The organism is Bacillus sp. FSL R7-0166, assembly GCF_038008935.1.
GTDB classification, from domain to species: domain Bacteria; phylum Bacillota; class Bacilli; order Bacillales; family Bacillaceae; genus Bacillus; species Bacillus altitudinis.
This window is the reverse complement of sequence record NZ_JBBPAC010000001.1, coordinates 57,672-173,014: the sequence shown is the minus strand read 5'-3', so window position 1 is coordinate 173,014 and position 115,343 is coordinate 57,672. Positions and strand designations below refer to the sequence as shown.

At 43.2% G+C, this 115,343-nt stretch carries 115 protein-coding genes, 13 tRNA genes, 9 rRNA genes, 1 pseudogene and 2 other annotated features (2 of these 140 cut by a window edge); of the genes and pseudogenes, 3 read left to right on the top strand and 135 right to left on the bottom strand.

What is annotated here, in order from left to right:
- The 7 genes from hag to NST01_RS00965 all read right to left on the bottom strand — a co-directional run.
- On the bottom strand, positions 1–399 hold the 5' end (the start) of the coding sequence (gene hag / locus NST01_RS00995; RefSeq protein ID WP_017358869.1) for a flagellin Hag. The gene continues 567 nt to the left of window position 1, outside the view; only the first 399 of its 966 coding nucleotides appear in the window; it begins with the start codon at positions 397–399; its stop codon lies beyond the left edge, outside the window.
- A gap of 49 nt (positions 400–448) precedes the next feature.
- The gene (locus NST01_RS00990) at positions 449–571 is read right to left on the bottom strand and encodes a hypothetical protein (RefSeq protein WP_341041322.1); all 123 of its coding nucleotides are present in this window, start codon (positions 569–571) and stop codon (positions 449–451) included.
- 772 nt (positions 572–1,343) lie between these two features.
- Positions 1,344–1,416, bottom strand: a tRNA-Thr gene (locus NST01_RS00985).
- 1 nt (position 1,417) lies between these two features.
- Positions 1,418–1,492, bottom strand: a tRNA-Asn gene (locus NST01_RS00980).
- 43 nt (positions 1,493–1,535) lie between these two features.
- Positions 1,536–1,651, bottom strand: a 5S ribosomal RNA gene (gene rrf, locus NST01_RS00975).
- Between the two features lie 61 nt (positions 1,652–1,712).
- Positions 1,713–4,643: ribosomal RNA gene (locus NST01_RS00970) — 23S ribosomal RNA — on the bottom strand.
- 182 nt (positions 4,644–4,825) lie between these two features.
- Positions 4,826–6,374: ribosomal RNA gene (locus NST01_RS00965) — 16S ribosomal RNA — on the bottom strand.
- Together the 16S, 23S and 5S rRNA genes with 2 tRNA genes alongside form the textbook arrangement of a ribosomal RNA operon.
- 375 nt (positions 6,375–6,749) lie before the next feature.
- Here NST01_RS00965 and pdaB point away from each other — a divergent pair.
- On the top strand, positions 6,750–7,514 hold the full coding sequence (gene pdaB / locus NST01_RS00960; RefSeq protein ID WP_039170433.1) for a polysaccharide deacetylase family sporulation protein PdaB: 765 nt from the start codon (positions 6,750–6,752) through the stop codon (positions 7,512–7,514).
- On the opposite strand, the gene NST01_RS00955 is transcribed toward pdaB, so the two are convergent.
- Positions 7,507–8,109 carry a KinB-signaling pathway activation protein gene (locus NST01_RS00955; protein ID WP_008345196.1) on the bottom strand — a complete coding sequence of 201 codons (603 nt, stop codon included), beginning with the start codon at positions 8,107–8,109 and terminating at the stop codon, positions 7,507–7,509. The two genes, pdaB and NST01_RS00955, sit on opposite strands and share 8 nt — an antisense overlap.
- 90 nt (positions 8,110–8,199) lie before the next feature.
- Between NST01_RS00955 and gerD the strand changes: the two genes are divergently transcribed.
- On the top strand, positions 8,200–8,778 hold the full coding sequence (gene gerD / locus NST01_RS00950) for a spore germination lipoprotein GerD (protein WP_144626560.1): 579 nt from the start codon (positions 8,200–8,202) through the stop codon (positions 8,776–8,778).
- 38 nt (positions 8,779–8,816) lie between these two features.
- On the opposite strand, the gene NST01_RS00945 is transcribed toward gerD, so the two are convergent.
- The 3 genes from NST01_RS00945 to NST01_RS00935 all read right to left on the bottom strand — a co-directional run bounded on the left by NST01_RS00945 (position 8,817) and on the right by NST01_RS00935 (position 11,194).
- Entirely contained in the window at positions 8,817–9,875 is a 1,059-nt protein-coding gene (locus NST01_RS00945) for an Mrp/NBP35 family ATP-binding protein (protein ID WP_341041320.1), read from the bottom strand.
- A 103-nt stretch (positions 9,876–9,978) separates the two neighbouring features.
- Positions 9,979–10,692 carry an N-acetylmuramoyl-L-alanine amidase CwlD gene (gene cwlD / locus NST01_RS00940; protein ID WP_017359175.1) on the bottom strand — a complete coding sequence of 238 codons (714 nt, stop codon included), beginning with the start codon at positions 10,690–10,692 and terminating at the stop codon, positions 9,979–9,981.
- A gap of 58 nt (positions 10,693–10,750) precedes the next feature.
- Positions 10,751–11,194, bottom strand: a complete 444-nt coding sequence (locus tag NST01_RS00935) for a YbaK family protein (protein ID WP_250027113.1) — start codon at positions 11,192–11,194, stop codon at positions 10,751–10,753.
- 145 nt (positions 11,195–11,339) lie between these two features.
- Between NST01_RS00935 and NST01_RS00930 the strand changes: the two genes are divergently transcribed.
- On the top strand, positions 11,340–11,909 hold the full coding sequence (locus NST01_RS00930) for a DUF4825 domain-containing protein (RefSeq protein ID WP_224559007.1): 570 nt from the start codon (positions 11,340–11,342) through the stop codon (positions 11,907–11,909).
- Between the two features lie 36 nt (positions 11,910–11,945).
- On the opposite strand, the gene NST01_RS00925 is transcribed toward NST01_RS00930, so the two are convergent.
- From NST01_RS00925 to ridA, 124 genes and pseudogenes are all read right to left on the bottom strand, one after another.
- Positions 11,946–12,944, bottom strand: a complete 999-nt coding sequence (locus NST01_RS00925) for a serine hydrolase (RefSeq protein ID WP_224559005.1) — start codon at positions 12,942–12,944, stop codon at positions 11,946–11,948.
- A 110-nt stretch (positions 12,945–13,054) separates the two neighbouring features.
- Positions 13,055–13,528, bottom strand: a complete 474-nt coding sequence (locus NST01_RS00920) for a GNAT family N-acetyltransferase (RefSeq protein WP_341041315.1) — start codon at positions 13,526–13,528, stop codon at positions 13,055–13,057.
- A 36-nt stretch (positions 13,529–13,564) separates the two neighbouring features.
- Positions 13,565–14,311: an amidohydrolase family protein gene (locus NST01_RS00915; protein WP_341041314.1), complete on the bottom strand. Its 747-nt coding sequence runs from the start codon at positions 14,309–14,311 to the stop codon at positions 13,565–13,567.
- A gap of 97 nt (positions 14,312–14,408) precedes the next feature.
- Positions 14,409–14,933 (bottom strand): GNAT family N-acetyltransferase, encoded by a 525-nt coding sequence (locus NST01_RS00910; protein WP_341041313.1) that lies wholly within the window; start codon positions 14,931–14,933, stop codon positions 14,409–14,411.
- 176 nt (positions 14,934–15,109) lie between these two features.
- Positions 15,110–15,502, bottom strand: coding sequence for a 30S ribosomal protein S9 (gene rpsI / locus NST01_RS00905; RefSeq protein WP_007496354.1), 393 nt, complete (start codon positions 15,500–15,502; stop codon positions 15,110–15,112).
- A gap of 20 nt (positions 15,503–15,522) precedes the next feature.
- The gene (rplM, locus tag NST01_RS00900) at positions 15,523–15,960 is read right to left on the bottom strand and encodes a 50S ribosomal protein L13 (RefSeq protein WP_003217042.1); all 438 of its coding nucleotides are present in this window, start codon (positions 15,958–15,960) and stop codon (positions 15,523–15,525) included.
- Between the two features lie 164 nt (positions 15,961–16,124).
- Positions 16,125–16,868, bottom strand: a complete 744-nt coding sequence (truA, locus tag NST01_RS00895) for a tRNA pseudouridine(38-40) synthase TruA (protein WP_341041311.1) — start codon at positions 16,866–16,868, stop codon at positions 16,125–16,127.
- Positions 16,869–16,879: 11 nt separating this feature from the next.
- Positions 16,880–17,677, bottom strand: coding sequence for an energy-coupling factor transporter transmembrane component T family protein (locus NST01_RS00890; RefSeq protein WP_008345215.1), 798 nt, complete (start codon positions 17,675–17,677; stop codon positions 16,880–16,882).
- Positions 17,674–18,543, bottom strand: a complete 870-nt coding sequence (locus NST01_RS00885; RefSeq protein WP_007496346.1) for an energy-coupling factor ABC transporter ATP-binding protein — start codon at positions 18,541–18,543, stop codon at positions 17,674–17,676. Before NST01_RS00885 ends, NST01_RS00890 begins: the two co-directional genes overlap by 4 nt.
- Positions 18,519–19,361, bottom strand: coding sequence for an energy-coupling factor ABC transporter ATP-binding protein (locus NST01_RS00880; protein ID WP_008345218.1), 843 nt, complete (start codon positions 19,359–19,361; stop codon positions 18,519–18,521). Before NST01_RS00880 ends, NST01_RS00885 begins: the two co-directional genes overlap by 25 nt.
- A gap of 124 nt (positions 19,362–19,485) precedes the next feature.
- Positions 19,486–19,848, bottom strand: coding sequence for a 50S ribosomal protein L17 (gene rplQ, locus NST01_RS00875; RefSeq protein WP_003216944.1), 363 nt, complete (start codon positions 19,846–19,848; stop codon positions 19,486–19,488).
- Positions 19,849–19,923: 75 nt separating this feature from the next.
- A complete protein-coding gene (locus NST01_RS00870; protein ID WP_003217009.1) occupies positions 19,924–20,868 on the bottom strand; it encodes a DNA-directed RNA polymerase subunit alpha in 945 nt (314 codons plus the stop codon).
- Positions 20,869–21,043: 175 nt separating this feature from the next.
- Positions 21,044–21,439: a 30S ribosomal protein S11 gene (gene rpsK, locus NST01_RS00865; protein WP_003217231.1), complete on the bottom strand. Its 396-nt coding sequence runs from the start codon at positions 21,437–21,439 to the stop codon at positions 21,044–21,046.
- A 20-nt stretch (positions 21,440–21,459) separates the two neighbouring features.
- A complete protein-coding gene (gene rpsM / locus NST01_RS00860; RefSeq protein ID WP_003217023.1) occupies positions 21,460–21,825 on the bottom strand; it encodes a 30S ribosomal protein S13 in 366 nt (121 codons plus the stop codon).
- Between the two features lie 21 nt (positions 21,826–21,846).
- Positions 21,847–21,960: a 50S ribosomal protein L36 gene (rpmJ, locus tag NST01_RS00855; RefSeq protein WP_003156543.1), complete on the bottom strand. Its 114-nt coding sequence runs from the start codon at positions 21,958–21,960 to the stop codon at positions 21,847–21,849.
- 31 nt (positions 21,961–21,991) lie between these two features.
- On the bottom strand, positions 21,992–22,210 hold the full coding sequence (infA, locus tag NST01_RS00850; protein WP_003217190.1) for a translation initiation factor IF-1: 219 nt from the start codon (positions 22,208–22,210) through the stop codon (positions 21,992–21,994).
- 310 nt (positions 22,211–22,520) lie between these two features.
- Positions 22,521–23,267, bottom strand: coding sequence for a type I methionyl aminopeptidase (map, locus tag NST01_RS00845; RefSeq protein ID WP_007496338.1), 747 nt, complete (start codon positions 23,265–23,267; stop codon positions 22,521–22,523).
- Positions 23,264–23,917: an adenylate kinase gene (locus tag NST01_RS00840; protein ID WP_007496336.1), complete on the bottom strand. Its 654-nt coding sequence runs from the start codon at positions 23,915–23,917 to the stop codon at positions 23,264–23,266. The genes map and NST01_RS00840 overlap by 4 nt, the downstream gene beginning before the upstream one ends.
- 55 nt (positions 23,918–23,972) lie before the next feature.
- Positions 23,973–25,265 (bottom strand): preprotein translocase subunit SecY, encoded by a 1,293-nt coding sequence (secY, locus tag NST01_RS00835; RefSeq protein ID WP_007496334.1) that lies wholly within the window; start codon positions 25,263–25,265, stop codon positions 23,973–23,975.
- A gap of 1 nt (position 25,266) precedes the next feature.
- Positions 25,267–25,707: a 50S ribosomal protein L15 gene (rplO, locus tag NST01_RS00830; RefSeq protein ID WP_003216888.1), complete on the bottom strand. Its 441-nt coding sequence runs from the start codon at positions 25,705–25,707 to the stop codon at positions 25,267–25,269.
- A 30-nt stretch (positions 25,708–25,737) separates the two neighbouring features.
- Positions 25,738–25,920 (bottom strand): 50S ribosomal protein L30, encoded by a 183-nt coding sequence (rpmD, locus tag NST01_RS00825; RefSeq protein ID WP_003217067.1) that lies wholly within the window; start codon positions 25,918–25,920, stop codon positions 25,738–25,740.
- Between the two features lie 13 nt (positions 25,921–25,933).
- A complete protein-coding gene (gene rpsE / locus NST01_RS00820) occupies positions 25,934–26,434 on the bottom strand; it encodes a 30S ribosomal protein S5 (protein ID WP_007496332.1) in 501 nt (166 codons plus the stop codon).
- 24 nt (positions 26,435–26,458) lie between these two features.
- The gene (gene rplR, locus NST01_RS00815; protein WP_003216951.1) at positions 26,459–26,821 is read right to left on the bottom strand and encodes a 50S ribosomal protein L18; all 363 of its coding nucleotides are present in this window, start codon (positions 26,819–26,821) and stop codon (positions 26,459–26,461) included.
- A 32-nt stretch (positions 26,822–26,853) separates the two neighbouring features.
- Positions 26,854–27,390 (bottom strand): 50S ribosomal protein L6, encoded by a 537-nt coding sequence (gene rplF, locus NST01_RS00810; protein ID WP_008345395.1) that lies wholly within the window; start codon positions 27,388–27,390, stop codon positions 26,854–26,856.
- A gap of 31 nt (positions 27,391–27,421) precedes the next feature.
- On the bottom strand, positions 27,422–27,820 hold the full coding sequence (gene rpsH, locus NST01_RS00805) for a 30S ribosomal protein S8 (protein WP_007496327.1): 399 nt from the start codon (positions 27,818–27,820) through the stop codon (positions 27,422–27,424).
- A 31-nt stretch (positions 27,821–27,851) separates the two neighbouring features.
- Positions 27,852–28,037: a 30S ribosomal protein S14 gene (gene rpsN, locus NST01_RS00800; RefSeq protein WP_008356542.1), complete on the bottom strand. Its 186-nt coding sequence runs from the start codon at positions 28,035–28,037 to the stop codon at positions 27,852–27,854.
- Positions 28,038–28,059: 22 nt separating this feature from the next.
- Positions 28,060–28,599, bottom strand: a complete 540-nt coding sequence (gene rplE, locus NST01_RS00795; RefSeq protein ID WP_003217159.1) for a 50S ribosomal protein L5 — start codon at positions 28,597–28,599, stop codon at positions 28,060–28,062.
- Between the two features lie 25 nt (positions 28,600–28,624).
- Positions 28,625–28,936, bottom strand: coding sequence for a 50S ribosomal protein L24 (rplX, locus tag NST01_RS00790; protein WP_007496325.1), 312 nt, complete (start codon positions 28,934–28,936; stop codon positions 28,625–28,627).
- Positions 28,937–28,971: 35 nt separating this feature from the next.
- Positions 28,972–29,340, bottom strand: coding sequence for a 50S ribosomal protein L14 (rplN, locus tag NST01_RS00785; protein ID WP_003216882.1), 369 nt, complete (start codon positions 29,338–29,340; stop codon positions 28,972–28,974).
- Positions 29,341–29,379: 39 nt separating this feature from the next.
- The gene (gene rpsQ, locus NST01_RS00780; protein ID WP_003216906.1) at positions 29,380–29,643 is read right to left on the bottom strand and encodes a 30S ribosomal protein S17; all 264 of its coding nucleotides are present in this window, start codon (positions 29,641–29,643) and stop codon (positions 29,380–29,382) included.
- A gap of 25 nt (positions 29,644–29,668) precedes the next feature.
- Entirely contained in the window at positions 29,669–29,869 is a 201-nt protein-coding gene (gene rpmC, locus NST01_RS00775) for a 50S ribosomal protein L29 (protein WP_003217155.1), read from the bottom strand.
- Positions 29,859–30,293: a 50S ribosomal protein L16 gene (gene rplP / locus NST01_RS00770; RefSeq protein ID WP_003225801.1), complete on the bottom strand. Its 435-nt coding sequence runs from the start codon at positions 30,291–30,293 to the stop codon at positions 29,859–29,861. The genes rpmC and rplP overlap by 11 nt, the downstream gene beginning before the upstream one ends.
- Before the next feature lies 1 nt (position 30,294).
- Positions 30,295–30,951, bottom strand: a complete 657-nt coding sequence (rpsC, locus tag NST01_RS00765) for a 30S ribosomal protein S3 (RefSeq protein WP_003217241.1) — start codon at positions 30,949–30,951, stop codon at positions 30,295–30,297.
- A 3-nt stretch (positions 30,952–30,954) separates the two neighbouring features.
- Positions 30,955–31,296 (bottom strand): 50S ribosomal protein L22, encoded by a 342-nt coding sequence (rplV, locus tag NST01_RS00760; protein WP_007496316.1) that lies wholly within the window; start codon positions 31,294–31,296, stop codon positions 30,955–30,957.
- A gap of 17 nt (positions 31,297–31,313) precedes the next feature.
- Complete coding sequence (rpsS, locus tag NST01_RS00755) at positions 31,314–31,592, bottom strand: 30S ribosomal protein S19 (RefSeq protein WP_003216920.1); 279 nt, start codon at positions 31,590–31,592, stop codon at positions 31,314–31,316.
- Between the two features lie 57 nt (positions 31,593–31,649).
- A complete protein-coding gene (gene rplB / locus NST01_RS00750) occupies positions 31,650–32,483 on the bottom strand; it encodes a 50S ribosomal protein L2 (protein ID WP_007496314.1) in 834 nt (277 codons plus the stop codon).
- Positions 32,484–32,511: 28 nt separating this feature from the next.
- Complete coding sequence (gene rplW / locus NST01_RS00745) at positions 32,512–32,799, bottom strand: 50S ribosomal protein L23 (protein ID WP_003217016.1); 288 nt, start codon at positions 32,797–32,799, stop codon at positions 32,512–32,514.
- Positions 32,799–33,422, bottom strand: a complete 624-nt coding sequence (gene rplD, locus NST01_RS00740; RefSeq protein WP_007496312.1) for a 50S ribosomal protein L4 — start codon at positions 33,420–33,422, stop codon at positions 32,799–32,801. The genes rplW and rplD overlap by 1 nt, the downstream gene beginning before the upstream one ends.
- A 27-nt stretch (positions 33,423–33,449) precedes the next feature.
- The gene (rplC, locus tag NST01_RS00735; RefSeq protein ID WP_007496311.1) at positions 33,450–34,079 is read right to left on the bottom strand and encodes a 50S ribosomal protein L3; all 630 of its coding nucleotides are present in this window, start codon (positions 34,077–34,079) and stop codon (positions 33,450–33,452) included.
- A gap of 37 nt (positions 34,080–34,116) precedes the next feature.
- Positions 34,117–34,425, bottom strand: coding sequence for a 30S ribosomal protein S10 (rpsJ, locus tag NST01_RS00730; RefSeq protein WP_003156464.1), 309 nt, complete (start codon positions 34,423–34,425; stop codon positions 34,117–34,119).
- 218 nt (positions 34,426–34,643) lie between these two features.
- Positions 34,644–35,603: an alpha/beta fold hydrolase gene (locus tag NST01_RS00725; protein WP_341041310.1), complete on the bottom strand. Its 960-nt coding sequence runs from the start codon at positions 35,601–35,603 to the stop codon at positions 34,644–34,646.
- Between the two features lie 109 nt (positions 35,604–35,712).
- Positions 35,713–36,903 (bottom strand): elongation factor Tu, encoded by a 1,191-nt coding sequence (gene tuf, locus NST01_RS00720; RefSeq protein WP_007496302.1) that lies wholly within the window; start codon positions 36,901–36,903, stop codon positions 35,713–35,715.
- A 117-nt stretch (positions 36,904–37,020) separates the two neighbouring features.
- Complete coding sequence (gene fusA / locus NST01_RS00715) at positions 37,021–39,099, bottom strand: elongation factor G (RefSeq protein ID WP_007496301.1); 2,079 nt, start codon at positions 39,097–39,099, stop codon at positions 37,021–37,023.
- 54 nt (positions 39,100–39,153) lie between these two features.
- Positions 39,154–39,624: a 30S ribosomal protein S7 gene (gene rpsG, locus NST01_RS00710; RefSeq protein ID WP_003216884.1), complete on the bottom strand. Its 471-nt coding sequence runs from the start codon at positions 39,622–39,624 to the stop codon at positions 39,154–39,156.
- A 121-nt stretch (positions 39,625–39,745) separates the two neighbouring features.
- On the bottom strand, positions 39,746–40,165 hold the full coding sequence (gene rpsL, locus NST01_RS00705; protein ID WP_003216962.1) for a 30S ribosomal protein S12: 420 nt from the start codon (positions 40,163–40,165) through the stop codon (positions 39,746–39,748).
- A 113-nt stretch (positions 40,166–40,278) separates the two neighbouring features.
- The gene (locus NST01_RS00700; RefSeq protein ID WP_008345416.1) at positions 40,279–40,527 is read right to left on the bottom strand and encodes a 50S ribosomal protein L7ae-like protein; all 249 of its coding nucleotides are present in this window, start codon (positions 40,525–40,527) and stop codon (positions 40,279–40,281) included.
- 146 nt (positions 40,528–40,673) lie between these two features.
- Complete coding sequence (gene rpoC / locus NST01_RS00695; RefSeq protein ID WP_007496298.1) at positions 40,674–44,273, bottom strand: DNA-directed RNA polymerase subunit beta'; 3,600 nt, start codon at positions 44,271–44,273, stop codon at positions 40,674–40,676.
- A gap of 61 nt (positions 44,274–44,334) precedes the next feature.
- A complete protein-coding gene (gene rpoB / locus NST01_RS00690; protein WP_007496297.1) occupies positions 44,335–47,916 on the bottom strand; it encodes a DNA-directed RNA polymerase subunit beta in 3,582 nt (1,193 codons plus the stop codon).
- A gap of 255 nt (positions 47,917–48,171) precedes the next feature.
- Positions 48,172–48,777 carry a class I SAM-dependent methyltransferase gene (locus NST01_RS00685; RefSeq protein ID WP_007496296.1) on the bottom strand — a complete coding sequence of 202 codons (606 nt, stop codon included), beginning with the start codon at positions 48,775–48,777 and terminating at the stop codon, positions 48,172–48,174.
- A 96-nt stretch (positions 48,778–48,873) separates the two neighbouring features.
- Positions 48,874–49,239, bottom strand: a complete 366-nt coding sequence (gene rplL, locus NST01_RS00680) for a 50S ribosomal protein L7/L12 (protein ID WP_008345418.1) — start codon at positions 49,237–49,239, stop codon at positions 48,874–48,876.
- A 42-nt stretch (positions 49,240–49,281) separates the two neighbouring features.
- Positions 49,282–49,782: a 50S ribosomal protein L10 gene (rplJ, locus tag NST01_RS00675; protein WP_007496293.1), complete on the bottom strand. Its 501-nt coding sequence runs from the start codon at positions 49,780–49,782 to the stop codon at positions 49,282–49,284.
- A gap of 69 nt (positions 49,783–49,851) precedes the next feature.
- Positions 49,852–49,992, bottom strand: a sequence feature (ribosomal protein L10 leader region).
- Between the two features lie 46 nt (positions 49,993–50,038).
- Positions 50,039–50,737, bottom strand: coding sequence for a 50S ribosomal protein L1 (gene rplA / locus NST01_RS00670; protein ID WP_017359164.1), 699 nt, complete (start codon positions 50,735–50,737; stop codon positions 50,039–50,041).
- A gap of 99 nt (positions 50,738–50,836) precedes the next feature.
- Positions 50,837–51,262: a 50S ribosomal protein L11 gene (rplK, locus tag NST01_RS00665; protein WP_003216956.1), complete on the bottom strand. Its 426-nt coding sequence runs from the start codon at positions 51,260–51,262 to the stop codon at positions 50,837–50,839.
- Between the two features lie 171 nt (positions 51,263–51,433).
- Positions 51,434–51,967: a transcription termination/antitermination protein NusG gene (nusG, locus tag NST01_RS00660; RefSeq protein ID WP_003217197.1), complete on the bottom strand. Its 534-nt coding sequence runs from the start codon at positions 51,965–51,967 to the stop codon at positions 51,434–51,436.
- A 171-nt stretch (positions 51,968–52,138) separates the two neighbouring features.
- Complete coding sequence (gene secE / locus NST01_RS00655) at positions 52,139–52,315, bottom strand: preprotein translocase subunit SecE (protein WP_008345422.1); 177 nt, start codon at positions 52,313–52,315, stop codon at positions 52,139–52,141.
- Positions 52,316–52,349: 34 nt separating this feature from the next.
- A complete protein-coding gene (rpmG, locus tag NST01_RS00650; RefSeq protein ID WP_008356502.1) occupies positions 52,350–52,499 on the bottom strand; it encodes a 50S ribosomal protein L33 in 150 nt (49 codons plus the stop codon).
- Between the two features lie 76 nt (positions 52,500–52,575).
- Complete coding sequence (gene sigH, locus NST01_RS00645; protein WP_008345424.1) at positions 52,576–53,232, bottom strand: RNA polymerase sporulation sigma factor SigH; 657 nt, start codon at positions 53,230–53,232, stop codon at positions 52,576–52,578.
- A gap of 63 nt (positions 53,233–53,295) precedes the next feature.
- Entirely contained in the window at positions 53,296–53,808 is a 513-nt protein-coding gene (gene rae1, locus NST01_RS00640; RefSeq protein WP_007496285.1) for a ribosome-dependent mRNA decay endonuclease Rae1/YacP, read from the bottom strand.
- A 2-nt stretch (positions 53,809–53,810) separates the two neighbouring features.
- Positions 53,811–54,560, bottom strand: coding sequence for a 23S rRNA (guanosine(2251)-2'-O)-methyltransferase RlmB (rlmB, locus tag NST01_RS00635; protein ID WP_017359163.1), 750 nt, complete (start codon positions 54,558–54,560; stop codon positions 53,811–53,813).
- Positions 54,544–54,975 carry a Mini-ribonuclease 3 gene (locus NST01_RS00630; RefSeq protein WP_046342446.1) on the bottom strand — a complete coding sequence of 144 codons (432 nt, stop codon included), beginning with the start codon at positions 54,973–54,975 and terminating at the stop codon, positions 54,544–54,546. Before NST01_RS00630 ends, rlmB begins: the two co-directional genes overlap by 17 nt.
- Positions 54,976–54,978: 3 nt before the next feature.
- Positions 54,979–56,379 (bottom strand): cysteine--tRNA ligase, encoded by a 1,401-nt coding sequence (gene cysS, locus NST01_RS00625; RefSeq protein WP_008345429.1) that lies wholly within the window; start codon positions 56,377–56,379, stop codon positions 54,979–54,981.
- On the bottom strand, positions 56,376–57,029 hold the full coding sequence (gene cysE / locus NST01_RS00620; protein WP_017366453.1) for a serine O-acetyltransferase: 654 nt from the start codon (positions 57,027–57,029) through the stop codon (positions 56,376–56,378). Before cysE ends, cysS begins: the two co-directional genes overlap by 4 nt.
- Positions 57,030–57,110: 81 nt before the next feature.
- Positions 57,111–57,340, bottom strand: a binding site (T-box leader).
- Positions 57,341–58,792, bottom strand: a complete 1,452-nt coding sequence (gene gltX, locus NST01_RS00615; RefSeq protein ID WP_035391581.1) for a glutamate--tRNA ligase — start codon at positions 58,790–58,792, stop codon at positions 57,341–57,343.
- Positions 58,793–58,886: 94 nt separating this feature from the next.
- Positions 58,887–59,363: a 2-C-methyl-D-erythritol 2,4-cyclodiphosphate synthase gene (ispF, locus tag NST01_RS00610; RefSeq protein WP_007496273.1), complete on the bottom strand. Its 477-nt coding sequence runs from the start codon at positions 59,361–59,363 to the stop codon at positions 58,887–58,889.
- A gap of 3 nt (positions 59,364–59,366) precedes the next feature.
- The gene (gene ispD, locus NST01_RS00605) at positions 59,367–60,056 is read right to left on the bottom strand and encodes a 2-C-methyl-D-erythritol 4-phosphate cytidylyltransferase (RefSeq protein WP_008345432.1); all 690 of its coding nucleotides are present in this window, start codon (positions 60,054–60,056) and stop codon (positions 59,367–59,369) included.
- A gap of 13 nt (positions 60,057–60,069) precedes the next feature.
- Positions 60,070–61,170 (bottom strand): PIN/TRAM domain-containing protein, encoded by a 1,101-nt coding sequence (locus NST01_RS00600; RefSeq protein WP_003217214.1) that lies wholly within the window; start codon positions 61,168–61,170, stop codon positions 60,070–60,072.
- A 153-nt stretch (positions 61,171–61,323) separates the two neighbouring features.
- A complete protein-coding gene (gene disA / locus NST01_RS00595) occupies positions 61,324–62,403 on the bottom strand; it encodes a DNA integrity scanning diadenylate cyclase DisA (protein WP_007496267.1) in 1,080 nt (359 codons plus the stop codon).
- 2 nt (positions 62,404–62,405) lie between these two features.
- Positions 62,406–63,785 (bottom strand): DNA repair protein RadA, encoded by a 1,380-nt coding sequence (gene radA, locus NST01_RS00590; RefSeq protein ID WP_017359160.1) that lies wholly within the window; start codon positions 63,783–63,785, stop codon positions 62,406–62,408.
- Between the two features lie 93 nt (positions 63,786–63,878).
- Positions 63,879–66,314, bottom strand: a complete 2,436-nt coding sequence (gene clpC, locus NST01_RS00585; RefSeq protein WP_007496263.1) for an ATP-dependent protease ATP-binding subunit ClpC — start codon at positions 66,312–66,314, stop codon at positions 63,879–63,881.
- The gene (locus NST01_RS00580; RefSeq protein ID WP_008345444.1) at positions 66,311–67,402 is read right to left on the bottom strand and encodes a protein arginine kinase; all 1,092 of its coding nucleotides are present in this window, start codon (positions 67,400–67,402) and stop codon (positions 66,311–66,313) included. The genes clpC and NST01_RS00580 overlap by 4 nt, the downstream gene beginning before the upstream one ends.
- A 4-nt stretch (positions 67,403–67,406) precedes the next feature.
- Positions 67,407–67,964, bottom strand: coding sequence for a UvrB/UvrC motif-containing protein (locus tag NST01_RS00575; RefSeq protein ID WP_007496258.1), 558 nt, complete (start codon positions 67,962–67,964; stop codon positions 67,407–67,409).
- A gap of 14 nt (positions 67,965–67,978) precedes the next feature.
- Positions 67,979–68,443, bottom strand: coding sequence for a CtsR family transcriptional regulator (locus tag NST01_RS00570; RefSeq protein ID WP_035391577.1), 465 nt, complete (start codon positions 68,441–68,443; stop codon positions 67,979–67,981).
- Between the two features lie 178 nt (positions 68,444–68,621).
- A 5S ribosomal RNA gene (gene rrf / locus NST01_RS00565) occupies positions 68,622–68,737 on the bottom strand.
- Positions 68,738–68,798: 61 nt separating this feature from the next.
- A 23S ribosomal RNA gene (locus NST01_RS00560) occupies positions 68,799–71,729 on the bottom strand.
- A 182-nt stretch (positions 71,730–71,911) separates the two neighbouring features.
- Positions 71,912–73,460, bottom strand: a 16S ribosomal RNA gene (locus tag NST01_RS00555).
- Positions 73,461–73,587: 127 nt separating this feature from the next.
- Positions 73,588–73,663, bottom strand: a tRNA-Ala gene (locus tag NST01_RS00550).
- 8 nt (positions 73,664–73,671) lie between these two features.
- A tRNA-Pro gene (locus NST01_RS00545) sits at positions 73,672–73,748 on the bottom strand.
- 7 nt (positions 73,749–73,755) lie between these two features.
- Positions 73,756–73,832, bottom strand: a tRNA-Arg gene (locus NST01_RS00540).
- 11 nt (positions 73,833–73,843) lie between these two features.
- Positions 73,844–73,929 (bottom strand) — tRNA-Leu (locus NST01_RS00535).
- Between the two features lie 12 nt (positions 73,930–73,941).
- A tRNA-Gly gene (locus tag NST01_RS00530) sits at positions 73,942–74,013 on the bottom strand.
- Between the two features lie 30 nt (positions 74,014–74,043).
- Positions 74,044–74,126: transfer RNA gene (locus tag NST01_RS00525), tRNA-Leu, on the bottom strand.
- Positions 74,127–74,133: 7 nt separating this feature from the next.
- A tRNA-Lys gene (locus NST01_RS00520) sits at positions 74,134–74,209 on the bottom strand.
- A gap of 37 nt (positions 74,210–74,246) precedes the next feature.
- Positions 74,247–74,322, bottom strand: a tRNA-Thr gene (locus NST01_RS00515).
- 33 nt (positions 74,323–74,355) lie between these two features.
- Positions 74,356–74,431: transfer RNA gene (locus NST01_RS00510), tRNA-Val, on the bottom strand.
- A gap of 782 nt (positions 74,432–75,213) precedes the next feature.
- Positions 75,214–75,329, bottom strand: a 5S ribosomal RNA gene (gene rrf / locus NST01_RS00505).
- Between the two features lie 61 nt (positions 75,330–75,390).
- Positions 75,391–78,321 (bottom strand): 23S ribosomal RNA (locus NST01_RS00500).
- 182 nt (positions 78,322–78,503) lie between these two features.
- Positions 78,504–80,052: ribosomal RNA gene (locus NST01_RS00495) — 16S ribosomal RNA — on the bottom strand.
- Positions 80,053–80,396: 344 nt separating this feature from the next.
- On the bottom strand, positions 80,397–81,896 hold the full coding sequence (lysS, locus tag NST01_RS00490) for a lysine--tRNA ligase (protein WP_024719373.1): 1,500 nt from the start codon (positions 81,894–81,896) through the stop codon (positions 80,397–80,399).
- A gap of 90 nt (positions 81,897–81,986) precedes the next feature.
- Positions 81,987–82,988, bottom strand: a complete 1,002-nt coding sequence (gene dusB / locus NST01_RS00485) for a tRNA dihydrouridine synthase DusB (protein WP_046342438.1) — start codon at positions 82,986–82,988, stop codon at positions 81,987–81,989.
- Complete coding sequence (locus tag NST01_RS00480) at positions 82,981–83,214, bottom strand: helix-turn-helix domain-containing protein (RefSeq protein WP_008341798.1); 234 nt, start codon at positions 83,212–83,214, stop codon at positions 82,981–82,983. Before NST01_RS00480 ends, dusB begins: the two co-directional genes overlap by 8 nt.
- A complete protein-coding gene (gene folK, locus NST01_RS00475) occupies positions 83,166–83,669 on the bottom strand; it encodes a 2-amino-4-hydroxy-6-hydroxymethyldihydropteridine diphosphokinase (protein ID WP_046342436.1) in 504 nt (167 codons plus the stop codon). The genes NST01_RS00480 and folK overlap by 49 nt, the downstream gene beginning before the upstream one ends.
- Positions 83,666–84,028, bottom strand: coding sequence for a dihydroneopterin aldolase (folB, locus tag NST01_RS00470; protein WP_041506531.1), 363 nt, complete (start codon positions 84,026–84,028; stop codon positions 83,666–83,668). The genes folK and folB overlap by 4 nt, the downstream gene beginning before the upstream one ends.
- Entirely contained in the window at positions 84,021–84,878 is an 858-nt protein-coding gene (gene folP, locus NST01_RS00465) for a dihydropteroate synthase (RefSeq protein ID WP_191219273.1), read from the bottom strand. Before folP ends, folB begins: the two co-directional genes overlap by 8 nt.
- A 9-nt stretch (positions 84,879–84,887) precedes the next feature.
- Entirely contained in the window at positions 84,888–85,736 is an 849-nt protein-coding gene (pabC, locus tag NST01_RS00460) for an aminodeoxychorismate lyase (RefSeq protein ID WP_341041302.1), read from the bottom strand.
- The gene (gene pabA, locus NST01_RS00455; RefSeq protein WP_008341810.1) at positions 85,733–86,326 is read right to left on the bottom strand and encodes an aminodeoxychorismate/anthranilate synthase component II; all 594 of its coding nucleotides are present in this window, start codon (positions 86,324–86,326) and stop codon (positions 85,733–85,735) included. The genes pabC and pabA overlap by 4 nt, the downstream gene beginning before the upstream one ends.
- 13 nt (positions 86,327–86,339) lie before the next feature.
- Positions 86,340–87,758 (bottom strand): anthranilate synthase component I family protein, encoded by a 1,419-nt coding sequence (locus tag NST01_RS00450; protein WP_341041301.1) that lies wholly within the window; start codon positions 87,756–87,758, stop codon positions 86,340–86,342.
- Positions 87,759–87,882: 124 nt separating this feature from the next.
- A complete protein-coding gene (gene cysK, locus NST01_RS00445; RefSeq protein ID WP_008341814.1) occupies positions 87,883–88,806 on the bottom strand; it encodes a cysteine synthase A in 924 nt (307 codons plus the stop codon).
- 77 nt (positions 88,807–88,883) lie between these two features.
- Positions 88,884–89,792 (bottom strand): peptidyl-prolyl cis-trans isomerase, encoded by a 909-nt coding sequence (locus tag NST01_RS00440; RefSeq protein WP_035391546.1) that lies wholly within the window; start codon positions 89,790–89,792, stop codon positions 88,884–88,886.
- Positions 89,793–89,838: 46 nt separating this feature from the next.
- Entirely contained in the window at positions 89,839–90,714 is an 876-nt protein-coding gene (gene hslO, locus NST01_RS00435) for an Hsp33 family molecular chaperone HslO (RefSeq protein ID WP_007496169.1), read from the bottom strand.
- A gap of 15 nt (positions 90,715–90,729) precedes the next feature.
- Positions 90,730–91,506, bottom strand: coding sequence for a type III pantothenate kinase (locus tag NST01_RS00430; protein WP_008341820.1), 777 nt, complete (start codon positions 91,504–91,506; stop codon positions 90,730–90,732).
- A 163-nt stretch (positions 91,507–91,669) separates the two neighbouring features.
- Positions 91,670–93,574, bottom strand: coding sequence for an ATP-dependent zinc metalloprotease FtsH (ftsH, locus tag NST01_RS00425; RefSeq protein ID WP_284725972.1), 1,905 nt, complete (start codon positions 93,572–93,574; stop codon positions 91,670–91,672).
- Positions 93,575–93,669: 95 nt separating this feature from the next.
- A complete protein-coding gene (gene hpt, locus NST01_RS00420) occupies positions 93,670–94,209 on the bottom strand; it encodes a hypoxanthine phosphoribosyltransferase (RefSeq protein ID WP_007496175.1) in 540 nt (179 codons plus the stop codon).
- Positions 94,206–95,628 (bottom strand): annotated as a pseudogene (gene tilS, locus NST01_RS00415) (tRNA lysidine(34) synthetase TilS). The gene hpt and the pseudogene tilS overlap by 4 nt, the downstream one beginning before the upstream one ends.
- A 98-nt stretch (positions 95,629–95,726) precedes the next feature.
- Entirely contained in the window at positions 95,727–96,737 is a 1,011-nt protein-coding gene (locus NST01_RS00410; RefSeq protein WP_182489635.1) for a protein kinase domain-containing protein, read from the bottom strand.
- Positions 96,721–97,455: a vWA domain-containing protein gene (locus NST01_RS00405; RefSeq protein ID WP_008341829.1), complete on the bottom strand. Its 735-nt coding sequence runs from the start codon at positions 97,453–97,455 to the stop codon at positions 96,721–96,723. The genes NST01_RS00410 and NST01_RS00405 overlap by 17 nt, the downstream gene beginning before the upstream one ends.
- Before the next feature lie 76 nt (positions 97,456–97,531).
- The gene (gene spoIIE, locus NST01_RS00400) at positions 97,532–100,015 is read right to left on the bottom strand and encodes a stage II sporulation protein E (protein ID WP_024719363.1); all 2,484 of its coding nucleotides are present in this window, start codon (positions 100,013–100,015) and stop codon (positions 97,532–97,534) included.
- A gap of 203 nt (positions 100,016–100,218) precedes the next feature.
- Positions 100,219–100,290: transfer RNA gene (locus tag NST01_RS00395), tRNA-Glu, on the bottom strand.
- Positions 100,291–100,315: 25 nt separating this feature from the next.
- Positions 100,316–100,389: transfer RNA gene (locus NST01_RS00390), tRNA-Met, on the bottom strand.
- Positions 100,390–100,567: 178 nt separating this feature from the next.
- Positions 100,568–100,966, bottom strand: a complete 399-nt coding sequence (locus NST01_RS00385; RefSeq protein WP_003217901.1) for a S1 domain-containing RNA-binding protein — start codon at positions 100,964–100,966, stop codon at positions 100,568–100,570.
- 82 nt (positions 100,967–101,048) lie between these two features.
- On the bottom strand, positions 101,049–101,423 hold the full coding sequence (locus tag NST01_RS00380) for an FtsB family cell division protein (protein ID WP_007496186.1): 375 nt from the start codon (positions 101,421–101,423) through the stop codon (positions 101,049–101,051).
- Between the two features lie 18 nt (positions 101,424–101,441).
- Entirely contained in the window at positions 101,442–102,080 is a 639-nt protein-coding gene (gene yabQ, locus NST01_RS00375) for a spore cortex biosynthesis protein YabQ (protein ID WP_017359315.1), read from the bottom strand.
- Positions 102,077–102,385, bottom strand: a complete 309-nt coding sequence (gene yabP / locus NST01_RS00370) for a sporulation protein YabP (RefSeq protein ID WP_007496190.1) — start codon at positions 102,383–102,385, stop codon at positions 102,077–102,079. The genes yabQ and yabP overlap by 4 nt, the downstream gene beginning before the upstream one ends.
- Before the next feature lie 74 nt (positions 102,386–102,459).
- The gene (locus tag NST01_RS00365; protein WP_008341839.1) at positions 102,460–102,720 is read right to left on the bottom strand and encodes an RNA-binding S4 domain-containing protein; all 261 of its coding nucleotides are present in this window, start codon (positions 102,718–102,720) and stop codon (positions 102,460–102,462) included.
- The gene (gene mazG, locus NST01_RS00360; RefSeq protein ID WP_224558967.1) at positions 102,717–104,201 is read right to left on the bottom strand and encodes a nucleoside triphosphate pyrophosphohydrolase; all 1,485 of its coding nucleotides are present in this window, start codon (positions 104,199–104,201) and stop codon (positions 102,717–102,719) included. Before mazG ends, NST01_RS00365 begins: the two co-directional genes overlap by 4 nt.
- The gene (locus NST01_RS00355; protein WP_017359317.1) at positions 104,191–105,795 is read right to left on the bottom strand and encodes a putative polysaccharide biosynthesis protein; all 1,605 of its coding nucleotides are present in this window, start codon (positions 105,793–105,795) and stop codon (positions 104,191–104,193) included. The genes mazG and NST01_RS00355 overlap by 11 nt, the downstream gene beginning before the upstream one ends.
- 204 nt (positions 105,796–105,999) lie before the next feature.
- Complete coding sequence (gene spoVT / locus NST01_RS00350; protein WP_007496196.1) at positions 106,000–106,536, bottom strand: stage V sporulation protein T; 537 nt, start codon at positions 106,534–106,536, stop codon at positions 106,000–106,002.
- 139 nt (positions 106,537–106,675) lie between these two features.
- Positions 106,676–110,209: a transcription-repair coupling factor gene (gene mfd / locus NST01_RS00345; RefSeq protein ID WP_046342420.1), complete on the bottom strand. Its 3,534-nt coding sequence runs from the start codon at positions 110,207–110,209 to the stop codon at positions 106,676–106,678.
- A gap of 67 nt (positions 110,210–110,276) precedes the next feature.
- A complete protein-coding gene (locus NST01_RS00340; RefSeq protein WP_003217967.1) occupies positions 110,277–110,507 on the bottom strand; it encodes an anti-sigma-F factor Fin family protein in 231 nt (76 codons plus the stop codon).
- Between the two features lie 55 nt (positions 110,508–110,562).
- Positions 110,563–111,129: an aminoacyl-tRNA hydrolase gene (gene pth, locus NST01_RS00335; protein WP_024719358.1), complete on the bottom strand. Its 567-nt coding sequence runs from the start codon at positions 111,127–111,129 to the stop codon at positions 110,563–110,565.
- 140 nt (positions 111,130–111,269) lie between these two features.
- Positions 111,270–111,896: a 50S ribosomal protein L25/general stress protein Ctc gene (locus NST01_RS00330; protein ID WP_017359319.1), complete on the bottom strand. Its 627-nt coding sequence runs from the start codon at positions 111,894–111,896 to the stop codon at positions 111,270–111,272.
- Positions 111,897–112,034: 138 nt separating this feature from the next.
- Positions 112,035–112,988, bottom strand: coding sequence for a ribose-phosphate diphosphokinase (locus NST01_RS00325; RefSeq protein ID WP_003217907.1), 954 nt, complete (start codon positions 112,986–112,988; stop codon positions 112,035–112,037).
- Positions 112,989–113,010: 22 nt separating this feature from the next.
- Positions 113,011–114,381, bottom strand: coding sequence for a bifunctional UDP-N-acetylglucosamine diphosphorylase/glucosamine-1-phosphate N-acetyltransferase GlmU (gene glmU, locus NST01_RS00320; RefSeq protein WP_045035090.1), 1,371 nt, complete (start codon positions 114,379–114,381; stop codon positions 113,011–113,013).
- Between the two features lie 198 nt (positions 114,382–114,579).
- Entirely contained in the window at positions 114,580–114,876 is a 297-nt protein-coding gene (spoVG, locus tag NST01_RS00315) for a septation regulator SpoVG (protein WP_008357439.1), read from the bottom strand.
- Positions 114,877–115,100: 224 nt separating this feature from the next.
- Positions 115,101–115,343 carry the 3' portion of a 2-iminobutanoate/2-iminopropanoate deaminase gene (gene ridA, locus NST01_RS00310; RefSeq protein WP_008341860.1) on the bottom strand. Its footprint extends 135 nt past the window's final position, so 243 of the gene's 378 nt are visible here — the last part of the coding sequence; the start codon falls outside the window, past its right edge; it ends in the stop codon at positions 115,101–115,103.

Here is a 115,343-nt window from a genome sequence, read left to right as displayed (position 1 = left end):
GTTAAACTCTGTACGATTTGAAATTCCATCTACTTCTTCTTGTAAAGCTTTAATTTCATCTTGGATAGATTGAAGGTCAGACTCTTTATCCTGTGTACCAGTATTTCCAGCTTGAACGACTAGTTCACGAACACGTTGAAGGATTGAGTGAGTTTCAGTCAATGCCCCCTCAGCTGTTTGGATAAGAGAGATACCGTCCTGTGCGTTTTTTGAAGCCATTTCTAATCCGCGGATTTGTCCACGCATTTTTTCAGAGATTGCAAGACCTGCTGCGTCATCTCCTGCACGGTTGATTTTAAGACCAGAAGAAAGCTTCTCCATGTTCTTTTGGCTCGCACCGTTGTTAGCAGATAAACGGTTCAGTGTGTTAAGTGCCGCGATATTGTGGTTAATTCTCATTTCCTATTACCTCCATGTAATTTTTTTCGAGCTTGTCTACAAAGTCCATTTAGATGAGAAGCTCTTCCTTAGAATTTCCGATTTCTAAGGCATGTTTACAGTAATAATGCAGATCACCTTTTGGCTCTCTAACTTTACTACTATCTGCAACACCAGTTATGGCAATAATCATGAAAACTCCTTCTATTAATACTCACCATAACAATGAGTAGCGTGTTACCTACTATAGACAGACCTACCACATATTTTAGTTTGTGGAAATTGTTTATTTCACAAATTCGACACATTTAAAATGCATAAAAGGAAGATGAAATTCTATCAACTACATTTTCAGGAGGAGAAACATAATTAGTGTAAAATTGTGTGGAAACAATACTTTTTCATATACCTAGAATCACTCGATAAAGTAACAGAGAAAAGAAAAAGGATTTTGAGATAAGGATTCACTTCAAAAAAAGAACGTTGAAAAATAACATCAAAAAAGCCCCTGTTCTCTATGATCAGAGGCTTTACCTTTTTCACTTTTTCAATGCTTTTTGAAGAGCTGCTTTTATCTTCGAACCGTTCCATCTTTTATGTGGCACAACGTTGACCAATGGAATGCCTTGCTCTGTCATCAACTAGACGAATTAGCATTGTACGTTCTCAACTACCTTTTTATATTTAAATAAATAGTGGGAGCGATTCGCAAAAAAGCACGATATAAGAAAATTCATTTGCATGATATGCGTCACACTCATGCTACTATGCTAATAAATCAAATCGGCAAAATATCTGGGTTTAATATCAAATCTGTCTATCATCGTTTAGGTTATGCAGAAGCTATATCAAACTTATTGCAAATTCGATAATGCGTCCCCATTGCGTCCCCCAGCAATTAAAAAAGACATAAAAAAAAGCCTTCTCATCATCGAGAAACCTTGTCAGAACAATATTTAGAGGAAAGCTTCCAAGCGGGCTCGAACCGCTGACCTCTTCCTTACCATGGAAGTGCTCTACCTACTGAGCTATGGAAGCATGGCTCCGCAGGTAGGACTCGAACCTACGACCGATCGGTTAACAGCCGATAGCTCTACCACTGAGCTACTGCGGAATGGATAAAGTAACTTCTTCCATTGGAAGGATATAAACAAAAAGCTTGGCGGCGTCCTACTCTCACAGGGGGAAACCCCCAACTACCATCGGCGCTGAAGAGCTTAACTTCCGTGTTCGGTATGGGAACGGGTGTGACCTCTTCGCTATCGCCACCAAACCTGATGGAGAGAATGTTCTCTCAAAACTAGATAACAATGTTCATTTTTCACATTAGAATATAGGTTAAGTCCTCGATCTATTAGTATCTGTCAGCTCCACGTGTCACCACGCTTCCACCTCAGACCTATCAACCTGATCATCTTTCAGGGATCTTACTTCCTTGCGGAATGGGAAATCTCATCTTGAGGGGGGCTTCATGCTTAGATGCTTTCAGCACTTATCCCGTCCGCACATAGCTACCCAGCGATGCCCTTGGCAGAACAACTGGTACACCAGCGGTGCGTCCATCCCGGTCCTCTCGTACTAAGGACAGCTCCTCTCAAATTTCCTGCGCCCGCGACGGATAGGGACCGAACTGTCTCACGACGTTCTGAACCCAGCTCGCGTACCGCTTTAATGGGCGAACAGCCCAACCCTTGGGACCGACTACAGCCCCAGGATGCGATGAGCCGACATCGAGGTGCCAAACCTCCCCGTCGATGTGGACTCTTGGGGGAGATAAGCCTGTTATCCCCGGGGTAGCTTTTATCCGTTGAGCGATGGCCCTTCCATGCGGAACCACCGGATCACTAAGCCCGACTTTCGTCCCTGCTCGACTTGTAGGTCTCGCAGTCAAGCTCCCTTGTGCCTTTACACTCTGCGAATGATTTCCAACCATTCTGAGGGAACCTTTGGGCGCCTCCGTTACATTTTAGGAGGCGACCGCCCCAGTCAAACTGCCCACCTGACACTGTCTCCCTGCCCGATAAGGGCAGCGGGTTAGAAGGTCAATACAGCCAGGGTAGTATCCCACCGATGCCTCCACCGAAGCTAGCGCTCCGGTTTCCAAGGCTCCTACCTATCCTGTACAAGCTGTACCAACATTCAATATCAGGCTGCAGTAAAGCTCCACGGGGTCTTTCCGTCCTGTCGCGGGTAACCTGCATCTTCACAGGTACTATAATTTCACCGAGTCTCTCGTTGAGACAGTGCCCAGATCGTTGCGCCTTTCGTGCGGGTCGGAACTTACCCGACAAGGAATTTCGCTACCTTAGGACCGTTATAGTTACGGCCGCCGTTTACTGGGGCTTCAATTCGCACCTTCGCTTACGCTAAGCGCTCCTCTTAACCTTCCAGCACCGGGCAGGCGTCAGCCCCTATACTTCGCCTTACGGCTTCGCAGAGACCTGTGTTTTTGCTAAACAGTCGCCTGGGCCTATTCACTGCGGCTTCTCGGGGCTTTAACACCCTAAGAAGCACCCCTTCTCCCGAAGTTACGGGGTCATTTTGCCGAGTTCCTTAACGAGAGTTCTCTCGATCACCTTAGGATTCTCTCCTCGCCTACCTGTGTCGGTTTGCGGTACGGGCACCTCTCACCTCGCTAGAGGCTTTTCTTGGCAGTGTGGAATCAGGAACTTCGCTACTAAATTTCGCTCGCCATCACAGCTCAGCCTTCACGGGAAACGGATTTGCCTATTTCCCAGCCTAACTGCTTGGACGCGGATATCCAATACCGCGCTTACCCTATCCTCCTGCGTCCCCCCATTGCTCAAATGGTGAGGAGGTGGTACAGGAATATCAACCTGTTGTCCATCGCCTACGCCTTTCGGCCTCGGCTTAGGTCCCGACTAACCCTGAGCGGACGAGCCTTCCTCAGGAAACCTTAGGCATTCGGTGGACGGGATTCTCACCCGTCTTTCGCTACTCATACCGGCATTCTCACTTCTAAGCGCTCCACCAGTCCTTCCGGTCTGACTTCACTGCACTTAGAACGCTCTCCTACCACTGTTCGTAAGAACAGTCCGCAGCTTCGGTGATACGTTTAGCCCCGGTACATTTTCGGCGCAGAGTCACTCGACCAGTGAGCTATTACGCACTCTTTAAATGGTGGCTGCTTCTAAGCCAACATCCTGGTTGTCTAAGCAACTCCACATCCTTTTCCACTTAACGTATACTTTGGGACCTTAGCTGGCGGTCTGGGCTGTTTCCCTTTCGACTACGGATCTTATCACTCGCAGTCTGACTCCCAAGGATAAGTCATCGGCATTCGGAGTTTGACTGAATTCGGTAACCCGGTAGGGGCCCCTAGTCCAATCAGTGCTCTACCTCCGAGACTCTTACCTTGAGGCTAGCCCTAAAGCTATTTCGGAGAGAACCAGCTATCTCCAGGTTCGATTGGCATTTCACCCCTACCCACACCTCATCCCCGCACTTTTCAACGTGCGTGGGTTCGGGCCTCCATTCAGTGTTACCTGAACTTCACCCTGGACATGGGTAGATCACCTGGTTTCGGGTCTACGACCACGTACTCATGCGCCCTATTCAGACTCGCTTTCGCTGCGGCTCCGCATCTTCTGCTTAACCTTGCACGGGATCGTAACTCGCCGGTTCATTCTACAAAAGGCACGCCATCACCCGTTAACGGGCTCTGACTACTTGTAGGCACACGGTTTCAGGATCTATTTCACTCCCCTTCCGGGGTGCTTTTCACCTTTCCCTCACGGTACTGGTTCACTATCGGTCACTAGGGAGTATTTAGCCTTGGGAGATGGTCCTCCCGGATTCCGACGGAATTTCACGTGTTCCGCCGTACTCAGGATCCACTCTGGAGAGAACAACATTTCAGTTACAGGGCTGTTACCTTCTTTGGCGGGCCTTTCCAGACCTCTTCGCTTATATCGTTCCTTTGTAACTCCGTATAGAGTGTCCTACAACCCCAAGAGGCAAGCCTCTTGGTTTGGGCTGTTCCCGTTTCGCTCGCCGCTACTCAGGGAATCGCATTTGCTTTCTCTTCCTCCGGGTACTTAGATGTTTCAGTTCCCCGGGTATGCCTTCTCATACTCTATGTATTCAAGTATGGATACTACTCCATTACGAGCAGTGGGTTTCCCCATTCGGAAATCTCCGGATCAAAGCTTGCTTACAGCTCCCCGAAGCATATCGGTGTTCGTCCCGTCCTTCATCGGCTCCTAGTGCCAAGGCATCCACCGTGCGCCCTTTCTAACTTAACCATTTCTTACTTTAGAAAGAATCACTATGTGTGATGAACTTTGCATTGCATTCAATGTGAATGTATTACTTATTGTTATCTAGTTTTCAAAGAACAATCCTGTCTCGCTAGAGACATGTTTGAAGGAATGATCCTTCAAAACTAAACAAGACGAAAAACGTACGCTGCTCCATATATCCTTAGAAAGGAGGTGATCCAGCCGCACCTTCCGATACGGCTACCTTGTTACGACTTCACCCCAATCATCTGCCCCACCTTCGGCGGCTGGCTCCATAAAGGTTACCTCACCGACTTCGGGTGTTGCAAACTCTCGTGGTGTGACGGGCGGTGTGTACAAGGCCCGGGAACGTATTCACCGCGGCATGCTGATCCGCGATTACTAGCGATTCCAGCTTCACGCAGTCGAGTTGCAGACTGCGATCCGAACTGAGAACAGATTTGTGGGATTGGCTAAACCTTGCGGTCTCGCAGCCCTTTGTTCTGTCCATTGTAGCACGTGTGTAGCCCAGGTCATAAGGGGCATGATGATTTGACGTCATCCCCACCTTCCTCCGGTTTGTCACCGGCAGTCACCTTAGAGTGCCCAACTGAATGCTGGCAACTAAGATCAAGGGTTGCGCTCGTTGCGGGACTTAACCCAACATCTCACGACACGAGCTGACGACAACCATGCACCACCTGTCACTCTGTCCCCGAAGGGAAAGCCCTATCTCTAGGGTTGTCAGAGGATGTCAAGACCTGGTAAGGTTCTTCGCGTTGCTTCGAATTAAACCACATGCTCCACCGCTTGTGCGGGCCCCCGTCAATTCCTTTGAGTTTCAGTCTTGCGACCGTACTCCCCAGGCGGAGTGCTTAATGCGTTAGCTGCAGCACTAAGGGGCGGAAACCCCCTAACACTTAGCACTCATCGTTTACGGCGTGGACTACCAGGGTATCTAATCCTGTTCGCTCCCCACGCTTTCGCTCCTCAGCGTCAGTTACAGACCAGAGAGTCGCCTTCGCCACTGGTGTTCCTCCACATCTCTACGCATTTCACCGCTACACGTGGAATTCCACTCTCCTCTTCTGCACTCAAGTTTCCCAGTTTCCAATGACCCTCCCCGGTTGAGCCGGGGGCTTTCACATCAGACTTAAGAAACCGCCTGCGAGCCCTTTACGCCCAATAATTCCGGACAACGCTTGCCACCTACGTATTACCGCGGCTGCTGGCACGTAGTTAGCCGTGGCTTTCTGGTTAGGTACCGTCAAGGTGCAAGCAGTTACTCTTGCACTTGTTCTTCCCTAACAACAGAGCTTTACGATCCGAAAACCTTCATCACTCACGCGGCGTTGCTCCGTCAGACTTTCGTCCATTGCGGAAGATTCCCTACTGCTGCCTCCCGTAGGAGTCTGGGCCGTGTCTCAGTCCCAGTGTGGCCGATCACCCTCTCAGGTCGGCTACGCATCGTCGCCTTGGTGAGCCGTTACCTCACCAACTAGCTAATGCGCCGCGGGTCCATCTGTAAGTGACAGCCGAAACCGTCTTTCATCCTTGAACCATGCGGTTCAAGGAACTATCCGGTATTAGCTCCGGTTTCCCGGAGTTATCCCAGTCTTACAGGCAGGTTACCCACGTGTTACTCACCCGTCCGCCGCTAACATCCGGGAGCAAGCTCCCTTCTGTCCGCTCGACTTGCATGTATTAGGCACGCCGCCAGCGTTCGTCCTGAGCCAGGATCAAACTCTCCGAAAAAGTACAAAACCGAAGTTTTGCTTTTCGCCAGTTTGACTGACTACCTATGATGTATCATAGGATTTTTTTATAAAAACTCGAATTAACAGGTACGTTTTGTCTTGTTTAGTTTTCAAAGATCATCTTCGCCGTTCTTAGCGGCTTTAATAATATAACATTTCGCTTCATCTTATGTCAACAACTTTTTTCAAGTTTATTTCCCGAAGCGTTTGTGTTTGTCACTGTGTGTCAGCGACGATTAATAATATATCACGAAAACATTCTGTTGGTCAACGCCTTTTCAGAACTTTTTTTAAAATAGTTTTATCGTGCATGTTAAACCCTTGTCCTGCATACAATCAAGTAACAATCTTGGACAAGGCAGGAGTGTTTGAATTGAGTCGATTATATGTGTTGCCTATTAAACGGCTGAAGCAAGTAGTCATTATTCTTGTAGCAGCCCTTGCAGCTGCAACCTTTTTTTATGTACAAAAGGCACCGCCGCTGTCTGTATTTAAAACAGAACAAGGACCCCGAGCGATTTATAAAGGAGAGACCTCATCAAAACATGCATCCCTTACGTTTAATATTGGCTGGGGAGACGAGAAGGCTGTTCCTATTTTAAATGTCCTCCGAGAGTACGATATAAAGAACGCCACTTTCTTTCTGTCTGCTTCTTGGGCTGAGCGTCACCCGGATATTGTGAAAAGGATTAAAGAGGACGGCCATCAAATTGGCAGCCTTGGCTATGCATATAAAAATTATAGCCAGCTTGAAGAAAACGAAATTAAGCGTGATCTTGTCCGTGCACAAAATACATTCCAAAAGCTTGGACTGGAAGACATTCAATTATTAAGACCGCCAACTGGGCAATTTAATGAAACGGTATTGAAAATTGCAACACAGTATGGCTATACCGTTGTCCATTACAGCATCAATTCTCAAGATTGGCTGAACCCGGGCGTCGACCAGATTGTTCATAATGTAAATGATCGAATGAAAAGCGGAGACATTATTCTCCTTCACGCCTCAGATTCAGCCACCCAAACCGCTCAAGCCTTACCAGCCATTTTAAAACACTTAAAAGATCAAAATTTAAGAAACGTCACGGTTGGCGAACTTATCTCTAATACAAAAACAAAGTCAACTGAGGTTAAGTAGCTTTTGCTTTTGAAAACCGCGGCATAGCTAATAACTGAAACGCATTACAACCTAATAGCGGGAATAGCATTAAATACAGCCAGTCCTCTTCATTGACTCTAAGCGCCGGAAACCATTCTAACGAAGTGATGACGACCATGAGAAACATTGCAGAAATAAATGTTTTCTTAGAGGACTGCTGCTGTTTAAAATAAGACACGATCAATGCAAACACACCGATAAAAACAGGCAGCCACAAGTATGGAAGAAATGATTCATTCTCCCCGAAAAACAAAAACCGCAAATAAGCTAAATCAAACAGCACGAAAATCACAAGGAATAACTGAATGGTATTCCATAAAGAATGCGACCTGAAAATCTCCAGCGCAAACCGGTGCACTGTCAAAAAGACAACAAACCCCATCTGACTGATTACACTAAAGATCATCCCCACACCAATAAACCAGAATAACACAGACGCAATCTCTAAAATCTCAAACGATACAAACAGCTTCTGATATTTCCCCCACTCAAGCGCAAAACCTACCACGCTTGTAATGACCGCTCCAACAGCCAGCACAGAGAAGAAAAAACGAACTAAATCCCGACTTTTCATTGAATTGACCCAACCCCTATTTTTGTTATGTATAAATTCACGTGAAACATTCATATTAAAAGTAAGACATGTAACGAAAGGAGCCACAGTATGTCAAAAGGCATCTTGCGTATAATGAGCTGTTTTCTTCTTTTATCTCTAACAGCTTGTGCTCCCAAAACCCAATCCTCATCTAATATGGACTATGACGAAACGAAAAAAATGGTCGTCGATATTTTGAAAACAGATGACGGTAAAAAGGCCATTCAACAGTTATTAAATGACGAGGCAATGAATGAAGCTTTGGTAATGGATGAACAAACTGTGAAAAAAACAATAGAGAAAACACTGACTTCTGATAAAGGCAAAGAGTTCTGGAAGAAGGTCTTTGAGGATTCTAAATTTGCCGAGACTTTCGCAAAATCCATGCAGCAACAGCATGAAAAAATGTTAAAACAATTGATGAAGGACCCTGACTATCAACAAATGATGATGGATATTCTCAAGGATCCTGAAATGGAAAAGAAATACGGTGAACTGGTCAAAAGCAAAGAGTTCAGAAAGCACTTAGAGAAAGTCATCACAGAAACATTGAGCAGCCCTCTCTATAAGAAGAAATTCGAAGATGAGCTAAAAAAAGCAGTCTCTGAAAGCAACAATGATTCCGGTTCACAAGGAAGCGGCAGTTAAACATCACCCGAGTGGCACAAGGTCCACTCGGGCTTTCATTATGATTTCACTGCTAATTGTTCAATGACTTTATTGGCAATGTGTTGATACACTTCCCCTGTCGGATGACTCGCATCATAGACAGAAGGTGCAAAATCGTCCTCATTCCAATCAGGCTGTCTTAAAGGGATCTGACCAAGGACTGATACTCGCAGCTCCTCCGCCAGCTTGTCCCCGCCGCCCTTTCCAAAGACATATTCCTTCTCACCTGTTTTTTTGCTTTCATAGTAACTCATATTCTCAACGACCCCTAGCACCTCGTGATCTGTTTGCAGTGCCATTGCGCCTGCTCTAGCAGCAACGAAAGCCGCTGTTGGATGCGGTGTTGTCACAATGATTTCTTTACAGCTCGGAAGCATCGTATGAATATCAAGTGCCACATCACCTGTTCCAGGCGGAAGGTCTAATAGTAAGTAATCTAATTCTCCCCACTCTACTTCGTGGAAGAAATTATTTAGCATTTTACCAAGCATCGGTCCTCTCCAAATGACCGGTGCGTTTTCTTCAACAAAAAAGCCCATTGAAATCACTTTGACGCCAAAGCGTTCCACAGGAATAATCTTTTCCCCTTTAACTGTCGGTCTGACGGTGATTCCCATCATATCCGGTACGCTAAAGCCGTAAATATCAGCATCGATCAGTCCCACTTTTTTCCCTAGACGAGCCAGTGCCACAGCCAGGTTAACGGAAACAGTTGATTTCCCAACTCCGCCTTTTCCACTCGCAATCGCTAAGAACACAGGCGGATTTTTAGAGTTGAGCAAATTTTCTTCCTCATCCTGTGACGGCATAAATTTTTCAAGCGTTTCTTGAGGCAGTTCTTCAAAACGAAGTCCTACAGTGTTCGCGCCCGCTGCTTTTAAAGCTTGTACGATGTCTTGCTGCAGCTTCATCTGCTCAGCAGTGCCTGTCTTGGCAATCGCCACTTTTAAGCTCACATGTTCTTTTTCAGGCTTTAGGCTGATTTCCTTGATGGCATCCAGCTCACCAAGCGGTATATGAAGGAAAGGTTCGTCCATCTTCCCAACTAGTTTTCTCACATCATCTTGTCCGATCATAGCAGAACCTCACCCTTTATTGAATTCGTTTACAATCCAAGTATATCATACATATCCTTACAATGTCTGTCCTCTTTGCCTGCGATAAACAGGAAAAAGCCCCTTATTCAGGCGGCTCTTTTTGCTCTGTTAAATATCTTAAAATGCCTTTATAAATCGAAGCAGCAATTTGATCCTGATATTTAGGAGTCGCCAGCTGACCAGCCTCTTTTGGATTCGATAAAAATCCTATTTCGACAAGCGCTCCTGGCTTCGTGACATTTTGCATTAAATAAATCCCATTGATTCGCTTCGCCTTGCGATCTGTGTTTTCAAGGTTGTTGCGCAATTCATCTTGAATGAACTTCGCTGCTTTTTCATTCTCTTCATACTTTCCGTAAAAGAACGTCTGTGCCCCGCTCCATTTGTTCGATGGGATCGCATTTAAATGAATACTTAAATAGAGATCCGCTTCAGACTCATTGATGACTTTCACACGGTTTCTTAAATCCTCCGCTTTCTTCCGGGCATATCCCTTTGTATTCTTTGATGATAAATCAGAATCATCTTCCCGGGTCATGAGAACAAGCGCTCCCTGCTCCTGCAAATAGTCTCTTATCTTCATGGACACATCCAGTGCAATCTCTTTTTCGAGCAGCTCTCCTCCTACGGCCCCGCCATCTGGACCGCCGTGACCCGGATCTAAATAGATGATCTTGCCGCTCAAAGGCAAGTTCCACGATTTCCACGAATCATCATTTAGAAACTGAAATCTGAATAAGAATAAGAGGACAATAAACCCGATTAAAAACCCTGTCCATTTCAGCTTTCTTTTCATCCCTGTCCCTCCCATACACCATTATTTTATAGATATGGGACAAGGGCTGGAAATATGCTTAGTGCAGGCGAAGCTTATGCCTTTTTTCTGATTCCCGAAAGCCTTCCTGCCACCATTTACTTAAAAATTCCTTCGCAAATGGATACAGACACGACATCTTACGCTCCATTCGGAACATATTCCCCCACGATTGCAAACACCCTGCTAGCTCCTCAACCAGCTCATCTTCTTCATGAATTGACCGCTTTTTTATATCATCGAATGATTCACCATACTTACTCGACTCACCGTATCTCCCACCTGCTAAAAAAGCCTCAATGGCGAAATCAATACAGCCATCACTCATAATCCCAGCTGGATCATCTGCAAATGGGAACAGCTTCTTCGTGAATTTCTCGGAAGCGACCGTCACCTGTTGAAGAGACAATGTACGCAACAGCTTCTTTTCAAGCGTGACATCTCGTTTTGTTTTCAATTGATAAAATGAAAGAACTTCTGCCATGGACTGAACTCCTTTTTTTCTTTGTATTGTTCGTTGGTTTGAACAAAACATGCAGTTCAGTAAATGGAAATCAATGAGCTAACGGATTGGAAAATTGTGATAAAATGAACATATATATAGAAAGAATAGAAAAGGGGCAAAATTCATGAAGAAATGGATGTATATCCTATTGCTACTAACAGTCGTCTTGTCTGGTTGCAACAGTCAAGCAACCGAGCAAAAGAGCGACATAAAAGAAATAGAAGACATATCATTAAAACAGCTTTCCAAACACAAAAATTCTTATATTGGAGACAATGGAGCAGTTGGCGCTATTTTATCAGATCTTCCAGGTAACGTGATTCGCGAGTATGAAATCGTAGATGAAAAAGCGCTAAAAGTGACATACGGCGTGAAAGAAAATACCAATGATACAGAAGAACAATTTGATGCATTTTGGTTTGATAAGAAGGATACCATTGAAAAAAACTACTTATATAATGCATTGGCACTTTTTATTCTTATCGATAACGTGGAGCAAGTGACACTCAAGATGAACGCTAAAGACGAGCCATCCGTCACGTTTAAAAGAAAACAGCTACAAAAAAAGCTGCCTCACTCTTTTAAAGTGTACAAAGACGATACAGCGCTTTGGCAAAAGGAACTGGTTGATGGAGTTGTGAAGTCAAAAGATAAACGTCTAGATGTATACAATGCGTTTCCCATCAAGAAATAATAAAAACAGAGGGCGTCACCCTCTGTTTTTTGATAATTATGTAGTAAAAGCTTGAATCAATCGTTGTCGAAAGTTTTGATCTGCTACTACGGTAAGTATAAATTCATCGAACACTTCCCCCATCCAGTGAGAATTCTCCGCTTTCAGGTCATTGATGAATAGAGAAATCGATATAGTTGATGTATCCGTTTTTCGATATAAAGCAGCAGTGACAACAAACAACGTCGATCCACCTTTATACCAAATATATTGATCTGTTTCCGTCTTCAATATTTCTCCCAGCACAATTTGGCTAAAAAGACGCTTTTCTTCTGTTGTTAACAGCTCATCCTGTAGACGTTTCATAAAATGTGCATATTGATTCGTTGTAGACCTTGTCATCTTTTGCGTCAGTAAAGATTGAATACGCAAGCTTAACAAGTTCTTTTTCATCAATTTTTCTTCTAACGCCTTTTTATGCTCCGGGTCATTTTTCATGATATGAAAAATCTCAATCATCAGAGATTTGTATTGTTCATCAGTTACATCGCTTATTTGCTTTAATGCATCCTGCTCATGATCAGATACATAGGCTGGCCACAAAACCTTGGGTGTCAGCGGCATGAGTTCATCATGTTCTGTAAGACCTGCTTGTTTCATCTGATTATTGATCTTCTCTAAGCCCAGCAGGTCAATCAAATAATCAGTACAAGCATTCGAACTGAATTGCATCATCCCTTTGGCAACATCTAATAAAGTTGCATGCTCAGAAAAATCGTTGACCTCCAGCCAGTATGTGTGAGCACCGCCATCGGTTCTATCAATATAAAACCGCTCTATATCAGACAATGTCACTTTTTCATCTAGCTTGATGTCATCGCTGGATACAGCTTTAACAAAATGAAACAAAACCATTAATTTCATCGTACTTGCAAGTGGTGTTTTTTGATTACCATTCCATTCTAATACCACATCTTCATTTTCAATAATTGTTACTGATACGTTCTTTTTGTTTTTCCTGACAAATGTCAAAAGATCCTCTTTTGTTTTCTTCAAATGTTTCTCCTTTCCAAACCACTATAGATTCTCGTCTCCAATATAACAAAAATTTGAAACAAAGGCACAAAAAAGCAAAGGGTTGTGAATACCTTTGCTTCTTGGTGTGTTTATTTACGAAGAAGATGCAGTTTCATCCCATCATGCGTAGCTTCAAATCCCAACTTTTCGTAAAAACGGCGTGCTTCTGGCCTCTGTTTGTCTGTTGTCAGCTGAATCATATGACAACCGCGGTCACTTGCGCGTTGAATAGCCCGTTTGATCAACAATGTGCCAATTCCTCTTCCTCTATGAGTCATGGCTGTACGAACTCCTTCTATTGAAGCTCTCCATCCACCTTGATACGTTAGAAATGGAATCATTGTTAATTGGAGAACACCGACTACCTCTTCCCGATCACAAGCGACGATTAATTCATTATTGGGATCCGCTTCGATCGAATGAAAGGCATTGAGGTAGCTTTCTAATAATGGACGAGTGTAGCGTTCTCTCTTTTGGCCTAATTTGTCATCTGAAAGCATAAAAACGATATTGTCGAGGTCTCCTTGGACGGCTTCTCTAAATGTCAATTGATTCAGATTCAATGAACACACCTCCTATCACGGAATGGAAACCTTTATTCATTTGCTAAAATACCAATTGATAGCGTTCTCATATAAAATTTTATCCGCCGCTTCCTCATCAAACATCTGTTGAACCAATTCAACATCACCGTATTCAAATGGACGTTTCGCCCTTGTAGATGGAAGATCTGTACCAAACATCAGTGCATCAGGATTCGCTTGATAAATAGACGTCAATGCCTGTTCAACCTTTAAATCTACACGTCCAAAGCCTGTTGCTTTCACACGAACACCTTTTTCAACCAGCTTGAGCAAATGCGGCAAGCCTTCTTCCGATAAGCCTAGATGATCAATCGAAACAGCCGGCAGCTGTTCAAGCGTAGAGGAGATGTCAGGGAGATGCTTGGCGTCTATGTAGAGCTCACTATGCCAGCCCACCAGCTCATACACCCTTCTCGCAAAATAGTCGAGCTTTGAAATATCCTCCGAACCGCCCCGCTTCACATTAAAACGTAAAGCCTTGACCCCATGTTGATCCAAATGAACAATCTCATCGTCAGTTGCTGTAAAAGGTAATTGTGTCACACCGCAAAAAGCCGGTCCCATTTCATCTAGTGCTTTCAACAAATAGCCTTGATCAAAGCCCTGAAATGACCCTGATACTATCGCTCCACCAATAACCCCCAGATCAGCCGTCTCTCTCCTATAATCATTCACTACATAACTCGGCGGTGTATATCCTTGGTTTTCTTGAATAGGAAAATCAAAATCAATGATATGAAAATGTGCATCAAAGATCCTCATGCCCACGCCCCTCTTCTGCTTATTTGACCTGATTATATCAATTAAAAAAGCCAGAGAATATTCGTGATGATGAATCACTTCATATTATAAAAACTTATTAATCCTTCTTTACAAACCATTCCTCTTGTAAGATGGCATAATAAAACTCATCCCACCACTCATTTCCTTGTGGTATACATTTTTTAAAATATCCCTCTCTTCTCATCCCCATTTTCTCCATCACTCTCCATGACGGCACATTTTCAGGCTGACAAGTGGCAATGATTCGATGTAAATTCATTGTGTGAAAACCATGATGTAGGACAGCAAATGCAGCTTCTGATGCATAGCCTTTGTTTTGATATGCAGAGTTGAAGACCCAGCCAATTTCATATGTGTGCTCACCAAAGTAAGGATGAAACACGATATGCCCGATGCATGTATGATCTTCTTTTAATAGAACAGCAAAATTCTTGGCCGTCTTATGACGATTATTTTTGACAAATTCCTGCGCCTCTTCTCTAGAAAAAACACCTTCTGGCATATACTTCATCACCGCTAGATCAGATGTATATGCATAGACATCCTGCCAATCATCCTCAATAAATGGTCGAATGAGACATCTTTCTGTTGTTAGATTCATAAATGCCATCCCCCTTTAACATCATTTGTTAAACAGAAACCTGACTATGATCCTATTTTATATGTTTCCAGACAGAAAAAAACACAAATAAAAAAGCACCAGCAAGATGCTGATGCTTTTCATATATGGTTTGTCTGTACAAACCTTTGTAAAACGTCCATACAATATAAAATTGATTAACGTTTTGAGAACTGAGGTGCGCGACGTGCGCCTTTAAGACCGTATTTCTTACGCTCTTTCATACGAGAGTCACGAGTAAGAAGTCCAGCACGTTTAAGTGGTGTACGGTACTCAGGATCTACTTCTAGAAGAGCACGAGAGATACCGTGACGAATTGCTCCAGCTTGACCAGAGAATCCACCACCGTGAACATTTACAAGAACATCGTAGCTGTTAGCTGTTTCTGTGATGTTCAAAGGCTGTTTCACGTCTTCGATTAAAGCAGCGAATGGAATGTATTCAGTAATTTCACGATTATTAACGACGATACGGCCTTCACCTGGAACTAAGCGAACGCGCGCTACAGAACTTTTACGACGACCTGTACCGTAATATTGAACCTGTGCCAAATTGTTAACCTCCCTTATAATTAACCGCGAAGTTCGTAAACTTCAGGTTGTTGTGCTTGATGTGGATGCTCAGAACCACGGTACACATTTAATTTTTTGAACATTTGACGACCTAGTGGACCCTTTGGAAGCATACCTTTGATAGCAAGCTCCAACATTTTTTCAGGGTAGTTTGTACGCATCTCAAGAGCAGTTCTTTGTTTCAAACCACCTGGGTGCATCGTATGACGGTAGTAAATTTTGTCCGTCAATTTCTTACCAGTTAATTCAATTTTCTCAGCATTGATGATGATCACGTGATCACCTGTATCAACGTGTGGTGTATAAGTTGGTTTGTGCTTACCGCGCAAAAGTGATGCTACTTCAGTAGAAAGACGACCTAGAGTCTTACCTGCCGCATCAACCACTAGCCATTTGCGCTCAATTGTGCTTGCGTTCGCCATTGGTGTTGTACGCATGAGTTTCCCTCCTAAATAAATCAATGAATTTTCCTGAATCAAATGCTACGTTCTATTTCAAAACACAGATAAGTCTTCCGGGGCTTATTTGTGGGGTTGAAATACATACCATATGATATCTTATAACTTTCTGCTTCCTGTGTCAAGAACATGTTACACCTGGTTTAGTTGTCATAGAAAACTTCCCATAAATACAGTCCGTGACTGGGCGCAGTCTTGCCTGCCGCTTCGCGATTTCGGGCGGCAAGCATGGCTTTTATCTCCTCAGGGTGAAATTTACCAGAACCAATTTCAAGTAACGTGCCGGCTATAATTCGCACCATGTTGTATAAAAAGCCATTCCCTCTCACACGCATTTCAAGCCCGTCTGAGACGTTTTTCCACTCAAGGGCGTAAATCTCCCTCACCTTGTCTTGAACCTCTGTATTGGCCGCACAAAAGCTTGTGAAATCGTGTGTGCCAACCAGGTGCCCAGCGGCTTCTCTCATTTTGTCGACATCCAGCGGATAAGGATAGTGACAGGCATACTGTCTCGTAAACACATTTTGGTGCGTTTCCGTTGAGACCCTATAACGGTACTCCTTTGAAGCGACACCAAATCTAGCATGAAATGACTCATCCACTTCCTCAGCCTTTAGAATACGAATGTCATCTGGCAGCAAGCTGTTGAGGGCAAACGGCCATCTCTCCATCGGAATGGCGAGCGGGGTGTCAAAATGGATGACCTGCCCCTTTGCGTGAACACCACTGTCCGTCCGGCCGGAAGCCACAATCGGAATTAGTTCGTCTTGTTTATGCATTCTAGCAAGAACAGATTCAATCTCCGTTTGTACAGTACGCTGTCCTGGCTGCACTTGATAACCTTTAAAATGTGTCCCATCGTATGATACGGTACATTTTACTTTCATCTAGGCATCACCTAATTTCTAAGCAGCACAAGGAGTGCTGTTAACAGGATGAATAAAAGCAGCGTGAACGTGTCTTTCATGCCCCAGACAAGCTGACGGTATTTCGTACGTCCTTCTCCCCCGCGGTAGCCTCTCGCTTCCATAGCGGTCGCCAATTCCTCCGCACGCTTAAACGCACTGACGAAAAGCGGGACAAGCAATGGGACAATCGCTTTTAAACGATCTTTCACGGGTCCGCTTGTAAAATCAACACCTCTTGCCATTTGTGCTTTCATGATTTTGTCTGTTTCTTCGAGTAAAGTCGGAATAAATCGAAGAGAGATAGACATCATAAGAGCAAGCTCATGAACAGGCAGCTTGATTTTACGGAAAGGATGCAGCAGCTTCTCCATACCGTCTGTCACTTCAATAGGTGTTGTGGTCAACGTCAGAAGTGTTGTCATCATGATGAGATAGACAAAACGGAGTGAAATGAAAATCCCCTGTTTTAGACCTTCTTCATAAATATTCAGAAAACCAAAGTGAAAGAGCAAAGCGCCATCCTTTGTCATGAAGATATGCAGAATAAAGGTAAACAGAACAATCCAAAGGATGGGTTTCATTCCTTTGAGAATAAAGTACAGCGGCACCTGAGACACCATCACCACAAGAATAGTGAAGACACCTAAAAGCCCGTAAGTGATGTAGTTATTCGCAAAAAAGACAATAAAGACAAAAAAGAAAATTGATAACAGCTTTGTCCTTGGATCAAGACGATGGACAAAGGATGTACCTGGCACATATTTGCCGATAATCATACTATCCATCATGATGTCGTGTCCTCCTGATATAAAGCTGTTAAGGCTTCTGCCATTTCATCCATGGTCAGAAGCGGTCTTGGAAATGTCATCCCAAGCTTTTCTTCGACAGCCTGCTGGAATTTGATCGTTTCCGGGAGGTCCAGTCCGAAAGAAGACATGTCTGTACGATTGGCAAATAGCTCCCTCGGCGTACCTGTCGCCTTTACTGTTCCTTTGTGCATCACAATCATTTGATCCGCATAATGAGCGGCATCTTCCATACTGTGTGTCACAAGGATCGTCGTCAGGTTGGCTTTTTGATGAAGCTCATAGAACATGTCCATGATTTCTTTACGTCCGCGTGGATCTAATCCCGCAGTCGGCTCATCAAGCACAAGCACTTCTGGCTCCATCGCTAGAACACCTGCAATCGCCACACGTCTCATTTGTCCACCGCTTAATTCAAAGGGTGATCGAGATAACAAGGATTCAGGAAGGCCTACAAGCTTCAGCATTTCTTTAGCCTTAGCTTCTGCCTTTTCTTTTGGAACGCCGAAATTCATCGGACCAAAGCAGATATCCTTCAGAATGGTCTCCTCAAAGAGCTGATGTTCAGGAAATTGAAACACGATACCTACTTTTTTTCGAAGAGATTTCAGTTCCTTCTGCTTTTTATTGGCTTGTAAGACCGTATCTCCAAGCGCAATGCTCCCCTTCGTTGGTTTGAGCAGTCCATTTAAATGTTGCAGCAATGTCGACTTGCCAGAACCCGTATGACCGATGACAGCAACATAGCTGCCTTCTTTGATGGAAGCATTGACATCATACAAAGCGAGACGCTCAAACGGCGTTTTCATTTGATAACGATGCTCTAATTCTTTGATCGTAATGTCCATAGCTCTTTCACCAATCCTTCTTGTGTCAAATGGGCATTTGCAAGCGGCACACCTTGCTGCTTCAATTGCTTACTCAACCGGTAGGAAAATGGCAGATCAAGTCCAATCTGAACCAGCTGTTCATCTAGTTCAAATACTTCCTCTGGTGTTCCCTCGGCAAATTTCTTCCCGCCATTCATCACAATAACGCGGTCTGCCTTCGCAGCCTCGTCTAAATCATGTGTGATGGAAATGACCGTGACCGTTCCTTGTTCCTTCAGCAGTCTGACGGTTTCTAACACTTCTTCACGGCCAATCGGATCAAGCATTGATGTTGCTTCATCCAAGATCATGATGTCAGGGCTTGCGGCAAGTACACCTGCGATTGCTACTCTCTGTTTTTGCCCGCCTGATAGATGGTGCGGCTCTTGATCAAGAAACTCCTGCATATTGACCTGTTTGACAGCCCAATCTACACGCTCTATCATCAATTCCCGCTCAACCCCGTTATTTTCTAAACCAAAAGCCACATCATCACGAACCGTTGAGCCAACGAATTGGTTGTCTGGGTTTTGAAAGACCATGCCGACCTTTTTGCGAATATCCCAAACACTTTCTTCTTTCAGCTCAATCTCACCAACCTTGACCGTTCCTGCATCCGGTAAAATGAGCCCATTCAGTACACGGGCAAGTGTGGATTTACCTGAACCGTTGTGGCCAACAATGGCAAGCCATTCATTTTGATTCACATGCAATGACACTTGGTCTAAAGCGGGCTTGTCCGCATCTTTGTGATAACGAAATACAATGTCTTTTACGTCAATTAATGTCTTCTCCATCTCTACCGGACCTCCTCTCAGCTCAACCTCTACTTTGCCTATTGCTAAAAAGCCGTAGTATCTAAAAAAGGGCATAGATCCAGTTATGAACTGTCCCGCCCTTTCTTAGATACACGATATGTGATTAAACTAATTCAATGACAGCCATTGGTGCGCCATCGCCGCGACGAGGTCCAAGCTTCATGATACGAGTGTATCCACCTTGGCGATCTTCGTAGCGAGTTGCAACGTCAGCGAATAATTTTTGAAGTGCATCTTGGTTTGTTTCAGCGTTAGCTACTTCGTTACGAATGTAAGCTGCAGCTTGACGGCGAGCATGAAGATCTCCGCGTTTGCCAAGAGTGATCATTTTTTCAACTACAGAGCGAAGTTCTTTCGCACGTGTTTCAGTTGTTTCGATGCGTTCGTTGATGATCAAATCAGTCGTTAGGTCACGAAGCATTGCTTTACGTTGTGCACTAGTGCGTCCTAGCTTTCTGTATGCCATGTGATGTCCCCTCCTTAATTAGAGATGCTGTATGAATAAAAAACACACGAAAATCCTAGTTCACAATGAAACTAGTCAATCGTCTTTACGAAGACCCAGTCCAAGTTCTTCTAGTTTCGCTTTCACTTCTTCAAGAGATTTACGTCCAAGGTTACGAACTTTCATCATATCCTCTTCTGTCTTGTTAGCAAGCTCTTGAACAGTGTTAATACCCGCACGCTTCAAACAGTTGTAAGAACGAACAGAAAGATCAAGCTCTTCAATTGTCATTTCAAGCACTTTTTCTTTTTGGTCTTCTTCTTTTTCAACCATGATTTCTGCATGCTGAGCTTCGTCAGTTAACCCAACGAAAATATTTAGGTGTTCAGTTAAAATCTTAGAACCTAGAGCGATCGCTTCTTTCGGTCCTGTGCTTCCATCAGTCCATACATCTAGTGTTAATTTATCATAGTTTGTGATTTGCCCAACACGGGTGTTCTCCACTTGATAAGTTACACGAGATACAGGTGTATAGATTGAGTCGATCGGAATCACGCCGATAGGCTGATCGTCTCTTTTGTTTGCATCAGCAGGATTATACCCGCGACCTCTTTGTGCAGTCAAACGAACACGGAAGCTCGCATTTTTGCCAAGAGTTGCGATGTGAAGATCTGGATTTAAGATTTCAATATCGCTGTCGTGTGTAATATCAGCAGCTGTTACAGTTCCTTCATCTTGTACATCAATTTCAAGCGTCTTCTCTTCTTCAGAGTAGATTTTGAGTGCAAGCTTTTTAATGTTTAAGATAATCGTTGTAACATCTTCAACCACGCCTTCGATCGTTGAGAATTCGTGTAAGACACCATCTATCTGGATCGATGTTACAGCTGCACCAGGAAGTGAGGATAAAAGGATACGACGAAGGGAGTTCCCTAAAGTGGTACCATATCCACGCTCAAGTGGCTCTACGACAAACTTGCCATACTTGGCATCGTCGCTGATTTCAACCGTTTCGATTTTTGGTTTTTCAATTTCGATCATCTAATAAAACCCTCCTTCAAAACGTCGAAACCTCGAATAGAATCATATGAGATTCCATCCGAAATTCCTCATTGTTTAGTCCCGTATGTGCTCAGGCAACGAGTCGTGTATTCGTCTCATAAATAACTGTATCATAACCCATTATTGACAGGGACACAAAATCTATACAAACAAATTACACGCGGCGACGTTTTGGTGGACGGCATCCGTTATGAGGAACTGGAGTTACGTCTCTGATTGCAGTAACTTCAAGACCTGCAGCTTGAAGCGCACGAATTGCAGCTTCACGACCAGAACCAGGACCTTTAACAGTTACTTCAAGTGTTTTAAGACCATGTTCGATAGAACCTTTAGCAGCAGTTTCAGCAGCCATTTGTGCAGCGAAAGGAGTAGATTTACGAGAACCTCTGAATCCTAATGCACCAGCACTTGACCAAGAAATTGCGTTTCCATGAACATCAGTAATCGTTACAATCGTGTTGTTGAAAGTGGAACGGATATGAGCGATTCCAGCTTCAATATTCTTTTTCACGCGACGTTTACGCGTATTTTGTTTACGAGCAGCAGCCATTCTTTAACTACCTCCTTTACTTATTTTTTCTTGTTAGCTACAGTACGACGCGGACCTTTACGAGTGCGCGCGTTGTTTTTTGTGTTTTGTCCACGAACAGGAAGTCCTCTACGATGACGGATTCCGCGGTAGCTTCCGATTTCAATTAGACGCTTAATGTTAAGTGAAACTTCACGACGAAGGTCACCTTCTACTTTAAGTTTGTCAATGATATCACGGATTTTACCTAGTTCGTCTTCAGTTAGATCGCGAACGCGAGTGTCTTCAGAAACACCTGCTTCTTTAAGGACTTGTTGAGCCGTCGTACGACCAATTCCAAAAACATATGTTAAAGAAATGACAACACGCTTATCACGTGGAATATCTACACCAGCAATACGAGCCATGATTTGGGCACCTCCTTGTTATTAGCCTTGTTTTTGTTTATGTTTTGGGTTTTCACAGATCACCATTACTTTTCCTTTTCTGCGAATCACTTTACATTTTTCACAGATAGGTTTAACAGATGGTCTCACTTTCATGTGTTTCCAACCTCCTTCTTCCGGAGTTGCTTTATTTGTAACGGTACGTAATTCTACCACGAGTTAAGTCATATGGAGATAATTCTACCGTAACTTTGTCTCCAGGTAAAATGCGAATGAAGTGCATACGGATTTTTCCTGATACATGAGCCAAAACTGTATGACCATTCTCTAGTTCAACTTTGAACATTGCATTTGGCAAAGTTTCTGCTACAGTACCTTCCACTTCAATTACATCGTCTTTCGCCATTCAAGTGTTCTCCCTTCTTCAAATCAGTAACTTGCTCTCTGATAAATGTCCAAATGAGATGTTCTCAATTGTCCATCTATCACCCGACCTGTTTTGAATATACTGTTCTGAACTTCCGGAGATACGCAATCATAAAAGGTTAAATGATTGATATTTTTTCTTAGGAGAATGAATTTACGCTTTTCTCCGTCTGCGATTAGTACTTGGCAGCCATCGAACACGCCGATGACAACTGTATACTGATCTTGTTCTTTCCTTGGACTATACAGACAACCTGCCCGATTTGGGCCTGAAAGGCTTCAGTGAAGACCTAAATCTTAGTCAGTATATCAAAACCTGTATCTGTAATCGCAATCGTATGCTCAAAGTGAGCACACTTTTTCCCATCAACCGTTACAACCGTCCAGTTATCAGCCAGTGTTTTCACATATCGGCTGCCTGCGTTCACCATCGGTTCGATGGCCAACACCATTCCAGGTTTGAGCCGTGGGCCTTTGTTCGGCGGACCATAATGAGGAATTTGAGGGTCCTCATGAAGATCCTGTCCGACCCCATGTCCAACATATTCTCTAACAACTGAGAAATTCTCACCTTCAACATACGTTTGTATGGCATGGGAAATGTTTGACAGACGTTCACCTGGCTTTGCTTCCTGTAAGCCCTTATATAGAGATTCCTCTGTGACTTCCAGTAGTTTGCGGTCCTCATCACTGATTACCCCAACTGGATAAGTCCAAGCAGAGTCACCATGATAGCCATTTAACTTTGCGCCGATATCGATACTAATGATGTCTCCATCACGTAAAACCCGTTTACCAGGAATACCGTGAACGAGTTCTTCATTCACCGAAACGCAAATGCTCCCGCGAAAACCATTATACCCTTTAAAAGATGGGATTGCACCCTGCTTTGTAATAAAACGTTCGGCAATTTGATCCAATTCTTTTGTCGAAATACCTGGTTTTATGTGTTTCTTCAGCTCTTCATGAGTCAGTGCGACAATGCGTCCAGCTTCTCTCATAATCTCAAGCTCGCGAGGAGTTTTACAGATAATCATTTATTTAATCCCCCAAGCAGGTCCTTGATATCAGCGTAAACATCGTTAATGTGCTTCGCACCATCAATGTTTGCAAGATATCCTTTTTCTGAATAGAAATTCAGTAAAGGTTCAGTCTGCTTTAAGTTCACTTCAAGTCTTGTCGAAACAGTTTCTGCATTATCATCTGCACGTTGATAAAGCTCGCCTCCACACTTGTCACAAACATTTTCTTTCGCAGGTGGATTGAATACTAAATGATATGTTGCTCCGCAATCTTTGCAAATTCTTCGGCCAGTCAGACGCTCCATCAAAGCATCTTTATCGACTTTAATATTAATGACATAATCAATCGTTCTGCCAAGGTCCTTTAGAATGTCTTCTAAAGCTTCAGCCTGAGCGACTGTTCGCGGAAATCCGTCCAGAAGAAAACCTTGTTCACAATCATTCTTGCCAAGTCTTTCTCTAACAATACCGATTGTGACCTCATCAGGAACAAGCTCTCCTTTATCGATAAAGGATTTTGCTTCGAGCCCAAGTTGTGTCTCCTCTTTCATAGCAGCACGGAACATATCTCCTGTTGAGATATGAGGGATCCCATAATCATCAACAATTCGTTCTGCCTGAGTGCCTTTACCAGCACCCGGAAGCCCCATTAAGACTAAGTTCATTTCGGATTTCCCCTTCCTTACTTAGAGAGGTTGGGCAGGAGCCCAGCCCTCTGTTTTATTTCATAAATCCACGGTAATTTCGTTTCACTAATTGGCTTTCAAGCTGTTTCATTGTTTCAAGTGCAACACCTACAACAATGAGAAGACTTGTGCCGCCAATTTGTGCAGCGGAAGGTAATCCAGCGAATTGAATGAAAAAGATAGGAAGTATTGAAATCACGGCTAAGAAAATGGCGCCCACAAACGTGAGTCGGTACAAAATGCTCGTAATTCTATCTTGAGTCATTTTCCCTGGACGAACTCCCGGGATATAGCCACCCTGCTTTTGCAGATTTTCAGCCATTTGTTCAGGGTTTACTTGGACAAAGGCATAAAAATATGTGAAAGCAACAATCAGTGCTACATAAATCGTCATACCGATTGGCTTAGTATAGTCAAAGTTGTTAGTTATCCAGGTTGTCACATTATTTGTTCCGAAGAACGATGCGATCGTCTGCGGAGTAATAATGAACGAAACGGCAAAGATGACTGGAATCACCCCTGCTGGATTCACTTTCAATGGAAGGTGCGTTGCTTGACTAGCAGACATTTGTGCACGGCCAGTTCCTTTTGAATATTGAATCGCAATCTTTCTCACTGCCATTTGAATGTAAATAACACCGATAACAATGACAAGAATAGCAATCACAATAAGGGCAATTTTCAGGATTTGCATGAACAGCTGTCCATCTCCACCTACAAATTGCTGAGCGTACACTTGCTTTAATGTTTGAGGGATACCTGCGATGATACCGGCAAAGATAATAATCGAAATACCGTTACCAACACCGTGAGCAGTAATCTGCTCTCCCAGCCACATTAAAAATGCTGTTCCCGCAGTGAGTACGACCGCAATTAAGAGATACGTTGAAACACCTGGGTTTTCAATCAGCATGCCTCCTGCCATATTGTTAAATCCATATGACATTCCTAACGCCTGGATAAATCCTAGAACAATTGTAAAATACCTTGTGAATTGTGCTAATTTTCGGCGGCCAACCTCTCCTTGCTTTGACCACTCAGTAAACTTCGGTACAACATCCATCTGCAAGAGCTGGATGATAATCGAAGCAGTGATATACGGCATAATCCCCATTGCAAGAATGGAGAATTGGAAAAGTGCCCCGCCCCCAAACGTGTTGAGGATTCCGAAAACACTCATTTGATCCTGTGCCTGGAGAACTTCGGCGTTCACATTAGGCACAGGGATGAAAGCACCTATACGAAAGACGACTAACATTAAAAGTGTAAATATAATCTTATTCCGTATATCTTTCACACGCATAAAATTGGAGATTGTCTTAAACAAGTTAGATCACCTCGGCTGTACCGCCAGCAGCTTCAATCGCTTCTTTAGCAGAAGCAGAGAATTTATTGGCTTTTACAGTTAATTTTTTTTCTAATTTACCGTTGCCAAGAATTTTTACTCCTGCTTTTAACTTGCTTATTGCACCAGTCTCTAGAAGAAGTTCAGGAGTGACTTCCGTTCCTTCGTCAAAACTGTTTAATCTGTCTAAGTTGATTACCGCGTAATCTTTACGGTTGATGTTTGTAAAACCACGTTTTGGAAGGCGTTGGAATAAAGGCATTTGACCACCTTCGAATCCAGGGCGTACACCGCCGCCAGAACGAGCGTTTTGACCTTTATGACCTTTACCAGAAGTTTTACCGTTACCTGATCCAATACCACGACCAACACGGTTGCGTACTTTACGTGAACCTTCTGAAGGCTTCAATTCATGAAGTTTCATTTGGGCACCTCCTTATCGATTAAAAATGTTTTATTGTTCTTTAACAGAAACTAAATGAGACACCTTGTTAATCATGCCGCGGATCGCTGCATTGTCTTCATGTACGACTGTTTGGTTTGTTTTCTTTAGACCAAGAGTACGAACAGTGACACGCTGATCTTCCGGGCGACCGATTACACTGCGTTTGAGGGTAATTTCTAATTTATTTGCCATTATTGTTCCCTCCTTATCCTAACAGGTCTTCTACAGATTTTCCACGAAGCTTCGCTACATCTTCAGCACGTTTAAGTTCACTTAAACCTTGAAGTGTTGCGCGGATCATGTTGATCGGTGTATTAGAACCTAGAGATTTAGAAAGGATATCAGCTAGACCAGCAAGCTCAAGTACCGCACGCACTGGGCCTCCAGCGATAACTCCTGTACCTTCTGAAGCAGGCTTCAATAGAACGTTTCCTGCACCGAATCGACCGATGATTTCATGTGGAATTGTAGTTCCAACCATTGGTACTTCAATTAAATTCTTTTTCGCGTCTTCAACAGCTTTGCGGATCGCTTCTGGTACTTCTTGTGCTTTACCAGTACCGAATCCTACATGACCGTTTTTGTCACCGACAACAACTAAAGCTGCAAAACGGAAACGACGTCCACCTTTAACAACTTTCGCTACCCGGTTAACCGTAACTAAGCGTTCTTCTAACTCTAATTTGCTTGGGTCAATACGACTCATTCGGATGTGTCCCTCCTTCTTTTATTAAAATTTAAGTCCAGCCTCACGAGCAGCTTCAGCTAGAGCTTTTACACGTCCATGATATAAGTATCCTCCGCGGTCAAATACCACGTTAGAGATGCCTTTTTCAACAGCACGTTTTGCAACAAGTTCGCCAACTTTAGTAGCAGCTGCAGCGTCAGAACTATTCTCGATCTTTAACTCTTTATCAAGAGTAGAAGCACTTACAAGTGTTACACCGTTAACATCATCAATTACTTGAGCGTAGATGTTCTTGTTAGAACGGAAAACGTTAAGGCGAGGTCTTTCAGCAGTACCTGAAAGTTTCGCACGAACACGAGCGTGTCTTTTAAGACGAGTAGCGTTTTTGCTAGTTTTCGTAATCATCCGAGTCACTCCTTTCTTCACATTAAGCGATCTTACTTACCAGTTTTTCCTTCTTTACGGCGAACGAATTCACCTTCGTAACGAATTCCTTTACCTTTGTAAGGCTCTGGAGCACGGACAGCGCGGATGTTAGAAGCTAGAGCTCCTACACGCTCTTTATCGATACCTTTAACGATTACTTTCGTTTGAGATGGAACTTCTACTTCAACTCCAGCCTCAGGAACGATTTCAACTGGGTGAGAGTATCCAACGTTAAGAACAAGTTTGTTTCCAGATTTAGCTGCACGGTAACCGACACCGATTAGTTCTAAACCTCTTTCGAAACCTTTAGATACACCTTCAACCATGTTTGCAATTAAGCTACGTGTTGTACCATGTAATGCACGGTGTTCTTTATTTTCAGACGGACGGCTTACAGTTAAGACGTTGTCCTCAATTTTAATTTCCATATCAGGGTGAAATGCACGAGTTAGTTCACCTTTTGGTCCCTTTACTGTCACTGTGTTATCGTTGTTTGTCACAGTTACTCCTGAAGGGATCTCGATTAGCTTTTTACCTATACGAGACATACCAAGCACCTCCATTCATCTTAAACTTTTTTTACCATACGTAAGCAAGTACTTCTCCACCAGCTTGTTTAGCACGGGCTTCTTTGTCCGATAAAACACCTTGTGATGTAGAAATAATTGCGATTCCAAGTCCGTTAAGTACACGTGGTACTTCATTTGATTTCGCATATACGCGTAAACCAGGTTTACTGATTCTTTTAAGACCAGTGATAACACGTTCGTTGTTTTGGCCGTATTTAAGGAACAAACGGATAATTCCTTGTTTGCTGTCTTCGACGTACTCAACGTCACGGATAAAACCTTCACGCTTTAAGATTTCAGCAATTTCTCTTTTGATTTTTGAAGCCGGTACTTCTAGCTTCTCATGACGTACCATGTTCGCATTGCGAATACGAGTCAGCAAATCTGCAATCGGATCTGTCATAACCATTATTTAATAACCTCCTTCCCATTTATGGGGATTACCAGCTGGCTTTTTTAACGCCAGGAATTTGTCCTTTATATGCAAGTTCGCGGAAACAAATACGGCAAAGTTTAAACTTGCGAATTACTGAATGTGGACGTCCACAACGTTCGCAGCGCGTATACTCTTGAACTTTAAACTTTTGTTTGCGTTGTTGTTTCGCAATCATAGACTTTTTAGCCACGATTTCGCCTCCCTTTCATTGATTATTTCTGGAACGGCATACCTACTTGAGTTAATAACTCACGTGCTTCTTCGTCCGTGTTGGCAGTCGTAACGATAACGATATCCATACCGCGGACTTTTGTTACTTTATCGTAATCAATTTCTGGGAAGATTAACTGTTCTTTAATACCAAGCGTGTAGTTTCCACGACCGTCGAAAGATTTCTTAGAAATCCCGCGGAAGTCACGTACACGTGGTAAAGATACAGAAATAAGTTTATCAAGGAAATCGTACATGCGCTCTCCGCGAAGTGTTACTTTCGCACCGATTGGCATTCCTTCACGTAGACGGAATCCAGCAATAGACTTCTTCGCACGAGTAACGACAGGTTTTTGACCAGCGATAAACGTTAATTCTTCAACAGCAGTATCGATTGCTTTAGCGTTTTGAACGGCGTCACCAACACCCATGTTGATCACGATTTTTTCGATTTTTGGCACTTGCATTACTGATTTGTATTCAAACTTAGAAACTAATGCAGGTGTAATTTCTTTTACATACTTTTCTTTAAGGCGGTTCATGAGAAAGACCTCCCTTCCTTATTTACTATTTATCTAGAACTTGCCCAGATTTTTTCGCTACACGGACTTTCTTTCCGTCCTCAACTTTATATCCAATACGTGTCACTTCACCCGTTTTAGGATCAAGCGGCATTACGTTTGATACGTGGATCGGCGCTTCTTGTTCAGAAATTCCGCCTTGAGGGTTAGCTTGGGTTGGTTTAGAGTGTTTTTTCACAAGGTTAATACCTTCTACTAAAACACGGTCCTTTTTAGGGAAAGCAGCAAGGATGACACCTTGTTTACCTTTATCTTTACCAGAGATAACCACTACTTTATCGCCCTTTTTAACATGCATTTAATCGCACCTCCTTGAGTCGCGGATTGTATTCATTAAAGTACTTCTGGTGCTAAAGAAACAATTTTCATATAGTTGTTTTCACGAAGTTCACGTGCTACTGGTCCGAAGATACGAGTTCCACGTGGGCTTTTGTCGTCACGGATGATGACACATGCATTTTCATCAAAACTGATGTAAGATCCATCGTTTCTGCGAGCTCCGCTCTTAGTACGAACGATAACTGCTTTCACAACTTCACCTTTTTTGACAACGCCTCCTGGTGTTGCTTGTTTAACCGTACAAACAATGACATCACCGATGTTAGCCGTTTTACGTCCAGAGCCACCAAGAACTTTAATCGTTAGTACTTCGCGTGCGCCAGAGTTGTCAGCTACTTTTAAACGAGTCTCCTGTTGAATCATTAATGTTACCTCCCTTCGGAAAAAGAAATCCGAACTTTATTAGATAATAACAGCTTCTTCGACAACTTCAACTAGACGAAAGCGTTTAGTCGCAGATAATGGACGAGTTTCCATGACCTTTACGATGTCTCCGATTTTTGCTTGGTTGTTTTCATCATGTGCTTTGAACTTTTTAGAGTATCTTACACGTTTGCCATAAAGTGAATGCTTTTTGTATGTTTCAACTACAACAGTGATGGTTTTATCCATTTTGTCAGAAACAACACGACCTTGATACACTTTACGTTGGTTACGTTCGCTCATGTTTGCGGGGCCTCCCCTCTAATTATTATTTATTAGCAGCGATTTCTCTTTGACGAATCACAGTTTTCATGCGTGCGATTGATTTACGCACTTCACGAATGCGAGCAGTGTTTTCAAGCTGCCCAGTCGCTAATTGGAAACGAAGATTGAAAAGTTCTTCTTTAAGAGACTTTACTTTTTGTTCAATTTCAGCAGTGGTAAGGTCACGAATTTCATTAGCTTTCATTTGATTCACCACCAATTTCTTCACGTTTTACGAACTTCGTTTTAATTGGCAATTTGTGAGATGCAAGACGAAGAGCTTCACGAGCAACTTCTTCAGACACACCAGAAATTTCAAATAAAACTTTGCCCGGTTTTACTACAGCTACCCAGCCTTCTGGAGCACCTTTACCGGAACCCATGCGGACCTCTAGAGGTTTAGCTGTGTATGGCTTAGAAGGGAAAATTTTAATCCAAACTTTACCGCCACGTTTCATGTAACGAGTCATAGCAATACGAGCAGCTTCGATTTGACGGTTAGTGATCCAAGAAGCTTCAAGAGCTTGGATACCGAACTCACCGAAATGTACTTCAGTGCCGCCTTTTGCACGACCACGCATTTTTCCACGATGTTCTCTGCGATACTTCACGCGTTTTGGCAATAACATATTATTTTCCTCCTTCCGCAGTATTCTTCTTAGTTGGAAGGACTTCTCCACGATAGATCCATACTTTTACGCCAAGCTTACCATAAGTAGTATCAGCTTCAGCAGTAGCATAGTCGATGTCAGCACGAAGTGTGTGCAATGGAACAGTACCTTCACTGTAATATTCAGAACGAGCAATATCTGCACCGCCAAGACGACCAGAAACCATTGTTTTGATTCCTTGTGCTCCAGCACGCATTGTGCGTTGGATTGTTTGTTTTTGTGCACGACGGAATGAAATACGATTTTCAAGTTGACGAGCGATGTTTTCAGCAACTAGCTGAGCATCAAGATCTGCTCTCTTGATTTCAAGAATGTTGATGTGTACACGTTTGCCAGTTAGGCTGTTAAGAGCTTTACGAAGTGCTTCAACTTCAGATCCGCCTTTACCAATTACCATACCTGGTTTAGCCGTGTGGATTGTGATATTTACGCGGTTTGCAGCACGTTCGATTTCTACTTTAGAAACAGACGCGTCAGACAAACGCTTGCTGATGAATTCACGGATTTTCAAGTCTTCATGTAAGAAGTCAGCGTAATCTTTTCCTGCGAACCATTTAGATTCCCAATCACGAATGACGCCAATACGAAGACCTACTGGATTTACCTTTTGACCCACGGATTATCCCTCCTTCTTTTCTGATACAACGATTGTAATGTGGCTAGTACGTTTGTTAATTGCGCTCGCACGACCCATAGCACGTGGACGGAATCTCTTAAGTGTTGGACCTTCGTCAACGAATGCTTGAGTAATCACTAGGCTGTTAGCGTCCAACTCGTAGTTGTGCTCAGCATTTGCGATAGCAGATTTTAATACTTTTTCAATAATTGGTGAAGCAGCCTTAGGTGTAAGGTTTAAGATAGAAACTGCTTCTCCTACTTGCTTACCTCGGATCAGGTCCATTACTAGACGTGCTTTACGAGGAGCAATACGGACTGTTCTTGCGACAGCTTTAGCTTGCATTTAAAAGCCTCCTCTCATTAGCGTCTTGTTTTTTTATCGTCACTAGCATGACCTTTGTAAGTACGGCTTGGTGCGAATTCGCCCAATTTGTGACCTACCATATCTTCAGAAATGAAAACAGGTACATGTTTGCGTCCGTCATAGACAGCGATTGTGTGACCGATGAATTGTGGGAAAATTGTAGAACGACGAGACCAAGTTTTTACGACTTGCTTTTTGTCAGTTTCATTCAATTTCTCGACTTTAGCCATCAAATGATCATCAACAAATGGTCCTTTTTTTAAGCTGCGAGCCATTGTGGAACCTCCCTTCGTGATTGAACTACGGTCCTAAATGAACCGTAGACAACCCCGTTACTTGTTTTTACGACGACGTACAATGAATTTATCAGACTTGTTGGTTTTCTTACGAGTCTTGAATCCAAGAGTCGGTTTACCCCATGGAGACATTGGTGATTTACGTCCGATTGGAGCGCGTCCTTCACCACCGCCGTGTGGGTGATCGTTAGGGTTCATTACAGAACCACGAACTGTTGGGCGTACGCCTTTCCAGCGAGAACGTCCAGCTTTACCGATGTTGATTAGTTCGTGTTGTTCGTTTCCAACTTGACCGATAGTCGCACGGCAAGCAGAAAGGATCATGCGTACTTCACCAGAGTTCAAACGTACAAGAACGTATTTACCTTCTTTACCTAGAACTTGAGCAGAAGTACCAGCAGAACGAACTAATTGTCCACCTTTACCTGGTTTTAATTCAATGTTATGCACAACTGTACCAACTGGGATGTTGATAAGTGGAAGAGCATTACCTGGTTTGATGTCAGCTTCTGGTCCAGAAGTAACTTCAGTACCAACTTGGATTCCTTTCGGAGCAAGAATGTAACGTTTCTCACCATCTGCATAGTTTACAAGAGCGATGTTCGCTGAACGGTTTGGATCATACTCGATTGTAGCAACGCGTCCAGGTATACCGTCTTTATCACGCTTAAAGTCGATGATACGGTATTGACGTTTGTGACCGCCACCTTGATGACGAACAGTCAATCTACCTTGGTTGTTACGTCCGCCTTTTCTGTGAAGCGGTGCAAGCAACGATTTTTCTGGTTTGTCAGTCGTGATTTCAGCAAAATCTGAAGTAGTCATGCCACGACGACCATTACTGGTTGGTTTATACTTTTTAATCGCCATTTTGAATTTCCCTCCTTCTTTTTAAGATTTACGCTTCAAAAATTTCGATTTCTTTGCTGTCAGCAGTTAATTTCACGATCGCTTTTCTGCGACGGCTAGTCATACCAGTGTAGCGTCCAACGCGTTTTGATTTACCTTTGTAGTTTTGAACGTTGACTTTCTCAACTTTCACTCCAAAGATCTCTTCAACAGCGTCTTTCACTTCTGTCTTGTTAGCTCTGACATCAACTTCGAACGTGTACTTCTTCTCTGTCATTAGATCAGCAGAACGTTCAGTAATGATAGGGCGCTTTAGAACATCACGAGGATCTTTCATTATGCAAGTCCCTCCTCTACTTTTTCAACCGCTGCTTTAGTGATCAGAAGTTTGTCGTGGTTGACAACGTCAAGAACGTTGATACCGTTAGCTTCAACAACTGTTACTCCAGGGATGTTACGAGCAGATAAAGCAACTGTTTCGTTTGCATCCGCAGTGACGATCAACGCTTTCTTCTCAACAGATAACCCTTTAAGGATGCCTGCGAATTCTTTCGTTTTCACTGCATCAAGAGTAAGATCTTCAAGAACGATGATGTTGTTGTCGATTACTTTAGAAGACAATACTGACTTGATAGCCAAGCGGCGAACTTTTTTAGGTAATTTATAAGAATAGCTGCGTGGTGTTGGACCGAATACGATACCGCCTCCGCGCCATTGTGGTGAACGGATAGAACCTTGACGAGCACGACCTGTACCCTTCTGTCTCCAAGGTTTACGACCTCCGCCACGTACTTCAGAACGAGTTTTTACTTTGTGAGTTCCTTGACGTAAGGAAGCTCTTTGCATAAGAATAGCATCGAATACTACGCTTTCGTTTGGCTCAATTCCAAACACAGAAGCGTTTAATTCGATTTCACCGTTAGTAGAACCGTTTTGGTTAAATAATGCTACTTTTGGCATGACTTGTTTCCTCCTTTCCTAAGAGAGTTATTTAGTTTTAACTGCACTCTTTACAGTTACTAGAGATTTTTTAGCTCCTGGTACGTTACCTTTGATCAAAAGAAGATTGCGTTCTGCATCAACTTTAACGATCTCAAGATTTTGGACAGTGATTTGCTCTCCGCCCATACGTCCTGGAAGAAGTTTACCTTTGAATACTCGGTTTGGATCAACAGGTCCCATTGAACCAGGACGACGGTGGTAACGTGAACCGTGAGTCATTGGTCCGCGTGATTGTCCGTGGCGTTTGATAGCCCCTTGGAATCCTTTACCTTTTGATGTTCCTGTTACATCTACGATATCTCCATTTGCGAAAATATCAACTTTGACTTCCTGACCAACTTCATACGCATCTAACTCCACACCGCGTAATTCTTTTACGAAGCGCTTAGGAGCAGTTTCCGCTTTAGCAACGTGGCCTTTCTCTGGTTTGTTAGAAAGCTTCTCACGTTTGTCGTCAAAACCGATTTGGATTGCTTCATAGCCATCCGTGTCAGTAGTCTTCTTCTGAAGAACAACGTTAGCAGCAGCCTCAACAACAGTTACAGGGATAAGATCACCGTTTTCTGCGAATACTTGCGTCATACCAATTTTTCTACCTAAGATTCCTTTGGTCATTCGTCACACCTCCTATAATATGTGTTTTCTATTTGAATTAAAGTTTGATTTCGATATCTACACCGGATGGTAAATCTAAACGCATAAGTGCATCAACTGTTTGCGGAGTTGGATTCACGATGTCGATTAGACGTTTGTGAGTACGCATCTCGAATTGCTCACGAGAATCTTTGTACTTATGCACCGCACGAAGGATTGTGTAAACTGATTTTTCAGTTGGAAGCGGGATTGGACCAGATACACTAGCACCAGAACGCTTAGCCGTTTCAACAATCTTCTCAGCAGATTGATCAAGAATTCTATGATCATATGCTTTTAAACGAATACGAATTTTTTGTTTTGCCATTATTTTCCCTCCTTTTCGCCTACTTACGTTAGACAGTTCTCCGTGAGAAAAACCTGATCACCTTGCCATGGCAAAGCGGCCGGGTGTGTCAGCAACCTCTCACTTCATCGCAGTCAAAGACCAACATGCACTATTGTACCAAATTGGCCTGCGTGTTGCAATAATAAATCGGATAAATTTATGATTTGCACACTTTTCATATTATACAGGGGTTCAGCCTATAAATCAAGCTTTCCCTGAAGATGATGTGTAGCTGTCTTCCTGACGATACGAATAAATTCTTCTGGCTCTTCAATATGCGGAGAATGCGCAGATTCTTTAAAAGTAAACCACTCTTTTATTGGTGCTGTAAGTTGATCAACATATGGTTTTGAAACAGCAGCTGGTGTAATCATGTCATGTTCCCCGATGATAAAGTAGCAGGGTATTAATATAGAAGAAACTCGGTATTGAATGCTTTCGTTCATCAGCTCGTCCCACAGCATATCCTGGCTATACTTCTGTCCCATAAGGAATTTCCACTTATCTTTTAGCTGATAATGCTTACTAACAAGAAATGCATACAGCATTTGAAAAAGTGGCTTCCACCTATGCGTGAGCCCTACTTTTGCGAACTCTTTATATAGAGAGAACAAAGCATGAGCAGAGGTGCGTTTCCAAGGGGGTGGTGTCAGCAATCTTAGACATCTAGTGAAGAAATGCTTGCCTTGATATTTTTTTAGAAGAAGTTCGTACGATACAATATCCTCTTTTAATACATCAACTACCTGACTAATTCCATAATAGGCATGATACAAATCTGGTCGTTTATGTACAGCTTGTATCGCAATTAATGATCCCCATGAATAACCCGCAATGTATATTTTCGTTTGATCATTATAAGAAAGCAGTTTTTCTGTAAGCTCAATCGTATCCTCTATGAATTGCCCAATGGTCATAGAAGACTCAGGAATGTCTTTTTGATAAGACAGTCCTGCACCGCGTTGGTCCCAATGAACAACAGTGAAGTCTTGATCAAGTTCCTTATGAAAGGAATCGATATAACTCATTTGAGCTGAGCCTGGGCCACCGTGTAAAAATAATAAAACAGGTTTTGTTTTTTCTGCTTGATCTTCTTTTATCATAATCCATTGATCAAGCCCGCCAATCAGCCACTTTTTCAACATTGTCTTCGCCATTCCAGTGATCCTCTCGGTTCCATTTAGATTCTATAGCTTATAGTAGCCGTTATGCACTGGAAAAGCAAAAAAAGAGACCCTTTTGCAAGGAGTCTCTTTTTAACTGTTATTACTTAATGATAGTAGAAACGACGCCAGAACCTACAGTACGTCCACCCTCACGGATAGAGAAACGAGTTCCTTCTTCGATAGCGATAGTAGAGATAAGTTCAACTTCCATCTCAGTGTTATCGCCAGGCATTACCATTTCAGTACCTTCTGGAAGATGTACGATACCAGTTACGTCAGTTGTACGGAAGTAGAACTGCGGACGGTAGTTAGTGAAGAATGGAGTATGACGTCCACCCTCTTCTTTAGAAAGTACATAAACTTCAGCTTTGAAACGGCTATGTGGAGTGATTGTACCTGGTTTAGCAAGTACTTGACCACGTTGGATATCTTCACGAGATACACCACGAAGTAGTGCACCGATGTTGTCACCAGCTTCAGCATAGTCAAGAAGTTTACGGAACATTTCAACACCTGTAACAGTTGTTTTACCGTTTTCTTCTTGAAGACCGATGATTTCAACTTCGTCACCGACTTTAACTTGTCCACGCTCAACACGACCAGTAGCAACTGTTCCACGACCAGTGATTGAGAATACGTCCTCAACTGGCATCATGAATGGCTTCTCAGTGTCACGCTCTGGAGTTGGGATGTACTCATCAACCGCATCCATAAGTTCGAAGATTTTTGCTTCGTAATCAGCATCACCTTCAAGAGCTTTAAGAGCAGAACCTTTGATAACTGGTACATCGTCACCAGGGAAGTCATAGTCAGAAAGAAGGTCACGAACTTCCATTTCAACAAGTTCAAGTAACTCTTCATCGTCAACCATGTCACATTTGTTAAGGAATACTACGATGTAAGGAACACCTACGTTACGAGAAAGTAGGATGTGCTCACGAGTTTGTGGCATTGGACCATCAGCAGCAGATACTACTAAGATCGCGCCGTCCATTTGAGCAGCACCAGTGATCATGTTTTTAACATAGTCAGCGTGTCCTGGGCAGTCTACGTGTGCATAGTGACGAGTTTCAGTTTCATACTCAACGTGTGCAGTTGAGATTGTGATTCCACGCTCACGCTCTTCTGGAGCACCATCGATTTGGTCATAAGCCATAGCTGTACCTTTACCAGATTTCTTATGAAGAACTGTTGAGATAGCAGCAGTTAGAGTTGTTTTACCATGGTCAACGTGTCCAATTGTACCAATGTTAGCATGCGATTTGGAACGGTCGAATTTTTCTTTAGCCATTCTAAAAATCCTCCTTAAAGGTTCATTGTATTTGGTATGAGTGATAGAAAGTGAAGAGTTACCTCTCACTTTCTGATCTTCAATAGTAGTTATACTTTAGTTTAAAGGCAAAATCAATTATTCACCTTTATTTTTTTTGATGATTTCTTCACTGATGCTCTTAGGCACTTCTTCGTAGTGATCCATGTGCATAGTGAAAGTACCGCGTCCTTGTGTGTTAGAACGGAGTGCAGTTGCATATCCGAACATTTCAGAAAGTGGAACCATAGCGCGAACAACTTGAGCGTTACCGCGAGCTTCCATACCTTCTACACGTCCACGACGAGATGTGATATCACCCATGATGTCTCCCATGTATTCTTCTGGGATAACGACTTCTACTTTCATCATTGGCTCAAGTAGAACTGGGTTACATTTGCTGACAGCATTTTTCAATGCCATAGATGCAGCAATTTTAAACGCCATTTCGTTAGAGTCAACATCGTGGTAAGATCCATCGAATAATTTTGCTTTGATGTCGATTAATGGGAATCCAGCTAATACACCATTTTCTAGTGAATCTTCAAGACCTGCTTGAATTGCTGGAATGTATTCACGTGGAACAACCCCACCGACGATTGCATTTGTGAATTCGAAGCCTGCGCCTTCTTCGTTTGGTTCGAATTCGATCCAAACGTGTCCGAACTGACCGCGTCCACCAGACTGACGTACGAATTTACCTTCAACTTTTGCACTAGAACGGAATGTTTCACGGTACGCAACTTGAGGAGCTCCTACGTTAGCTTCAACCTTGAACTCACGCTTCATACGGTCAACAATGATATCAAGGTGAAGCTCACCCATACCAGAGATGATCGTTTGACCAGTTTCAGTGTTTGTTTGTGTACGGAATGTTGGATCCTCTTCAGCTAGTTTAGCTAAAGCGATACCCATTTTATCTTGGTCAGCCTTAGATTTAGGCTCGATAGCTACATCGATAACTGGCTCTGGGAATTCCATAGACTCAAGGATAACAAGATTTTTCTCGTCACAAAGAGTATCACCAGTAGATGTATCTTTAAGACCAACAGCTGCTGCGATATCCCCTGCATATACAGTAGAGATTTCTTCACGGCTGTTTGCGTGCATTTGAAGGATACGTCCAACGCGCTCACGCTTGTTCTTAGAAGAGTTCTTCACGTAAGAACCAGAATCAAGTGTTCCAGAGTATACGCGGAAGAAAGTTAGTTTCCCAACATAAGGGTCAGTCATAACTTTAAATGCAAGAGCTGCGAATGGTGCGTCATCAGTAGACTCACGTACAACCTCTTCATTTGTATCTGGCAATGTACCTTTGATTGCAGCAACATCAGTTGGTGCAGGAAGGTAGTCAAGCACAGCGTCAAGTACAAGCTGAACACCTTTGTTTTTGAAAGCAGATCCAACAAGAACTGGGTAGAATTCAACATTCAACGTTCCTTTACGGATTGCAGCTTTCAATTCAGGAATTGTGATTTCTTCACCCTCAAGGTATTTTTCCATAAGCTCTTCATCAAGCTCAGCGACAGCTTCAATTAAGCTGCTGCGAAGCTCTTCAGCTTTGTCTTTATACTCAGCAGGGATTTCTTGTGCATCAGAGCGAGTTCCAAGGTCATCTTCGTAGAAGTATGCTACGTTTTCTACAAGGTCGATGATTCCTTCGAATTGATCTTCAGCGCCGATCGGCAATTGAATTGCATGAGCGTTCGCTTGAAGACGATCTCTTAATGTGCTTACAGAGTAAAGGAAGTCCGCACCGGTTTTATCCATTTTGTTAACGAATACGATACGAGGTACTCCGTAAGTTGTTGCTTGGCGCCAAACTGTTTCAGTTTGAGGCTCTACACCTGATTGTGCATCAAGAACAGCAACCGCACCATCAAGTACACGCAAAGAACGTTCAACTTCAACAGTGAAGTCTACGTGTCCTGGTGTATCAATGATGTTTACACGGTAACCTTTCCATTGTGCTGTAGTAGCAGCAGAAGTGATTGTAATACCACGTTCTTGCTCCTGCTCCATCCAGTCCATTTGTGAAGCTCCTTCGTGAGTTTCACCAATTTTATGGATACGACCAGTGTAGTACAAGATACGCTCAGTCGTTGTCGTTTTACCGGCATCGATGTGAGCCATGATACCAATATTACGAGTTTTGTCTAAGGAGAACTCTCTTGCCATTGGGTAATTTCTCCTTCCTTATTAGGGAATAGTTTTTTTAGTTTGGTATAAATCCTACCAGCGGTAGTGAGCGAATGCTTTGTTCGCTTCTGCCATTTTGTGTGTATCTTCACGTTTCTTAACAGCAGCACCAGTGTTGTTAGCTGCGTCAAGGATTTCGTTAGCAAGACGCTCTTCCATCGTTTTTTCTCCACGAAGACGAGCGTAGTTTACTAACCAGCGAAGACCTAAAGTCGTACGACGATCTGGGCGAACTTCTACAGGAACTTGGTAGTTAGCTCCACCTACACGACGTGCTTTAACTTCAAGAACTGGCATGATGTTTTTCAAGGCTTGTTCGAAAACCTCCATCGCTTCATTACCAGTACGTTCTTTGATGATATCAAATGACTTGTAGAGAATAGTTTGTGACTTTCCTCTTTTACCGTCGATCATCATTTTGTTGATCAAACGAGATACAAGTTTAGAATTGTAAATTGGATCTGGCAAAACGTCTCTTTTTGCTACAGGACCTTTACGTGGCATCTGAATAGCCTCCCTTCTCTTTTAAAAGGATTTCTATCTGTCTTTCATCTCAATTTCATTGTCAGCTGCCTGACTCCACTGATCTGAACTCAACTTCTAAAAACCCTTATGTTTGTTTATATTATTTGCTTTGTTTAGGGCGTTTTGTTCCGTATTTAGAACGTCCTTGCATACGACCGTCAACTCCGGCAGTATCAAGCGCACCACGAACGATGTGGTAACGTACACCCGGTAAGTCTTTTACACGTCCGCCACGGATAAGTACTACACTGTGCTCTTGTAGGTTATGTCCGATACCAGGAATGTAAGCTGTTACCTCAATCAGGTTAGACAAACGTACACGAGCATATTTACGTAGTGCTGAGTTTGGTTTTTTCGGTGTCATTGTACCGACACGAGTACAAACCCCGCGCTTCTGTGGAGATGTTACGTTAGTGTGCTCTTTTTTGAAACTGTTGTATCCTTTGTTAAGTGCAGGAGACTTTGAGTTTTCAACTTTACTCACGCGTCCTTTGCGTATTAGCTGATTAATTGTAGGCATGTTGTTATTCCTCCCTTCATTACTTTTTTTATAACCCACATACCCAGGTGGTTCATCAAAAGGCAAAAAACAATGCTTTTGCATTTTAAGCATGCAAAAACAAAACAAGTACGCTATAACATAATGGCAACAGCTGCTGCCCCAACTTCAATTCCGCAGGCCTTGCCGAGCTTTTTCATGGAATCTACCACTAAAATGTCTACACCCTTCTCTTGCGCTAGTTTCATTACACTAGCGGTTAAAGCAGGATCAGCATCTTTCGCTACGACGATTTCCTTCACTGAATCTCGTTTCAGAGCTTTTACTGTTTGCTTCGTACCAATAATAATGGATTGAGCCTGTGATACTTTATCATAAGACATCGAATATCCTCCAAAGTAACAGGTTTTATTTTGAGCACCTTGGTTATATTATCATCATGGCAGAAGGATGTCAATATCGTTTGACAGATTATCTTGACATCCTTCACCATTTTTTGATGATTTTTATAGAAATCTTAAGAGAAAGATTACTCTACAGGAACCATATCGTCAGACGGCTGCACTTGTGAAACCGGCTTAACTTTACGGTAGTTTGGCATTCCAGTTCCAGCAGGAACAAGTTTACCGATGATGACATTCTCTTTCAAGCCAAGCAGTTCATCACGTTTTCCTTTGATCGCCGCATCTGTTAGGACACGAGTCGTTTCTTGGAAGGATGCTGCAGACAAGAATGAGTCTGTTTCAAGCGATGCTTTTGTAATACCAAGAAGAACTGGACGGCCTGTTGCAGGACGTTTGCCTTCGAATAGTACTTTTTTGTTCGCTTCTGTGAATTGGTGTACATCAAGAAGTGTGCCTGGTAATACATCTGTATCCCCTGCATCAGCGACACGCACTTTACGAAGCATTTGGCGAACCATTACTTCTACGTGCTTATCTCCGATTTCTACCCCTTGCATACGGTATACTTTTTGTACTTCATGAAGCAGATATTCTTGAACAGCTGTCATATCAGTCACTTTAAGAAGTTCTTTCGGATCGATTGAACCTTCTGTCAGTACTTGACCACGAGTGACTTTGTCACCTTCAACAACTTTCAGACGTGCATTGTAAGGAGCTGTGTAAGAGCGAGTTTCAACTTCGCCTTGAACCACAATTTCCTGTTGCTTGTCACGAACATCGTTAATTTCAGCAACGACACCATCAATTTCAGAAATGGTTGCCTGCCCTTTCGGATTACGCGCTTCAAATAACTCTTGGATACGAGGTAAACCTTGAGTGATATCGTCTCCTGCTACCCCACCGGTGTGGAACGTACGCATTGTAAGCTGTGTTCCTGGCTCACCGATCGATTGTGCAGCGATGATTCCAACTGCTTCACCGACTTCAACGTCAGTACCAGTTGCAAGGTTACGGCCGTAGCATCGTTTACATACACCATGAGGCGTGTTACATGTAAATGCAGAACGGATCCATACTTCCTCGATTCCTGCTTCAACTACTTCGAGTGCTTTATCTTCATCAATTAGTTCGTTTTCGCCAACAATGACTTCGCCCGTTTCAGGATGAACAATTGGTTTTCTTGCAAAACGTCCGATCAGACGTTCTTCAAGTTTCTCAATAATTTCATTTCCTTCTTTAATGGACTTCGCCAAGATTCCACGGTCTGTACCGCAATCTGTTTCACGGATGATAACATCCTGTGCAACGTCAACGAGACGACGCGTGAGGTAACCTGAGTCAGCTGTTTTAAGAGCTGTATCGGCAAGACCTTTACGCGCTCCGTGAGTGGAAATAAAGTATTCCAATACTGTTAAACCTTCACGGAAACTAGATTTAATCGGAAGTTCAATGATACGTCCAGCCGGGTTGGCCATCAGACCACGCATACCAGCCAGCTGAGTGAAGTTAGATGCGTTACCACGCGCTCCAGAGTCACTCATCATGTAGATAGGGTTGACTTCATCAAGGGACTTCATCAGTTTACCTTGGATGACATCTTTAGAAGAACTCCAGATCGAAATGACTCTCTCGTAACGCTCTTCTTCAGTAATCAAACCACGTCTGAATTGCTTCATGACGTTATCTACTTTTGCTTGCGCTTCTTCGAGGATCTTCTGTTTATCATCTAATACGACGATATCAGACACCCCAACCGTAATACCCGCTTTAGTAGAGTATTTGAAACCAAGATTTTTCATGCGGTCAAGCATTTTAGATGTTTCAGTGATATGGAATCTCTTAAAGATTTCCGCAATGATTTTACCTAAAATACCTTTTTTGAACGGCGCATTGATTTCTTGTTTCTCGATCGCAGCTTTGACATCTTCACCTTTTTCAAGGAAGAAGCGGTCAGGCGTTTTTTCTTCAATATTGCTCTTAGTCGGTTCATTCATGTATGGGAATGATTCCGGTAAGATTTCGTTAAAGATTAGTTTTCCAACTGTTGTAATCAACAATTTAGAACGCTGTTCATCAGTGAATGTCACATTCTTCAACGAGTTAGCTGCAACAGCTACACGTGTATGAAGATGCACATACCCATTTTGATAAGCTAGAAGGGCTTCGTTCGTATCTTTGAAGACCATACCTTCTCCGATAGCACCTTTACGCTCAAGTGTAAGGTAGTAGTTACCTAGCACCATATCCTGAGATGGCGTAACAACAGGTTTTCCATCTTTCGGGTTCAAAATGTTTTGAGCAGCAAGCATTAAGATACGAGCTTCAGCTTGAGCTTCAGCAGATAATGGTACGTGAACCGCCATTTGGTCACCATCAAAGTCAGCGTTGTAGGCAGTACATACAAGTGGATGCAGACGAATTGCGCGTCCTTCCACAAGTGTAGGTTCAAACGCTTGAATACCAAGTCTGTGAAGAGTTGGTGCACGGTTTAGTAAGACTGGATGCTCACGAATCACTGATTCTAAAACATCCCAAACTTCCGGCTGCACGCGCTCAATCTTACGTTTCGCGCTCTTAATGTTGTGAGCTAATCCTTTTTCAACAAGCTCCTTCATCACGAATGGTTTGAATAGTTCAAGAGCCATTTCTTTCGGAAGTCCACACTGATACATTTTCAAATGTGGTCCAACGACGATAACGGAACGTCCAGAATAGTCAACACGTTTACCAAGCAAGTTTTGACGGAAACGCCCTTGTTTCCCTTTCAGCATGTGAGAAAGAGATTTCAATGGTCTATTTCCTGGTCCTGTTACTGGTCGGCCTCTACGTCCATTATCAATCAAGGCATCGACAGCTTCTTGAAGCATACGCTTCTCGTTCTGAACGATGATGCTTGGCGCGCCAAGATCTAATAAACGTTTCAGACGATTGTTACGGTTGATGACACGACGATAAAGGTCGTTCAAGTCAGAAGTAGCAAAACGTCCGCCATCAAGCTGAACCATTGGACGTAATTCTGGTGGAATAACCGGAAGTACATCAAGGATCATCCAAGACGGTTTGTTTCCTGAGTTACGGAAAGCTTCCAACACTTCAAGGCGTTTGATCGCACGTGTACGACGCTGTCCTTGAGCTGTTTTTAGCTCTTCTTTGAGTGTATCTACTTCTTTCACAAGATCGATATCTTGAAGAAGTTTGTTAATTGCTTCTGCACCCATAGCTGCTTGGAAGGTGTTACCGTATTTATCTAAATAAGCACGGAATTCTTTCTCAGAAAGAAGTTGTTTCTTCTCAAGCGGTGTGTTGCCCGGATCAGTCACGACGTAAGAAGCGAAGTAAATCACTTCTTCTAACGCACGTGGTGACATATCTAGAACAAGACCCATACGGCTTGGGATACCTTTGAAATACCAAATGTGGGAAACTGGGGCAGCCAGTTCGATATGCCCCATTCTCTCACGACGGACTTTTGCCCGTGTTACTTCTACACCACAACGGTCACATACAACACCCTTATAACGAACGCGTTTATACTTTCCACAATGACATTCCCAGTCTTTTTGCGGTCCGAAGATACGTTCACAAAAGAGACCATCTTTTTCCGGTTTCAGTGTACGATAGTTAATCGTTTCAGGCTTTTTCACTTCACCAAAAGACCAAGAACGGATTTTATCAGGTGATGCGAGACCGATGTTCATATACTCAAAATTGTTCACATCTAGCAAGGGGCCTACCTCCCTTTTAATCTTCGGGTTATACCCTAGTCACTTGCTCTAATCGTTTCTGCTATTCTTTTGTGACTGCGTCACGTTCAAGATCGACAGGTGCGAGGTCTGCAGCATCTTCGTCATTAGATAACGCTAATCCGTCTGCTTTCTTCGTTTCCTCATCGTCTTCTAAATCTCTCATTTCTATCTCTTCTTCATCGCCAGATAGGATTTTCACATCCATACCTAAACTTTGAAGTTCTTTAATTAATACTTTGAATGATTCAGGGACACCTGGTTCAGGTACGTTATCCCCTTTGACGATCGCTTCGTATGTTTTCACACGACCCACAACGTCATCCGATTTTACAGTTAAGATTTCTTGAAGTGTATATGCTGCACCGTAAGCTTCAAGTGCCCATACTTCCATCTCTCCGAAACGCTGTCCACCAAACTGTGCTTTACCGCCCAGTGGCTGCTGCGTAACAAGTGAGTATGGTCCAGTTGAACGTGCGTGAAGTTTATCGTCAACCATGTGAGCCAGTTTAATCATATACATGATTCCAACAGAAACACGGTTGTCGAATGGTTCACCAGTTCGACCGTCATAAAGGACTGTTTTCGCATCACGGGACATACCTGCTTCTTCAAGCGTTTCCCAAACATCTTCCTCACGAGCACCATCAAATACTGGTGACGCAATGTGGATGCCTAGGTAACGTGCAGCCATACCCATATGAAGCTCAAGTACCTGACCGATATTCATACGAGATGGCACCCCTAGAGGGTTTAACATGATATCAATCGGTGTTCCATCTGGAAGATACGGCATATCTTCTTCTGGAAGGATTTTGGAGATAACCCCTTTGTTACCATGTCGTCCGGCCATTTTGTCACCTTCAGAAATTTTACGCTTCTGAACGATGTATACACGGACTAACTGGTTAACACCTGGTGGTAATTCATCTCCATCTTCACGGTTAAAGACTTTGACATCGTGGATGATTCCGCCGCCGCCGTGTGGTACACGTAGAGACGTATCACGCACTTCACGAGCCTTTTCACCGAAGATTGCATGTAATAGACGTTCTTCAGCTGTTAGTTCTGTTACACCTTTAGGCGTTACTTTCCCGACAAGAAGGTCTCCGTCTTTTACTTCTGCACCAATACGGATGATTCCACGCTCGTCAAGGTTGCGTAAAGCATCTTCCCCAACGTTTGGAATATCACGCGTAATTTCTTCTGGTCCAAGCTTTGTATCACGAGCTTCTGATTCATATTCTTCAATATGAATAGAAGTGTAGACGTCATCTTTTACAAGGCGCTCACTCATAATGATCGCATCCTCATAGTTGTAACCGTCCCAAGTCATGAAGCCGACCATGACGTTACGTCCTAGAGCCAATTCACCTTTTTCCATAGAAGGACCGTCTGCAAGGATTTCTCCTTTGACGACTTCATCTCCAACACTTACAATTGGGCGCTGGTTGTAGCAAGTCCCTTGGTTAGAGCGGACAAATTTCAGCAAGCTGTATTTGTCTAGGTTTCCTTTGACTTGTTGTCCGTCAACGTCTTCATAACGGCGAACCCAAATATTTTTCGCTTCAACACGTTCTACAACACCTGGGTAGCGGCAGATCACAGCAGCACCAGAGTCTTTACCTGATACATACTCCATACCTGTACCAACAATTGGTGATTCCGGCTGCATCAAAGGCACAGCCTGACGTTGCATGTTCGCTCCCATTAGAGCACGGTTAGAGTCATCGTTTTCTAAGAATGGGATACATGCTGTCGCTGCAGAAACAACCTGCTTCGGCGAAACGTCCATGTAGTCAACGCGGTTTCGAGGAACAACGGTGTTTTCTCCTCTGAAACGAGCAATGATATTATCATCAATAAACGAACCATCTTCACCTAATATAGCGTTCGCTTGTGCTACTACGTAGTTATCCTCTTCATCAGCCGTTAAGTAATCGATTCTCGGCGTCACTTTACCTGTTTCAGGATCAACCCGACGGTAAGGTGTTTCGATAAATCCGAAGCGGTTCACTTTCGCAAATGAAGATAGAGAGTTGATCAAACCAATGTTTGGACCCTCTGGTGTTTCAATCGGACACATACGACCATAGTGAGAATAGTGAACGTCACGAACTTCCATTCCTGCACGCTCACGTGTCAAACCACCCGGTCCAAGCGCTGATAGACGACGTTTGTGTGTCAATTCAGCAAGCGGGTTTGTTTGATCCATGAACTGAGAAAGCTGAGAGCTACCAAAGAACTCTTTGATAGAAGCGATCACAGGACGGATGTTGATCAGCTGCTGAGGTGTGATCGTGTTCGTGTCTTGAATCGACATTCTTTCACGAACAACACGCTCCATTCTGCTTAAACCAATACGGAATTGGTTTTGCAGAAGTTCACCTACAGAACGCAGACGACGGTTACCAAGGTGATCGATATCATCTGTGTCACCTACTCCATGAAGTAGGTTAAAGAAGTAACTGATTGAAGCAATGATGTCAGAAGGCGTGATGTTCTTCACAGCTTCCTCTACATATGCATTACCAATCACGTTGATCACTTGCTCGCCTTCTTGATCAGTTGGTGCGTAAATCTTGATAGATTGAAGTTCTACTTCATCCTCTACTACGCCACCGTTTGGATAAAGCTTTCTAAATCCGATGCCGTTTTCTAAGTATGGAAGAACTTTATCAAGCACTCTTCTATCTAAAATTTGACCTTTTTCTGCTAGGATTTCACCTGTTTCAGGATCAACTAGCGTTTCAGCCAATTTTTGATTGAATAGTCTATTTTTAATATGAAGCTTCTTATTAATCTTGTAGCGTCCAACATTTGCTAAGTCATATCTCTTCGGATCAAAGAAGCGAGAGTCTAGCAAGCTTTTCGCATTTTCAACAGTTGGCGGCTCTCCAGGACGAAGACGCTCGTAGATTTCGAGAAGTGCTTTATCAGCATTCTCTGTATTGTCTTTTTCCAACGTGTTGCGTAAGTATTCATTCTCGCCAATGAGGTCAAGAATCTCTTGATCAGAGCTGAAGCCGAGAGCACGCAAAAGAACCGTAACCGGCAACTTACGTGTGCGATCGATGCGTACATAGACTACATCCTTCGCATCAGTTTCGTATTCTAACCATGCGCCACGGTTTGGAATGACAGTCGCAGTAAAACCTTTTTTACCGTTTTTGTCTACTTTACCACTGAAATATACACTTGGAGAACGTACTAACTGAGAAACGATTACACGTTCCGCACCATTAATGATAAAAGTACCTGTGTCTGTCATGATTGGGAAATCACCCATAAACACATCTTGGTCTTTTACTTCTCCAGTTTCTTTGTTAATTAAACGAACTTTTACTCTTAGTGGAGCAGAGTAAGTTACATCACGTTCTTTTGATTCTGCTACAGGATACTTAGGATCCCCTAGGCTGTAATCAATGAATTCAAGAGAAAGGTTACCAGTAAAATCCTCAATTGGGGATATATCTTGAAACATCTCTCTAAGACCCTCATCAAGAAACCACTGATAAGAAGAGGTTTGAATTTCAATGAGATTTGGTAATTCTAACACTTCGCTTATGCGTGCGTAGCTTCTGCGCTGGCGGTGTCGTCCATACTGAACTAGTTGACCTGTCAACTGATTCACCCCTCAAATCATGCGTATTATATGTGTAAAAAGTATTTCTGTCTTTCAAATGTCAGTAAAGAAATACTTTTACAAGACAAAAGAAAAAAGGGTTTCTAAAATAAGAAAACCACATCCAAAAACAAATACCGATTTTATTAGTTTTCCCAAGTATGCATAATTTATACAAAATAGTTGTTTTTTAAGCCTATCAAGCAAAATATACACATTGGCATTTTATAATGTTAACACAGCTAGGAAACTGCGTCAAACTTTTTTAGCTTTGATAATATAGTAGCCCTTTTTTTTCATAACGACCGTCACTTCTCCAAAAAGCTGCTCTAATTTCTCAATCGCAGATGGTCCACCTTGTTTTTTCTGAATAACCACCCACAACTCACCTTCCGGCAATAAATGATCAGCACTTTTTTCAAAGATCGCATGTACTACTTTCTTCCCTGCCCGTATTGGGGGATTGGTCAGTATAGAGGCAAAAGCAGCTGATGAATGAACATTCGAGAACAAATCACTTTGATAGATGCGGACATTATCAATGCGATTATGCTTAGCGTTTTCCTTTGAAAGTTCGACTGCTCTTTCGTTCACATCAATCATATGAATGGTGCGGCCTGTCATTTCGTTTGCTAACGATAAGCCGATCGGTCCATAACCGCAACCGACATCTAAGACGTCGCCATCCAAGTCAGGTTCTTCAAAAGCTTCAATTAAAAGCCTCGAACCATAGTCGACTTCTTTCTTAGAAAACACTCCACTGTCACTTGTAAAAGTAAAGCTACGGTTTCTCAAGGTGAAGTCCCATGTCTGTTTATTGCTTTTCACTGATGGCTTTTCCGTATAATAGTGGTCACTCATGGTGAATGGACCTCCTCTGGATTCAATCGTTTCAGGAGATAAGAAAAGAAAAAGCCCGCCAGTAAAAGCGAGCTTTCCCAAAAGATTAGGCGAAGATTACTTAACTTCTACAGAAGCGCCAACTTCTTCAAGCTTAGCTTTAAGTTCTTCAGCTTCTTCTTTAGCAATACCTTCTTTAAGTGGTTTTGGAGTGTTGTCAACAAGTTCTTTAGCTTCTTTCAAGCCAAGACCAGTGATTTCACGAACCACTTTGATAACTTTGATTTTTTGGTCTCCAGCACCAGCAAGTACTAGATCAAAATCAGTTTTTTCTTCAGCAGCAGCACCGCCACCAGCAGCTACAGCTACAGGAGCAGCAGCAGTTACGCCAAATTCTTCTTCGATTGCTTTTACTAAGTCGTTTAACTCAAGTACAGTTGCTTCTTTAACTGAAGCAATGATTTCTTCGATATTTAAAGCCATTTGTAATTCCTCCATTTTTAAGTTTTTTACGTCAAGTACGCATTAAGCGCCTTGTTCTTCTTTTTGATCTGCAACTGCTTTAGTAGCAAGAGCAAGGTTACGAACTGGAGCTTGAAGAACGCTAAGCAACATAGATAGTAAGCCTTCGCGAGACGGAAGTTCCGCAAGAGCCTTCACTTCTTCTACAGTCGCTACGTTTCCTTCGATAACACCAGCTTTGATTTCTAAAGCTTCGTGGCTTTTCGCAAATTCGTTGATGATTTTCGCAGGTGCGATAACATCTTCGTTACTGAATGCGATAGCGTTTGGACCTGTTAAGAAATCGTTTAAACCCGTTAGTTCAACTTGTTCAACTGCACGGCGAGTCAAAGTATTTTTGTAAACTTTGAATTCTACGCCAGCATCACGAAGCTGTTTACGAAGTTCAGTCACTTCAGAAACTGAAAGACCGCGGTAATCTACAATTACAGTAGACAAACTGTCTTTAAATTTAGAAGTAATTTCATCAACGACAACTTTTTTAGTATCGATTGCATTGCTCATGGTTACACCTCCTGTACATTCTTTGTGTAACACTTATACCGATCAGGCCATCACGTTCCTAACGAACGGTTCTCCATATAAAAAGCCTCCATTAAGACATGGAGGCTGTATATACAAGCATACGTTAACGTAAGACTGTGACATATACACCTCGGCGGGTTAATTAAGCCATAAGGCCCCTGCTGTCTACGGTATAAATGATTATTCTATTTTACAACATTTTGATATTATCAAAACGGTTGTGACAAGTCAAGAATTATTTTGCAGAGAAAGAAGATGGGTCCACTTTCACGCCAGGGCCCATAGTAGATGTAACAGAAACGTTTTTCACGTATACACCTTTAGCCGCTGCAGGTTTTGCTTTAAGGATTGTGTCATAGATTGTTGCAAAGTTCTCAACAAGCTTTTCGTCCTCGAAAGAAACCTTTCCGATTGGCGCGTGGATGTTACCAGCTTTATCAACGCGGTATTCTACTTTACCAGCTTTGATTTCATTGATTGCTTTTTCTACTTCGAAAGTTACAGTTCCTGTTTTAGGGTTTGGCATAAGACCTTTTGGTCCAAGTACACGACCGATCTTACCAACTTCACCCATCATGTCAGGTGTCGCAACGATTACATCGAATTCGAACCAGCCTTGTTGGATTTTAGTGATGTAATCAGAATCTCCAACGTAGTCTGCTCCAGCAGCTTCTGCTTCTTTTGCTTTTTCGCCTTTAGCGAACACAAGAACGCGTTGAGTTTTACCAGTTCCGTTAGGAAGTACAACTGCACCGCGGATTTGTTGATCGTTTTTACGAGGGTCTACGCCCAAACGAAAAGCAACTTCTACAGTCGCATCAAATTTCGCTGTATTTGCTTTTTTTGTAAGAGAAACAGCTTCAGCTACATCATACGCTTTTGTACGATCGATCAGCTTAGCAGCTTCTACATACTTTTTACCTTTTTTAGCCATTATAAAAATCCTCCTTATGTGGTTTTAGCGGAATAACCTCCCACGAATAAGGGTTGCGAACTTGTCAAAACCAAACTCGCAACCCAACAAGACAAAAAATTAATCTTCGATGACAATACCCATACTGCGTGCAGTACCTTCAACCATGCGCATAGCTGATTCAACGCTAGCAGCGTTTAAGTCAGGCATTTTTGTTTCCGCGATTTCGCGTACTTTATCACGCTTAACAGTTGCCACTTTATTACGGTTAGGTTCACCAGAACCAGACTCAATACCAGCTGCTTTTTTAAGTAAAACTGCAGCAGGTGGAGTTTTAGTAATAAATGTAAATGAACGGTCTTCAAAAACCGAAATTTCAACAGGAATGATAAGACCAGCTTGGTCAGCTGTACGAGCGTTAAACTCCTTACAGAATCCCATGATATTAACACCGGCTTGACCTAGTGCAGGTCCAACTGGTGGAGCTGGGTTAGCTTTTCCAGCAGGAATTTGCAATTTAACAACTTTAACTACTTTTTTAGCCACGAGACACACCTCCTTAAAGTCCGTGATGTGGTAATAGGGGAATCCCCCTCCCACTCAACAACTTCATTCTTTATATGAATGACGAAATAACTAGCTAGCGATCTTGAGCGAACTCAAGACGTACCTTTGCTATATTACCACTTCTATACACTCATTTCAAGCTCTTTTAAATTACAATTTATCGATCTGTGTGAACTCAAGTTCCACAGGAGTTTCTCTACCAAACATATTAACGAATACTTTGACTTTGCTTTTATCATAATCAATCTCTTCGATAGAGCCTGTGAAGTTAGCAAATGGTCCATCGATGACCTTGACTGTTTCTTTTAGTTCAAAGTCGATTTCTGTCTTGCGCTCTTCAAGTCCCATTCTCTTCAGAATGGTTTCTGCTTCGCCAGGTAATAACGCTGTCGGCTTAGAGCCTGATCCAGCTGATCCAACGAATCCTGTCACACCTGGTGTATTACGAACGACATACCAAGAATCGTCAGTCATGACGATTTCTACCAACACATATCCAGGGAATACTTTCTTTTTCACTACTTTTTTCTTACCGTTTTTAATGTCCGTTTCTTCTTCTTCTGGTACAACAACGCGGAAAATTTTATCCTGCATGCCCATTGATTCAACACGCTTTTCCAAGTTCGCTTTCACTTTGTTCTCATAGCCAGAGTACGTATGCACAACATACCAATTCTTTTCCATTTTCGTTCAGGACTATTTAGTCCTTCCCTCCCCACATTTCGTAATGTCTATTTGACGAATCTCGAGTACCGGTAAATATTTTCAAGCAATTGAAAAAACCCGTAAAACGGGTTTTTTGGCAAGTCATATTATGATCTATTATAGCACGTTCAGCAGACCATTATTCAAGTATTAATGAATTAATTCGATTAATTGTGAGATTCCTATATCAAGAAAAGAGAAAAAGATGGCAAAAAATACGACTGTTAAAATAACAGTGATCGTGTAGCGGACCATTTCGTTTTTCTTTGGCCAGCTGACCTTTTTCATTTCTTTCCCGACACTTTTTAAGAAACTGATAATACGCATGTAAAAGACCTCCACAGATTAAAGAACGCAAATCCTACTTCGTTTCTAAATGTGTTTTATGTGAATTACAAGTCTTGCAATATTTCTTAACTTCTAATCTTTCAGCTGCTGAAGCAACACTTTTCATTGTCGTATAATTGCGGCTTCCGCAGTCTTTACAGGCTAGAGTAATCTTTTTCCTCATATTTACACCTATTTTCTCGACATCATTTCCTTAGTACCTTATCACAGTGTCGAAAAAGCTGTCAATATAGGTTTGATTAGAGACTGATCTCGCGCAGCTCTAAATATTTCTCTAATTTTCTCTTTACTCTTTGGAGTGCGTTATCAATTGATTTCACATGACGGTTTAAATCTTCAGAAATCTCCTGATAGGACCTACCATCAAGATAAAGCACAAGTACCTTTCTTTCCAGCTCGCTTAGTAATTCACCCATTTTCATTTCAATATCATCAAATTCTTCTTTGCTAATGATTAAATCTTCTGGGTTAAGCGCTTTAGCACCGGAAATGACGTCCAATAATGTTCTGTCCGATTCTTCATCGTATATCGGCTTGTCTAATGATACATAGGAATTTAACGGGATATGTTTTTGGCGAGTAGCTGTTTTAATTGCGGTGATAATTTGGCGGGTAATACATAATTCTGCAAAAGCCTTAAATGAAGTAAGCTTGTCCTCTCTGAAATCGCGGATAGACTTATAAAGTCCGATCATCCCCTCTTGGACAATGTCCTCTCGATCCGCTCCAATCAAGAAATAAGATCTTGCTTTCGCACGTACAAAATTGCGGTATTTCGTTATTAAATAATCTAGCGCATCACTATCTCCGACATGAACCCTTTCAATGACTTGTTCATCTTCCAACTGGCAAAATTGCTCTCTGATGGACTTACCCTTGCTGTTGTTTAGATTCACTTCGATCCCCCCGACCGCACCTAGATAGAAATATTATACAATAATGGTTGAAATATCGTCAAGCTATTCCAAGTTTCCCCGCCGCCATTTTTCAAACGTTTTCAATACATCTTCTGACAATTCAATTTTGGATGCTGGTTTATCAGAAGTAATCTTTTTGACACGTGTTTCAATCTTTCGTTCAATCACTTCTATCTCTCTTAATAGCTCACGTGCTGACTTACGAAGTGCACCCTGACCAAAAATTGCCCATTGTTCTGTATAATCAGAGGTCGCCACATGAATTTGCGTCCGAATGTTATTTAAGTCTTGTGCCAATTTTTCAATCCGCTCATCAGCCGTTTCATTTTCTCTTGTAAAGATGACCTCTACTCGGTGGTTTGTCCGCTTCTTTTCGATTCCTTTGACCATATGGGCATCGAATACGACAATGACTCGATACCCTGTATATGCTTGATATTCTGCTAAATGTTGAATCAGCACGTCTCTGGCTTCTTCAAAGCTGTTTTCTTTTAAGTGCTGCAAACGAGGCCATGCACCTATCATGTTGTATCCATCGACTAAGAGGATGTCCATCTCTATTCTCCTAACGGATAACGTTTTCGATACACTTCATACATCAATAGACTAGCGGCAACTGATGCATTTAATGAAGTGACCTTCCCGGCCATTGGCAATTTAATCAAGAAATCACATTTTTCCTTAATCAATCGGCCAATTCCTTTTCCTTCACTGCCAATGACAAGAGCGAGAGGCATCGTGCCATCAAATTGTCTGTAGTCCTGCTTCGCAGATGCATCTGTTCCTGCGACCCAAATTCCTCTTTCTTTCATTTCATCAAGAGCTCTGGAAAGATTGGTTACTTTTGCGACCGGGATATGTTCAATGGCTCCAGTAGATGCTTTCGCAACAGTTGTCGTCAAGCCTACCGCTCGTCGTTTTGGAATGACGATTCCATGTGCACCAACAGCATCGGCCGTACGCATGATCGACCCTAAATTGTGCGGATCTTCAATTTCATCTAAGATGATGAAAAATGGTTGTTCATTCCGCTTTTCAGCAATTTGATACAGATCGTCCAATTCTGCATATTCATATGCTGCTACTTGTGCAACGATTCCCTGGTGCTGACCTGTTACCATCTGATCAAGCTTTTTCCTCGGAACATACTGAATGGTGATATTTTGCTTTTTCGCGAGTTCAATGACCTGCTGGGCTTGTCCTTTTACAGTGTTTTCTGCCATCCAGAGCTTGTATAACTCCCGATCTGACTTCAGTGTTTCAATCACTGCATTTTTCCCAATCACATAATCATGTTGCTGACTCATTTGTCTTCCTCCCTGACGTTCCGATTTCAATCGCCTGACTAATCAACTCTTCTAAGCGTTCGTCCTGCTTCTCGATAAATAAATAACCCATGAGCGCTTCAAACGCTGTACTATAACGATACGTTTGAACGTCTGTGTTTTTAGGCACTGTGCCTGATTTTGCATTTCTTCCTCTTTTCAGCACCGCTTCTTCCGCTTCTGTGAAAAAGCCCTTCTGCTGAAGCTCAAATAAAATAGCGGCCTGAGATTTAGCTGAAACGATCTTACTTGCACGTTTATGAAGCTCATTTGGTTTGGTCGCCCCCATTTGGAGGAGGTGATGCCTCACGTATACTTCAAAAATGGCATCACCCATATAAGCAAGCGCAAGTCCGTTCAACTGTTTTCCGTCTTTCAGCTTTTCAAAATTCAACATGACCTATTCTCCTCTTTTCCAGCGCGTACCTTGAGGAGTGTCCTCCAATACAATATTCATGCTCTTTAACTGGTCACGAATTTGATCAGACAATGCGAAGTCACGATTCCTTCTAGCTTCATTCCGCTTCTCAATTAATGCTTCTACCTCTTCGTCAAGCGTGTGCTTTTCTTCTAGTGAGAAGCCGAGGACGGATGTGATTTCTTGGAACAAGCCAATAAATGCCTTGATCACTTCCTCGGAAGTATGATCATTTTCCATATAGTAATTCGCTTGTTTCGCTAGTTCAAATAAAACAGAGATGGCATTTGCCGTATTGAAGTCATCATTCATTTCAGAAATAAATGTCGCACGCTGCTCTTCAATCTTTGTCAGCCATTCCGTGTTATCCTCTGTTAAATTGGTACTGCTCTCAAGGCGATGATGTAGATTTGAATAAGATGTTTTGAGTCTGTTAAATGCACTCTTTGTACTTTCCAATAAGTCAATGGAGTAATTGATTGGATGACGATAGTGAACCGACAGCATAAAGAAACGAAGCACATCTGGATCTTGTTCTTTAATAATGTCATGTACGAGCACAAAGTTCCCAAGTGATTTTGACATTTTTTCATTCTCAATATTAATATACCCGTTATGCATCCAATACTTCGCAAAAGGTTTTCCTGTCAAAGCCTCAGATTGAGCAATCTCATTCTCGTGATGAGGGAACGTTAAATCCTGTCCGCCAGCATGAATGTCAATCGTATCGCCTAAATACTTTTTGACCATCGCAGAGCACTCGATGTGCCAGCCTGGCCGCCCTTCTCCCCACGGGCTATCCCAAGAAATCTCCTGATCCTTTGCGGCCTTCCATAATGCAAAGTCGAGTGCATCCCTTTTCTTTTCACCTACACGAATACGGGCACCTGTCTTTAATTCATCAATCGATTGGTGAGACAGTTTTCCGTAGCCTTCAAATGAGCGTGTGCTGTAATACACGTCACCATCTGCTTCATAGGCGTAGCCTTTTTCAATCAATGTGGCGATAAACGCAATGATATCATCCATATTTTCTGTCACTCGCGGGTGAAGGTCTGCTTTTTTGCAGCCTAATGCACTGACGTCCTCAAAGTATGCTTGGATAAATCGATCAGCAATCGTTGGGACATCCTCGCCTAATTCATTTGCTGCTTTGATGAGTTTATCATCCACATCAGTAAAGTTGGATACGAAATTCACATCATAGCCGCTATATTCTAAATACTTACGTACCGTATCATATACAATGGCCGGTCTTGCATTCCCGATATGAATGTAGTTATACACGGTTGGTCCGCATACATACATTTTGACCTTTCCTGGTTCAAGCGGGACAAACTCTTCCTTCTTACGTGTCAATGTATTATAAATATTGATTGTCATGATTGTTCTTCCTTTCTGCTCAATGAAGCCAGCTCACGTTTTAGCTTTTCCATTTCTCGCTCCAATTCTTTGAAACGATCAGAAACTGGATCTGGCAAATCTTGATGATTGAGATCACGATTGATTTTCTTTCCATTTTGAACGACCACTCGCCCAGGTATACCTACAACAGTAGAATGGTCTGGTACGTCTTTTAACACAACAGACCCCGCACCAATCTTGGACCCTTTTCCTACGGTAATAGAACCGAGCACCTTAGCACCAGTCGCAATCAGCGCATCGTCCAAAATAGTTGGATGCCGCTTTCCCTTTTCTTTCCCTGTTCCCCCTAATGTCACGCCTTGGAAAACAGTGACGTTATCGCCAATTTCACATGTTTCCCCAATCACGACGCCCATGCCGTGATCAATAAAGAACCGCCGGCCGATGGTTGCTGCTGGGTGAATCTCAACCCCTGTGAAAAACCGGCTGACCTGAGAAATGATCCGCGCAAGAAAATACAGCTTACGCTTGTAAAATGCATGCGCAACACGATGAGCCCAAATCGCATGAAGCCCTGAATAGGTTAGCACTACTTCAAGATAGCTTCTAGCAGCAGGATCTTGATCAAACACAGTATCAATATCTTCTTTCAGCATTTTGAAAAACACATGCTCCCCCCGTTCTTCCCCATCAATCTCTCTTAGGACTTGCTCTCTTTTTTGGACAAATAAAAAACGCCTCTGCCATATGACAGAGACGTTTTGAAAACGCGGTTCCACTCTGTTTAGAAAGCCTCTTATTGCAAACTTTCTCAACTTCATCCCATAACGGAGGGTACCGCCCTTGCATACTAACATACGTGTTCCTCAAGGGTCTTGAGGGTGCATTTCCAACGTCTGCCCATAAGTCTCTTTCAGCCGGTGAAGACTCTTTCTGTGATAGGCGAAAACATTGTACTTCTCCCTCGCAACGATTTTCCTTATATTTGTTTAATGCGGTTTAATACCGTCTCTTTACCTAGTAGTTCAATACTTTGCGGAAGCTCTGGGCCATGCGTTTGTCCAGTGACAGCCACACGAATTGGCATGAATAGTTTCTTACCTTTATGCCCTGTTTCTTTTTGTACCGCTTTAATGGCAGCTTTGATTTCATCAGGTGTGAAAGACTCAAGACGTTCAAGCTGACCTGCAAACGAAGCCATCACTTCTGGTACTTGCTCTTCTGCAAGAACTTCCTTTGCCTCTTGATTATACTCAATTTGTTCCTTAAAGAACAACTCTGTTAACTCAACAATTTCTGCTCCGTAGCTCAATTGCTCGTGGTATAGAGAAATGAGTTTGCGCACCCACGTGTTTTCTTCTTCTGACAGCTGCTCGCTTACCTTGCCTGCCTTTTGAAGATGTGGAAGTGTAAGTGCCACAACTTGATCAAGATCAAGTGCTTTTACGTATTGGTTATTCACCCATTTTAGTTTATGCATATCAAATAGAGCTGGTGACTTAGAAAGTCGATTGACATCGAAAATATCGATGAACTGCTCTTTTGTAAATAGTTCCTCTTCGCCAACTGGAGACCATCCAAGTAGTGCAATGAAGTTAAACAAAGCTTCTGGTAAATAGCCCAAGTTCTTATACTGTTCGATGAACTGGATAATTGATTCATCACGCTTGCTTAATTTCTTGCGGTTCTCGTTTACAATCAGCGTCATATGTCCGAACAGCGGAACATCCCAGCCAAATGCATTGAAGACCATAATTTGTTTAGGTGTATTCGAGATGTGATCCTCACCACGAAGAATGTGAGTCATTTTCATCAAATGATCATCCACCGCTACAGCGAAGTTATACGTTGGTGTACCATCTTTCTTCACAATAACAAAGTCACCGATGCCGTCTGTTTCAAATGAAATCTCGCCTTTGACCATATCGTCAAATTTGATGATTTCTCCTTTAGGCACTCGGAAGCGGATGCTTGGCTCTCTTCCTTCAGCAATCAGCTTGTCCTCTTCTTCTTTTGATAAATGACTGCATTTACCAGAGTATCGAGGCATTTCACTGCGGGCAATTTGTGCTTCACGCTCTTCTTCTAGTTCTTCAGCCGTACAATAGCACTTATACGCCAAATCTTTCTCTAGCAGCTCGTCATAATATTTTTTGTAAATATCATTACGCTCTGATTGTCTGTAAGGACCGTAGCCCCCATCTTTATCAATGCTCTCATCCCAATCAATTCCGAGCCACTGCAGGTGGCGAAGCTGGCTTTCTTCTCCGCCTTCTACATTACGCTTTTGATCCGTATCCTCGATTCGAATAATAAATTTGCCGCCTTGGCTGCGTGCGAACAAATAGTTGAAAAGAGCCGTTCTAGCATTCCCAATATGTAAATGACCAGTTGGACTCGGTGCATAACGAACACGCACTTCATTTCCCATGAGTTTAACTTCCTTTCATCTGCATCATGTTGTCTGACACCAATTTTTTATAAACGTATTTTATCATCAAAACCCATTCTCATCAAAATGGATTTTACTTTTTCTGAAGAAGTACGGTTGCTTGAGAGGCAATTCCTTCGCCTCTTCCTGTAAATCCAAGTTTCTCTGTCGTTGTTGCTTTGACATTCACCTGTGTGACATCTGCCTCAAGGGCTTCTGCGATTTTCTCACACATTGGCTGAATGTATGGTGCCATCTTTGGTTTTTGCGCCATGATCGTGCAATCGATATTCACCAGTGTATAGCCTTTTTCTTTTACAAGTGCCCACACGTGCTGAAGTAATTTAAAAGAGTCTGCATCTTTAAACTCAGGATCCGTGTCTGGGAAATGTCTGCCGATATCTCCTTCTGCAATCGCACCTAGGCAGGCATCCGCCACAGTATGAAGCAGTACATCCGCATCTGAATGCCCAAGTAGACCCTTTTCATAAGGGATCGTCACACCGCCAATAATAAGAGGTCTTCCCTCTGTTAATTGATGTACATCAAAACCTTGTCCTATTCTAAACATGTTCTAGTACCCTCTTTCCGCATCCATAATTGCCTTGGCAACCAATAAATCATCCGGTGTTGTCAGTTTAATATTGGTATAGTCTCCTTGGACAATATACACACTCTCACCGTGTAATTGTTCCACAAGACTGGCGTCATCTGTTCCAAGAAAGCCTGTCCGCTCCGCATGTTCATGCGCTTCTTTTAAAATAGAATGACGAAAAGCTTGTGGGGTCTGGACTGCCCACAAGCTCTGACGTTCAATGGTTTGTTCCACTTTGCCTTCTTGAACGCGTTTGATTGTGTCTTTCACTGGTACCGCTACGACTGCGGAGCCTTTTTCAATCGCTGCTTTAACGAGCAAGTCAATCTGTGTATGCTTAATAAAAGGCCTTGCGCCATCATGAACAAGCACGATGTCCGCATCTTGCACAGCCTTCAATCCTTCGTATACACTTTGCTGCCGTTCTTCACCGCCAGTGACAAGTGAAACAGGCGTTTGAAAAGCGTGTACCTTCAGTAGCCTTTCAAAGTCACGACGCTCTTCTTCATTGATCGCTAAGATCATGCGTCTGCATTGTGAATGAGCGTCAAACACCTTCAGTGTGTGGATGATGACCGGCATTCTTTTCAATTCAATAAAAAGTTTATTGCGGCCGGCCTTCATTCGCTTCCCCTGCCCCGCAGCCGGAATAACTACTTCATAATACATGTTCGTTCTCCCTTTAGAGCGCCTTCTCCAGAAGTTTTGGCTTCGCAAAAATCATTCTTCCAGCAGCAGTTTGCAGCACACTCGTGACGAGCACATCAATGTCTTTTCCAATATAATTGCGTCCTTCTTCGACCACAATCATCGTACCGTCATCTAAGTAAGCAACACCTTGGTTATGCTCTTTCCCATCTTTGATGACCTGTACCTTCATTTCTTCCCCAGGCAGTACAACCGGTTTGACTGCATTGGCTAGATCATTGATGTTTAACACTGCTACTTTTTGAAGTTCGCATACTTTATTTAAATTAAAATCATTTGTCACAACAACACCTGAAGTTAACTTAGCGAGTTTCACAAGCTTACTGTCAACCTCTTGAATATCTTCAAAGTCACCTTCGTAAATTTCAACTTTAATATCCAGTTCTTTTTGGATACGATTTAAAATATCAAGACCTCTTCGGCCTCTATTTCTCTTTAATACATCAGAAGAGTCTGCAATATGCTGTAATTCCTCGAGTACAAATTGAGGAATGACCATCACACCTTCTAGGAATCCAGTTTGACAAATATCTGCGATTCTTCCATCAATGATAACACTTGTGTCTAAAATTTTCAGCTTTTTATCTTCTATTTCAGGTTCATCATCAGCTGCTCCTTTTTTCTTTGTGACCTTTGCAGATCGGGAGAACAGCCCCATCATTTCATCCTTCTTCTTAAACCCTACCTGAAATCCAAGGTATCCTAAAAAGAAAGCCAGGAAAATCGGAATAATGGTACCAAAAATATGATATGGGATATTGTTTAGCGGGATCACGTTTACAATAAGATATGCTAGAATAAGTCCAAATACTAAACCGAAACTTCCAGATATAAGATCAGGAAGAGGCGCCTTCAATAGAGAATCCTCGATCCATTTCACCCAATTAACCACATAGCCTGTGCACCATTTACCAATGATAAAGAACACAGCGGCTCCTATTAGTGCTGAAGAGTAAGCATTTGTTATGAAAGGTATGTCCTTCACATTTAACAGCAGAAATAACTCTGGAATGATAAAAATCCCTACAACTGCACCGAAAATGATAAAAAACGCCTGAACGATTCTTTTTAACATACCTTCACCTCCTTTATTTTTCATCTGTCAATCCACCTTCATCTGACATTGATATATGCTTAAGTTTCCTATCATCATGAACAGAAAACAAAACCATCATTAATATACCCATATTCATCCATTTTTAACCGTATTTAAGAAAAATTTCTCTTTTTATAGCTGACGGTCGATATAATGTTTTTCTTGCAGTCTTTTTAATCCTTTTTTTATCTTTTTCGCTCTTACTTCTCCAATTCCTTCTACTTCATCCAAATCTTGTACATCTGCTTCCATAATTCGATCTAGCACACCAAATGCTTCGACCACGTTTTCAACGATTGGCATAGGCAGTCTAGGGATTTTATGAAGTAATCTGTATCCTCTAGTGTACACATATTCGTCAATATTTGTAGATGCTGGATAGCCGAGTAACTTGTACAAAATAGAGTCATCTAAAAGTTCAAAGCTCGACATATCTTGGAGCTGTTTCAGCAGCACATATGGATCTTTGATCTTTTCTTTCACGTAATCTTTAATAAATAAAGCCGCTTCCTGCTCCATATCTGTAATCAGCTCATTGACTTGCAGACGGATCAAGTGTCCTTCTGTCCCAAGCTCTTTGATATACATATTGATTTCATTTTTGATTCTAAGTACCATTTCATAACGATGCAGCACGGATAATACATCACCAAAGGTCACAAGCTCTTCAAATTCTAAGGCGCTTAACGCAGAAATGGCGTGATCTAAAATGGTTTTATATTTCTCAAGTGTTTGTATCGCTTGGTTAGCCTTCGTCAAAATAAAACCAATATCTTTCAGCGTATATCGTCGATTCCCTTGGTATAAGGTAATGACGTTCCGACGTTCAGAAATGGCAATGATTAAGCAACCTGTCTGCTTTGCTACACGTTCAGCTGTTCGGTGTCTCATGCCTGTTTCTGATGAATGAATGGTTGCATCCGGCATGAGCTGTGTATTCGCATACAAGATTTTTTGACCAGAGTCACTTAAAATAATCGCCCCATCCATCTTCGCCAATTCATATAAATGTGCTGGGGAGAAAGCAGAATTAATATGAAATCCTCCATCTACCACACTTTTCACTTTATCGTTATAACCAACAACAATGAGCCCTCCAGTATTGGCTCTTAGGACGTTTTCAATCCCTGCCCGCAGGGGTGTCCCCGGTGCCACAAACTGGACAATATCTAAGAGATCGACTTCTCTCGCTCCTTTTTTCTCTTTTTCCATTTCTATGATCCCCCTAGTGAAATACGAAGTGCCTCTGCTACATTTTCTACACCGACTAACTCAATCCCTCTCGGTTTTTTCCATCCATCTATATTCGCCTGAGGAATAAACATTCGCTTAAATCCTAGTTTAGCAGCTTCCTGCACACGCTGTTCAATTCTTGATACTCTTCTGACTTCTCCCGTCAGACCCACTTCTCCTATAAAGCAATCTGCTTGATGCGGCGCTGCATCTTTAAAACTTGATGCAATACTAACGGCAATAGCCAAGTCTATCGCTGGTTCATCAAGTTTCACACCACCTGCGACCTTTAAGTAGGCATCTTGGTTTTGCAGTAGCAGCCCTACCCGTTTTTCTAAAACGGCCATAAGCAATGACACTCGGTTATGATCAAGGCCAGTAGCCATTCTCCGTGGATTCCCAAAGCTCGTCGGTGAAATAAGTGCTTGTATCTCCACTAGAACAGGTCTTGTTCCTTCCATTGAGGCAACAACACACGATCCAGATACACCTGCTGACCGCTCTTCTAAGAAGATTTCTGATGGGTTTAATACCTCTGTGAGCCCTTCCTCTCTCATTTCAAAAATTCCTAATTCATTCGTTGAACCAAAACGGTTTTTCACTGCCCGTAAAATACGAAACGTATGATGGCGCTCCCCTTCAAAATAAAGAACTGTATCTACCATATGCTCTAAAAGGCGCGGCCCAGCAATCGATCCTTCCTTCGTCACATGACCAACAATAAAAATAGGAATACCATTCGTCTTGGCAATTTTCATCAGCTGGGCAGTGCATTCCCTCACCTGAGAAACAGATCCAGGAGCTGACGTGATATCGCTTTGATAAACGGTTTGAATTGAATCGACCACAACAAAAGCGGGTTTCATCTCTTGTATAGCAGACGTTATATACTCCATATCGGTTTCAGCCAAAACATGTAAAGAGGCACTTTCAATACCGAGACGGTCTGCCCTAAGCTTCGTTTGTTTGATTGATTCCTCACCAGATATGTACAACACATTCTGATTTTGATCTGATAGCTGTGCTGAAACTTGTAATAATAGTGTGGACTTCCCAATCCCTGGATCACCGCCAATAAGAACGAGTGAACCTTTGACAATTCCACTTCCTAATACTCGGTTAAATTCTTCTAAATTCGTTTTAATTCGGGGTTCTTCGGATGTTTCAATTGCAGATATAGGTGAAGGTTTTTGAATGGTTTGAACAGAATGATTAAACGCACTTCGACGATTTGCCGGCTCTTTACGAACGACCTCTTCTGTCATACTGTTCCAAGTGCCGCAGCCGGGACATTTCCCCATCCATTTGGCTGACTCATAACCGCACGATTGGCATATAAATTTTGATTTTGACTTAGCCATAGATTGAAGAATACAACTCCTTATACTGGTCAGAAAATAAGTAAAGGGAGGCATCCAACTTACTGGTATGCCTCACACTTTTTTCTTACTATATTAGTTCGTAGCAGCCGTTGCTTTTACGACAATTTCTCCATCTTCTACATCTAATACGATATGTTGGCCCTTTTCAATATTGCCTTTCAGCAATTCCTCAGAAAGTCGATCCTCGACGTGCTTTTGAATCGCTCTTCTTAACGGACGAGCACCATACTCAAGATCTACGCCTTCGTCGGCAATCTTGGCTTTTGCTGCTTCCGTCAATTCAATTGAAAGGTCCTGCTCTTTTAGTCGTTTTGTCAATTGATCAGACATGAGAGACACAATCTCTTTTAGATGTTTCTTTTCGAGTGAGTGGAAGACAATGATTTCATCAATACGGTTGATGAACTCCGGTCTAAACGCACGTTTCAACTCACCCATTACTTTGCCTTTCATATCTTTGTAATTTTGACTTTCATCCTGCACGTTAAAGCCAACATATTTATTGCGCTTCAGCTCACTAGCTCCAACGTTTGAAGTCATAATCAAAATCGTATTTCTAAAGTCAACAGTACGACCTTTAGAATCAGTGAGACGACCATCTTCTAACACTTGAAGTAAGATGTTAAACACATCAGGGTGCGCCTTTTCAATCTCATCTAGAAGCACGACAGAATACGGCTTTCTTCTCACTTTTTCAGTCAGCTGACCGCCCTCATCATAGCCCACATAGCCTGGAGGTGATCCAACAAGTCTTGAAGTCGAGTGTTTTTCCATGTACTCAGACATATCAATACGAATCATCGCTTCTTCATCACCGAAGATAGACTCAGCGAGTGCTCTTGCAAGCTCAGTCTTACCAACACCTGTTGGCCCTAAGAAAATAAAGGAGCCTATCGGACGTTTCGGATCTTTTAGTCCAGCACGGGCACGTCTTACAGCTTTTGCAACAGCAACAACTGCTTCATCCTGTCCAATGACGCGAGAGTGGAGCAATTGTTCCATGTTTAGAAGCTTATCTGTTTCTGTTTGAGCAATTTTTGAAACAGGTACTCCCGTCCAGCTAGAAACAACCATTGCGATATCATCCACAGAAACCTCTGAATTCTCTTGTCCCTGCTTTTCTTTCCAAGATTTCTTCGTCACTTCTACCTTTTCACGCAAACGTTGCTCCGTATCACGAAGAGAAGCGGCTTTTTCGAATTCTTGACTTTGAACAGCTGCATCCTTTTCCTTGCGTACTTCATCCAGCTTTTGCTCAAGTTCCTTTAGATTAGGCGGTGTTGTGAAAGAACGTAAACGAACTTTTGAACCCGCCTCATCAATTAAGTCAATCGCCTTATCTGGAAGGAAACGATCAGAGATATAACGATCAGAAAGCTTTACCGCCGCCTCAATGGCTTCATCTGTAATAGACACACGGTGATGTGCTTCATAACGGTCTCTAAGCCCTCTTAAAATTTGAATACTTTCATCAACAGATGGCTGGTCCACTTGAATTGGCTGGAATCGACGTTCAAGTGCAGCATCTTTTTCAATATATTTACGGTACTCATCTAACGTTGTTGCCCCGATACATTGAAGCTCACCACGTGCTAAAGATGGTTTTAGAATATTAGAGGCATCAATCGCACCCTCTGCTCCTCCTGCACCAATCAGTGTATGAAGCTCATCAATGAAGAGAATGATATTTCCAGCCTGACGGATTTCGTCCATGACTTTTTTCAAACGATCCTCGAATTCACCACGATATTTCGTTCCCGCTACAACGGTTCCCATATCAAGTGTCATGACTCGTTTATCACGCAAAATTTCAGGCACTTCGTTGTGAATAATTTGCTGTGCGAGGCCTTCTGCGATCGCTGTTTTACCAACACCAGGCTCTCCAATCAAGACAGGGTTATTCTTTGTTCTTCTACTTAGGACCTCAATGACACGCTGAATTTCTTTGCTACGGCCAATCACAGGGTCCAAGCTGTCCTCTTTCGCAATAGCCGTTAAGTCTCTTGCCAAGCTATCTAAAGTTGGTGTATTGGCATTGCTATTAGATCCTGCCGCAGATGCACCCGTTTCATTGCTGCCTAGAAGCTGCAATACTTGCTGGCGTGCTTTATTTAAGCTTACTCCGAGGTTATTTAAGACACGGGCAGCTACACCCTCTCCCTCACGAATAAGACCTAAAAGAATATGTTCTGTCCCTACATAGGAATGACCAAGCTTTCTCGCTTCATCCATAGAAAGCTCCGTAACCTTCTTCGCTCTAGGTGTGTAATGAGGAATAGCTTGAGACACCTCTTGCCCTCTTCCAATCAAGCTCTCGACTTCTTTTTGGATTTTATCTGAAACAAGGCCCAGTGCTTCTAATGCTTTTGCGGCAATGCCCTCACCTTCACGTACAAGACCAAGTAAAATATGCTCTGTTCCGATGTTCTTATGGCCTAGGCGAATGGCTTCTTCTTGTGCAAGTGCTAATACCTTTTGAGCTCTTTCAGTGAATCTTCCAAACATCATATCGTTTCATCCTCCTGTCCATTCCTATGCATTTCTAAGCGCAGCCTTTCTCTAATAATTGCTGCTCGTTTTATATCTCTTTCATTTGGTTCCAAGGCTCCTCCTGAATATTGCTGAAGGAAGCCAGGCTGTGTCAAAATCATGAGTTCATTCAGTATATTACTTGAAAGCCCCTTAATGATACCTAAATCAATTCCAAGTCGCACATCTGACAAACACTTAGCCGTTTCCTTAGATTCAATCATGCGACAATTAGCCAAAATCCCCAAGGAACGGTACACTCTGTCTTCAAGTTCAATTTTAGACGTCTGATATAATGCCTTACGTGCAGATCGCTCTTGTTCAATGAGCTGTGCCGTCACACTATTCAAGTCATCTACAATATCTTCTTCTGATTGACCCAGTGTCATTTGATTTGAAATTTGAAAGATGTTTCCTATTGCTTCGCTACCCTCACCATAAATTCCTCTGACCACAAGACCTAATTGATTAATTGCAGGAATAATGCGATTCATTTGTCTTGTCAGGGCTAATGCTGGTAAGTGCATCATGACTGAAGCCCTAATACCTGTACCTACATTGGTCGGACAGCTCGTTAAGTATCCTCGCTTTTCAGAAAACGCATAATCCACTTGCTCTTCAATCCAGTCATCTATTTGGTTAGCTGCTTTTAGTGCATTAGCCAGCTGAAATCCTGGGAACAAGCATTGAATACGAATATGGTCTTCCTCATTCAGCATGACACTGATTTCTTCATTTTCTGAAAGCAAACAGCCGCCAAATCTTGATTCTGCTAAATTGGGGCTAATCAAATGCTTTTCAACAAGTACCCTTTTAGCCAAAGGCTGCGTGTCATTCATTCGAATCAGAACAAAGTTTCCAATGTCCTTCACTTCCTGGCTCGCAAACTTTTGCTCGAATTGCTGAAGAACAGCTTCAGCCTCCTCTTGAGAAAACTGAGTTGGGAAACGAACATGCTCTAGATTGCGTGCCAGCCGAATACGACTGCTTAGAACAATGTCACTTTCTGGTCCTTTCTGTTTCATCCATTGACTTAATGCGTCTTGAATAAAATGCTGGAGCGACATGTCGTTAATCTCCCTCCCTCTGCTGAGATTGCTCATGCTCTAACGCACGAATTTGATCTCGAACTTCCGCTGCTTTTTCAAACTCTTCCTGTTCAATCAGCTGCTTCAGTTCTTGCTGCATTAACTCAAGTTTCCGGCGAACATGCAGACTGCCGGCAATCCGTTTAGGGACTTTTCCATTATGGACTGTATTTCCACTATGGACTTTCCTTAAAACAGGATTTAAATACTGATCAAAGGTTCGATAACATTCTGCACAGCCAAAACGGCCTGTTTTCCTGAATTGCTGAAAAGTTAAGCCACACTTAGGACATTGATCCACTTCTCTTGCCTCTTGAAAAATAGATGATCCTTTATTCGCACTTGTGGTAAAGCTAGGATCAATATTCAATAAGCCTGATAATAAGTTGTGAATCGAGAAACCTTGGTTTCCACTCATAGCATATGAATCACTGTTTTCTTTTGCACATTGTTCACATATGTGCATTTCTTGTTTTTCTCCATTTATTACTTTCGTAAAGTGAAAAGTGGCTGGTCTCTCATTGCATTCTTGACAAATCAATCTTTTCACCCGCTTTACTTTAATTTCAAAGCATTTAACATCGCTTTCATCATCCGAGCCCGCAGTTCATCTCGTTCAGGTAAATCAATGTGTAAAACAGAACGGTCCATGACACTAATCATCATCTTTGCTTCTCTTTCGGATAAAATGTTGTTCTCAACAAGACGCATGATGATATGATCAGATGCAGCCTGTGATAAACGATGATATATTTGGGAAATAATGTTGTTCAATAAATCGACTTCATCATTTATTTTGACTTTAATGATACGGATATAGCCACCGCCGCCACGCTTACTTTCGACGATATAACCTCTTTCGCTCGTAAAGCGTGTATTGATAACATAGTTAATTTGTGAAGGTACGCATTGAAACTTATCTGCAATTTCATTGCGTTTAATTTCTAATATTTCTCGACCATTCTGATCCAAGACTTCCTTCAAATACTGCTCGATGATATCAGAAATATTTTGTGCCACTCCGCCTCCTCCTCCATTGACTTTGACTATATTTGACTTTAATCTTACTATAAATTTTTTCGATCGATTTTTCAAGATAATCGCTCAACTAACAATATTATTTCCACATTTATCTGGTGCCAAACGTCCCAAAAACACAAAAAAAGACCAGTTCCGACTGGAACTGATCCTTTGAAAAGCTTGGCGGCGTCCTACTCTCACAGGGGGAAACCCCCAACTACCATCGGCGCTGAAGAGCTTAACTTCCGTGTTCGGTATGGGAACGGGTGTGACCTCTTCGCTATCGCCACCAAACCTGATGGAGAGAATGTTCTCTCAAAACTAGATAACAACGTTCATTTTTCACATTAGAATATAGGTTAAGTCCTCGATCTATTAGTATCTGTCAGCTCCACGTGTCACCACGCTTCCACCTCAGACCTATCAACCTGATCATCTTTCAGGGATCTTACTTCCTTGCGGAATGGGAAATCTCATCTTGAGGGGGGCTTCATGCTTAGATGCTTTCAGCACTTATCCCGTCCGCACATAGCTACCCAGCGATGCCCTTGGCAGAACAACTGGTACACCAGCGGTGCGTCCATCCCGGTCCTCTCGTACTAAGGACAGCTCCTCTCAAATTTCCTGCGCCCGCGACGGATAGGGACCGAACTGTCTCACGACGTTCTGAACCCAGCTCGCGTACCGCTTTAATGGGCGAACAGCCCAACCCTTGGGACCGACTACAGCCCCAGGATGCGATGAGCCGACATCGAGGTGCCAAACCTCCCCGTCGATGTGGACTCTTGGGGGAGATAAGCCTGTTATCCCCGGGGTAGCTTTTATCCGTTGAGCGATGGCCCTTCCATGCGGAACCACCGGATCACTAAGCCCGACTTTCGTCCCTGCTCGACTTGTAGGTCTCGCAGTCAAGCTCCCTTGTGCCTTTACACTCTGCGAATGATTTCCAACCATTCTGAGGGAACCTTTGGGCGCCTCCGTTACATTTTAGGAGGCGACCGCCCCAGTCAAACTGCCCACCTGACACTGTCTCCCTGCCCGATAAGGGCAGCGGGTTAGAAGGTCAATACAGCCAGGGTAGTATCCCACCGATGCCTCCACCGAAGCTAGCGCTCCGGTTTCCAAGGCTCCTACCTATCCTGTACAAGCTGTACCAACATTCAATATCAGGCTGCAGTAAAGCTCCACGGGGTCTTTCCGTCCTGTCGCGGGTAACCTGCATCTTCACAGGTACTATAATTTCACCGAGTCTCTCGTTGAGACAGTGCCCAGATCGTTGCGCCTTTCGTGCGGGTCGGAACTTACCCGACAAGGAATTTCGCTACCTTAGGACCGTTATAGTTACGGCCGCCGTTTACTGGGGCTTCAATTCGCACCTTCGCTTACGCTAAGCGCTCCTCTTAACCTTCCAGCACCGGGCAGGCGTCAGCCCCTATACTTCGCCTTACGGCTTCGCAGAGACCTGTGTTTTTGCTAAACAGTCGCCTGGGCCTATTCACTGCGGCTTCTCGGGGCTTTAACACCCTAAGAAGCACCCCTTCTCCCGAAGTTACGGGGTCATTTTGCCGAGTTCCTTAACGAGAGTTCTCTCGATCACCTTAGGATTCTCTCCTCGCCTACCTGTGTCGGTTTGCGGTACGGGCACCTCTCACCTCGCTAGAGGCTTTTCTTGGCAGTGTGGAATCAGGAACTTCGCTACTAAATTTCGCTCGCCATCACAGCTCAGCCTTCACGGGAAACGGATTTGCCTATTTCCCAGCCTAACTGCTTGGACGCGGATATCCAATACCGCGCTTACCCTATCCTCCTGCGTCCCCCCATTGCTCAAATGGTGAGGAGGTGGTACAGGAATATCAACCTGTTGTCCATCGCCTACGCCTTTCGGCCTCGGCTTAGGTCCCGACTAACCCTGAGCGGACGAGCCTTCCTCAGGAAACCTTAGGCATTCGGTGGACGGGATTCTCACCCGTCTTTCGCTACTCATACCGGCATTCTCACTTCTAAGCGCTCCACCAGTCCTTCCGGTCTGACTTCACTGCACTTAGAACGCTCTCCTACCACTGTTCGTAAGAACAGTCCGCAGCTTCGGTGATACGTTTAGCCCCGGTACATTTTCGGCGCAGAGTCACTCGACCAGTGAGCTATTACGCACTCTTTAAATGGTGGCTGCTTCTAAGCCAACATCCTGGTTGTCTAAGCAACTCCACATCCTTTTCCACTTAACGTATACTTTGGGACCTTAGCTGGCGGTCTGGGCTGTTTCCCTTTCGACTACGGATCTTATCACTCGCAGTCTGACTCCCAAGGATAAGTCATCGGCATTCGGAGTTTGACTGAATTCGGTAACCCGGTAGGGGCCCCTAGTCCAATCAGTGCTCTACCTCCGAGACTCTTACCTTGAGGCTAGCCCTAAAGCTATTTCGGAGAGAACCAGCTATCTCCAGGTTCGATTGGCATTTCACCCCTACCCACACCTCATCCCCGCACTTTTCAACGTGCGTGGGTTCGGGCCTCCATTCAGTGTTACCTGAACTTCACCCTGGACATGGGTAGATCACCTGGTTTCGGGTCTACGACCACGTACTCATGCGCCCTATTCAGACTCGCTTTCGCTGCGGCTCCGCATCTTCTGCTTAACCTTGCACGGGATCGTAACTCGCCGGTTCATTCTACAAAAGGCACGCCATCACCCGTTAACGGGCTCTGACTACTTGTAGGCACACGGTTTCAGGATCTATTTCACTCCCCTTCCGGGGTGCTTTTCACCTTTCCCTCACGGTACTGGTTCACTATCGGTCACTAGGGAGTATTTAGCCTTGGGAGATGGTCCTCCCGGATTCCGACGGAATTTCACGTGTTCCGCCGTACTCAGGATCCACTCTGGAGAGAACAACATTTCAGTTACAGGGCTGTTACCTTCTTTGGCGGGCCTTTCCAGACCTCTTCGCTTATATCGTTCCTTTGTAACTCCGTATAGAGTGTCCTACAACCCCAAGAGGCAAGCCTCTTGGTTTGGGCTGTTCCCGTTTCGCTCGCCGCTACTCAGGGAATCGCATTTGCTTTCTCTTCCTCCGGGTACTTAGATGTTTCAGTTCCCCGGGTATGCCTTCTCATACTCTATGTATTCAAGTATGGATACTACTCCATTACGAGCAGTGGGTTTCCCCATTCGGAAATCTCCGGATCAAAGCTTGCTTACAGCTCCCCGAAGCATATCGGTGTTCGTCCCGTCCTTCATCGGCTCCTAGTGCCAAGGCATCCACCGTGCGCCCTTTCTAACTTAACCATTTCTTACTTTAGAAAGAATCACTATGTGTGATGAACTTTGCATTGCATTCAATGTGAATGTATTACTTATTGTTATCTAGTTTTCAAAGAACAATCCTGTCTCGCTAGAGACATGTTTGAAGGAATGATCCTTCAAAACTAAACAAGACGAAAAACGTACGCTGCTCCATATATCCTTAGAAAGGAGGTGATCCAGCCGCACCTTCCGATACGGCTACCTTGTTACGACTTCACCCCAATCATCTGCCCCACCTTCGGCGGCTGGCTCCATAAAGGTTACCTCACCGACTTCGGGTGTTGCAAACTCTCGTGGTGTGACGGGCGGTGTGTACAAGGCCCGGGAACGTATTCACCGCGGCATGCTGATCCGCGATTACTAGCGATTCCAGCTTCACGCAGTCGAGTTGCAGACTGCGATCCGAACTGAGAACAGATTTGTGGGATTGGCTAAACCTTGCGGTCTCGCAGCCCTTTGTTCTGTCCATTGTAGCACGTGTGTAGCCCAGGTCATAAGGGGCATGATGATTTGACGTCATCCCCACCTTCCTCCGGTTTGTCACCGGCAGTCACCTTAGAGTGCCCAACTGAATGCTGGCAACTAAGATCAAGGGTTGCGCTCGTTGCGGGACTTAACCCAACATCTCACGACACGAGCTGACGACAACCATGCACCACCTGTCACTCTGTCCCCGAAGGGAAAGCCCTATCTCTAGGGTTGTCAGAGGATGTCAAGACCTGGTAAGGTTCTTCGCGTTGCTTCGAATTAAACCACATGCTCCACCGCTTGTGCGGGCCCCCGTCAATTCCTTTGAGTTTCAGTCTTGCGACCGTACTCCCCAGGCGGAGTGCTTAATGCGTTAGCTGCAGCACTAAGGGGCGGAAACCCCCTAACACTTAGCACTCATCGTTTACGGCGTGGACTACCAGGGTATCTAATCCTGTTCGCTCCCCACGCTTTCGCTCCTCAGCGTCAGTTACAGACCAGAGAGTCGCCTTCGCCACTGGTGTTCCTCCACATCTCTACGCATTTCACCGCTACACGTGGAATTCCACTCTCCTCTTCTGCACTCAAGTTTCCCAGTTTCCAATGACCCTCCCCGGTTGAGCCGGGGGCTTTCACATCAGACTTAAGAAACCGCCTGCGAGCCCTTTACGCCCAATAATTCCGGACAACGCTTGCCACCTACGTATTACCGCGGCTGCTGGCACGTAGTTAGCCGTGGCTTTCTGGTTAGGTACCGTCAAGGTGCAAGCAGTTACTCTTGCACTTGTTCTTCCCTAACAACAGAGCTTTACGATCCGAAAACCTTCATCACTCACGCGGCGTTGCTCCGTCAGACTTTCGTCCATTGCGGAAGATTCCCTACTGCTGCCTCCCGTAGGAGTCTGGGCCGTGTCTCAGTCCCAGTGTGGCCGATCACCCTCTCAGGTCGGCTACGCATCGTCGCCTTGGTGAGCCGTTACCTCACCAACTAGCTAATGCGCCGCGGGTCCATCTGTAAGTGACAGCCGAAACCGTCTTTCATCCTTGAACCATGCGGTTCAAGGAACTATCCGGTATTAGCTCCGGTTTCCCGGAGTTATCCCAGTCTTACAGGCAGGTTACCCACGTGTTACTCACCCGTCCGCCGCTAACATCCGGGAGCAAGCTCCCTTCTGTCCGCTCGACTTGCATGTATTAGGCACGCCGCCAGCGTTCGTCCTGAGCCAGGATCAAACTCTCCGAAAAAGTACAAAACCGAAGTTTTGTTTTTTCGTCAGCGTTTGACTGACTACCTATGATGTATCATAGGATTTTTTATAAAAACTCGAATTAACAGGTACGTTTTGTCTTGTTTAGTTTTCAAAGATCATATTGGTGGAGCCTAGCGGGATCGAACCGCTGACCTCCTGCGTGCAAGGCAGGCGCTCTCCCAGCTGAGCTAAGGCCCCATAAAAGATGGTCGGGAAGACAGGATTCGAACCTGCGACCCCTTGGTCCCAAACCAAGTGCTCTACCAAGCTGAGCTACTTCCCGATCTTAATGGCGCGCCCGAGAGGAGTCGAACCCCTAACCTTTTGATCCGTAGTCAAACGCTCTATCCAATTGAGCTACGGGCGCTTATTTTATAATGCCGAGGGCCGGACTTGAACCGGCACGGTAGTCACCTACCGCAGGATTTTAAGTCCTGTGTGTCTGCCAATTCCACCACCCCGGCGTGGATGGTATAAGCGGAAGACGGGATTCGAACCCGCGACCCCCACCTTGGCAAGGTGGTGTTCTACCACTGAACTACTTCCGCATTACAGGATTTCTTTATGTTGTTTGGCAATGCGGGTGAAGGGACTTGAACCCCCACGTCATAAAGACACTAGATCCTAAGTCTAGCGCGTCTGCCAATTCCGCCACACCCGCATGAAAATGGTGAGCCATGAAGGACTCGAACCTTCGACCCTCTGATTAAAAGTCAGATGCTCTACCAACTGAGCTAATGGCTCGCTTTTAAAGCGACTTGTCTATCTTACCATATGAAAGTGGTGCCGGCAAGAGGACTTGAACCCCCAACCTACTGATTACAAGTCAGTTGCTCTACCAGTTGAGCTACACCGGCTTTATCTATCCTAACATTATGTAAGAATAAATATGGTGGAGGATGACGGGCTCGAACCGCCGACCCTCTGCTTGTAAGGCAGATGCTCTCCCAGCTGAGCTAATCCTCCATATTATGTCGTTTCGAATGTCTCTCGATCTGACAAATAGTATTATATAACGATAAGATATTGTTTGTAAAGACTTTTTTAAAATAATTTTTGAATTTATTTTAAAGCTATTTTTTCACATCTTTTCGTTAAGGCACCTAAAGAAGTTTACCACTTGTCTCTTCATTTTAAAAGTCTTTTTTTCATTTTTTTATGTTTTTTTGTTAAAAAGGGGATTAATAGCGCTTTTTCAATGTAAAAACAGCTCTTTTAAAGCTGAAAAATGTTTGTTTTATTCCTTAAATCCTCAGGTAACGTGCATATAGAAACGAATTTTTTTATTATTTTATTTTTCCGAGAAACCATTTTGTAAATTTGCTTTATATTAAATTGATCCTGGTCATTTTCCAAAAATTCTTCTCAATGTTCCCTTGCCTCATCAAACATTGTGGTGCTTAACTCAAATCTTCCTCCCCTCTCTCATTAGCAAACCAAGATGCCCTTTGCTCTCTTATGTAGGTTTCAATGATCTAGCAGCAAGCGCAGTTCGCTACATATGGTTGCCAGAGGAGAAGATCCTTCTTAGACATGTTTACTCGTTCGATGTTGACTCTTAGCAAGATGAGCGAGCGACGAGATTGGATGATAAGAATTTTATAGAATGTCTAGAATTCCAGTGAAGGGGATGAAATGAATGAGTTATTGAGAATGTAGTGAAAGACCACTATTTTCAATATAAATAGATATATCATTTATTAAAACACAAAAAAGACCAGTTCCGACTGGAACTGATCCTTTGAAAAGCTTGGCGGCGTCCTACTCTCACAGGGGGAAACCCCCAACTACCATCGGCGCTGAAGAGCTTAACTTCCGTGTTCGGTATGGGAACGGGTGTGACCTCTTCGCTATCGCCACCAAACCTGATGGAGAGAATGTTCTCTCAAAACTAGATAACAACGTTCATTTTTCACATTAGAATATAGGTTAAGTCCTCGATCTATTAGTATCTGTCAGCTCCACGTGTCACCACGCTTCCACCTCAGACCTATCAACCTGATCATCTTTCAGGGATCTTACTTCCTTGCGGAATGGGAAATCTCATCTTGAGGGGGGCTTCATGCTTAGATGCTTTCAGCACTTATCCCGTCCGCACATAGCTACCCAGCGATGCCCTTGGCAGAACAACTGGTACACCAGCGGTGCGTCCATCCCGGTCCTCTCGTACTAAGGACAGCTCCTCTCAAATTTCCTGCGCCCGCGACGGATAGGGACCGAACTGTCTCACGACGTTCTGAACCCAGCTCGCGTACCGCTTTAATGGGCGAACAGCCCAACCCTTGGGACCGACTACAGCCCCAGGATGCGATGAGCCGACATCGAGGTGCCAAACCTCCCCGTCGATGTGGACTCTTGGGGGAGATAAGCCTGTTATCCCCGGGGTAGCTTTTATCCGTTGAGCGATGGCCCTTCCATGCGGAACCACCGGATCACTAAGCCCGACTTTCGTCCCTGCTCGACTTGTAGGTCTCGCAGTCAAGCTCCCTTGTGCCTTTACACTCTGCGAATGATTTCCAACCATTCTGAGGGAACCTTTGGGCGCCTCCGTTACATTTTAGGAGGCGACCGCCCCAGTCAAACTGCCCACCTGACACTGTCTCCCTGCCCGATAAGGGCAGCGGGTTAGAAGGTCAATACAGCCAGGGTAGTATCCCACCGATGCCTCCACCGAAGCTAGCGCTCCGGTTTCCAAGGCTCCTACCTATCCTGTACAAGCTGTACCAACATTCAATATCAGGCTGCAGTAAAGCTCCACGGGGTCTTTCCGTCCTGTCGCGGGTAACCTGCATCTTCACAGGTACTATAATTTCACCGAGTCTCTCGTTGAGACAGTGCCCAGATCGTTGCGCCTTTCGTGCGGGTCGGAACTTACCCGACAAGGAATTTCGCTACCTTAGGACCGTTATAGTTACGGCCGCCGTTTACTGGGGCTTCAATTCGCACCTTCGCTTACGCTAAGCGCTCCTCTTAACCTTCCAGCACCGGGCAGGCGTCAGCCCCTATACTTCGCCTTACGGCTTCGCAGAGACCTGTGTTTTTGCTAAACAGTCGCCTGGGCCTATTCACTGCGGCTTCTCGGGGCTTTAACACCCTAAGAAGCACCCCTTCTCCCGAAGTTACGGGGTCATTTTGCCGAGTTCCTTAACGAGAGTTCTCTCGATCACCTTAGGATTCTCTCCTCGCCTACCTGTGTCGGTTTGCGGTACGGGCACCTCTCACCTCGCTAGAGGCTTTTCTTGGCAGTGTGGAATCAGGAACTTCGCTACTAAATTTCGCTCGCCATCACAGCTCAGCCTTCACGGGAAACGGATTTGCCTATTTCCCAGCCTAACTGCTTGGACGCGGATATCCAATACCGCGCTTACCCTATCCTCCTGCGTCCCCCCATTGCTCAAATGGTGAGGAGGTGGTACAGGAATATCAACCTGTTGTCCATCGCCTACGCCTTTCGGCCTCGGCTTAGGTCCCGACTAACCCTGAGCGGACGAGCCTTCCTCAGGAAACCTTAGGCATTCGGTGGACGGGATTCTCACCCGTCTTTCGCTACTCATACCGGCATTCTCACTTCTAAGCGCTCCACCAGTCCTTCCGGTCTGACTTCACTGCACTTAGAACGCTCTCCTACCACTGTTCGTAAGAACAGTCCGCAGCTTCGGTGATACGTTTAGCCCCGGTACATTTTCGGCGCAGAGTCACTCGACCAGTGAGCTATTACGCACTCTTTAAATGGTGGCTGCTTCTAAGCCAACATCCTGGTTGTCTAAGCAACTCCACATCCTTTTCCACTTAACGTATACTTTGGGACCTTAGCTGGCGGTCTGGGCTGTTTCCCTTTCGACTACGGATCTTATCACTCGCAGTCTGACTCCCAAGGATAAGTCATCGGCATTCGGAGTTTGACTGAATTCGGTAACCCGGTAGGGGCCCCTAGTCCAATCAGTGCTCTACCTCCGAGACTCTTACCTTGAGGCTAGCCCTAAAGCTATTTCGGAGAGAACCAGCTATCTCCAGGTTCGATTGGCATTTCACCCCTACCCACACCTCATCCCCGCACTTTTCAACGTGCGTGGGTTCGGGCCTCCATTCAGTGTTACCTGAACTTCACCCTGGACATGGGTAGATCACCTGGTTTCGGGTCTACGACCACGTACTCATGCGCCCTATTCAGACTCGCTTTCGCTGCGGCTCCGCATCTTCTGCTTAACCTTGCACGGGATCGTAACTCGCCGGTTCATTCTACAAAAGGCACGCCATCACCCGTTAACGGGCTCTGACTACTTGTAGGCACACGGTTTCAGGATCTATTTCACTCCCCTTCCGGGGTGCTTTTCACCTTTCCCTCACGGTACTGGTTCACTATCGGTCACTAGGGAGTATTTAGCCTTGGGAGATGGTCCTCCCGGATTCCGACGGAATTTCACGTGTTCCGCCGTACTCAGGATCCACTCTGGAGAGAACAACATTTCAGTTACAGGGCTGTTACCTTCTTTGGCGGGCCTTTCCAGACCTCTTCGCTTATATCGTTCCTTTGTAACTCCGTATAGAGTGTCCTACAACCCCAAGAGGCAAGCCTCTTGGTTTGGGCTGTTCCCGTTTCGCTCGCCGCTACTCAGGGAATCGCATTTGCTTTCTCTTCCTCCGGGTACTTAGATGTTTCAGTTCCCCGGGTATGCCTTCTCATACTCTATGTATTCAAGTATGGATACTACTCCATTACGAGCAGTGGGTTTCCCCATTCGGAAATCTCCGGATCAAAGCTTGCTTACAGCTCCCCGAAGCATATCGGTGTTCGTCCCGTCCTTCATCGGCTCCTAGTGCCAAGGCATCCACCGTGCGCCCTTTCTAACTTAACCATTTCTTACTTTAGAAAGAATCACTATGTGTGATGAACTTTGCATTGCATTCAATGTGAATGTATTACTTATTGTTATCTAGTTTTCAAAGAACAATCCTGTCTCGCTAGAGACATGTTTGAAGGAATGATCCTTCAAAACTAAACAAGACGAAAAACGTACGCTGCTCCATATATCCTTAGAAAGGAGGTGATCCAGCCGCACCTTCCGATACGGCTACCTTGTTACGACTTCACCCCAATCATCTGCCCCACCTTCGGCGGCTGGCTCCATAAAGGTTACCTCACCGACTTCGGGTGTTGCAAACTCTCGTGGTGTGACGGGCGGTGTGTACAAGGCCCGGGAACGTATTCACCGCGGCATGCTGATCCGCGATTACTAGCGATTCCAGCTTCACGCAGTCGAGTTGCAGACTGCGATCCGAACTGAGAACAGATTTGTGGGATTGGCTAAACCTTGCGGTCTCGCAGCCCTTTGTTCTGTCCATTGTAGCACGTGTGTAGCCCAGGTCATAAGGGGCATGATGATTTGACGTCATCCCCACCTTCCTCCGGTTTGTCACCGGCAGTCACCTTAGAGTGCCCAACTGAATGCTGGCAACTAAGATCAAGGGTTGCGCTCGTTGCGGGACTTAACCCAACATCTCACGACACGAGCTGACGACAACCATGCACCACCTGTCACTCTGTCCCCGAAGGGAAAGCCCTATCTCTAGGGTTGTCAGAGGATGTCAAGACCTGGTAAGGTTCTTCGCGTTGCTTCGAATTAAACCACATGCTCCACCGCTTGTGCGGGCCCCCGTCAATTCCTTTGAGTTTCAGTCTTGCGACCGTACTCCCCAGGCGGAGTGCTTAATGCGTTAGCTGCAGCACTAAGGGGCGGAAACCCCCTAACACTTAGCACTCATCGTTTACGGCGTGGACTACCAGGGTATCTAATCCTGTTCGCTCCCCACGCTTTCGCTCCTCAGCGTCAGTTACAGACCAGAGAGTCGCCTTCGCCACTGGTGTTCCTCCACATCTCTACGCATTTCACCGCTACACGTGGAATTCCACTCTCCTCTTCTGCACTCAAGTTTCCCAGTTTCCAATGACCCTCCCCGGTTGAGCCGGGGGCTTTCACATCAGACTTAAGAAACCGCCTGCGAGCCCTTTACGCCCAATAATTCCGGACAACGCTTGCCACCTACGTATTACCGCGGCTGCTGGCACGTAGTTAGCCGTGGCTTTCTGGTTAGGTACCGTCAAGGTGCAAGCAGTTACTCTTGCACTTGTTCTTCCCTAACAACAGAGCTTTACGATCCGAAAACCTTCATCACTCACGCGGCGTTGCTCCGTCAGACTTTCGTCCATTGCGGAAGATTCCCTACTGCTGCCTCCCGTAGGAGTCTGGGCCGTGTCTCAGTCCCAGTGTGGCCGATCACCCTCTCAGGTCGGCTACGCATCGTCGCCTTGGTGAGCCGTTACCTCACCAACTAGCTAATGCGCCGCGGGTCCATCTGTAAGTGACAGCCGAAACCGTCTTTCATCCTTGAACCATGCGGTTCAAGGAACTATCCGGTATTAGCTCCGGTTTCCCGGAGTTATCCCAGTCTTACAGGCAGGTTACCCACGTGTTACTCACCCGTCCGCCGCTAACATCCGGGAGCAAGCTCCCTTCTGTCCGCTCGACTTGCATGTATTAGGCACGCCGCCAGCGTTCGTCCTGAGCCAGGATCAAACTCTCCGAAAAAGTACAAAACCGAAGTTTTGTTTTTTCGTCAGCGTTTGACTGACTACCTATGATGTATCATAGGATTTTTTATAAAAACTCGAATTAACAGGTACGTTTTGTCTTGTTTAGTTTTCAAAGATCATTTTCGTTATCGCTCGTAAGCGACTTTAATATCTTAACACTTCGCTTTGGTTGAAGTCAAGAACTTTTTTCATTTTCTTTTTTCAACCTCGTTGCTGTTTTGCGGCAACGAATAATAATATACCATCTGGATTCTTTTCTTGCAATAGTTTTTTTGAAAAAAGTTTCATTTTATGAAAAATAAAAAGCGCCACAGATCAAATGGCGCTTTTGTTGATATATTAACGGTTTCTCATTTGCGGGAAAAGCAGTACATCTCTGATTGATGGAGAATTTGTTAGCAGCATGATTAATCGGTCGATACCGATTCCTAGTCCACCTGTTGGCGGCATGCCATATTCTAATGCTTCAACAAAATCGTCATCCATGAGATGCGCTTCGTCATTTCCTTCTTCACGTTCTTTTAATTGAGCTTCAAAACGTTCTCTTTGGTCGATTGGATCATTCAGCTCGGTGAATGCATTTGCATGCTCGCGGCGTACGATGAATAGCTCAAAGCGGTCCGTGAAGCGCGGGTCTTCAGGATTTTTCTTAGCTAATGGAGAAATCTCGACTGGGTGCCCGTAAATAAAAGTAGGCTGAACCAGTGTTTCTTCTACTTTTTGCTCGAAGAACTCATTGATAATATGACCTACTGTCATATTTTTTGTGATTTCAACATCGTGATCAGCAGCATGCTGTTTTGCTTCTTCTACAGACATCTCCTGCCAGAAGTCTACACCTGTTGCTTCTTTGACTGCTTCAACCATATGGAGTCTCTTCCATTCAGGTTTTAGATCAATTTGATCTTCTCCATATTGAATCGTTGTTGTTCCTAGTACTTCTTGGGCAATATGAGCAATCAAGTTTTCCGTTAGGTTCATGATGTCTTTATAGTCTGCATATGCTTCATACAGTTCAATCATAGTAAATTCCGGGTTATGACGAGTTGAGACTCCTTCATTACGGAATACGCGACCAATCTCGTATACTTTCTCTAGACCACCGACAATTAGACGTTTTAAATGCAGCTCGATCGCAATACGCATATAAAGCGGCATATCAAGTGCATTGTGATGAGTAATGAAAGGACGAGCTGATGCACCACCAGGGATGCTATGCATTGTTGGTGTTTCAACTTCTAGGTATCCTTTTGAATCTAAGTATCTTCTCATTGATTGAATGATTTTGCTGCGCATGATGAACGTCTGCTTACTTTCTGGATTGACAATCAGGTCAAGGTAACGCTGACGATAGCGTTGTTCTACATCTTTTAGTCCGTGATATTTATCAGGGAGCGGGCGAAGTGCTTTTGTAAGAACCTCAAAGCTAGTCGCTTTAATTGAAAGTTCTCCTACATTCGTTTTAAATACGGTTCCCGTCACACCGATAATATCGCCTAGGTCCGAGCTTTTGAATAATTCGTAAGCTTCTTCTCCTACACTATCTTTACGTACATAGATTTGAATTTGTCCTTCTAAGTCTTGAATGTGTGCAAAGCCAGCTTTCCCTTTTCCGCGTTTTGTCATCATACGGCCAGCAATTGTTACTTGAGCTGCTTTTTCTTCTAAGTCTTCTTTTGAAAACTCGTCATATTCAGCAATAATTTGTGCGGATTGATGAGAACGGTCATATCGTTCACCGAATGGATCGATACCCTCTTCTCTCATTTTATTCATTTTGTCACGTCTTACTTGGAATTGATCATTTAATTCTTCGTTATTAAGCCCTTCATTACTCATTTATATCACTCCAATAATTTATTTTGCAGAGAAAAGCAGAAAAACTGCCAGTACGTGCACTAGCAGTGAGCTACAAAAAGAAAGATAGTCTTATCCTACTTTTATTCTTTGAAGCTCTTTTGCCTCGGCTTCGATCGTAAAGTCATCTAGAACTTTTACAAGCTCCGCTCTCGTTTCACTTTGATTGATTTGGTTTCTTACATCTGCATTGCCCCGGACACCTTTTAAGTACCATGCTGCATGTTTTCTCATTTCTCTGACAGCCACATGCTCGCCTTTCAGGTCTATGAGTCTGTCTAAGTGAAGTTTGCACACAGACATTTTCTCACGCACATTAGGCTCTTCTTTTAGTTCACCCGTTTCTAAATAATGAACCGTCCGGTAAATCATCCACGGGTTTCCTAGTGCGGCTCTTCCGATCATGACAGCATCTGCACCCGTTTCATCAAGCATACGTTTTGCATCCTGAGGGGTTTTGACATCTCCATTGCCGATGACTGGAATGGAAACAGATTGTTTGACCTCTTTTATAATATCCCAATTCGCCGTTCCTTCGTACATCTGTACACGGGTCCGTCCGTGAAGAGCAACGGCTTGTCCGCCTGCTCGTTCAACAGCACGGGCATTGTCGATAGCGAAAATATGGTCTTCGTCCCAACCCATTCTCATTTTCACAGTAACAGGTTTATCTACAGCTTCTACGACTGAGGATACCATTTCGTAAATCTTGTTTGGATCCAGCAGCCATTTCGCTCCTGCGTCACATTTCGTGATCTTTGGTACAGGACATCCCATATTAATATCAATAATGTCCGCCGTTGTATTCTGGTCTACAAACTTGGCCGCTTCTACGAGCGTGTCCTTTTCTCCCCCAAATATCTGAAGGCTCAACGGTTTTTCACGCTCATCAATGTACAGCATGCCCATCGTTCTGGCATTATTAATCAAGATCGCTTTGTCACTGACCATTTCAGCGCAGACTAAGCCCGCTCCAAACTCTTTCACAGTGAGTCTGAAAGCAGAGTTACACACACCAGCCATTGGTGCGAGCACTACTTTGTTTTTAATTTCGATATCTCCGATTTTAAACATCATGTCCCCTCCTTTCTTCTTCAAGTATTGGTGAAAGTTCTTCCACCGTTATATTTAAAGCATCTGCTATTTGACCAACCATTTGGTTTGTTGGTAATCGATTGCCTCGCTCAATTTCCCCTAAGACAGAGACAGAAATGCCCAGTCTTTTGGCGAACCCTTCCTGAGTATACCCTTTTAGCTTTCGGTATGCACGAATTCTTCTACCCCACATGTCTTTTTCCATATGCTTACACCTTCTTGGTCTGTTACGGCGTTTATCTGGGCTTCGCCGATTTCTGGGCAAATCTCACTCATCGGAACAAGAACGAATAAACGTTCGTACATTCTAGGATGCGGCACTACAAGTTGTTCTGTTTCAATATTTTCACGATTATAAAGTAAAATGTCAAGGTCAGCTGTCCGTGGACCCCACCTCACTTCTCTTGTTCTACCTAACTCCTGCTCAATGTTCTGAGTCAGTGATAGAAGTTCTTCAGGACGAAGCGAGGTGGAAATCTTCACAGCCATGTTCAAGAAGTCATCCTGATTCTCGTAGCCTACAGGTGTTGTCTCATATATAGATGAAATGGATTCAACTTGAACACCTGGATGTTCGTGAAGTCTTTTGACAGCTTCTTTTAAGTAGGTTTCCTTTTTTCCTATGTTTGAGCCTAAAGCGATATATGCTGTATTGTTCATGCGCGTGATCTCGTCATTTCAATGGCAACGGACTGATAGTGTCCTGGAATTGGCGGATCTGGTTTGATTACTTTTACTGTACATTCTTGAACTGTCGGAAAGTCCTTTAACACTTGATTTGTAATTCTTTCTGTCAGCGTTTCAACGAGGTTCACTGGGTCCCCTTCTACAATATTTTTGCAGATGTTGTAGAGCTCAGCATAGTTGATGGTCTCATTTAGGTCATCCGTTTGTCCTGCCTTACTTAAATCAAGTGAAGCTGTTAGGTCCACACGAAAGCGCTGGCCTAGTTTATTCTCTTCTGCAAATACACCGTGATAGCCGTAAAATTCCATTCCGTTTACATATACTTTATCGATGATAAGCGCCTCCTTTATTCAGCATGGCATCCATCATTTTTGCCATTCTTGCGATTTCTTTTACATCGTGCACTCGGACCATCGCGCTGCCCTTTTGAATCCCAAGACAGACCGTCGCACCCGTTCCTTCAGTACGTTCTTCAGGCGGCAGGTCTAAAACTGCACCGATGAATCGTTTGCGGGATGTTGCTAGCAGCAGCGGATACCCTAGGTGGCAAAAATGTTCAAGTTCATTCATGACCATGAGGTTGTCAGTTTTATTTTTCGCAAATCCTACACCAGGGTCTAATATAATCATGTCATCACGGACACCCGCTCGTTTCACAATTTGAACACTTTCTTTCAGATCTGCAATCATATCTGAAATCAGATGGGTGTAATTCCGCTCTGGTCGATTGTGCATTAAGATGATTGGCACGTTGTGCTTCGCTGCCACATGCGCCATTTGAGGATCAGCTTTCGCCCCCCATACATCATTAATGATTGAGGCTCCTGCTTTCACTGCCTCATCTGCGACATGGGCTTTATACGTATCAATAGAAATAGGTATGTCCAATTCTTTTGTGATCTTCTCAATGACAGGAATGACCCTTGAAAGCTCCTCTTGCTCTGAGACAAGTGCCGCCCCCGGCCGAGTCGATTCACCGCCAATATCAATAATATGCGCCCCATCTTCTATGAGCTGCGCTGCATGAGCCAGCGCTTTATCCATTTGATTGAATTTTCCTCCATCTGAAAAAGAGTCCGGTGTGACATTTAAAATGCCCATGACCAATGTCTTTTCTTCATAACTAAGGGTATGGTGCTTGGCTTGTATGATTTTAGGCTGTTTTATCAATTGTTGTGTCATTGTGTCCACCTACTCTTTATGTTCTAGACGTTCTTTTGTATATTCTGTTCTCAGCTTGGTCGAAATCGTTCGGTTGTGGTTTTGCAGGACGGTGTCTCCGATATTTTTAAAAGGCACAATTCCCTGAACCGAATTGGTCATCCACGCCTCATCAGCTGAGAGCAAGTGTGAGAGTGGATATCTTCCTTCTATTAGTGAGATCCCCGAAGCTTGCAGCTTTTCGATACAATATCGACGGGTAACCCCGTTTAAAATGCCGGTATCAAGTGAAGGTGTATAGATCACATCTTTTTTTCGCCAAAATAGATTTGACGTAATTCCTTCTGCCACATCGTCTTCTTTTGTTAAAAAGATCCCTTCTATCGACGGATCGTTCCCTACTTCTCTTTTCGCCAGCAGGTTGTTCATGTAATGATGCGACTTGAGCCGTCTTGGACCTTCCGGTGTGTTTCTTCTTGTATCAAGAATGATTCCCTGTTTTTCATCTACTATTGATTCGGGCCGGAATGGGGAGATCATCACAAAAACAACAGGCTCCTCATAAGGGTCTGCAGAAAATCCATTGCCTCTGCCCGCAGAAACATTGAAGCGGATCCTCGCATGACCGCCCGTTATTTGATTTTGTTTGAATAATGTATGAATGATGTCGAGTACAAATGGTTTCTCTATTGTGGATTCGATGCAAAGGTCACGCAATGATTGATTGAGCCTTTCAAGATGCCAGTCTAACAAGAAGACTTGTCCTGCTAGAGAGGTAAATGTTTCGAATACACCGATGCCATATAGAAAACCATGATCAAAAGGAGAAAGAGTCGCATCTTTCTCCTCTATATACTGACCGTTCAGGTAAATGATCATGCGTTTACTTCATTCCCCTTTTTACGATAGGTTTCAATGAAATTTCTGAGCATTTCCTTACCGAAGGACGTCATAATCGATTCTGGATGGAATTGAACACTTTCAATCGGAAGTTCTTTATGGCGAATGGCCATGAGTTCACCTTCCTTTGTGCTCGCTGTTCTGACAAAGCACTCCGGTAGCGTCTCGTCTTTAACAATTAATGAATGATATCTCGTGGCGACGAGCGGATTTTGGAGTCCCGTGAAGACACCTTTGCCGTCATGTTCAATCTCTGATGTTTTCCCATGCATTAACCGCTCCGCACGAATGACATCTCCACCAAATACTTGTGCAATGGATTGATGACCTAAACAGACACCAAAGATCGGAATCTTCCCAGCAAAATGTTTGATCGCTTCCATACTAATTCCTGCTTCATCCGGACTGCAAGGTCCTGGAGAAATCATCAGAAAGTCTGGCTTAAGCTCTTCGATTTCTTGAATAGTGACTTGATCGTTTCGTTTTACAATCAGTTCTTCCCCAAGCTCACCTAAATACTGGACCAGGTTGTACGTAAATGAATCGTAATTATCAATCATTAATATCATACTCTGCTCACCTCTAACTCAAAATAGTCTCTTCTTTGCTCAACTGTAATGCTTTTTTCACTGCATAGGCTTTTTTAATCGATTCTTTGTATTCGTGCTTTGGTACAGAATCGATGACAATGCCTGCACCTGACTGCATGAAGGCTCTGCCCCCTGTACAATAAGCCGTACGAATGACGATATTAAAATGCATATCTTGATTGAATCCAAACCAGCCTATAGATCCAGTATAAAGCCCACGTCTTGTTGGCTCAAGTTCTTCTATGATTTCCATTGTTCTCACTTTTGGCGCACCTGTAATTGTGCCGCCTGGGAATACAGCTCTCATGACATCTACCGCATCACAATCATCACGCAGCTCCCCTTGGACATTTGATACAATGTGCATCACGTGTGAATATTTCTCAATGGCCATAAATTCGTTCACCTTGACTGAGCCATAAGTAGACACTCGTCCAAGATCATTCCGCTCAAGATCAACGAGCATCACATGTTCTGCGCGTTCTTTTTCATCTTCAATGAGTTCTTTTGCCAGCGCTTGATCTTCCGCATCATCCTTGCCTCTTGATCTTGTGCCAGCGATCGGTCTTGTTTCGAGCTGAATGCCTTTTTTCTTAATAAGCAGCTCTGGAGATCCACAGACAATTTGGAAATCTGGCGTGTGCAGATATGACATATATGGAGATGGATTCACGTGACGTAATGTTTTGTATAAATGATATGGGTGGGTATGAAGCTGTTCATCTTGTCTAATGGATAGGTTCACTTGGAACACATCACCGTTCGCGATATATTGTTTAATCGTTTCTACAGCTACCCCGAAAGCTTCTTCAGTAAAAGGTGCAGCAGGTACACATTCCGAAGAAGACACGTTGACAGGTGAATGTGCTGATTCTTCTGATGTGCTTGTCCAGCTTTGCTTTAATTCTTCGAGTCTTTGATGAACTTCACTGACAGGTTCATCTCCTTCTGTATGAGTGATCAGCCAGAGGGCGTCTTCTTTATGATCAAAGACAGCGACATCATTGAATACGAGGAAATACAAATCAGGCGTCTTCAAATCATCGATGGACAGCATTTTGAAATGCTCGATATATCTTGCGTAATCATAGCTTAAAAATCCAATCGCTCCACCTTGGAAGTCAGGGTATTCGTCGTTCGTTTCGGTTTGTAGGGTTTGAAACCAATCAGCAAATGCCCTGAAAGGATCTCCCTCTTTGAAAAACACCTCACCCTGATAATGGATGGTGGTCATCCCGTCCTTCCCTTTCGCTTTAGCGATCGGATGAATGCCGGCAATACTGTATTCTCCGCCACGTGCACTTTCAAGAAGGACGTGATGTGATTCATGAGCCGTTAATTGTTCGTATCGTTTCAAGAATGCATCTTTCGTAAAAGGAATTTTGATGCCCATCGGCCTACGTTGTGTCATGTTATCATCCTTTTTCATTTTCATTAATCTTATTGTAATGCAATCCAATTTATTTAGAAAATAGTATTTGCTTTCCATCTTCAGAATTCATGAAAAAACCCCAGCAAATGCTGGGGTGTATTGTTTAATCAAATTGATAAAGCGGCGTACTAAGGTATCGTTCACCGTTACTTGGAATAATCGCTAGAACCTTTTTCCCTTTACCAAGCTTCTTCGCTGTTTGTAGCGCTGCATAAATGGCTGCTCCTGAAGATATACCACCAAGGATTCCTTCTTCTTTCGCTGCCTTTCTTGCAAGTTCAAATGCATCTTCGTTTTTCACTTGGATAATGCCGTCATATACTTCTGTGTTCAAGATAGATGGAACAAACCCTGCTCCGATGCCTTGAATTTTATGCGGACCTGGTTTCCCGCCTGATAGTACAGGAGAATCTGTTGGTTCTACCGCATAAAGCTGAATAGATGGGATGGCTTCTTTCAGGACTTCACCAGCACCTGTAATCGTACCGCCCGTACCAACTCCTGCAATAAATGCATCAAGGTCGCCGTCAAACTGTTCAAGAATCTCTTTCCCTGTTGTGCGGCGGTGAATCTCAGCATTGGCTTCATTGCTGAACTGCTGAGGCATGAAGTATCCGTGCTCTTCTGCTAATTCTTCTGCTTTTTTGATGGCACCTTTCATTCCTTCTGCACCCGGTGTTAATACAAGCTCTGCACCGTAAGCGCGTAAAAGGTTGCGGCGCTCCTGACTCATTGTATCCGGCATAACTAAAATCGCATTGATTCCTTTTGCAGCCGCGACCATCGCAAGACCGATTCCTGTGTTTCCACTTGTTGGCTCAATGAGTGTGTCACCAGCTTTTAATGTACCTTTTGCTTCAGCATCTTCGATCATCGCTAACGCAATACGATCTTTTACACTGCTGCCTGGGTTCATATATTCAAGTTTCAAGTAGACATCCGCACTGTCTTCATCTACTAAACGGTTTAATTTAACGACTGGTGTATTTCCTATTAGTTCAAAAACTGAATTTGCAATACGAGCCATCACTAACACCTCTATCTCCGAGTAATTTTATTGTATTAATATTAAATTATCAATTTCGAAAAATTTTGTCAATGCTTTTAGTCCTGCTCTCCATCGTAAAACCATGTGACTTTTGCTTCTTTCCACAGGGTTTTGACATTCGCCTTTTCACCCAGATCTTCCATGGCGATCTGCCTTTTGATCTGATCTTTGACTTCTTCATAAGAGAAGGAGCGGCCATTTAATTTTTCTTTTAATTGTATGATGGCATAACCATTTTTGATCTCGATCGGCTCTTTCGTCCATTCATCTGGCTTAAGCTTTTGGGCTTCTTGTATGTATAGGGCTGGAATGCTTTCTTGCTCTTCTGTGACAAATCCAAGATCTCCGCCGTAAGGAGAGGTATATCGATCGGTGGATCGTTCAGCTGCTACAGCTTCGAAACTAGATCCGCCCTTTAAATCTTTTAATACACTTTGTGCCTCGTCTTTTGTTTTCACAACAATGTGGCGAATTCGGTATGAGTCATCATATTGATACAAGTCTTTGTTTTTTTCATAAAAGGATTTGGCTTCTTTTTCAGAAACGACCGCATCTCTCGTTAGAAGCTGTTCTAATAAAATTTGATAACGAATCTGCTCTTTCCATTCCTTTTCACTTGTATGACCGTCTTCGTAGAAATTATTAGATACCGCTTTCAGCATCAGCAGCTCACGATTGATCTCTTTTGAAGATACCTCCAGCTTGTTTTCTTTCGCAAGCTGATTGACTACCTTCTGATTGATCATTTGTTCAAGTGTTGCCTTTCCGTAGCGGTCTTCCATTTTCTTTAACCATTCTTGACGTGTGACTTTCTCTTTCCCAATAGAAGCAATTTCTTCACCGCTCTTCCCATTTGAAGAAGCTTGCGACATTTGTGACTTTGTTAATACATATGCAATGACAACGGCATTAATCATGAGCAGAACGAGGATAAATGTCCATACCACTCTTGCTTTCAGTCTCATCTTTCGTCTCCTTTCCATTCTAAAAAGAAAACCCGCTGCTTAGAGCTTAGCGGGTTATTTCTTCACGTAGCTCTTCTAGCTCTTCTTTTGTAAATACATACGTTTCGTTACAAAAATGGCATTGAGCTTCTGCTTGTCCGTCTTGTTCAATCATATCCTCAATTTCGGCTTTCCCTAGGCTGATAATACCGTTGGCAAACCGTTCTTTTGAGCAGTTACAAGAAAATTCGACAGGTACAGTTTCTAAAATTTGAGGTTTTTCACCGAGCACTTCTTCTAAAATTTCTTCAGGAGTCATCCCTTTTTCAATCAGTTTAGAGATCGGTTCAATGGTTGATAATCTCTTTTCGAGTCTTTCGATGACTGCATCTTCTGTTCCAGGCAGCAATTGAATGATGAAACCGCCTGCTGCAAGGATGGAGTTGTCTGGATTGACAAGAACACCCACACCTACAGAGGATGGCACTTGTTCAGAGGAGACGAGGTAATAAGTAAAGTCATCTCCAATTTCACCTGAGACAATTTCCGTTTGCCCTGTAAAGTGGTCTTTCAGTCCGATATCTTTGACAACACTTAACGTTCCAGATGTGCCAACAGCACGTCTAACGTCCAGCTTCCCATGTTCATTTAAATCAAAGTGAACTTGTGGGTTTGAGACATATCCGCGCACCTGACCTTTTGCGTTTCCATCTGCAATGATGGCTCCGATCGGCCCACCGCCTTCAATTTTGACAGTTAATTTATTCTCGCCTTTCAGCATGGCTCCCATCATGACAGTCGCTGTCATGGTTCTGCCGATTGCAGCTGAAGCAGTTGGCCACGTATGGTGTCTTCTCTGCGCTTCGTTGATTGTATCTGTTGTGTTCGCAGCATACGCACGGACTTTCCCGTCATATGCTAACGCTTTAACTAAATAATCCATTTTGATTAAACCCTCCTATAATACACCGACACGATTGCGTTCATAAATTAATTGGAGCCCTTTTAATGTGAGGAACGGATCGACAATATCAATACAGTCTGATTCATTTCCAATCAATGTAGACAAACCGCCTGTTGCAATGACTTTCGGTGTTTGTTTGGCTTGCTGCTTCATCCGTTTCACTATTCCCTCGACTTGACCAACATATCCATACAGGATACCTGATTGCATCGCACTGATCGTGTTTTTCCCTACGATATGATCTGGACGAACAATTTCAATCCTTGGCAGCTTAGCCGCTCTTGTATATAAAGCCTCTGTTGAGATGGTAATACCCGGTGCAATTGCGCCACCCATGTATTGTTTTTGTTCATTGATATAGCAGTAGGTTGTGGCTGTTCCAAAGTCTACCACAATGAGAGGCGCCCCATACAGATGAATGGCCGCCACTGCATTTACAATTCGATCAGCGCCGACTTCCTTTGGATTGTCACACATAATGTTTAATCCAGTCTTCATGCCAGGCCCAACGATTTGAGGAGTAATGTGAAAATACTTTTCGCACATTCTTTCCAGAGCAAACATCATTGGCGGGACAACAGAAGAAATGATAATCCCTTCTATCTGGTCAAACATCAGCCCTACATAGTCAAATAAGGATCGGATTGCCATACCAAATTCATCTTCTGTTTTATGACGGCTTGTTTCAATCCGCCAATGGTAGTTCAAATCGCCATTATGATAAACACCTAAAACGGTATTTGTGTTTCCTACATCTATCACGAGTAACAACTTCATCACCACTTTGAATAGTGTCTCAAAAAGAGCATTTTTCGACTTTCTATCATACCATACACGAATTGAGTTCCATTTGTAAACAATTCGAAACCGATCCATTCATGAATCGAAATAAAAAAAGCTGCCGGTGAGCCCGACAGCTTTTTATAGAAGGAGATTAAATCTCCTCGTCTTCTTCTTTTTTCTTGATGTTCACTTTCACATCATCGTTTTTCTCTTCGTCATCTGCGTATACACGCTCTGGAAGCTTTCCAGTATCGTAAAGAGATTTAATTTGTTCAGCATCTAATGTTTCCACTTCTAGAAGAGCTTGTGCGATGATTTCTAGCTTATCTTTATTCTCAGTGAGAATTTGTTTCGCACGTTCGTAGCTTTCTTTGATGAAGCGCTGAACTTCTTGGTCAATTTCGTAAGCGATCGCTTCACTATAATTCGGCTCGTTGTTGAAATCACGGCCAAGGAATACTTGACCTCCTTGTGCTTGACCGAATTGTAGAGGACCAAGTTTATCAGACATACCGAACTCTGTGACCATTCTTCTTGCAATGCCTGTTGCACGCTGGAAGTCGTTGTGAGCGCCTGTACTTACTTCACCAAACGTAATTTCCTCTGCAACACGACCGCCAAGCAAGCCGACGATTTTATCAAGAAGCTCTGGCTTCGTTTGGAAATAACGGTCTTCTCTTGGAAGCATGACCGCATATCCGCCTGCCTGACCACGAGGAACGATCGTTACTTTATGCACCATGTCTGCTTCGTCAAGGATAAGCCCAATGACGGTATGACCTGCTTCATGGTACGCCACGATATTGCGTTCTTTCTTCGAAATGACACGGCTTTTCTTAGCCGGTCCAGCAATGACACGGTCAGTTGCTTCGTCGATATCACGCATATCAATTTTCTTTTTGTTTTGACGGGCAGCAACAAGCGCTGCTTCGTTTAGTAAGTTCTCAAGATCTGCCCCAGAGAAACCTGGTGTTCTGCTTGCAATGGCTTTCAAGTTGACTGTATCATCAAGCGGTTTGTTTTTCGCATGAACCTTCAGTACTTCTTCACGGCCAATGACATCTGGGCGGTCAACCGTAATTTGACGGTCAAAACGTCCCGGACGCAGCAATGCAGGATCTAGGATATCTGCACGGTTCGTTGCAGCAATGATGATAATCCCTTCGTTGGCACTAAAACCATCCATTTCAACAAGAAGCTGGTTAAGCGTTTGTTCACGCTCATCATGACCACCGCCAAGACCTGCTCCACGCTGACGACCCACTGCATCAATCTCATCAATAAAGATTAAGCAAGGTGCATTCTTTTTCGCATTTTCAAACAAATCACGTACACGTGATGCACCGACACCGACGAACATCTCGACGAAGTCAGAACCACTGATGCTGAAGAAAGGAACGCCTGCTTCTCCTGCAGATGCTCTCGCAAGCAATGTTTTACCTGTACCTGGAGGTCCTACTAGTAAAACCCCTTTAGGGATTCTTGCGCCAAGCTCCGCAAATTTACGTGGATCTTTTAAGAATTCAACCACTTCTACGAGCTCTTGTTTTTCTTCATCCGCACCGGCAACATCTTTAAATTTCACACGTTTCTTCTCTTCTGTGTAAAGCTTCGCCTTACTCTTACCAAAGTTCATGACACGGCTTCCACCGCCTTGAGCTTGGTTCAACAAGAAGAAGAACAGGATAAAGATGATGATGAATGGAATGATGGTTGTCAGAACTTGCAGCCATCCATTTGTTTCAGGTGCTGGTTCTACTTTTACATCTGTATTCTTCAGTGCACTGTAAATTTGGTCAACTCCTTGACCATCTGGAACGTGGGTAATGAAGTATTCATCTTTCTTCGCGCCATCTAATTGACCACGAATTTCATAAACCCCTCTTACAGGCTGGATGGAGATACTCTCCACTTTTCCCGCACTTAAATTTTGCGAAAATTTGCTGTAAGACATGTTCTCAGGCTTTTGATTAGGGGATCCTAACCAACTGACAACCCCTATCACAAGTAATAAAATAAGTATATAAAAAATCGTATTACGAAAAACCCGATTCATTCCTTACCTCCTCCCACAGTAAGCACAACTATGTTCAATAGTATCATAGAAAATCATTCCAACACAACCAATAACCTCATGTAAACGTGTGCTCATTAGCCTTCGTAAACAGATGGTTTTAACACTCCAATATACGGGAGGTTTCGGTAACGTTCGGCAAAATCCAATCCATAGCCAACAACAAATGCATCTGGTACTTCAAACCCAACATAATCTGCTTTGATGTCTGCTTTGCGGCCGCTTGGTTTATCAAGCAATGTCACAATTTTAATGGAGTTTGCTTTACGGTATCGGAAAAGCTCTACCAGATAACTCAAAGTTAACCCACTGTCGATGATATCTTCCATAATTAGAATATCTCTTCCTTCAACAGAAGTATCTAGATCTTTGATGATCTTCACTTCTCCAGAAGATACGGTAGACTTTCCGTAGCTAGATACATCCATAAAATCAAGCTCTAAATATGTATCAATGTGTTTGATCAGGTCTGCCATGAATGGAAGAGCCCCTTTCAAAACACCAATAGCCAGGGGAAATTTACCATCATAATCGCTGGTTAATGTTGCACCCAGTTCCTTCACTTTTAGCTGGATCTCTTCTTCTGAGATCAAAATCTTTTCAATATCTTGTTTCATGCTTTTGCTTGCCCCCTACAAATTTTCGTGCTGTCTATATTGTAATACAATGAGATCGCTGTTTGTCATATCAATTTCTTCAAAAACGGATTTTTTCAGACCTGGGATCCAGATGATTTGATGATCCGAGTCAGTGACGATCGGCCAGCTGTCTCTTTCTGCAAGAGGCACTTTTTTATCAATAAATATATCTTTCACCTTTTTTGATCCATTCATCCCTTTAAGTTTGATTCGATCACCGTTTTTTCGTGAGCGAATGATCAAAGGAAGACGAACATGATCTTTTTGAAGCAAGAAAAAATGGTTTCCGTTCCGCGCATCCTTCGGAACATGATTTGATACCAAGATAGACTGTCCATTCGGGAGAAAAAGTTCCTCGCCAAGCTCACCTTTTAAATGATGAGTATATGACTGATCTATGACAAGCGATCGTTCAAAGGTAAACATACAGTGATCATAAGATTTGACAGCTTGTAAACCTTTTGGCAAATCTAATGATCCAGACGGTTGATCAGTATGAGATAACCAGTCCAAAGTCCCTAGAATATGCTGGTTTGAAAACGCTGATTGAGTGTTTTCATAAAGATAGTTTAATATTAGTTGAATGCCTCTTCTTTGTAAAGGCAAAGGCAGGTCAAGCAAAGGCTTCGTTTTGATCTCAATTTGCTTAGGCGTTTGATTCGTAATGACTTGATGCATTTGATCCTTTGTTAATGCCTGCAAGTACTGCTCATCCTCAGTCAGCATGTCACTTACAAACTGAAAGCTTTCATGCACATGAGGTGCCTCTTCTTTTAACACGGGAAGAACGTGTCTTCTGATCCGGTTTCTCAAGTAGTCATCGGTGTGATTGCTTTGATCAATGACATAAGGAACTTGTTCTTTTTCGCAAGCAGTGAGTACATCATCCTTAGAATATCCAATCAGCGGACGAATCAGCCACCCTTCTTGAAAAGGCCGCTTTGCTTGCATACCTGCGAGTCCTATTCCAACAGTCCCTCTTGTCAGCCTCATCACCATTGTTTCTACTTGATCGTCTCCATGATGTGCAAGCGCTATAAATTGAGCGTTGTACTGTTCCATCAATTGACGAAAGAAAGCATATCTGCACTCTCTTGCAGCTGCCTGTTTGTTTAAGCGGTTTTCTTTTGCATATTGGGTGACCTGTATACGAGCCGATTCAAAAAGGATCTCATGCTCTTTACAGTACGCTTCAACAAATGCCAAATCAGCAAAGGATTCTTCTCCTCTGAACATGTGATCTACATGGGCTGCAATCAGCTGAAAGGAACCTTTTCGACGTTTGTTTAGTTCATGCAGCAAGAGCATAGAATCTGGTCCGCCAGAAACCCCGACAATGACTGTCGTATTTTCAAGGAAAACATCATGTTTTTTCAAAAAAGATTCAATTCTATTCACAACTTCCTCCTCACAAAGAGAGCAGGTAATTTAAAGATATACATATCCTATCACTTTCATTAGCTCCAAGCAAAGAAGAAGCCTGCTTTTTTACAGCTCTATAATAGGAATAAAACCACATAAGCACAGTAAAGAGCGAGCACACTGCATAAGATGAGAATGGTTTCAAAAAGACCGCCTGATTTTTTGCGTACTGATGTTCTTTTCGCAGCAGCAACTCTTGATCGTGAAGGTGCGGCCTGTTGATGTTGGGGAACAGCTGGCTTTTGCCTATTTTGCTGTGATGGCTTCTTTTGTCGTGATTTTCTTGAAGCAAGCAATTGTCCTTCTTTCAGCATCGCGCTTTTCATGTCTGCCGCTGATTGATATTTGCCTTGGAGAGCCGCTTTTAACACCCTCTCATATCGCTTTAATAAAGGATGTCCTTCAATCGCTCGATAAAGCTGTTTTTCTGGTTCTGCCCCTTTTTTAAATTCTTTTTTATAGGCACAGTTCACCATGACCATACTTAAAGCAAATAAATCATAAGAAGGTTCTGCTTTTCTTGTACCGAAGCCCCAGTAGCCGCGGTCAAAAAACTCGGTGTATTCCTTAATCGACCTTCCTGCCTTCGTTGTTCCTCCAACATCAATACATCGAATCGTAGCTGGGGGGCCTGAAACGATGAGATTATCAGGCTTCAAGTCACCGAAGATCCAGCCTTCCTTATGTAAGTGAGCAAGGTTAGACAACAGTTGAATCATGAGAACGACGATCCATTCATCGCCTTTTTGTTTCACAAATTCAAGCAGCAATGGCCCTCTGACATACTCCATGACATAAAACGACCGTTTCTCTGACATTCCAGGATAAAGAGCATCATCCATATCATAAAAAGAAGGCCCCATGGTTTTCACAGGAGCCTTTGAAAAGGATTTTAATACATTGACTTCAGATGCAATGAGCATACTGTCATCACTCACTTTAAGGGCCACTTGCCCCTTTGACGATTCGGCCAGATAAACCACACCGTTCGCCCCTTTTCCCAGCTCTTTTACAATGCGGTAATGTTGTTGATGCCACTTTCCTTTTATCATTGTACCTAATGGGATGTTAGAAGCCGAATTCATCATGTTCTTCCTTCGCTTCAAGCAGCCCTTTTCGTGAACGAACTGATTTGAAATGCTGGAGTGCTTCTCGAATTGCTGGTCCAGTCGGTGTAATTCCTCCTGTTGTCAGCTTCGGGAAAATCGATGATAACGAATCGAACCGAGGCGTCCAGTTCAACACAATTTCTGCATCTGAGTTTTTCCCGGGAAATACACACATCCCAAACTGATTTTCACCAATTCTCGAATTTAGACTAATAGAGAGATCGATGAGTGCTTCTTTGACCGTTGGCAGCTTCGGTTTCATACTTGCACTCGTATCCACAAGCACAAGCACTTGAAGATGAACCGTCTCACCGAGCTCGTCCACAACCTCCATCACTTCTCCACGCTTATCTGGGGGAAGTTCTTCAATTTCAGTATCTTTGCCAAGAATTTGCTGCAATTCTTTATTCACAACACCTTGTAACGTTTGCGTCATCGCCTTTTTTGTCACCATTTGTACGGTTTGGGACAATTGCTGAACGTAGACAACTTGATGAATGCCTCCGCCTGCTAGAGCAATCCCCTCTACTTCTTTCATCGCTTCATGATCGTGTCTGTTCTCTTCCATAATGCCAATGACATTGACTGTGATCCCTTGCTCCTTTGCCAATGCGGCAATCGCAAGTGGGTCTTCCCCATGATTTGAGCAGCCATCTGTAATCAGTAAGATTTGGTTTACGTGACCTTTTCGCATCTTCATTCCTCCTGGGATTGTAACTGAATGCTTATATCCCCATCATCGCCAGAAGAAATTCATATTATACGATATTTCAAGAAATCTCTTGTTTCTGAAGGTAGAATGTACCTGTCGGAATGGATGCCCATTTTGGTGTATTGTGGTCGAGCCTAATGACGACAACCGTCATATCGTCATCGATTTGACCTGCTCTTGTGCGAATGACCTCCTCCATTAATAAATCAGCAATCTCTTGCGGATCTTCTGTTTTAAAGCTCTTCATTTTTCGTTTGACCCACAAATCATGATTTTCGATATGCTTTGGTCCTTCAAAGATCCCGTCGCTCATCATGATAAGGAGATCTCCTGCCTTCATCTGTTCACTCACCACTTCTACTTCAAATTCATCAATAATGCCAATAGGCAAGTTGCTGGCCTGTACCTTCATCACTTGATCACCACGTTTAATAAAACTTGGGGTGGAGCCAATCTTGAGGAACTTACAGCTCGCATCCTGTAAATCAATAATGGATAAGTCTAATGTGGAATAGACTTCATCTGTTGTCCGTAAAGATAAAATGCTATTAATCGTTTTAATCGCTACTTTTTCATCAATACCAGACGCCAAGATTTTTTCTAACAGCTTGATCGTTTCATTGCTTTCAAAATGGGCTCTTGCTCCATTTCCCATCCCATCACTAATAGCTGCGGCATATTTACCTGCACCCAGCTCCATCATGCTGTAGCTGTCTCCAGATACTAATCCTCCGCCTTTCGCTGCATGTGCTACACCTGTAGACACTCGATACGATTTTGCAGAACCGAATACAACATGACAATAACCTGTTGGATGCTCCGCACACTGCTCTGCTTTGACTAAAACTTGTTCTTCTAAAATATCCGAGAGCATTGGAGCGATGATTTTTTCGCATTCCCCATGACCTTGGCAATAGGGAATTCTCATCTCTATATCAACATTTCCCTGTTCTAAGCTATAAATTTCAACTTGCTGAATTTCAATTCCAAAATTCTGAAGTGCTTCTATCATCTGCTCTTCCTGAATAAAATGCTGCTCTCTTTCTCGTTTTATTTCCCGGGAAAAATCCTCCATGACTTGTGAGACACCCATAAGTTGTTCGGCCACAAGGCGCCTGCTGTCTTGGACCTTTTTCTTTAAGGTCTGATTTGCTTTATAGTAAGCTATCTCCTCTTCAATCAATTCTTCTACATGCTTTGATTTTGAGCAGTGCTGACTGAATTTCTTTTTCAACTTCCGGTTATGCTCGTACGTTTTTTCATCAGATTCATGCATAACTTGTTTCATGAGTTCATAGGTTGTATCAAAGTTCTGCACCCAGCATTTATTTTTCTTATAGCACGTTTGACAGGAACGTTCTGTGATCGTACTTAAAAAAAGATCTACATCCTCTTCCTGCTTCTTTTCCTCAGGAATGGATTCGTAAAATGTCGCAAAACTCTCAGACAGCGCATGAAATACATTAGAGAATTGATCTACCTTTTTTGCTGTCACGTCTCGTACTTTTCTGGCATATTGCTGCTGTTCCTGTACATGCTCTACCGTACCAGGAATATATTTTGCCACCTTAGACGTTACTGACTGTGGCGTGAGCAAAAACAGTGCAACTGCGATGAGTGATTCATATAGCGTGGTCATTAGCCCTGCTGACCCTTCACCGTAGAGGGAGATTAGTAAAGAACCCACAATCAAGCCGATGGCGGCTCCTGCTTTTTTCCCCTCTTTTAGTAATCCGCCTAATAAGCCCGAAAAGGCAAGCAGACTCATCTGATAAAGGTTGCCGATGTTGGCGAGACCAAGAATTAATCCAGTTACAACACCCACTGTACAACCAATACTCGCTCCTCCAATAAAGGCAAAGCTCAGCACTACATATCGTGACAAAATATGCTCTGCCTGCATTCCTTGAAATGTGATCCCAGCCAGACCTGTTAAAACTGAAGCGATTAATATCATAAAGCAAATAATTTCTTCAACCTTTAAAGAGTGTTTGATTTTCCTGACTGTAAAAATCGGCAAACTTTGAAGAAATATCAGTGTCAGAATGAAGGCAAGTCCAGCTTCAACCCCCGCCATCACATAGTCATAACTTTGAACCGCACCCTGCTCGAGGTATACAAAAGCTCCCCTGGTCATCAGCATTGAGAGCACAATCACAACCGGTAATGTTTTCACCGGGTCTTTGATGATAAAAGAAACGACCTTTGACATGAGGAGGAACACGATCAATGACGCAAACACGAATAATGCATTTTGAGGTGATATCGTCATCGCTCCAGCGAGTAAAGCAAGACAAGCAAGCATCGCTTTATCCCTTTTAATGAGCAGCATGGACCCAAAGAAAGGCAATGCAAACGGCATAATTTCAGATAAGATAAAGGCTCGTCCCAATAAAAAGCCCAGAACAACATAAATAAACCCTTTATAGAAAAAAAGAGAATGCGTATGATGAAGAAACAGGTTTTTCATCTTTTTTAACCCTGCACTGATTCTTTCAAACCCGGCTCCCGTTAAATCAGTTCTTCTTTCTAGTTTTTCCATCTTTTCATCCCCCACCTGATATTCGTTGCTTGTCATTATAGCGAAGGTGAAAAAGAAATTTTGTCAAAAGAAGTTGTCGTTTCCATAAAACGTTCGACGCTTTATTTGCCAAAAAGGCATACTTTCTTGAAAGTCGATGTCTTTCATCAGAATTTTACGAAAGCACAAAAAAACAGCTTTCCTATAGAAAGCTGTTTTGAAGATGACCCGTACGGGATTCGAACCCGTGTTACCGCCGTGAAAGGGCGGTGTCTTAACCGCTTGACCAACGGGCCTTGCTTATTGTTCTTTTTAAAAGGATAGCGGCGGAGGGGATCGAACCCCCGACCTCACGGGTATGAACCGTACGCTCTAGCCAGCTGAGCTACACCGCCATAATGTAAAATGCGCTAAGAAGCACAAGAACTATAATACAAAGGATTCGCTTGTCCGTCAATAGAAAGTTTTAAATTAAATGGCAAATGCACAAAAAACGTTGAATTTGTATTAAAAAAAGCACCCGCTAAACAGCAGATGCTTTGTTGTGAAAAATATATAGAAAGCAGCAACAAGTTAACCTCTTCTTGCTCCGCGCCCCCCACGTTTTGATTCCGTGTTACGTTTTAAAGATGTTAAGCGATCTTCGCTATCTTTTAAGAATTTGTTCATTTTTTGCTCAAACGATTCCTTCGGACGGAAATCATTTCTGCTCGGTCTTGATTGTTGTTGTTGAGGACGATCTTTTGCTTTTTTAATGGACAAGCCGATTTTACCGTCTTTTTCAACGTTAATCACTTTCACTTCAACTTGTTCACCGACTTTTAAATGCTCATTAATATCTTTTACATAGTTATCGGCTACCTCACTGATATGAACGAGACCAGTTGAACCGCCTGGCAACTCCACAAAAGCTCCAAAATTTGTAATGCCCGTAACTTTCCCTTGTAACTTGCTGCCAACTTCAATCGACATAAAAAAAGTGCTCCTCCTTAGACTTATAAAAAAATCTCATTTGTTCAATTATACATAAACTGAATTTTAAGTGTCAACAAGGCTAATCGCTCTTATTGCCCACATCAAAGATTTTTTCGCCTTTTTTAGACATATAATAGTCCCGTCGTGCCAGTTCGAGTACGTATTCTTTGCTTTTCAGCTTTTTGATTTCATCAGAAATATCTTCCTGCTTTGTTTGTAATTGCTTCAATTCTTTTTCAAGCGCAACCTTCTTCTCTTCTTTTTCTTTCAATGCAGACGATTGCGACCAGAGGGCACTTGTTACCAAAACAGCAAACATGAGCACAATGACTCCAAACACGGTAAGCCTTCTAAGGAGTCCGCGGCGTTTGCGTTTTAGGCGCTGCGCTTGCTGTTCCATTTGTTTTTGATAATCATTTTGAATTTGTGCGATATTTCTTTTTCTCTCGTTCAAGGATGAAGGCCTCCTCTCTTACTTTGTCCAGAATTGTTTCCATTTCGTTTTCATGGTACGAGATAATTTCTTGATCCCTTGTAAAATTCCTGCTCCTTTTGAGAAAAACAACCTCATTGATGTTCGCCATTTTTCGGGAATTCGATGAATAATGGTTACATTGAGTAACCAAATAAGCGGATAACAAACAATATACAGCACCTTCCACACGAGTCGAAACGCAAAACGAACAAGGCGTAAGAGCGAGTGGAACAAGAACAGAAGAGCACTTATGATCAAACCAACGATCCAGCGAATAGGCTGGAAAACCATCGACATGATCAGCCTTTTCAGGACGAGAACAGTCTGATAAATACATCTCATTACAAACTTGAGGATGTTCATATACAGCTGTTTCATCAATGCCTGGTACATCGAGAAACCTAGAGCAACAGCTAGAAAAATATAAAGCCTGAATTCTCCCTCATTGGTCAGCAGCAGGACATAAAAGAATAAGAGACCCTGCACCACCCAAAAAAGGAGGTCGTGAATGACCAGCAGCCATTTTGCTGTTTTTTCCCGGTTCACAAACAGCTTGTACGTATCCAGCGATGCGCCCAGCCAGATGCCCATCGCCGCCATCGAAAGCATCGTATAAAACTGGACCGTCAGTGTCATTTAAACAGCTTGCTAAAAAATCCTTTAGCTTTCTCCCCGTGCTGCTCATCTACATAGATTAAGTCAAAGACACGCCCTTTAATGGACACAACGCCCTTTTCTACATCTAAGTTTTTCATTTGCAGATTTTCTCCGCGAATGGCGAGGACTCCCATGACAGTCTCAAGCAGAAATTCTTCATTATCAAAGCTCTCGACTTGTTTGACCCCGGTAATATCTAAATGCTTTCTATTGCGCATTGTGACATGATGCTCGGCTTCTGATGACAACTTCGTGCCTTGAGGTTGATTATAATATTGATTCATTTATACATCCCCCATATCTCATACTTGCATTGTTACTGCATTGTATGTGACAGGCGGGACATTTAGAACAAGCCCTATTCTGCTGTTTTTTCTTCTTTTAGCACGGTATACATGCCAGCAGCTTCTTCTTTTTTCGTTGTGTCTTTTAACTCGTTGACTTGAACAGTCACAAGCTTTTGGCCAAAGCGAATTTGAAGCTCGTCCCCTTCTTTCACGTCAGAGCTGGCTTTCGCCTGCGTGCCATTAATGGAGATTCTCCCTTGATCGGCTACTTCTTTTGCCAATGTTCTTCTTTTGATTAAACGAGACACTTTTAAGAATTTATCTAGTCTCATGTATGTTCACCTCTTTCTATGCGTTTAGCATCGTTCCACAGATCGTCCATTTCTTCTAGGGTCAAGTCCTCTAGTGAACGCCCTATGTCCTTTGCTTTTTGTTCAATATGCTGAAAGCGCCGCATAAATTTTGTGTTTGCGGAAGAGAGGGCGGTTTCAGGTTCTAGATGATAAAACCTGCCAATGTTGACGAGAACAAACAAAAGATCCCCAAATTCATCCTTCATCTGCTTTGTTGCACCTTCATCCGTCTTATCTGCCACTTCAACAAGGAATTCCTGCTTTTCTTCTTCGTATTTGTTCCAAATATCCTCTACTTCTGTCCAGTCGAAGCCCACTTTTGCTGCTTTCTTTTGGAGCTTATAGGCTTTTGTTAAAGCTGGAAGAGTCGTTGGAATGGATTGCAAAATAGATGCTGCACGCTCCGGTTTTTCCTGCTGCTTGATTTTTTCCCAGTTGGCGACGACATCTGATGCTTCAGACACATCCGTATCACCAAACACATGCGGATGTCGTCGAATCATTTTTTCTGTCACATGCTGAATGACGTCATCCATTGAGAAATAACCATCATCTTCACCAATTTGGGCATGGAGTAAAACTTGCAGCAGTACATCTCCGAGTTCTTCAACCATATGATCTGGATCGTCTTCATCTATGGCTTCCAGCAGCTCATAACATTCTTCAATTAAATATGGTTTGAGCGACTCATTCGTTTGTTTTTGATCCCAAGGACAGCCGCCAGGACCTCTTAATGTACGAATGACTTCGCGGAAAGTGTCAAATTGCTGATAGAGTAGCTTTTCATCTTGGATTGGAGGCACATAAACACTCGTTAAGTTATTTATCGACACATCTCGATCAAGTTCAAATAAAGGAACACCTGTAATCTGTTCCTGACTGCTTCCAGCTGCCGTTACGATAAAGACTTCATAATCGTCAGGTAGCTTTTCCATGAGGGTCAGCTTCACATTCGAGGCTGTCATCTGATCATATACCTGACAGATCAGCACATGCTGGGTCAACTTCAGATCATCCGCTCTCATATCCCCTGCGTCAACGAATTGCAGCCCTTCAATTGGGTCAATCTGTAAGGAATTAAACGTCGCATCCAAAAAGCTTTGTCCACCAGCGACGTACACCTCAACCCCGCGCTCCTTCTGTTGTGAAACAAGAAGCTGCACTGTCTTTTCCGCTACAAACGGGTGACCTGGTACTGCATACACAATATCTTTCCCCTCAGCCTCTTGGAAGAGAATGTCTGTGATTTCCTCATACACTGCATCAAACTGATCATGCTTTTCATATATCTCATCAAAAAAGGTCAGAGACGGGACCTCCTGCATCAATTCTGCGGTGAGTGGATGATCCTGCGTTCTCATGTATACTTCTTTCGCCTGCTTCAGCTGCTTATATACACCGAGCGTCAGCTGATCCATGTCGCCTGCCCCAAGACCAACGACTGTAATCTTACCTGCCATTTCGATTCCCTCTCATCTGTTTAAAATATAAAATCTTTTCTCCTAATGGAATGAGTCTCCATTCCTCTTCCGTAAATACGTCTAGCTTAAGAATACTATATAAAAAGGCGAAACCACCAATAAAAACTGAAGTCAGGCTCTCTAAAACAGAAAACGGACGTTTCTCAAAGGGAATGACCCAAGAAAACAATGCCTGATATCCAATTAAAACGACAGCCATGAATGCTGCTGATAAAAGAATTTTCACTGGGAATAGCTCTCTTATTGAAATCCACCCTTTATGCTTCAAATACACCGCATTGAGCGCAGCGGCGGCGAGAAACCCACAAACAGTCGACCATGCGGCTCCATAAATGCCGAATAACGGGACAAGAGCCAGCGTCAGACCCCATTTCACCAGTACACTGATCAGGACCACAACAGCCGGGTACACGGTATGTCCCAGACCCTGAAGTAAAGCGGTTTGCGTAATCGCCATTGATGTAAAGGCAATGGATATGCAAAATATTTGCAGCGCATCTGTCCCTAAGTCATTACGAAAAAGCATGATGTTCACAGACGATAAAATACATATAAGACCGACAGCTGAACCAATCCCCAGCACCGATGTTGCCTTAAACGATGTACGTACTTTTTCACGAATTGCTTTATGCTGCCCTTTTCTTAAGGCCGACGACAAAAACGGAACAAGAGACGTCCCGATACTAATTGCAAACACCGTCCCGAGCTGCAAGAACGGCTGACCTCGGTCATACACGCCTTTTGCCGCCTTTGCATCTGCTTCACTCAGTCCCTCACTGCGCAGCAGCGCATACAGGTGAAAAGCATCGATCATTTGCATCCATAGGATCAGCAATCCACTCACACAAATCGTCAATGTATACAGCACCAAACTCTTCAGCACATCTTTTTTCCGCAGTGTAGCCTGTTTTAATGTCTTGCTCGCTGACGACCGCTTCCGATAGGTCAGCCAAAGGAAAAGAAGCAAAATGAGTGAAGCCGCACTTCCAGCTATAGAAGAGAACACCGCACCCGCTCCTGTTTCATAAAGCGAATAGCCATGTCTCACAAAATAGAAAGATAAAACAAGCAGGACGCCTACTCTGATGAGCTGCTCAGCCAATTGAGAGACCGCAGTGGGGAGCATCAGCCCATCACTCTGAAAAACACCCCTCAGCATCACGGTAAGCGGCAGAAACAAAAACACAAACGAACTCATCTGGATGAGCAGCATTAATTGACTGTCCGCCATGAGATTCGCAATTGTGCCTGCTCCTATGTATAAACAAAGAAATAAGGCCAAGCTCAGCAAAGTGATATACACCAAGGATACCTTTGTAATGATTCGGCGATTCTCCTCACCATGCTCGCTCAGGAGCTTGGACACCATCACAGGAAAACCAGTGGTGCCGAGCATGATCGCAATGCCAAGAAAGGGATAGACCTGCTGATAAATATAAAAACCTGTGTCTCCTACGATATTTTGAAAAGGGACACGATATACGGCACTCAGTACCTTTGATAACAAGCCTGCGATGGTTAAAATCACCGCACCTTGGAAAAGCCAATGCGGCTGATTTACAGCATTTTTCATGGATGACTCCTTTATGTTCAATCAAAAAATATACCTGCATTTAAACGCACTCATTATATCATACGTGACTGGCAAGCCGTTTCTTTCTAAGGAGTAGACGATACATTCATTGTTTTGTTTCATCCCATATAAAAAACGCCGACAAAATCAGATGATTTCATCGGCATTCTTTCGTTTTATCAAAATGATATAGATTTATTAGACCTAATGTTCCATTTGACGGGCTAAGAAGCCAGCTGCCGTTTCTGCCGCTTTATGCTCCACTTCTCCCATTGAACGCTCTTTAGAAAATAAGACGACGGCGCCAATTGGATCTCCGTTTGCAACAATAGGTGCAATGGTATAAGCTGATACATCATCATCAATACCATCCACAAGCTGAATTTCTTTCTTGCTGTCCTCTAATACAGAATTACGCTGATCCATTGTTCGTTCAAGTAAATCACTAATGGATTTGTTTAAATACTCTTTTTTTGAACTACCGGATACAGCAATATACGTATCACGATCACAGATGAGGATAGAATGACCCAAACTGTCGAATAATGCATCAGCATATTCCTTCGCAAAGTCTCCTAGCTCACTAATCGGTGAATACTTCTTCAAAATCACTTCTCCATCGCGGTCGACGAAAATCTCAAGCGGATCTCCTTCCCGGATGCGCAATGTTCTGCGAATCTCCTTCGGTATAACCACTCTACCTAGATCATCGATGCGGCGTACAATTCCAGTTGCTTTCATTCACTGCTGCCTCTCTTTCGTTTGATGATGTGTTGGGTGAATGGAACAAAAGCGTCCACTTTATGCAACATTCACCACTTGACCCTGAGATTAGTATCCGTCACATCAAACGTAATATACACGAGAGACCAACAAAATTTTATGAAGATGGAATGGTTTCTTTTTTCACATCTTGAAGACCTCGAAGCATACGAAGAACGACTTCAAGCCACTCCTCCGTTTTCTTGCCTTTTGTTTGGACAGAAATAATCAGCTTGCTGCCTTCCATGCCAAGACCGATATCACGTCCATATTGACTGCCAAGCTCAAATAATTTTTGACCATCGATGTCGCTGCTTGCTTTTTCATCGAGAGTGAGTCTGACAATGCCTTTCTCCATCTTGATCAACTCGACACGTTCCTGCACAGCGTACACCTTCATCGTCGCAATCGTAAACAAATCAGCCACTTCTTGCGGATATTCTCCGAATCGGTCAATCATTTCATCTTGAAGCTCTTTCCGCTCTTCTATAGATCCAATCGCTCTAAACTGTTTATACATCTCGATCTTTTGTTTGCCATCAGAAATATAGCTATCTGGAATGTAGGCATCAATTTGGAGATCAATTTCCGGCTCAAATTTTTCTTGAGCAGTCGTATCGCCTCTTCTTTCTTCAATGGCTTCTTTCAGCATTTGAGAGTAAAGGTCGAATCCAACAGAATCAATAAATCCATGCTGCTGTGCACCAAGTAAATTTCCTGCTCCTCGAATCGTTAAGTCACGCATCGCAATCTTAAAGCCTGATCCGAGCTCGGTGAATTCTTTAATGGCTTGAAGCCTTTTCTCTGCAACTTCAGAAAGCACTTTATCTTTTCGATAAGTGAAATAAGCATAGGCCACACGATTCGAGCGCCCAACTCGTCCTCTTAACTGGTACAGCTGCGAAAGCCCCATTTTATCAGCATCATGAACAATGAGCGTGTTCACATTTGGTATGTCTACGCCCGTTTCGATAATGGTTGTACTAACGAGTACATCCGATTCACCTTCTAGGAAATTAATCATCACGGATTCCAGCTCGTTCTCACTCATTTTCCCGTGTGCGTAGCTTACTTTTGCGTCTGGAACAAGCATCGAGATTTCATCTGCTTTTCGTTCAATATCCTCCACTCGGTTATAAAGGAAGTACACTTGACCGCCTCTTGCCAATTCTCGCTCAATAGCTTCTCTAACTAACGCACCATTGTACTCGACAACATAGGTTTGAACTGGGAAACGGTTCTCAGGTGGTGTTTCAATAACAGATAAGTCACGTACGCCAAGCATCGACATATGAAGCGTACGAGGAATTGGCGTTGCCGTTAACGTCAACACATCAATATTGGCTTTCATTTGTTTAATTTTCTCTTTATGCGTCACACCGAAGCGCTGCTCTTCATCGATAATTAACAGTCCTAAATCCTTGTACACAATGTCTTTTGAAAGAAGACGATGCGTCCCAATGACCATATCAATCGTTCCATTTTTCAGCCCTTTTAAGGTTTCTGTTGTTTCTTTTCGTGTACGGAAGCGGCTAAGCTGAGCGATTTTAACAGGATAGTCTTGGAATCTGTCCATAATCGTGTCAAAATGCTGCTGCGCTAAGATCGTTGTTGGTACAAGCAGTGCCACCTGTTTCCCGTCAGCAATGGCTTTGAAGGCCGCTCGAATCGCCACCTCTGTTTTTCCATAGCCCACATCTCCACAAAGCAGACGATCCATCGGGCGCTCCCGCTCCATGTCTTGCTTGATTTCATGAATCGAGCGAATTTGATCATCTGTTTCTTGGTAAGGGAATGCAGATTCAAACTGGCGCTGCATCTCATGGTCAGGCGAGAAGGCATACCCTTTGCTTGCTTCACGTTCTGCGTACAGCTTAATCAGATCATCTGCAATGTCCTGCACAGATGATTCTACTTTTTTCTTCACACGTTTCCAGTCGCTGCCGCCTAGTTTATATAGCTTTGGTTCTTTTCCTTCTGATCCTACATACTTCTGCACCTGATCAATTTGTTCAACAGGGACATAAAGCTTGTCGCTTCCTTGATAATGAATATTTAAATAATCTTTATGAATGCCGCCAATTTCAAGCGTTTCAATTCCTAAATACTTACCGATCCCGTGGTTAATGTGCACCACATAATCGCCCACTTGCAGCTCTGAATAGCTTTTGATTCGCTCTGCGTTCGTCAGCTTTTGCTTACGTGCCTGCTTCTTCACACGTTTCTTGAAAAGTTCACCCTCTGTAATGACAGCAATTTTGGATAAAGGTAGTTCAAAACCGGTTTGAAGCTCACCTTGTAAAATATATACTTGCCCGCTGACAAGCTCAGCATCAGGTTTAGCAAGAGCTGCTTCAATGTCATAATCATGCAAGACAGATGACAACTTCTCTGTCCGCTCTTCATCCGCACCTAAAAAGACAACCGTATAATTCTGCTTTTTGTAGCGTTCAATTTCACTTGCAAGCACATTCATCTGGCCGTGGAAATTCTGCATTTGCTTACTAGATACATTGACGATATTTTGCGGATTGGTCTGCTGAACATGTCTCAAAAATAAGGAATAGTACAGAATCGATCTCGATTGCTGATTGAACAGCTCTTGAAATGGGAAGGAAAGGGCTAGATCATGCAGAATATTCCCTTCTTCCAGCAGACTAATTGTCCAATCTGCTTCTTCCTGTTCAAGCTGTTCTTCCATCTCCTGAATTCTGCTGATTTCATCTAGAATGATAATCGTATCCTGCGATGTATAATCTAGCAAACTAGCAGGCTTTTCATAGAAATAGGACAGATACTTCGTCATTTCTTGTGTCACAATACCTTCTAGCAGCTTCTCACGATCAGCAGAAATATTCTGATGGAGCAGTTCTTTTTGTTTATCCGAGTTGAATTTCTTTAAGCTACTGGCAAGACCTTCGTCAAGCTGTTCAATCGCTCTCACTCGTTCAGGCCCTCTTACAATCAGCTCTTTCGCCGGGCCAATCTTGATTTCTTGAAGTGTTTCCAATGAACGCTGCGTGTCAGAGTGGAAGGACCGAATAGAGTCCACTTCTGTATCAAACAGCTCTATACGGATCGGGTGGTCTTCCGTTAACGCATAAATGTCAATGATTCCTCCGCGCACACTAAAGTCTCCGGGCGCAGCGACCATGGACGTCCGGTCATAACCGATTTGCACGAGTTGTTTTGAAAACGTCTCCAAATCAATTTCTTCACCAACCTTTAAGTGGATCTGACTCTCCTTCCAGAGCTCAACAGGAGGAAGCATTCTACGCACTGCAGCTGCTGGGGTCACGACAATCGGATTTTCTCCATTCGCGAGACGATTCAATACATCAAGACGCTGCGCTCTAAGCTCAGGGCTTGCCACAGCAATTTCAGATGCAATGAGTTCATTGACAGGATAAAGAAGGACCGAGCGATCTGGCATCACACTTGCTAGATCATCTGTAACCTTCTGCGCTTGATATAAGTTGTGTGTCACAATAAACATCGGCCGCTTTAATTCGTCTGATATGGCGGCTGTAAATAAAGATCTGACGGAGCCTGATAGTCCAGCGAGCAGTTGTTCTTTTAAACCTTCCTTTAGCCCATTAAAAATGGACTGAAAATCATCACTTTGTTTGATAAATGATTGTATATTTTTCATTTGGCTCCTCCTCCCTGCTTGTTTAAAACAGAAAAACGCTTTGGTCTATTATCTACACCAAAGCTTTTTATTGAATAAAGGTATGATACTGATGGTAATCAGGATTTCTTTCGAGCGCCTCTTGGCAATCCTCACAAATGGTTTGTACATGTAAATCACCATTTTCCCTATAAGAAATCATATCGTTTCTTTCCTCATTTGTTAAGTGATGAAATCCAAGTGCTTCACTTTGGACAGCGGATTCATCTAGACTGCCAACCTTTACACCACAGTGCCGGCAGTAATAGTGCAAAGCCATACGTGATCCTCCCATGCTGAGATTTTATGATCAGTATGTGCTTTGCTTATCATTCTTATACCTTCTTGTTAAAATCATTCATCACTTCTAAAAATGGCTTTGTTAAAGCCGCTTCACAAGCTTCAACAGATGATTGAATAGCAGATGAGATATCAGGCTGTTCTTCCTCTGAGAAGCGTCCTAGTACGTAATCGACGACCTTCATGCCGTTTTGTGGACGGCCGATGCCGATACGGAATCGGTCAAACTCTGGTGAACCTAAATGCTGAATCAACGATTTGATTCCGTTATGTCCGCCTGCACTTCCTTTAGTACGCAAACGAATCCGGCCCGTTGGCAAATCAAGATCATCATAGATGACCTTCAAATGTTCAAGGGGAATATCATAGTAATCCATCAGCGGACGCACACATTCCCCTGATAAGTTCATATATGTAAGAGGCTTCACAAGTAGAACCTTTTGCCCCGAAACAAACCCAGTTCCATATTGTCCATGGAATTTTGATTGATTTAATGGGATGTCCCATTTTTTTGATAGTTCATCTATTGTCATAAACCCGACGTTATGTCTTGTTTTTTCATATTCTTTTCCTGGATTACCCAATCCAACGAACGCAATCATGAAACCAATAACCTCCTTTGTCGCACATGCACACGCCTAAAAAATGAGCCAATGTGATTGCCTCATGCAAAACGTATGAATTCTTTTCATTCTAGCACAAAAGACGTAACCGCGGGAGGGTTACGTCTCTAATTGACCAGTTATTCTTCGCTGTCATCTTTTTCTTTAATGGCCTCAGGCTCTTGCGTTTCCTCTTCACTATCTGGCTCAGGAACCTCTGATTGCTGAGGCGGTAAGATCGAAGCAACAACTTCTTCTGGATCATTATTAATTTGATACGTAGATTGAACAGTCAGATCACCAACTGTTAGTACGTCATTTACTTCTAAGTTTGTAATATCAGCTTCAATATTTTGCGGGATATCCTTTGGTTTCGCTGTAATGGATAGCTCAAATAGTGGCTGCTGAAGCACACCGCCATCCTTTACACCTTTGGATTCGCCAATGAGTTGTACAGGTACATCTGCGTCAATTTCTCGCTGTAAGTCGACCACTTGGAAATCAGCGTGGACAAGCTCATTTTTCAACGGATCTGTTTGCAGTTCTGTTACCATCACAGATTTTGTTTCACCGCCAACGTCTAATGTGATGATTGTGTTTTTTCCTTCATCACGTAATGTCTTTAATAAATCAATACTGTCTAATGAAACAGCCAGGTTGTCTGTATTTTTTCCGTATATGACACCAGGAACGTGTCCTGAATGACGGATTTTTTGCAGTGTGGAACGTTTGAAATCAGTTCTTTTATTTGCTTTTAAAGTTGCCATATTCAGCACCATCCTATTTCTTTTTTGTCACTACTTTCATAAATACCCATAACTGAATCATTTTAAACATGTTTGACTTTCATTTATCACAGCAAAAAGACCCCAAGCTGATGCCTAGGGCCTTTTTCAATCAGAAAATTAGCTGAAAAGGTAGCTCACAGATTCTTCTTCATGTACACGGATGATGGCTTCTGCAAGCAAAGGCCCAACTGAAAGCGGAATGAATTTTCCAACTTTCTTGTCATCTGTTAAGTGAATACTGTTTGTCACAACTAATTCTTTAATTTTAGAGTTTGTAATACGTTCTACTGCTGGTCCAGACAATACTGGGTGAGTACAACAAGCATAGACTTCAGCCGCTCCATTTTCCACAAGTGCATTTGCAGCAAGTGTAATCGTACCAGCTGTATCAATGATATCATCGATGAGAATCGCCGTTTTGCCTTCAATGTTCCCAATGATGTTCATCACTTCAGCCACGTTCGGCTTCGGACGACGTTTGTCGATAATTGCGATTGGCGCTTTCAGGCGGTCCGCCATTTTGCGCGCACGCGTAACACCACCGTGGTCAGGAGACACAACAACGATATCATTCAAGTTTTTCTGTTCAAAATAGTTTGTTAAGATTGGCACAGCCATTAAGTTATCGATTGGAATATCAAAGAAACCTTGGATTTGCGGCGCATGAAGGTCAAGTGCAATGACACGTGTAGCACCTGCTGTTTCAAGTAAGTTCGCAAAAAGCTTCGCCGTGATTGGCTCACGAGGTTTCGCCTTACGATCTTGACGTGCATATCCGTAATAAGGGATGACAATATTGACCGTTTTCGCAGAAGCGCGTTTTAGTGCATCTACCATAATGAGTAGCTCCATAATGTGCTCATTGACTGGCGCACTAGTAGATTGAATAACATAACAATCACAGCCACGGATACTTTCTTCAATATTGATTTGGACTTCACCGTCACTAAAACGTTTAACAGAGCTCTTTCCTACATCAACTCCGATACGATCGGCAATTTCTTTGGCAAGTTCAGGGTTTGAATTCAAAGAGAATATCTTTAAATTCGCATCAGCATAACGATTAGACATGGTAAACCTCCGGGTATTTGGATTATTTTTTATGAATATTTTTCACATAATCTTCTTTATTGACTTGTCTTGCTCTAGCAATAGACAATGCATCCTGCGGTACATCTTCTGTAACCGTTGAACCGGCTGCAACATATGCCCCTTTTCCGACAGTGACTGGTGCAACGAGATTTGAATTACAGCCAATAAATGCGCCATCTTCAATCTTCGTTAAGAATTTGTTCTTCCCATCATAATTAACTGTAATAGATCCACAACCAAGGTTTACATCCGCTCCGACCTCTGCATCTCCAATATAGCTGAGATGAGACGCTTTGCTTCGGTCACCGAAAACTGTTTTCTTGATTTCGACAAAATTCCCGATCTTCACTTCATCGCCAATTTTCGACAATGGGCGAATATGAGCAAACGGTCCAATTGTCACATCTACCCCAACTTCACTATCGCAGACAACAGACTGCTTAATGACTGTCCGATCTCCAATTACGCTATCAACAATTTCAGTGTTCGGACCGATTGTGGCATCTGCACCAATCTTTACATTCCCTTTGATGACCGTCCCAGGATAAATCATTGTATCTTCACCGATGACTGCATCGGGCGAGATATACGTGTTCTCAGGATCAATCAAGGTTACACCATTCTTCATATGCTGATGATTAATACGTCGCTTCATGAATTGCTCTGCTTGTGATAGAGCGATACGATCATTGACTCCAAGTGTTTCTTCAAAATGTGGTGTTTGATACGCTGCAACCGTCTGTCCTTCATTCTTTAGAATTTCAATGACATCCGGCAAATAGTATTCACCTTGTGCATTTTCATTTGACACTTGCTCAATCACACGGAAGAGATCTTCATTTGAAAAGCAATAGGTTCCAGTATTAATTTCATTTACTTGACGTTCAGCATCATTTGCATCTTTATGCTCGACGATTTTTACTACAGCACCTGTTTCATCACGAATAATACGTCCATAACCTGTTGGATCATCCGCGTGTGCTGTCAAAATCGTCACTTTCGCTTGTTGTTTTTGATGCTCGCTTAACATGGCTTCCATTGTTTCCGCTGTCAATAATGGTGTATCTCCACAAATGACAATGGTTGTTCCCTTTTCCTGCGCGAGGAACGATTTGGCTTGTTTGACGGCATGTGCTGTTCCCAGCTGTTCTTCTTGAAGTGCATATTCACTTCTGTCCCCAAGCTGCTTCTTGACGTCCTCTGCTCCATGACCGACAATCGTCACAAGCTTGGCTAAAGATAGCTTTAACGCTTGATCTGCCACATGCTCGACCATTGGCTTTCCGCAAACTGGATGAAGTACTTTGTATAACTTTGACTTCATTCTTGTTCCTTTTCCCGCTGCTAAAATCACTGCGAACCGCTTATCCATTGATTGGCCTCCAATATCCCTATTATCCATAGAAAAATATATCCTAAATAAGGACTGATTTCAAGGATACAAGAGGAAGTGCATTAATTTTCTAATGAACGGGAGACATAAGGAACAAGAGAAAAAACGCAAAAAAGACAGCATTTAAAAGAAAACATTCATTTTCTCTTAAAGCTGTCTTTTTAGGTTCACATATCTTTAAGAAGCTCCAGCTTCTTCATATTCAATTGTCTCTTCCTCTTCGCCTAAGCGATGATACTCATTTAAAACAGCATCTTGGATTTTACCCCGAGTGCTTGAATTAATTGGATGTGCAATGTCGCGAAACTCTCCATCAGGCGTACGTTTGCTAGGCATTGCAACAAACAAGCCATTGTTTCCATCAATCACACGAATATCATGAACAACAAATTCGTGGTCCAGCGTGATGGATGCAATCGCCCTCATGCGACCATCGGTATTCACGCGGCGTAATCTTACGTCAGTAACTTCCACAGTAGTTCACCACCTTTTCCCAATATAAAAGCATTAATTAGGTATTCAACGATTGTGGTGATTCTCCTGCTCTTTTTTTAAACTTTTTTTGAAATATCGGGATATTTATACATTTTTTGTCATTTTAATGACGACGCTTACATCGGTTGCGTGAAAAAAGACATCATGACGATGCCTTTTCATACATATAATGAAACCAAACGGTCTCCAAAGAGATGGCCTGTTTATTTCACTAATGCCACAACTTCAATTTCTACAAGTGCATCTTTTGGAAGTCTGGCTACTTCTACACATGAACGAGCTGGCTTATGTGTATGGAAGTATTCACCATACACTTCATTCACTTCAGCGAATTGTTCCATATCTTTAATGAAAACCGTTGCTTTCACGACTGTTTCAAAGGAAGCACCCGCTGCTTCAAGGACGGCTTTAAGATTATGAAACACTTGATGTGTTTGTTCTTTAAT

What these genes read in the sequence shown, in the direction of transcription:
- NST01_RS00990 (WP_341041322.1), bottom strand. Translation starts at nt 571, where the DNA reads ATGATTATTGCCATAACTGGTGTTGCAGATAGTAGTAAAGTTAGAGAG.
- NST01_RS00955 (WP_008345196.1), bottom strand. Translation starts at nt 8,109, where the DNA reads ATGAAAAGTCGGGATTTAGTTCGTTTTTTCTTCTCTGTGCTGGCTGTT.
- gerD (WP_144626560.1), top strand. Translation starts at nt 8,200, where the DNA reads ATGTCAAAAGGCATCTTGCGTATAATGAGCTGTTTTCTTCTTTTATCT.
- NST01_RS00945 (WP_341041320.1), bottom strand. Translation starts at nt 9,875, where the DNA reads ATGATCGGACAAGATGATGTGAGAAAACTAGTTGGGAAGATGGACGAA.
- cwlD (WP_017359175.1), bottom strand. Translation starts at nt 10,692, where the DNA reads ATGAAAAGAAAGCTGAAATGGACAGGGTTTTTAATCGGGTTTATTGTC.
- NST01_RS00935 (WP_250027113.1), bottom strand. Translation starts at nt 11,194, where the DNA reads ATGGCAGAAGTTCTTTCATTTTATCAATTGAAAACAAAACGAGATGTC.
- NST01_RS00930 (WP_224559007.1), top strand. Translation starts at nt 11,340, where the DNA reads ATGAAGAAATGGATGTATATCCTATTGCTACTAACAGTCGTCTTGTCT.
- NST01_RS00915 (WP_341041314.1), bottom strand. Translation starts at nt 14,311, where the DNA reads ATGAGGATCTTTGATGCACATTTTCATATCATTGATTTTGATTTTCCT.
- NST01_RS00910 (WP_341041313.1), bottom strand. Translation starts at nt 14,933, where the DNA reads ATGAATCTAACAACAGAAAGATGTCTCATTCGACCATTTATTGAGGAT.
- rplM (WP_003217042.1), bottom strand. Translation starts at nt 15,960, where the DNA reads ATGCGTACAACACCAATGGCGAACGCAAGCACAATTGAGCGCAAATGG.
- truA (WP_341041311.1), bottom strand. Translation starts at nt 16,868, where the DNA reads ATGAAAGTAAAATGTACCGTATCATACGATGGGACACATTTTAAAGGT.
- NST01_RS00890 (WP_008345215.1), bottom strand. Translation starts at nt 17,677, where the DNA reads ATGATGGATAGTATGATTATCGGCAAATATGTGCCAGGTACATCCTTT.
- NST01_RS00885 (WP_007496346.1), bottom strand. Translation starts at nt 18,543, where the DNA reads ATGGACATTACGATCAAAGAATTAGAGCATCGTTATCAAATGAAAACG.
- NST01_RS00880 (WP_008345218.1), bottom strand. Translation starts at nt 19,361, where the DNA reads ATGGAGAAGACATTAATTGACGTAAAAGACATTGTATTTCGTTATCAC.
- rplQ (WP_003216944.1), bottom strand. Translation starts at nt 19,848, where the DNA reads ATGGCATACAGAAAGCTAGGACGCACTAGTGCACAACGTAAAGCAATG.
- NST01_RS00870 (WP_003217009.1), bottom strand. Translation starts at nt 20,868, where the DNA reads ATGATCGAAATTGAAAAACCAAAAATCGAAACGGTTGAAATCAGCGAC.
- rpsK (WP_003217231.1), bottom strand. Translation starts at nt 21,439, where the DNA reads ATGGCTGCTGCTCGTAAACAAAATACGCGTAAACGTCGCGTGAAAAAG.
- rpsM (WP_003217023.1), bottom strand. Translation starts at nt 21,825, where the DNA reads ATGGCTCGTATTGCTGGTGTAGATATTCCACGTGATAAGCGTGTTGTC.
- rpmJ (WP_003156543.1), bottom strand. Translation starts at nt 21,960, where the DNA reads ATGAAAGTGAGACCATCTGTTAAACCTATCTGTGAAAAATGTAAAGTG.
- infA (WP_003217190.1), bottom strand. Translation starts at nt 22,210, where the DNA reads ATGGCGAAAGACGATGTAATTGAAGTGGAAGGTACTGTAGCAGAAACT.
- map (WP_007496338.1), bottom strand. Translation starts at nt 23,267, where the DNA reads ATGATTATCTGTAAAACTCCTCGCGAGCTTGAGATTATGAGAGAAGCT.
- NST01_RS00840 (WP_007496336.1), bottom strand. Translation starts at nt 23,917, where the DNA reads ATGAACTTAGTCTTAATGGGGCTTCCGGGTGCTGGTAAAGGCACTCAG.
- rplO (WP_003216888.1), bottom strand. Translation starts at nt 25,707, where the DNA reads ATGAAACTTCATGAATTGAAGCCTTCAGAAGGTTCACGTAAAGTACGC.
- rpmD (WP_003217067.1), bottom strand. Translation starts at nt 25,920, where the DNA reads ATGGCAAATAAATTAGAAATTACCCTCAAACGCAGTGTAATCGGTCGC.
- rpsE (WP_007496332.1), bottom strand. Translation starts at nt 26,434, where the DNA reads ATGAGTCGTATTGACCCAAGCAAATTAGAGTTAGAAGAACGCTTAGTT.
- rplR (WP_003216951.1), bottom strand. Translation starts at nt 26,821, where the DNA reads ATGATTACGAAAACTAGCAAAAACGCTACTCGTCTTAAAAGACACGCT.
- rplF (WP_008345395.1), bottom strand. Translation starts at nt 27,390, where the DNA reads ATGTCTCGTATAGGTAAAAAGCTAATCGAGATCCCTTCAGGAGTAACT.
- rpsH (WP_007496327.1), bottom strand. Translation starts at nt 27,820, where the DNA reads ATGGTTATGACAGATCCGATTGCAGATTTGCTGACTCGTATTCGCAAT.
- rplE (WP_003217159.1), bottom strand. Translation starts at nt 28,599, where the DNA reads ATGAACCGCCTTAAAGAAAAGTATGTAAAAGAAATTACACCTGCATTA.
- rplX (WP_007496325.1), bottom strand. Translation starts at nt 28,936, where the DNA reads ATGCATGTTAAAAAGGGCGATAAAGTAGTGGTTATCTCTGGTAAAGAT.
- rplN (WP_003216882.1), bottom strand. Translation starts at nt 29,340, where the DNA reads ATGATTCAACAGGAGACTCGTTTAAAAGTAGCTGACAACTCTGGCGCA.
- rpsQ (WP_003216906.1), bottom strand. Translation starts at nt 29,643, where the DNA reads ATGAGCGAACGTAACCAACGTAAAGTGTATCAAGGTCGTGTTGTTTCT.
- rpmC (WP_003217155.1), bottom strand. Translation starts at nt 29,869, where the DNA reads ATGAAAGCTAATGAAATTCGTGACCTTACCACTGCTGAAATTGAACAA.
- rplP (WP_003225801.1), bottom strand. Translation starts at nt 30,293, where the DNA reads ATGTTATTGCCAAAACGCGTGAAGTATCGCAGAGAACATCGTGGAAAA.
- rplV (WP_007496316.1), bottom strand. Translation starts at nt 31,296, where the DNA reads ATGCAAGCTAAAGCTGTCGCAAGAACAGTCCGTATTGCTCCTCGTAAA.
- rpsS (WP_003216920.1), bottom strand. Translation starts at nt 31,592, where the DNA reads ATGGCTCGCAGCTTAAAAAAAGGACCATTTGTTGATGATCATTTGATG.
- rplB (WP_007496314.1), bottom strand. Translation starts at nt 32,483, where the DNA reads ATGGCGATTAAAAAGTATAAACCAACCAGTAATGGTCGTCGTGGCATG.
- rplW (WP_003217016.1), bottom strand. Translation starts at nt 32,799, where the DNA reads ATGAAAGATCCTCGTGATGTTCTAAAGCGCCCTATCATTACTGAACGT.
- rplD (WP_007496312.1), bottom strand. Translation starts at nt 33,422, where the DNA reads ATGCCAAAAGTAGCATTATTTAACCAAAACGGTTCTACTAACGGTGAA.
- rplC (WP_007496311.1), bottom strand. Translation starts at nt 34,079, where the DNA reads ATGACCAAAGGAATCTTAGGTAGAAAAATTGGTATGACGCAAGTATTC.
- rpsJ (WP_003156464.1), bottom strand. Translation starts at nt 34,425, where the DNA reads ATGGCAAAACAAAAAATTCGTATTCGTTTAAAAGCATATGATCATAGA.
- NST01_RS00725 (WP_341041310.1), bottom strand. Translation starts at nt 35,603, where the DNA reads ATGGCGAAGACAATGTTGAAAAAGTGGCTGATTGGCGGGCTTGATCAA.
- tuf (WP_007496302.1), bottom strand. Translation starts at nt 36,903, where the DNA reads ATGGCTAAAGAAAAATTCGACCGTTCCAAATCGCATGCTAACATTGGT.
- fusA (WP_007496301.1), bottom strand. Translation starts at nt 39,099, where the DNA reads ATGGCAAGAGAGTTCTCCTTAGACAAAACTCGTAATATTGGTATCATG.
- rpsG (WP_003216884.1), bottom strand. Translation starts at nt 39,624, where the DNA reads ATGCCACGTAAAGGTCCTGTAGCAAAAAGAGACGTTTTGCCAGATCCA.
- rpsL (WP_003216962.1), bottom strand. Translation starts at nt 40,165, where the DNA reads ATGCCTACAATTAATCAGCTAATACGCAAAGGACGCGTGAGTAAAGTT.
- NST01_RS00700 (WP_008345416.1), bottom strand. Translation starts at nt 40,527, where the DNA reads ATGTCTTATGATAAAGTATCACAGGCTCAATCCATTATTATTGGTACG.
- NST01_RS00685 (WP_007496296.1), bottom strand. Translation starts at nt 48,777, where the DNA reads ATGAGTGACCACTATTATACGGAAAAGCCATCAGTGAAAAGCAATAAA.
- rplL (WP_008345418.1), bottom strand. Translation starts at nt 49,239, where the DNA reads ATGGCTTTAAATATCGAAGAAATCATTGCTTCAGTTAAAGAAGCAACT.
- rplJ (WP_007496293.1), bottom strand. Translation starts at nt 49,782, where the DNA reads ATGAGCAATGCAATCGATACTAAAAAAGTTGTCGTTGATGAAATTACT.
- rplA (WP_017359164.1), bottom strand. Translation starts at nt 50,737, where the DNA reads ATGGCTAAAAAAGGTAAAAAGTATGTAGAAGCTGCTAAGCTGATCGAT.
- nusG (WP_003217197.1), bottom strand. Translation starts at nt 51,967, where the DNA reads ATGGAAAAGAATTGGTATGTTGTGCATACGTACTCTGGCTATGAGAAC.
- secE (WP_008345422.1), bottom strand. Translation starts at nt 52,315, where the DNA reads ATGCGTATTATCAGTTTCTTAAAAAGTGTCGGGAAAGAAATGAAAAAG.
- rpmG (WP_008356502.1), bottom strand. Translation starts at nt 52,499, where the DNA reads ATGAGGAAAAAGATTACTCTAGCCTGTAAAGACTGCGGAAGCCGCAAT.
- rae1 (WP_007496285.1), bottom strand. Translation starts at nt 53,808, where the DNA reads ATGGACATCCTCTTAGTCGATGGATACAACATGATAGGTGCATGGCCT.
- rlmB (WP_017359163.1), bottom strand. Translation starts at nt 54,560, where the DNA reads ATGAGTCAGCAACATGATTATGTGATTGGGAAAAATGCAGTGATTGAA.
- NST01_RS00630 (WP_046342446.1), bottom strand. Translation starts at nt 54,975, where the DNA reads ATGTTGAATTTTGAAAAGCTGAAAGACGGAAAACAGTTGAACGGACTT.
- cysS (WP_008345429.1), bottom strand. Translation starts at nt 56,379, where the DNA reads ATGACAATCAATATTTATAATACATTGACACGTAAGAAGGAAGAGTTT.
- gltX (WP_035391581.1), bottom strand. Translation starts at nt 58,792, where the DNA reads ATGGGAAATGAAGTGCGTGTTCGTTATGCACCGAGTCCAACTGGTCAT.
- ispF (WP_007496273.1), bottom strand. Translation starts at nt 59,363, where the DNA reads ATGTTTAGAATAGGACAAGGTTTTGATGTACATCAATTAACAGAGGGA.
- ispD (WP_008345432.1), bottom strand. Translation starts at nt 60,056, where the DNA reads ATGTATTATGAAGTAGTTATTCCGGCTGCGGGGCAGGGGAAGCGAATG.
- NST01_RS00600 (WP_003217214.1), bottom strand. Translation starts at nt 61,170, where the DNA reads ATGTTAAAAAGAATCGTTCAGGCGTTTTTTATCATTTTCGGTGCAGTT.
- disA (WP_007496267.1), bottom strand. Translation starts at nt 62,403, where the DNA reads ATGGAAAAAGAGAAAAAAGGAGCGAGAGAAGTCGATCTCTTAGATATT.
- radA (WP_017359160.1), bottom strand. Translation starts at nt 63,785, where the DNA reads ATGGCTAAGTCAAAATCAAAATTTATATGCCAATCGTGCGGTTATGAG.
- clpC (WP_007496263.1), bottom strand. Translation starts at nt 66,314, where the DNA reads ATGATGTTTGGAAGATTCACTGAAAGAGCTCAAAAGGTATTAGCACTT.
- NST01_RS00580 (WP_008345444.1), bottom strand. Translation starts at nt 67,402, where the DNA reads ATGTCGCTCCAGCATTTTATTCAAGACGCATTAAGTCAATGGATGAAA.
- lysS (WP_024719373.1), bottom strand. Translation starts at nt 81,896, where the DNA reads ATGAGTAATGAAGGGCTTAATAACGAAGAATTAAATGATCAATTCCAA.
- dusB (WP_046342438.1), bottom strand. Translation starts at nt 82,988, where the DNA reads ATGTTTAAAATCGGAGATATCGAAATTAAAAACAAAGTAGTGCTCGCA.
- NST01_RS00480 (WP_008341798.1), bottom strand. Translation starts at nt 83,214, where the DNA reads ATGGAAAAAGACATGTGGGGTAGAAGAATTCGTGCATACCGAAAGCTA.
- folK (WP_046342436.1), bottom strand. Translation starts at nt 83,669, where the DNA reads ATGAACAATACAGCATATATCGCTTTAGGCTCAAACATAGGAAAAAAG.
- folP (WP_191219273.1), bottom strand. Translation starts at nt 84,878, where the DNA reads ATGACACAACAATTGATAAAACAGCCTAAAATCATACAAGCCAAGCAC.
- pabC (WP_341041302.1), bottom strand. Translation starts at nt 85,736, where the DNA reads ATGATCATTTACCTGAACGGTCAGTATATAGAGGAGAAAGATGCGACT.
- pabA (WP_008341810.1), bottom strand. Translation starts at nt 86,326, where the DNA reads ATGATATTAATGATTGATAATTACGATTCATTTACGTACAACCTGGTC.
- NST01_RS00450 (WP_341041301.1), bottom strand. Translation starts at nt 87,758, where the DNA reads ATGACACAACGTAGGCCGATGGGCATCAAAATTCCTTTTACGAAAGAT.
- cysK (WP_008341814.1), bottom strand. Translation starts at nt 88,806, where the DNA reads ATGGCTCGTATTGCAAATTCAGTTTTTGAACTAATAGGAAATACACCA.
- NST01_RS00440 (WP_035391546.1), bottom strand. Translation starts at nt 89,792, where the DNA reads ATGAGACTGAAAGCAAGAGTGGTATGGACATTTATCCTCGTTCTGCTC.
- hslO (WP_007496169.1), bottom strand. Translation starts at nt 90,714, where the DNA reads ATGGATTATTTAGTTAAAGCGTTAGCATATGACGGGAAAGTCCGTGCG.
- ftsH (WP_284725972.1), bottom strand. Translation starts at nt 93,574, where the DNA reads ATGAATCGGGTTTTTCGTAATACGATTTTTTATATACTTATTTTATTA.
- hpt (WP_007496175.1), bottom strand. Translation starts at nt 94,209, where the DNA reads ATGAAACAAGATATTGAAAAGATTTTGATCTCAGAAGAAGAGATCCAG.
- NST01_RS00410 (WP_182489635.1), bottom strand. Translation starts at nt 96,737, where the DNA reads ATGAATTCGGCTTCTAACATCCCATTAGGTACAATGATAAAAGGAAAG.
- NST01_RS00405 (WP_008341829.1), bottom strand. Translation starts at nt 97,455, where the DNA reads ATGCGAAAAGGTCACGTAAACCAAATCTTACTGATTACAGATGGCTGC.
- spoIIE (WP_024719363.1), bottom strand. Translation starts at nt 100,015, where the DNA reads ATGGAAAAACTAGAAAGAAGAACTGATTTAACGGGAGCCGGGTTTGAA.
- NST01_RS00385 (WP_003217901.1), bottom strand. Translation starts at nt 100,966, where the DNA reads ATGTCGATTGAAGTTGGCAGCAAGTTACAAGGGAAAGTTACGGGCATT.
- yabQ (WP_017359315.1), bottom strand. Translation starts at nt 102,080, where the DNA reads ATGACACTGACGGTCCAGTTTTATACGATGCTTTCGATGGCGGCGATG.
- yabP (WP_007496190.1), bottom strand. Translation starts at nt 102,385, where the DNA reads ATGAATCAATATTATAATCAACCTCAAGGCACGAAGTTGTCATCAGAA.
- NST01_RS00365 (WP_008341839.1), bottom strand. Translation starts at nt 102,720, where the DNA reads ATGAGACTAGATAAATTCTTAAAAGTGTCTCGTTTAATCAAAAGAAGA.
- mazG (WP_224558967.1), bottom strand. Translation starts at nt 104,201, where the DNA reads ATGGCAGGTAAGATTACAGTCGTTGGTCTTGGGGCAGGCGACATGGAT.
- NST01_RS00355 (WP_017359317.1), bottom strand. Translation starts at nt 105,795, where the DNA reads ATGAAAAATGCTGTAAATCAGCCGCATTGGCTTTTCCAAGGTGCGGTG.
- spoVT (WP_007496196.1), bottom strand. Translation starts at nt 106,536, where the DNA reads ATGAAAGCAACTGGAATTGTACGCCGCATCGATGATCTAGGTAGAGTG.
- mfd (WP_046342420.1), bottom strand. Translation starts at nt 110,209, where the DNA reads ATGAAAAATATACAATCATTTATCAAACAAAGTGATGATTTTCAGTCC.
- NST01_RS00340 (WP_003217967.1), bottom strand. Translation starts at nt 110,507, where the DNA reads ATGGCTTTGCACTATTACTGCCGGCACTGTGGTGTAAAGGTTGGCAGT.
- pth (WP_024719358.1), bottom strand. Translation starts at nt 111,129, where the DNA reads ATGATTGCGTTCGTTGGATTGGGTAATCCAGGAAAAGAATATGAAAAA.
- NST01_RS00330 (WP_017359319.1), bottom strand. Translation starts at nt 111,896, where the DNA reads ATGGCAACTTTAAAAGCAAATAAAAGAACTGATTTCAAACGTTCCACA.
- NST01_RS00325 (WP_003217907.1), bottom strand. Translation starts at nt 112,988, where the DNA reads ATGTCTAATCGTTATGCTGATGCGAATTTAAAGATATTCTCTTTGAAT.
- glmU (WP_045035090.1), bottom strand. Translation starts at nt 114,381, where the DNA reads ATGGATAAGCGGTTCGCAGTGATTTTAGCAGCGGGAAAAGGAACAAGA.